Origin of the sequence: Pseudoalteromonas translucida KMM 520, assembly GCF_001465295.1 — a bacterium.
GTDB classification, from domain to species: Bacteria; Pseudomonadota; Gammaproteobacteria; order Enterobacterales; family Alteromonadaceae; genus Pseudoalteromonas; species Pseudoalteromonas translucida.
This window is the reverse complement of sequence record NZ_CP011034.1, coordinates 1,268,772-1,384,114: the sequence shown is the minus strand read 5'-3', so window position 1 is coordinate 1,384,114 and position 115,343 is coordinate 1,268,772. Positions and strand designations below refer to the sequence as shown.

At 41.5% G+C, this 115,343-nt stretch carries 116 protein-coding genes (2 of these 116 cut by a window edge); 37 read left to right on the top strand and 79 right to left on the bottom strand.

Translation table 11 applies throughout. The features are described 5' to 3' along the window. Together carA and dapB are read right to left on the bottom strand one after the other, a co-directional pair. Window positions 1-112, bottom strand: partial view of a glutamine-hydrolyzing carbamoyl-phosphate synthase small subunit gene (gene carA, locus PTRA_RS06570; protein WP_058373147.1) — the beginning only. It extends 1,025 nt beyond the left edge of the window; the window shows 112 of its 1,137 coding nt (coding positions 1-112); its start codon is at window positions 110-112; the stop codon falls past the left edge of the window. Window positions 113-471: 359 nt separating this feature from the next. Continuing rightward, the gene (gene dapB / locus PTRA_RS06565; protein WP_058373146.1) at window positions 472-1,275 is read right to left on the bottom strand and encodes a 4-hydroxy-tetrahydrodipicolinate reductase; all 804 of its coding nucleotides are present in this window, start codon (window positions 1,273-1,275) and stop codon (window positions 472-474) included. A gap of 308 nt (window positions 1,276-1,583) precedes the next feature. On the opposite strand from dapB, the gene PTRA_RS06560 reads away from it, so the two are divergent. Both PTRA_RS06560 and PTRA_RS06555 read left to right on the top strand, forming a co-directional pair. After that, window positions 1,584-2,897, top strand: a complete 1,314-nt coding sequence (locus PTRA_RS06560) for a Na+/H+ antiporter NhaC family protein (protein ID WP_058373145.1) — start codon at window positions 1,584-1,586, stop codon at window positions 2,895-2,897. Between the two features lie 118 nt (window positions 2,898-3,015). Next, window positions 3,016-3,804 carry a hypothetical protein gene (locus PTRA_RS06555; protein WP_058373144.1) on the top strand — a complete coding sequence of 263 codons (789 nt, stop codon included), beginning with the start codon at window positions 3,016-3,018 and terminating at the stop codon, window positions 3,802-3,804. Between the two features lie 104 nt (window positions 3,805-3,908). Here the strand turns inward: PTRA_RS06555 and PTRA_RS06550 are convergent, their stop codons facing one another. Next, window positions 3,909-4,706: a M48 family metallopeptidase gene (locus PTRA_RS06550; RefSeq protein ID WP_058373143.1), complete on the bottom strand. Its 798-nt coding sequence runs from the start codon at window positions 4,704-4,706 to the stop codon at window positions 3,909-3,911. A 202-nt stretch (window positions 4,707-4,908) separates the two neighbouring features. Here PTRA_RS06550 and PTRA_RS06545 point away from each other — a divergent pair, with 202 nt between their 5' ends. Beyond that, window positions 4,909-6,111, top strand: a complete 1,203-nt coding sequence (locus tag PTRA_RS06545; RefSeq protein ID WP_058373142.1) for a Bcr/CflA family efflux MFS transporter — start codon at window positions 4,909-4,911, stop codon at window positions 6,109-6,111. A 27-nt stretch (window positions 6,112-6,138) separates the two neighbouring features. Here the strand turns inward: PTRA_RS06545 and grpE are convergent, their stop codons facing one another. Together grpE and PTRA_RS06535 are read right to left on the bottom strand one after the other, a co-directional pair. After that, the gene (grpE, locus tag PTRA_RS06540; RefSeq protein WP_058373141.1) at window positions 6,139-6,756 is read right to left on the bottom strand and encodes a nucleotide exchange factor GrpE; all 618 of its coding nucleotides are present in this window, start codon (window positions 6,754-6,756) and stop codon (window positions 6,139-6,141) included. Between the two features lie 57 nt (window positions 6,757-6,813). Then, the gene (locus tag PTRA_RS06535) at window positions 6,814-7,779 is read right to left on the bottom strand and encodes an HrcA family transcriptional regulator (protein WP_058373140.1); all 966 of its coding nucleotides are present in this window, start codon (window positions 7,777-7,779) and stop codon (window positions 6,814-6,816) included. Between the two features lie 167 nt (window positions 7,780-7,946). On the opposite strand from PTRA_RS06535, the gene nadK reads away from it, so the two are divergent. The 3 genes from nadK to recN all read left to right on the top strand — a co-directional run bounded on the left by nadK (window position 7,947) and on the right by recN (window position 11,215). Beyond that, complete coding sequence (gene nadK / locus PTRA_RS06530; protein ID WP_058373139.1) at window positions 7,947-8,831, top strand: NAD(+) kinase; 885 nt, start codon at window positions 7,947-7,949, stop codon at window positions 8,829-8,831. 77 nt (window positions 8,832-8,908) lie between these two features. After that, window positions 8,909-9,466 carry a hypothetical protein gene (locus tag PTRA_RS06525; RefSeq protein ID WP_058373138.1) on the top strand — a complete coding sequence of 186 codons (558 nt, stop codon included), beginning with the start codon at window positions 8,909-8,911 and terminating at the stop codon, window positions 9,464-9,466. 75 nt (window positions 9,467-9,541) lie between these two features. Further along, window positions 9,542-11,215: a DNA repair protein RecN gene (gene recN / locus PTRA_RS06520; RefSeq protein ID WP_058373137.1), complete on the top strand. Its 1,674-nt coding sequence runs from the start codon at window positions 9,542-9,544 to the stop codon at window positions 11,213-11,215. Between the two features lie 708 nt (window positions 11,216-11,923). Here recN and PTRA_RS06510 read toward each other — a convergent pair. Continuing rightward, window positions 11,924-12,262 (bottom strand): Grx4 family monothiol glutaredoxin, encoded by a 339-nt coding sequence (locus PTRA_RS06510; protein ID WP_004335359.1) that lies wholly within the window; start codon window positions 12,260-12,262, stop codon window positions 11,924-11,926. A gap of 266 nt (window positions 12,263-12,528) precedes the next feature. On the opposite strand from PTRA_RS06510, the gene PTRA_RS06505 reads away from it, so the two are divergent. The 4 genes from PTRA_RS06505 (at window position 12,529) to PTRA_RS06490 (ending at window position 18,091) form a co-directional block, all read left to right on the top strand. Then, window positions 12,529-13,110 carry a superoxide dismutase gene (locus tag PTRA_RS06505; RefSeq protein ID WP_058373135.1) on the top strand — a complete coding sequence of 194 codons (582 nt, stop codon included), beginning with the start codon at window positions 12,529-12,531 and terminating at the stop codon, window positions 13,108-13,110. A gap of 210 nt (window positions 13,111-13,320) precedes the next feature. Continuing rightward, the gene (locus PTRA_RS06500) at window positions 13,321-15,243 is read left to right on the top strand and encodes a PrkA family serine protein kinase (RefSeq protein WP_058373134.1); all 1,923 of its coding nucleotides are present in this window, start codon (window positions 13,321-13,323) and stop codon (window positions 15,241-15,243) included. A gap of 30 nt (window positions 15,244-15,273) precedes the next feature. Further along, entirely contained in the window at window positions 15,274-16,557 is a 1,284-nt protein-coding gene (locus tag PTRA_RS06495) for a YeaH/YhbH family protein (RefSeq protein ID WP_058373133.1), read from the top strand. 19 nt (window positions 16,558-16,576) lie between these two features. Beyond that, a complete protein-coding gene (locus tag PTRA_RS06490) occupies window positions 16,577-18,091 on the top strand; it encodes a SpoVR family protein (RefSeq protein ID WP_058373132.1) in 1,515 nt (504 codons plus the stop codon). A gap of 78 nt (window positions 18,092-18,169) precedes the next feature. Here the strand turns inward: PTRA_RS06490 and PTRA_RS06485 are convergent, their stop codons facing one another. Beyond that, entirely contained in the window at window positions 18,170-19,141 is a 972-nt protein-coding gene (locus tag PTRA_RS06485) for a sensor domain-containing diguanylate cyclase (protein ID WP_058373131.1), read from the bottom strand. A gap of 5 nt (window positions 19,142-19,146) precedes the next feature. Beyond that, window positions 19,147-20,151, bottom strand: a complete 1,005-nt coding sequence (locus PTRA_RS06480) for a response regulator (RefSeq protein WP_058373130.1) — start codon at window positions 20,149-20,151, stop codon at window positions 19,147-19,149. A 224-nt stretch (window positions 20,152-20,375) separates the two neighbouring features. Between PTRA_RS06480 and tpx the strand changes: the two genes are divergently transcribed. After that, window positions 20,376-20,957, top strand: a complete 582-nt coding sequence (gene tpx, locus PTRA_RS06475; protein ID WP_058373129.1) for a thiol peroxidase — start codon at window positions 20,376-20,378, stop codon at window positions 20,955-20,957. Window positions 20,958-21,031: 74 nt separating this feature from the next. Here the strand turns inward: tpx and adk are convergent, their stop codons facing one another. After that, window positions 21,032-21,676, bottom strand: a complete 645-nt coding sequence (adk, locus tag PTRA_RS06470) for an adenylate kinase (protein ID WP_011327892.1) — start codon at window positions 21,674-21,676, stop codon at window positions 21,032-21,034. Window positions 21,677-21,840: 164 nt separating this feature from the next. Further along, entirely contained in the window at window positions 21,841-23,757 is a 1,917-nt protein-coding gene (htpG, locus tag PTRA_RS06465) for a molecular chaperone HtpG (protein WP_058373128.1), read from the bottom strand. A 560-nt stretch (window positions 23,758-24,317) separates the two neighbouring features. Between htpG and PTRA_RS06460 the strand changes: the two genes are divergently transcribed. After that, window positions 24,318-24,839, top strand: coding sequence for a hypothetical protein (locus PTRA_RS06460; protein WP_058373127.1), 522 nt, complete (start codon window positions 24,318-24,320; stop codon window positions 24,837-24,839). Between the two features lie 14 nt (window positions 24,840-24,853). Then, complete coding sequence (locus PTRA_RS06455) at window positions 24,854-25,249, top strand: type II toxin-antitoxin system YafO family toxin (protein ID WP_058373126.1); 396 nt, start codon at window positions 24,854-24,856, stop codon at window positions 25,247-25,249. Window positions 25,250-25,298: 49 nt separating this feature from the next. Here the strand turns inward: PTRA_RS06455 and PTRA_RS06450 are convergent, their stop codons facing one another. From PTRA_RS06450 to PTRA_RS06245, 42 genes are all read right to left on the bottom strand, one after another. Next, window positions 25,299-33,596 (bottom strand): LPD5 domain-containing protein, encoded by an 8,298-nt coding sequence (locus tag PTRA_RS06450; protein WP_058373125.1) that lies wholly within the window; start codon window positions 33,594-33,596, stop codon window positions 25,299-25,301. Beyond that, window positions 33,586-34,842 carry a hypothetical protein gene (locus PTRA_RS06445; protein WP_058373124.1) on the bottom strand — a complete coding sequence of 419 codons (1,257 nt, stop codon included), beginning with the start codon at window positions 34,840-34,842 and terminating at the stop codon, window positions 33,586-33,588. Before PTRA_RS06445 ends, PTRA_RS06450 begins: the two co-directional genes overlap by 11 nt. 10 nt (window positions 34,843-34,852) lie before the next feature. Continuing rightward, complete coding sequence (locus PTRA_RS06440; RefSeq protein ID WP_058373123.1) at window positions 34,853-35,089, bottom strand: hypothetical protein; 237 nt, start codon at window positions 35,087-35,089, stop codon at window positions 34,853-34,855. Next, a complete protein-coding gene (locus PTRA_RS06435; RefSeq protein ID WP_058373122.1) occupies window positions 35,089-35,559 on the bottom strand; it encodes a hypothetical protein in 471 nt (156 codons plus the stop codon). Before PTRA_RS06435 ends, PTRA_RS06440 begins: the two co-directional genes overlap by 1 nt. 1 nt (window position 35,560) lies before the next feature. Next, complete coding sequence (locus tag PTRA_RS06430) at window positions 35,561-36,196, bottom strand: vWA domain-containing protein (protein WP_058373121.1); 636 nt, start codon at window positions 36,194-36,196, stop codon at window positions 35,561-35,563. After that, window positions 36,189-36,614: a hypothetical protein gene (locus PTRA_RS06425; RefSeq protein WP_058373120.1), complete on the bottom strand. Its 426-nt coding sequence runs from the start codon at window positions 36,612-36,614 to the stop codon at window positions 36,189-36,191. The genes PTRA_RS06430 and PTRA_RS06425 overlap by 8 nt, the downstream gene beginning before the upstream one ends. 38 nt (window positions 36,615-36,652) lie before the next feature. Then, window positions 36,653-43,801, bottom strand: a complete 7,149-nt coding sequence (locus tag PTRA_RS06420; RefSeq protein WP_058373119.1) for a hypothetical protein — start codon at window positions 43,799-43,801, stop codon at window positions 36,653-36,655. After that, on the bottom strand, window positions 43,802-45,412 hold the full coding sequence (locus tag PTRA_RS06415) for a hypothetical protein (protein ID WP_058373118.1): 1,611 nt from the start codon (window positions 45,410-45,412) through the stop codon (window positions 43,802-43,804). A 388-nt stretch (window positions 45,413-45,800) separates the two neighbouring features. Further along, window positions 45,801-46,439, bottom strand: a complete 639-nt coding sequence (locus PTRA_RS06405) for a hypothetical protein (RefSeq protein ID WP_058373116.1) — start codon at window positions 46,437-46,439, stop codon at window positions 45,801-45,803. Then, the gene (locus tag PTRA_RS06400) at window positions 46,429-49,359 is read right to left on the bottom strand and encodes a hypothetical protein (RefSeq protein WP_058373115.1); all 2,931 of its coding nucleotides are present in this window, start codon (window positions 49,357-49,359) and stop codon (window positions 46,429-46,431) included. Before PTRA_RS06400 ends, PTRA_RS06405 begins: the two co-directional genes overlap by 11 nt. 1 nt (window position 49,360) lies before the next feature. Then, a complete protein-coding gene (locus PTRA_RS06395; RefSeq protein WP_058373114.1) occupies window positions 49,361-50,014 on the bottom strand; it encodes a phage adaptor protein in 654 nt (217 codons plus the stop codon). Continuing rightward, entirely contained in the window at window positions 50,014-50,574 is a 561-nt protein-coding gene (locus tag PTRA_RS06390; RefSeq protein WP_058373113.1) for a hypothetical protein, read from the bottom strand. The genes PTRA_RS06395 and PTRA_RS06390 overlap by 1 nt, the downstream gene beginning before the upstream one ends. A gap of 3 nt (window positions 50,575-50,577) precedes the next feature. Next, window positions 50,578-51,027: a hypothetical protein gene (locus PTRA_RS06385; protein WP_058373112.1), complete on the bottom strand. Its 450-nt coding sequence runs from the start codon at window positions 51,025-51,027 to the stop codon at window positions 50,578-50,580. A 64-nt stretch (window positions 51,028-51,091) separates the two neighbouring features. Beyond that, the gene (locus PTRA_RS06380; RefSeq protein ID WP_058373111.1) at window positions 51,092-51,472 is read right to left on the bottom strand and encodes a hypothetical protein; all 381 of its coding nucleotides are present in this window, start codon (window positions 51,470-51,472) and stop codon (window positions 51,092-51,094) included. A 53-nt stretch (window positions 51,473-51,525) separates the two neighbouring features. Further along, complete coding sequence (locus tag PTRA_RS06375) at window positions 51,526-52,737, bottom strand: N4-gp56 family major capsid protein (RefSeq protein WP_058373110.1); 1,212 nt, start codon at window positions 52,735-52,737, stop codon at window positions 51,526-51,528. Window positions 52,738-52,746: 9 nt separating this feature from the next. Beyond that, window positions 52,747-53,844 carry a hypothetical protein gene (locus PTRA_RS06370; protein WP_058373109.1) on the bottom strand — a complete coding sequence of 366 codons (1,098 nt, stop codon included), beginning with the start codon at window positions 53,842-53,844 and terminating at the stop codon, window positions 52,747-52,749. Window positions 53,845-53,908: 64 nt separating this feature from the next. Then, complete coding sequence (locus PTRA_RS06365) at window positions 53,909-54,298, bottom strand: RyR domain-containing protein (RefSeq protein ID WP_069188185.1); 390 nt, start codon at window positions 54,296-54,298, stop codon at window positions 53,909-53,911. A 2-nt stretch (window positions 54,299-54,300) separates the two neighbouring features. Next, window positions 54,301-56,397, bottom strand: a complete 2,097-nt coding sequence (locus tag PTRA_RS06360; protein WP_058373108.1) for a portal protein — start codon at window positions 56,395-56,397, stop codon at window positions 54,301-54,303. Between the two features lie 3 nt (window positions 56,398-56,400). Beyond that, window positions 56,401-58,134: a terminase large subunit gene (locus PTRA_RS06355; protein WP_083497502.1), complete on the bottom strand. Its 1,734-nt coding sequence runs from the start codon at window positions 58,132-58,134 to the stop codon at window positions 56,401-56,403. Then, a complete protein-coding gene (locus PTRA_RS06350; protein ID WP_058373107.1) occupies window positions 58,134-58,841 on the bottom strand; it encodes a hypothetical protein in 708 nt (235 codons plus the stop codon). Before PTRA_RS06350 ends, PTRA_RS06355 begins: the two co-directional genes overlap by 1 nt. After that, window positions 58,820-59,110 (bottom strand): HP1 family phage holin, encoded by a 291-nt coding sequence (locus PTRA_RS06345; RefSeq protein ID WP_058373106.1) that lies wholly within the window; start codon window positions 59,108-59,110, stop codon window positions 58,820-58,822. The genes PTRA_RS06350 and PTRA_RS06345 overlap by 22 nt, the downstream gene beginning before the upstream one ends. Continuing rightward, window positions 59,103-59,294: a hypothetical protein gene (locus PTRA_RS19415; RefSeq protein ID WP_470381982.1), complete on the bottom strand. Its 192-nt coding sequence runs from the start codon at window positions 59,292-59,294 to the stop codon at window positions 59,103-59,105. The genes PTRA_RS06345 and PTRA_RS19415 overlap by 8 nt, the downstream gene beginning before the upstream one ends. Continuing rightward, window positions 59,215-59,721: a hypothetical protein gene (locus tag PTRA_RS06340; RefSeq protein ID WP_058373105.1), complete on the bottom strand. Its 507-nt coding sequence runs from the start codon at window positions 59,719-59,721 to the stop codon at window positions 59,215-59,217. The genes PTRA_RS19415 and PTRA_RS06340 overlap by 80 nt, the downstream gene beginning before the upstream one ends. Then, the gene (locus tag PTRA_RS06335; protein ID WP_058373104.1) at window positions 59,702-60,196 is read right to left on the bottom strand and encodes a lysozyme; all 495 of its coding nucleotides are present in this window, start codon (window positions 60,194-60,196) and stop codon (window positions 59,702-59,704) included. The genes PTRA_RS06340 and PTRA_RS06335 overlap by 20 nt, the downstream gene beginning before the upstream one ends. Beyond that, the gene (locus tag PTRA_RS06330; protein WP_058373103.1) at window positions 60,180-60,530 is read right to left on the bottom strand and encodes a Gp49 family protein; all 351 of its coding nucleotides are present in this window, start codon (window positions 60,528-60,530) and stop codon (window positions 60,180-60,182) included. The genes PTRA_RS06335 and PTRA_RS06330 overlap by 17 nt, the downstream gene beginning before the upstream one ends. Before the next feature lie 204 nt (window positions 60,531-60,734). Next, on the bottom strand, window positions 60,735-61,520 hold the full coding sequence (locus PTRA_RS06325; RefSeq protein ID WP_058373102.1) for a hypothetical protein: 786 nt from the start codon (window positions 61,518-61,520) through the stop codon (window positions 60,735-60,737). 73 nt (window positions 61,521-61,593) lie between these two features. Further along, window positions 61,594-62,469, bottom strand: coding sequence for a hypothetical protein (locus PTRA_RS06320; RefSeq protein WP_058373101.1), 876 nt, complete (start codon window positions 62,467-62,469; stop codon window positions 61,594-61,596). A gap of 1 nt (window position 62,470) precedes the next feature. Then, on the bottom strand, window positions 62,471-62,845 hold the full coding sequence (locus tag PTRA_RS06315; RefSeq protein ID WP_058373100.1) for a LexA family protein: 375 nt from the start codon (window positions 62,843-62,845) through the stop codon (window positions 62,471-62,473). After that, the gene (locus tag PTRA_RS06310) at window positions 62,838-63,569 is read right to left on the bottom strand and encodes a hypothetical protein (RefSeq protein ID WP_058373099.1); all 732 of its coding nucleotides are present in this window, start codon (window positions 63,567-63,569) and stop codon (window positions 62,838-62,840) included. The genes PTRA_RS06315 and PTRA_RS06310 overlap by 8 nt, the downstream gene beginning before the upstream one ends. Window positions 63,570-63,891: 322 nt before the next feature. Beyond that, on the bottom strand, window positions 63,892-65,133 hold the full coding sequence (locus PTRA_RS06305; RefSeq protein ID WP_058373098.1) for an HAD hydrolase-like protein: 1,242 nt from the start codon (window positions 65,131-65,133) through the stop codon (window positions 63,892-63,894). A gap of 8 nt (window positions 65,134-65,141) precedes the next feature. Then, the gene (locus PTRA_RS06300) at window positions 65,142-66,134 is read right to left on the bottom strand and encodes a DNA-processing protein DprA (RefSeq protein ID WP_208855522.1); all 993 of its coding nucleotides are present in this window, start codon (window positions 66,132-66,134) and stop codon (window positions 65,142-65,144) included. Between the two features lie 119 nt (window positions 66,135-66,253). After that, window positions 66,254-66,814 (bottom strand): DnaJ-like cysteine-rich domain-containing protein, encoded by a 561-nt coding sequence (locus PTRA_RS06295; protein ID WP_058373096.1) that lies wholly within the window; start codon window positions 66,812-66,814, stop codon window positions 66,254-66,256. Between the two features lies 1 nt (window position 66,815). Continuing rightward, window positions 66,816-67,190 (bottom strand): RusA family crossover junction endodeoxyribonuclease, encoded by a 375-nt coding sequence (locus tag PTRA_RS06290; protein WP_058373095.1) that lies wholly within the window; start codon window positions 67,188-67,190, stop codon window positions 66,816-66,818. Then, the gene (locus PTRA_RS06285) at window positions 67,187-67,489 is read right to left on the bottom strand and encodes a DUF1364 domain-containing protein (protein WP_058373094.1); all 303 of its coding nucleotides are present in this window, start codon (window positions 67,487-67,489) and stop codon (window positions 67,187-67,189) included. Before PTRA_RS06285 ends, PTRA_RS06290 begins: the two co-directional genes overlap by 4 nt. Beyond that, entirely contained in the window at window positions 67,476-67,928 is a 453-nt protein-coding gene (locus PTRA_RS06280) for a recombination protein NinB (protein WP_058373093.1), read from the bottom strand. Before PTRA_RS06280 ends, PTRA_RS06285 begins: the two co-directional genes overlap by 14 nt. Continuing rightward, window positions 67,925-68,248 (bottom strand): hypothetical protein, encoded by a 324-nt coding sequence (locus PTRA_RS06275; protein WP_058373092.1) that lies wholly within the window; start codon window positions 68,246-68,248, stop codon window positions 67,925-67,927. Before PTRA_RS06275 ends, PTRA_RS06280 begins: the two co-directional genes overlap by 4 nt. 9 nt (window positions 68,249-68,257) lie before the next feature. Further along, window positions 68,258-68,671: a hypothetical protein gene (locus PTRA_RS06270; protein ID WP_058373091.1), complete on the bottom strand. Its 414-nt coding sequence runs from the start codon at window positions 68,669-68,671 to the stop codon at window positions 68,258-68,260. Next, window positions 68,668-69,246 carry a replication protein P gene (locus tag PTRA_RS06265; RefSeq protein WP_058373090.1) on the bottom strand — a complete coding sequence of 193 codons (579 nt, stop codon included), beginning with the start codon at window positions 69,244-69,246 and terminating at the stop codon, window positions 68,668-68,670. Before PTRA_RS06265 ends, PTRA_RS06270 begins: the two co-directional genes overlap by 4 nt. Further along, entirely contained in the window at window positions 69,246-70,154 is a 909-nt protein-coding gene (locus tag PTRA_RS06260; RefSeq protein ID WP_058373089.1) for a replication protein, read from the bottom strand. The genes PTRA_RS06265 and PTRA_RS06260 overlap by 1 nt, the downstream gene beginning before the upstream one ends. Window positions 70,155-70,215: 61 nt before the next feature. Further along, on the bottom strand, window positions 70,216-70,434 hold the full coding sequence (locus PTRA_RS06255) for a TraR/DksA C4-type zinc finger protein (protein WP_058373088.1): 219 nt from the start codon (window positions 70,432-70,434) through the stop codon (window positions 70,216-70,218). Continuing rightward, window positions 70,434-70,961 (bottom strand): phage regulatory CII family protein, encoded by a 528-nt coding sequence (locus tag PTRA_RS06250; protein WP_058373087.1) that lies wholly within the window; start codon window positions 70,959-70,961, stop codon window positions 70,434-70,436. Before PTRA_RS06250 ends, PTRA_RS06255 begins: the two co-directional genes overlap by 1 nt. A gap of 12 nt (window positions 70,962-70,973) precedes the next feature. Further along, a complete protein-coding gene (locus PTRA_RS06245) occupies window positions 70,974-71,186 on the bottom strand; it encodes a Cro/CI family transcriptional regulator (RefSeq protein ID WP_058373086.1) in 213 nt (70 codons plus the stop codon). A gap of 116 nt (window positions 71,187-71,302) precedes the next feature. Between PTRA_RS06245 and PTRA_RS06240 the strand changes: the two genes are divergently transcribed. The 18 genes from PTRA_RS06240 (at window position 71,303) to PTRA_RS06160 (ending at window position 79,278) form a co-directional block, all read left to right on the top strand. Then, the gene (locus PTRA_RS06240; RefSeq protein ID WP_069188184.1) at window positions 71,303-71,947 is read left to right on the top strand and encodes a LexA family protein; all 645 of its coding nucleotides are present in this window, start codon (window positions 71,303-71,305) and stop codon (window positions 71,945-71,947) included. 27 nt (window positions 71,948-71,974) lie between these two features. After that, window positions 71,975-72,166, top strand: a complete 192-nt coding sequence (locus tag PTRA_RS06235) for a hypothetical protein (protein WP_058373085.1) — start codon at window positions 71,975-71,977, stop codon at window positions 72,164-72,166. A 17-nt stretch (window positions 72,167-72,183) separates the two neighbouring features. After that, window positions 72,184-72,486: a hypothetical protein gene (locus PTRA_RS06230; protein WP_058373084.1), complete on the top strand. Its 303-nt coding sequence runs from the start codon at window positions 72,184-72,186 to the stop codon at window positions 72,484-72,486. A 153-nt stretch (window positions 72,487-72,639) separates the two neighbouring features. Next, entirely contained in the window at window positions 72,640-72,936 is a 297-nt protein-coding gene (locus tag PTRA_RS06225) for a hypothetical protein (RefSeq protein WP_058373083.1), read from the top strand. 4 nt (window positions 72,937-72,940) lie between these two features. Further along, window positions 72,941-73,879 carry a Rad52/Rad22 family DNA repair protein gene (locus tag PTRA_RS06220; RefSeq protein WP_058373082.1) on the top strand — a complete coding sequence of 313 codons (939 nt, stop codon included), beginning with the start codon at window positions 72,941-72,943 and terminating at the stop codon, window positions 73,877-73,879. Window positions 73,880-73,883: 4 nt separating this feature from the next. Beyond that, window positions 73,884-75,113, top strand: coding sequence for a hypothetical protein (locus PTRA_RS06215; RefSeq protein WP_058373081.1), 1,230 nt, complete (start codon window positions 73,884-73,886; stop codon window positions 75,111-75,113). Between the two features lie 56 nt (window positions 75,114-75,169). Beyond that, a complete protein-coding gene (locus PTRA_RS06210) occupies window positions 75,170-75,406 on the top strand; it encodes a hypothetical protein (RefSeq protein ID WP_058373080.1) in 237 nt (78 codons plus the stop codon). Further along, on the top strand, window positions 75,406-75,549 hold the full coding sequence (locus PTRA_RS19070; RefSeq protein ID WP_157756043.1) for a hypothetical protein: 144 nt from the start codon (window positions 75,406-75,408) through the stop codon (window positions 75,547-75,549). The genes PTRA_RS06210 and PTRA_RS19070 overlap by 1 nt, the downstream gene beginning before the upstream one ends. Before the next feature lie 10 nt (window positions 75,550-75,559). Next, a complete protein-coding gene (gene ssb / locus PTRA_RS06205; protein ID WP_058373079.1) occupies window positions 75,560-76,243 on the top strand; it encodes a single-stranded DNA-binding protein in 684 nt (227 codons plus the stop codon). Window positions 76,244-76,253: 10 nt separating this feature from the next. Continuing rightward, a complete protein-coding gene (locus PTRA_RS06200) occupies window positions 76,254-77,072 on the top strand; it encodes an MT-A70 family methyltransferase (protein ID WP_058373078.1) in 819 nt (272 codons plus the stop codon). Beyond that, the gene (locus PTRA_RS06195) at window positions 77,069-77,515 is read left to right on the top strand and encodes a hypothetical protein (protein ID WP_058373077.1); all 447 of its coding nucleotides are present in this window, start codon (window positions 77,069-77,071) and stop codon (window positions 77,513-77,515) included. The genes PTRA_RS06200 and PTRA_RS06195 overlap by 4 nt, the downstream gene beginning before the upstream one ends. A gap of 1 nt (window position 77,516) precedes the next feature. Then, window positions 77,517-77,708, top strand: a complete 192-nt coding sequence (locus PTRA_RS06190; RefSeq protein WP_058373076.1) for a hypothetical protein — start codon at window positions 77,517-77,519, stop codon at window positions 77,706-77,708. Beyond that, complete coding sequence (locus PTRA_RS06185; RefSeq protein WP_058373075.1) at window positions 77,708-77,941, top strand: hypothetical protein; 234 nt, start codon at window positions 77,708-77,710, stop codon at window positions 77,939-77,941. Before PTRA_RS06190 ends, PTRA_RS06185 begins: the two co-directional genes overlap by 1 nt. Further along, window positions 77,938-78,354 carry a hypothetical protein gene (locus tag PTRA_RS06180; RefSeq protein ID WP_058373074.1) on the top strand — a complete coding sequence of 139 codons (417 nt, stop codon included), beginning with the start codon at window positions 77,938-77,940 and terminating at the stop codon, window positions 78,352-78,354. The genes PTRA_RS06185 and PTRA_RS06180 overlap by 4 nt, the downstream gene beginning before the upstream one ends. A 7-nt stretch (window positions 78,355-78,361) precedes the next feature. Then, a complete protein-coding gene (locus PTRA_RS06175; RefSeq protein ID WP_058373073.1) occupies window positions 78,362-78,598 on the top strand; it encodes a hypothetical protein in 237 nt (78 codons plus the stop codon). Between the two features lie 7 nt (window positions 78,599-78,605). Beyond that, window positions 78,606-78,887: a hypothetical protein gene (locus tag PTRA_RS06170; RefSeq protein ID WP_058373072.1), complete on the top strand. Its 282-nt coding sequence runs from the start codon at window positions 78,606-78,608 to the stop codon at window positions 78,885-78,887. Next, the gene (locus tag PTRA_RS06165; protein WP_058373071.1) at window positions 78,884-79,069 is read left to right on the top strand and encodes a hypothetical protein; all 186 of its coding nucleotides are present in this window, start codon (window positions 78,884-78,886) and stop codon (window positions 79,067-79,069) included. Before PTRA_RS06170 ends, PTRA_RS06165 begins: the two co-directional genes overlap by 4 nt. Next, window positions 79,066-79,278: a helix-turn-helix domain-containing protein gene (locus tag PTRA_RS06160; protein ID WP_058373070.1), complete on the top strand. Its 213-nt coding sequence runs from the start codon at window positions 79,066-79,068 to the stop codon at window positions 79,276-79,278. The genes PTRA_RS06165 and PTRA_RS06160 overlap by 4 nt, the downstream gene beginning before the upstream one ends. Here the strand turns inward: PTRA_RS06160 and PTRA_RS06155 are convergent. The 10 genes from PTRA_RS06155 to PTRA_RS06115 form a co-directional block, all read right to left on the bottom strand. Beyond that, window positions 79,259-80,458, bottom strand: coding sequence for a tyrosine-type recombinase/integrase (locus PTRA_RS06155; RefSeq protein WP_058373069.1), 1,200 nt, complete (start codon window positions 80,456-80,458; stop codon window positions 79,259-79,261). The genes PTRA_RS06160 and PTRA_RS06155 overlap by 20 nt on opposite strands. A 389-nt stretch (window positions 80,459-80,847) precedes the next feature. Continuing rightward, entirely contained in the window at window positions 80,848-81,567 is a 720-nt protein-coding gene (locus PTRA_RS06150; protein ID WP_058373068.1) for an RluA family pseudouridine synthase, read from the bottom strand. A gap of 353 nt (window positions 81,568-81,920) precedes the next feature. Beyond that, window positions 81,921-82,529: a recombination mediator RecR gene (gene recR, locus PTRA_RS06145; RefSeq protein WP_058373067.1), complete on the bottom strand. Its 609-nt coding sequence runs from the start codon at window positions 82,527-82,529 to the stop codon at window positions 81,921-81,923. A 6-nt stretch (window positions 82,530-82,535) separates the two neighbouring features. After that, window positions 82,536-82,862, bottom strand: a complete 327-nt coding sequence (locus PTRA_RS06140) for a YbaB/EbfC family nucleoid-associated protein (protein ID WP_011327886.1) — start codon at window positions 82,860-82,862, stop codon at window positions 82,536-82,538. Window positions 82,863-82,925: 63 nt separating this feature from the next. Further along, a complete protein-coding gene (gene dnaX, locus PTRA_RS06135; RefSeq protein ID WP_058373066.1) occupies window positions 82,926-85,448 on the bottom strand; it encodes a DNA polymerase III subunit gamma/tau in 2,523 nt (840 codons plus the stop codon). Window positions 85,449-85,451: 3 nt separating this feature from the next. Continuing rightward, on the bottom strand, window positions 85,452-85,997 hold the full coding sequence (gene apt / locus PTRA_RS06130) for an adenine phosphoribosyltransferase (RefSeq protein WP_058373065.1): 546 nt from the start codon (window positions 85,995-85,997) through the stop codon (window positions 85,452-85,454). A gap of 164 nt (window positions 85,998-86,161) precedes the next feature. Next, window positions 86,162-86,284, bottom strand: coding sequence for a hypothetical protein (locus PTRA_RS19330; RefSeq protein ID WP_011327883.1), 123 nt, complete (start codon window positions 86,282-86,284; stop codon window positions 86,162-86,164). 72 nt (window positions 86,285-86,356) lie between these two features. Then, window positions 86,357-87,109, bottom strand: a complete 753-nt coding sequence (locus tag PTRA_RS06125; protein WP_058373064.1) for an HvfC family RiPP maturation protein — start codon at window positions 87,107-87,109, stop codon at window positions 86,357-86,359. 43 nt (window positions 87,110-87,152) lie between these two features. After that, window positions 87,153-88,010 (bottom strand): HvfB family MNIO-type RiPP peptide maturase, encoded by an 858-nt coding sequence (locus PTRA_RS06120; RefSeq protein ID WP_058373063.1) that lies wholly within the window; start codon window positions 88,008-88,010, stop codon window positions 87,153-87,155. Between the two features lie 87 nt (window positions 88,011-88,097). Further along, window positions 88,098-88,532, bottom strand: coding sequence for an HvfA family oxazolone/thioamide-modified RiPP metallophore (locus PTRA_RS06115; protein ID WP_058373062.1), 435 nt, complete (start codon window positions 88,530-88,532; stop codon window positions 88,098-88,100). A gap of 217 nt (window positions 88,533-88,749) precedes the next feature. Between PTRA_RS06115 and PTRA_RS06110 the strand changes: the two genes are divergently transcribed. Continuing rightward, window positions 88,750-89,730, top strand: coding sequence for a tRNA-dihydrouridine synthase (locus tag PTRA_RS06110; protein WP_058373061.1), 981 nt, complete (start codon window positions 88,750-88,752; stop codon window positions 89,728-89,730). 60 nt (window positions 89,731-89,790) lie between these two features. Further along, window positions 89,791-90,117 carry a hypothetical protein gene (locus PTRA_RS06105; protein WP_058373060.1) on the top strand — a complete coding sequence of 109 codons (327 nt, stop codon included), beginning with the start codon at window positions 89,791-89,793 and terminating at the stop codon, window positions 90,115-90,117. A 34-nt stretch (window positions 90,118-90,151) separates the two neighbouring features. Here the strand turns inward: PTRA_RS06105 and PTRA_RS06100 are convergent, their stop codons facing one another. The 9 genes from PTRA_RS06100 to pyrC form a co-directional block, all read right to left on the bottom strand. Then, window positions 90,152-91,195, bottom strand: a complete 1,044-nt coding sequence (locus PTRA_RS06100; RefSeq protein WP_058373059.1) for a hypothetical protein — start codon at window positions 91,193-91,195, stop codon at window positions 90,152-90,154. A gap of 62 nt (window positions 91,196-91,257) precedes the next feature. Then, entirely contained in the window at window positions 91,258-92,517 is a 1,260-nt protein-coding gene (locus PTRA_RS06095; protein WP_011327876.1) for a tetratricopeptide repeat protein, read from the bottom strand. Window positions 92,518-92,528: 11 nt separating this feature from the next. Next, window positions 92,529-93,146 (bottom strand): energy transducer TonB, encoded by a 618-nt coding sequence (locus PTRA_RS06090; protein WP_011327875.1) that lies wholly within the window; start codon window positions 93,144-93,146, stop codon window positions 92,529-92,531. Then, entirely contained in the window at window positions 93,146-93,550 is a 405-nt protein-coding gene (locus PTRA_RS06085) for an ExbD/TolR family protein (RefSeq protein ID WP_007583867.1), read from the bottom strand. Before PTRA_RS06085 ends, PTRA_RS06090 begins: the two co-directional genes overlap by 1 nt. A 14-nt stretch (window positions 93,551-93,564) precedes the next feature. After that, window positions 93,565-94,089: a MotA/TolQ/ExbB proton channel family protein gene (locus tag PTRA_RS06080; protein WP_011327873.1), complete on the bottom strand. Its 525-nt coding sequence runs from the start codon at window positions 94,087-94,089 to the stop codon at window positions 93,565-93,567. Next, window positions 94,089-95,453, bottom strand: a complete 1,365-nt coding sequence (locus PTRA_RS06075) for a MotA/TolQ/ExbB proton channel family protein (protein ID WP_058373058.1) — start codon at window positions 95,451-95,453, stop codon at window positions 94,089-94,091. The genes PTRA_RS06080 and PTRA_RS06075 overlap by 1 nt, the downstream gene beginning before the upstream one ends. A gap of 6 nt (window positions 95,454-95,459) precedes the next feature. Further along, a complete protein-coding gene (locus PTRA_RS06070; RefSeq protein ID WP_058373057.1) occupies window positions 95,460-96,230 on the bottom strand; it encodes a DUF3450 domain-containing protein in 771 nt (256 codons plus the stop codon). Window positions 96,231-97,674: 1,444 nt separating this feature from the next. Next, entirely contained in the window at window positions 97,675-97,878 is a 204-nt protein-coding gene (locus PTRA_RS06065) for a cold-shock protein (RefSeq protein WP_002961702.1), read from the bottom strand. A gap of 492 nt (window positions 97,879-98,370) precedes the next feature. Then, on the bottom strand, window positions 98,371-99,423 hold the full coding sequence (pyrC, locus tag PTRA_RS06060; protein ID WP_058373056.1) for a dihydroorotase: 1,053 nt from the start codon (window positions 99,421-99,423) through the stop codon (window positions 98,371-98,373). A gap of 206 nt (window positions 99,424-99,629) precedes the next feature. Here pyrC and PTRA_RS06055 point away from each other — a divergent pair, with 206 nt between their 5' ends. Continuing rightward, on the top strand, window positions 99,630-101,999 hold the full coding sequence (locus PTRA_RS06055; RefSeq protein WP_058373055.1) for a GGDEF domain-containing protein: 2,370 nt from the start codon (window positions 99,630-99,632) through the stop codon (window positions 101,997-101,999). A gap of 74 nt (window positions 102,000-102,073) precedes the next feature. On the opposite strand, the gene PTRA_RS19065 is transcribed toward PTRA_RS06055, so the two are convergent. Beyond that, entirely contained in the window at window positions 102,074-102,217 is a 144-nt protein-coding gene (locus tag PTRA_RS19065; RefSeq protein WP_157756054.1) for a hypothetical protein, read from the bottom strand. Between the two features lie 384 nt (window positions 102,218-102,601). On the opposite strand from PTRA_RS19065, the gene PTRA_RS06050 reads away from it, so the two are divergent. Both PTRA_RS06050 and PTRA_RS06045 read left to right on the top strand, forming a co-directional pair. Then, complete coding sequence (locus PTRA_RS06050) at window positions 102,602-103,489, top strand: LysR family transcriptional regulator (RefSeq protein ID WP_011327866.1); 888 nt, start codon at window positions 102,602-102,604, stop codon at window positions 103,487-103,489. Between the two features lie 53 nt (window positions 103,490-103,542). Then, window positions 103,543-104,307: a YdcF family protein gene (locus PTRA_RS06045; protein ID WP_208855521.1), complete on the top strand. Its 765-nt coding sequence runs from the start codon at window positions 103,543-103,545 to the stop codon at window positions 104,305-104,307. A 139-nt stretch (window positions 104,308-104,446) separates the two neighbouring features. On the opposite strand, the gene PTRA_RS06040 is transcribed toward PTRA_RS06045, so the two are convergent. From PTRA_RS06040 to PTRA_RS06025, 4 genes are all read right to left on the bottom strand, one after another. Then, window positions 104,447-104,887 (bottom strand): hypothetical protein, encoded by a 441-nt coding sequence (locus tag PTRA_RS06040; protein WP_058373053.1) that lies wholly within the window; start codon window positions 104,885-104,887, stop codon window positions 104,447-104,449. 506 nt (window positions 104,888-105,393) lie between these two features. Next, the gene (locus PTRA_RS06035; protein ID WP_058373052.1) at window positions 105,394-106,581 is read right to left on the bottom strand and encodes an MFS transporter; all 1,188 of its coding nucleotides are present in this window, start codon (window positions 106,579-106,581) and stop codon (window positions 105,394-105,396) included. A 527-nt stretch (window positions 106,582-107,108) separates the two neighbouring features. Continuing rightward, window positions 107,109-107,441, bottom strand: coding sequence for a YnfA family protein (locus PTRA_RS06030; RefSeq protein ID WP_058373051.1), 333 nt, complete (start codon window positions 107,439-107,441; stop codon window positions 107,109-107,111). Window positions 107,442-107,802: 361 nt separating this feature from the next. Then, complete coding sequence (locus PTRA_RS06025; protein WP_058373050.1) at window positions 107,803-108,555, bottom strand: Nif3-like dinuclear metal center hexameric protein; 753 nt, start codon at window positions 108,553-108,555, stop codon at window positions 107,803-107,805. A 150-nt stretch (window positions 108,556-108,705) separates the two neighbouring features. On the opposite strand from PTRA_RS06025, the gene PTRA_RS06020 reads away from it, so the two are divergent. Next, window positions 108,706-109,047: a hypothetical protein gene (locus PTRA_RS06020; RefSeq protein ID WP_011327857.1), complete on the top strand. Its 342-nt coding sequence runs from the start codon at window positions 108,706-108,708 to the stop codon at window positions 109,045-109,047. 129 nt (window positions 109,048-109,176) lie between these two features. On the opposite strand, the gene PTRA_RS06015 is transcribed toward PTRA_RS06020, so the two are convergent. The 3 genes from PTRA_RS06015 to PTRA_RS06005 form a co-directional block, all read right to left on the bottom strand. Beyond that, window positions 109,177-112,359, bottom strand: a complete 3,183-nt coding sequence (locus PTRA_RS06015; protein WP_058373049.1) for an amidohydrolase family protein — start codon at window positions 112,357-112,359, stop codon at window positions 109,177-109,179. Between the two features lie 99 nt (window positions 112,360-112,458). Beyond that, window positions 112,459-113,283 carry a M90 family metallopeptidase gene (locus tag PTRA_RS06010; protein WP_058373048.1) on the bottom strand — a complete coding sequence of 275 codons (825 nt, stop codon included), beginning with the start codon at window positions 113,281-113,283 and terminating at the stop codon, window positions 112,459-112,461. Between the two features lie 58 nt (window positions 113,284-113,341). Further along, window positions 113,342-115,343: the 3' portion of a ligand-binding sensor domain-containing diguanylate cyclase gene (locus PTRA_RS06005; RefSeq protein ID WP_058373047.1), read on the bottom strand. The gene runs 887 nt beyond the window's last position; 2,002 of the gene's 2,889 nt are visible here — the last part of the coding sequence; its start codon lies off the right edge, out of view — the gene reads right to left on this strand; its stop codon occupies window positions 113,342-113,344.

Below are 115,343 nucleotides of genomic sequence, written 5' to 3'. Positions count from 1 at the left end.
CAGTCATAGACGTATTGAATACTACTTCACCTACTGACATGCCGTCAGCGCCGATTGCAGTACCGCGAAACACTGTGCCGTCTTCTAGGACTAACAGAGCGGATTTAGTCAAATTAACCTCCTAACAGTAAAAAACGAGGCTAAGCAAAATGCTTAACGCCCCGCCAATACCCAGGCGATTGTTAAAGCGAGTTTTGTGGATAAAGTTATTTTATAAACAGTGTTAAATGACGCCGATAACGAGCTTTAAACCTTAATCATTTTTTCTTGCCTTTAAACGACTTTATTCCCACTGAACCCTGCTTTTTTCAAGCCACTTGGGTATAATTGGAAACACGCGATTATTAATTTTTGGCAAATTGGCTGCATTTTACATTAAGTTTTCTTTTAGATCTAACGCTATTTAGTAAATTATAATAAATAACTGCTTGTACCTTTATTCAGACCCAAACAGCCGAAAGAACAACTTAACTACTTCAAATCTAGTACATCTTGCATATCATAAAGTCCTGCCGGTTTATTTACTAACCAGCTTGCAGCTCTTATAGCACCTAATGCAAAGGTCATTCTTGAGCTTGCTTTATGGGTTAATTCGAGCCTTTCGCCCATTGTTGCGAAGTATGCGGTGTGTTCACCTACTATGTCGCCGCCTCTGAGCACCGAATAACCAATTTCATTTTGCGACTTAGCCTGCTCAACTTTGCTGCGGTCGTATACGGCAACATCGTCGTGATCCCAGCCTTTTGCATCAGCAATGGCTTCGCCAATGGCCAGCGCAGTGCCCGACGGCGCATCTATTTTATGGCGATGATGCGCTTCAAAAATTTCAATATCCATATCATCGCCAAACTTAGTGGCAGCTGTTTGCACTAAATTAAGTAATACATTTACCCCCACACTGTAATTGCGCGCAAATACGATAGGAATGTGGTTTGCAGCCTCGTGTAGTAATCTCATATCGGCTTCGTTAAGCCCCGTGGTACCAATTACCATAGGTACACCTTGCTTAACCGCTGTTTGTAAATGCGTGCGCATGCCGGCTGGCAAAGTAAAATCAATTAATACATCAACATTCGTTATATTAGCTTCATTACTAAAGGTTACTATTTTATCTGCAGCACTGTTTAGTTGATTAACATTAATGCCTAATAACGGTGAACTACTGCGCACATAAGCGGCTGCAAGTTCACTATGCTCTTTTGTACTTGCTGCTTCTAATAAGGCTGAGCCCATTCTGCCGTTGGCACCAAAAACACCGATTCTATTTTTTGTCATTACCTTACCTAATATTTTAATTTGCAGCACCTTGTGGATCGCGCGAAGATACTATTGATCAATCAACGCTATTTACTAGGCTAGATATTACCTAAATAGCATGTAATAGTCAGGTCACACTTTGAATTTAAATAATAATACCAGTTTACTTTAGCCGTCTATACATTTAAACTTCTTTTTCAGCGTCGATTTGGTCTTTGGCTTGCGGGCGCAGTGGTCTCCTAGTTTAAATACAGTGGAGGATTCGCTAAACACAGCTAAAAGAGGAGTTTTGGCTGTGATCTTTTTTCAATAATACGAGGAATATGATGCAGCCATCATTTAACAAAAACAAAGCAATACTTTCTTTGCTTCCCCTACTTACCTTTGTAGCGATATTTTTAGGCTCAGGCTTATATTTACAATCGCAAGGGGTTGATTACGCTTTTTATCAATTACCTGCCCCTGTAGCAATTTTACCTGCCATTATTCTGGCTTTTATTTTAAATAAAACCTCAATCAACCAAAGCGTCGAAACCTTTATTAAAGGTGTAGGTAATAACAACATAATTACCATGTGTTTAATTTACTTACTTGCGGGTGCGTTTTCTGCTGTTGCTGGTGCTACAGGTGGTGTTGATGCAGTTGTTAACGCTGGTTTGTCAATTATTCCACCTTCTTTATTACTCCCTGGATTGTTTTTAATTGCCGCCGTTATTTCTACCGCCATGGGTACTTCAATGGGTACTATTGGTGCTATTGGCCCTATAGCGTATGCAGTATCGGTTAAAACAGGTATAGATCCAGCACTCATGGCCGGTACTATAGTATCGGGCGCGATGTTTGGTGATAACTTATCGATAATTTCAGATACCACTATTGCAGCCACCCGTACTCAGGGCTGTGAAATGAAAGATAAGTTTAAAGAAAACCTTAAAATAGCTATTCCAGCCGCTATTGTCACAATTGCGTTGTTGTTATATTTAACACCCGCTGCACAAGTTGTTGAAACCAAAGATTACGACATTTTATTAGTGTTGCCTTATGCCTTTATTTTAGTGCTTGCAGTGATGGGCTTTAACGTATTTGTAGTTTTGCTTAGCGGTATTATTTTTGCTGCCCTTATGGGTTTTACTGGTAGTTACGAAGGCGCCAGCTTTGTAAAAGATATTTATAAAGGCTTTACCGACATGCAAGAAATATTTTTGCTGTCGATGTTTATAGGCGGTCTTTCTGAATTTATTCGCCTTAATGGTGGCCTGGATTACATAGCGCAAAAAATCCAATCAATTACCAAAGTGATTGCTAAGTGGCATAGAAAAGTGGCAGACCAACTTGGTATTGCGGCGTTAGTAATGGCCAGCAATATGTGTATTGCTAATAACACCGTGTCTATTATTGTTACCGGCCCAATTGCCAAAAAGCTTGCCGATGACGGTAATATTACAGGCAAACGCTCAGCTAGTTTGCTCGATATATTTGCCTGTGTAACGCAAGGTACACTGCCTTATGGCGCGCAAGCATTACTACTTGGAGCTACATTTAAAATTAGCCCATGGGAAGTATCAACTTCTTCTTACTACTGCTTTATATTAGCTTTTAGTGCGATTGCGGTTATTTGTCTGCGCAGAAATAAAGCATAAATTAATGTTACTGCGTTGTAGCTTAGTGATTAAGCTACAACGTGTAATATAATAATTAACAAACCACCTCCCTTTGCTTATACTAGCGCTCCCGCGTGTCACTCTAATTATTATTATTATGAAACTAAAAAAATTACTTCCCGCTTTATGTTTAAGCACTTGCGCTTTATCTACCTCAGCTGTTGCTGCTAATTGGAGCAGTACTGCTCTACACATTAATTATGGCGAGCAAACAAACCCATTTACAGAGCAAGAGTCAGATACCGCTGTGTATTCAATTCAGCACGCATCTGGTTATGATTACGGCGATAACTTTTTCTTTATTGATTACAGTAAAGACGACCTTGAAGATGGCTTTCAAGACCGTGATTTTTATGGCGAATGGTATTCAACCGTTAGCCTATCGGCTATTACCGGCCAGCAGGTTGGTTCGGGCGCGTTAATTGATGTTGGTTTAACCGCCGGTATTAACGTAGCAGGAGACGCCAAGGTAATGAAATACTTACCGGGTGTTAAATTAAGCTGGGATGTACCTGGATTTAACTTTTTTCAGACATTGGTAACTGCCTACATTGATGACAGTGAAGGCGTAGCAAAAGGTGGCGCACCAATAGAGACTAATAGCTGGATGTTTGATGTTGCGTTTGACTACCCATTTATGATTGGCGCGCAAAAATTTAATGTAAAAGGCCATGTTGAATACATTGCTGAGCGTGAAAATGAATTTGGTCAAGATGTGCGTGCGTGGTTTTTAGCGCAGCCTATCATTACCTGGGATTTAGGTCATGCCCTTGAAATGAAAGAAAACACCCTATTACTAGGGATGGAATGGCAATATTGGCATAACAAATTTGGCACTGATGTAACAGAGTCGGTACCACAACTTCATGTTGAGTGGACATTTTAAGCTTTAATCAATAGCTATTTACTCAGTAAATAAAGGTTAGCACTGAATATAAAACTCCCTGTAAGTAATTACTCACAGGGAGTTTTGTTTGTAGTTAAACTAGATTACAGCTTACATTGTGGGTTTTTACCCTGTGCTCTTGCTGTTTTTTGCTCTCCTAATGCTTGGCTCATTTGTGCTTGCAAGTCTTTAATGCGGCTTGCTGGTGCTGGGTGAGTTGATAAAAATTCAGGCGTTGCGCCACCACCCGCTTTACTCATGTTTTGCCATAAAGTAACTGACTCTTTTGGATCAAAACCAGCTTGCGCCATTAAATCCAAGCCAATTTCGTCAGCTTCTGATTCGTGCGAACGACTAAACGGCAATACAACACCATATTGTGCGCCCAAGCCCAAGCCCTGCATAATTTCGTTACGATACCCAACATTGGCCATTTCAAGAGCTGCTCCGCCAATTTGCATGCCGGTTTGTAGCATTGAGCTTTGCGATACACGTTCGTTCGAATGCTCTGCAATTACATGCCCTACTTCATGGCCAAGCACTGTAGCTACTTGGTCTTGGTTAGTAGCCACTTTTAGCAGCCCTGTATGCACACCAATGTAACCGCCTGGCAATGCGAACGCATTCGCTGAGTCATCTTCAAATACTACTACTTCCCATTTTTGCGACGCGTATTCTTTTGGTAATACAGCCACTACTTGCTCTGCAATACAATTTACATACGCGTTAGTTTGTGGATTTTTATTAATAGGCTGATTTTTTTTCATCTCAGCAAAACTGGCTGTGCCCATTTCACTCATTTGTTGATCAGAATAAAGCGCAATTTGGGTGCGCCCTGTTGGTGATGTTTTACAGCCAGCCAGCACTGCAGTAGCTAATATAGCTATCACGAGTTTTTTCATTATATTCCCTCAAATTATATTTTTTGTTAGCACTAGAATAGCAAATACCACCGCCGTTTAAAATAATTGCTTTTTAGCAAGTAACAATAAATTTTTGTTATTCATTTACCCATTAAAATTAACTTAGCAGGCAAACTAAGTTTATCCAATCTGCATGCCCTGTTACACTACACATCCTGTTTAGTAATGATTGAGTTTATAAATGCCTGCCTCGGCTTCGTCTTTTAACACCCGTATTTTATTGCCTTTACTCGCCAGTATTGTGGCAATTACGCCTTTAGCAATTGATATGTATTTACCGGCAATGTTAGTTATTGCGGGTGACTTACAAACCAGTATGCCTAACGTACAAATATCGTTGAGTATTTATTTAGCGGGCTATGCATTAGGGATGTTATTTTTTGGCCCTATTGCCGATCAAATTGGTCGCCGTAAACTGGCTAAAATTGGCTTAACTTTATTTGGTATAACGTCATTAGCTCTTGCCTTTACTACCGATATATATGCATTTTGGGTATTGCGTACCGTGCAGGCATTTACCGGTGCAGCCGCAACCGTGGTAGTACCTGGAATAATTAGGCATATTTACCAAAAAAACACCGCCAAAGGTATGTCTTATGTGTCGATGATTATGATGGTAGCGCCGTTACTTGCACCTTCAATTGGTTCGCTTATTTTAGGGTTTTCTGTTTGGTCTACCATCTTTTTAATTTTAGCGGCCTACAGCTTTATTATTTTAGCCTTTGTGCATGTGTATTTAATCGACATTCCTATTTTTAAAAGTAACCTTAAAGGGCTGCCATTATTTTTTAATAGTTATAAAACAATACTAAGCAACAAAGATGCACGTGCCGATATTTTAAGCTCTATGTTTGTATCGTTTGGATTTTTTTGTTTTTTAACCTCAGTGCCGTTTGTATACTTAGACCTATTTAAAGTATCGGAGCAGTTATTTGGCATTTTGTTTGCATTTAACGTTGTAGCGCTCATGTTGGGGAATTTTTTAAATACTCGTATTGTGCCGCGAATTGGCTCTCGTAAAATGCTCTACTACGGATTAATATTTGGCTTACTTTCGGGCGCTGCGTTACTTACTTTTAGTGTTATGCAGCTGTCGCTTTACTTTATTGTTGGCGCTATTGCACCACTTATGATGAGCTTAGGCATAATAGCCAGTAATGCCGACTCACTTATTTTAATGAAGTTTGAAGCAAATACAGGCACAGCAACCGCGGTTATTGGCACGTTACGCTTTGGTAGTGGTGCTTTGGTCGGCCCGCTATTAGCGATATTACATGCTAAAAGTGCCGTGCCTTTTTCAAGCTTGATGTTTGGCGCTGTAATACTCACTGTTTTAGTGCAATTGGTTCACTATTTAAAAAGCAAAAAAAATGCCTCAAATTGAGGCATTTTTTAAATCATTTATAACAACTTAAGCGTCAGCTGCTTTAGATACCATAACCATAGCTGGGCGTAATAAACGTCCGTTTAAGGTGTAGCCTTTTTGCATTACCGCTAATACTGTATTTGGCGATACATCGTTGCTTGGCTGAATTGACATAGCTTGATGAAATTCTGGATTAAACTGCTCACCCTGTGGATTAACAATTTCAACGCCAAATTTTGCCACAGCATCGTTAAAGCTTTTTACCGTCATGCTAATACCTTCAAGCACAGGCTTTAGCGTTTCGTTTTCTTTATCAGAAAACTCAATTGCGCGCTCTAAGTTATCAATAACCGGAAGTAATTCGTTAGCAAACTTCTCTAGTGCAAATTTATGTGCTTTTTCTACATCTTGCGCGGCACGGCGACGCATGTTTTCAACATCAGCAGCGGCGCGAACTACACCATCTTTTTGATCTGCTATTGTTTGCTTTGCTACTTCAAGCTCTGCATATAACATTGCAATTTCAGCTTCAGGGCTTTGCTCTTGATCTTGCTCTGCGTGTTCTTCTGCTGCTTGTACTGCGGCTTCAACATCAGCTTCCATTTTTGCTAGGTCTTCGTTTAGTTCTACTTCTTGTTCTGGGTTTTGTCTCTGTTCAGACATAAATATGTGCTCCAATTCTTTACAACTGCGGTAATTATGGGGATTGAATTAAAAGATTCAAGAGTTAGCTGTCTCAATTAATTTAAATTCTTGGATTATTTTTTCGATTGGCGCTGATTTTGGACAAATTACACAAAAACGACTCTGATATTCTTGATTTTGAAAGTACGGCAAGCTAATCACAATCAATTCGTTACAATCTGAAAAAGGGAGGTTTTCAGTATTAAGTACCGACACCCCATTTTTAAATACTAGTTTGTCTTCAACAAAATTTAAAAAAGACACCCCAATGTTTAGGCTTTGCTCGCAATCTATTTGTTTATACAAATAGTTTTCACCAACCACAATACTATTATCAGATCCAAGCTTTTGGCTTAGTTCACGCGTCCACTGGTTCAGTGAATCATGACAGTTACGCGGCGCAGTATTTGCCATTGCCTGCATACGATACAAACCTTCTATTAAGGTTTGTTGGCTAAATACTGTATTTAACCACGTGGCAAACTGATAACGCACACTATCACTTGCGTCATCGGGCTTATTAATACAAATGTTATGGCTTTGCCCTGCTCTGTCTATTAATAAAATTAACCAATCAGTGGAATCAAAATCGAGCACTTCCACTCTAAATACTTGTTGCGAGCGTACTTGTGGCAAACCAACACAACAACACACCTGATAACGCTGACTTAAACCATGCGCTAATTCAACTAATTGTGTTTGCGCGGGTTGCCAGTAATTAGCTATATCGGCGAGTGCAAAAAATTCCTCAAACCAATAATCAAATCCGTAGTCTGTTGGCACGCGCCCCGCTGATGTGTGGGGTGAGTAGAGTAAACCCACTTTTTCTAAACGTGCCATGGCATTACGTACTGTAGCCGAGCAAACTGCCATACCTTTTAGCTTGGCAATTTTTGTTGATGGCACAGGTAAACCCTCACCATTACAATACGTGCTCATTACAGCCGCAAAAATTTGTTGATCTCGTGGGTTTAGTTTCATGGTTACTGCATCTTGTCTCATGTGCTTTATATCGGGGCAGAGCTTCTTAATTTCAAGTGATTAGCTATACGACACCTAAATTAATGAGCTGCAGGATTAATTCATGGCAGTATTGCTAACGATCTGTATTTTCAAACACTTCTGTTTTAGGTTACTCTACAAATATTAAAACTTGCTGTGTATTTATTATGGATTCTCCTTTTCGCACTATCGGCCTTATTGGTAAACCAAATCATCCAGATGCGGCGGCAACCTTGCAACGCCTGCATACATTTTTACTTGCGCTTGGTTTTGCAGTTATTGTAGAAAAACGTACAGGAAGCCAACTTATTGATATACCCAAAAATAAGTTAGTTAAACTGGTCGACTTAGGTGAACAAGCTGATTTAGCCATTGTAGTAGGTGGCGATGGCAATATGCTTGGCGCAGCGCGTGTATTAGCACGCTTTGATATAGCCGTTATAGGTGTAAACCGAGGCAACCTTGGGTTTTTAACCGATTTAAACCCCGAGGGTTTTGAAGCCAGTTTAGAGCAGGTACTCAGCGGCGAGTATATTGAAGAAAAGCGCTTCTTACTTGAAGTAGAAGTGTATCGTCATAACGAGCTTAAAAGTGCTAACTCTGCTGTAAACGAAGCCGTTTTACATGCCGACAAAGTAGCGCACATGATTGAGTTTGAAGCCTTTATAAATAACGACTTTGTGTTTTCTCAGCGCTCTGATGGACTTATTGTATCTACCCCTACCGGCTCAACTGCTTATTCACTATCGGGGGGCGGCCCTATCCTTACTCCTGAGCTTAACGCAATAGCGCTAGTGCCTATGTTTCCACATACTTTATCGAGCCGTCCGCTGGTAGTTGATGCTGATAACGAAGTGCGCTTAAAACTAAGCCTTGAAAACACCGATAGCTTGCAAGTTAGCTGCGACAGCCATGTAGTACTCGCCGTTTTACCCGGTGATGAGGTAGTCATTAAAAAAGCCGATAAAAAGCTGCGCCTTATTCATCCTAAAAATTACTCTTATTACAACGTATTACGCCAAAAGCTCAATTGGGGCAGTCGTTTATACTAATTTTATTGCTAAGTATCGTGCTTTAGAGCAAAATATATTTTTTATAAAATAGCTAACCCAATCAGGATTGTGCGGCAATGACTTATATTGTTTTTTTTGCTTTATTATTATTAATTACATTATTAGCTAGTTATTTAATTGTTGAAAATAACCGTAAAAAAGCCATCGAAGCGAAAAAAAAGCTTTTTAATGCTCGAGTATCACAAGTTAATACTCGCTTAAAGCTAAAGCTCAATGAGTTACTTGACGCTAAACTTATCCGCCCCAAATATCTGCCACGCATACAAGCAATTATAAGCAATTTTTTTGTGGTGCAAGCTCACACGGATGAAAACCTAAACCAGTTAGAAAGTACTGCCGATTTACTTATTAATGTACTGTCGAACGAGTTAATTAAAACTTATCAAAGCAATGTTTCTCAAAATTTAGTCGATAATATCCAGTACTTTGTAGCAGAACTTCCCTCGCAAGGTATTTTATATAACAAGACTTTTTATCAAACTATTTTACCCGCCCTGATTGTTAATATTAAAACAGAAGACATAGAACAACTCGCTGATAATATTAATAATGCTGACGAAATAAGCGAAATTAATAGCCATTCTAAAATTATTCAAGATGAAGAAATTGCGTAAGTCATAAAAATTTAATTTGCAAAAAACCAAAACACTGTATAAATTAACAGTTAATTGACTGGATGGATAAACAGTATGTTAATTGGTTTAGAAATTAAAAATTTCGCAATTGTAAGTAATTTAAGTACAGAGTGGCAAAACGGCATGACCGCAATTACCGGTGAAACGGGTGCGGGTAAGTCGATAGCCATTGATGCCCTTTCGCTATGCTTAGGGGAGCGCGCCGAAGCCTCTGCTGTGCGCCCAAACACAGATAAAGCGGAAGTGTGCGCGCAATTTGATTTAAGTAATTTGCCCCTCGCTCATGCTTTTTTAGAACACCATATGTTGAGCAACGCCGATAACGAATGTTTATTGCGCCGCGTGGTGTGTAAAAATGGCCGCAGCAAAAGCTACATTAATGGCAGTGCTGTAACTGCAGCGCAACTAAAAGAGCTTGGCCAGTATTTAATTTCTATTCATGGCCAACATGCCCACCAACACTTGTTAAAAGCCGAGCATCAACTGCAGCTACTAGATGCCTATGCTGGACATCATAATTTGGTCAGTGACGTTAGCCAAAGCTATAAGCAATTTGCTAATTTACAAAAAGAATTTAAACACTTACAACAACAACAGCAGCAACAATCTGCGCAAAAACAACTATTAGAGTACCAAGTAGCAGAGCTTAATGAGTTTGCCCTACAAGAAGGTGAATTTGAACAAATAGAAGCTGAGCATTACAAATTAAGTAATAGCCAAACGATTTTAGAAACGTGTCAGCGTGAGTTACAGCATTTATACGAAAGTGATGAGCAAAATGCTTGTTCGTTATTGCAACACAGCGCGCAACAATTTTCTGAGCTGGCACAATATGACGAAACGTTAGCAAGCGTAGCTACATTGCTTGCAGAGGCCGCAGTACAAGTAGAGGAAGCTAGCCGAGAAGTACGCAGTTACACTGAACAGGCCGATTTAGACCCAGCTCGCTTAGTAGAGGTAGAAAACAGATTAAGCGGCGCTATGGATTTAGCGCGTAAACACCATATTAAACCGCAAGCATTGGTTGAATTTCACCAAGCTATTAGCCAAGAGCTTGAGTCTATTAGCAATAACAGCTCTCGCTTAGAGCAGTTAGAATCTGAAATTGAAAACACACTTAGCCATTATCAACATGCTAGTGAACAACTAAGCCAAAGCCGCCGTGAGTATGCTAATACACTAAACCACTTAATTAGTGACAGCATGGCAAACCTGTCAATGGAAAACGGCATATTTGAAATTGCCCTAACTCAAGAAACCGAACGCGCACCCAATAGCTTAGGTTACGACAATGTATCGTTTTTAGTGTCAACCAACCCAGGGCAACCATTACAACCATTAGCAAAGGTTGCTTCGGGTGGTGAGTTGTCGCGTATAAGTTTAGCTATTCAGGTCATTATTGCGCAAAAAGTCACAACACCTACCCTCATTTTTGATGAAGTTGATGTGGGGATCTCTGGGCCAACGGCCTCTGCTGTTGGTAAGTTATTGCGTCAATTAGGTAAGTCTACCCAAGTGATCTGTGTTACCCATTTACCGCAAGTAGCCAGTAGCGCGCATCAACAGTTTTTTGTTGCTAAAGAAATAGCAAATGGAGAAACCTTTACCCAAATGCTGCCTTTAAACAAAGATGGCAGAGTTAACGAAATAGCCCGCCTATTAGGGGGTGACAATATAAGTAAAACAGCAAAAGCAAACGCTAAAGAGCTAATAATGGCACACGCTTAGTATTAGTTTTGTGCGTTTATTTTAATAAGTGATTAGTAGGGTTAAGGATTAAAATGCAAAATACAGTTGCCTACTTTTGTTTAACTGCGGGCTGGTTAGTGTTAATAATTAGCCTCGCTTTTCTGATTTTGAGTACCTTTAAACATACTCACTTTAAGCAGGTTTTATTGCGCTATTTAAATACAGCATTGGTGTGGCAGTTATTGGTCACGCTGGTTTTTATAATGAATAATACAACAGCCACTTTAAATAATTTTATTATTAGTTGTGGGCTCATAATTACATTGCAATTACTATGTAATTTAGCTTGTTATTTAGGTTTAAAACGCGCAAAAGCTAAAGGCAGGCCCTCGTTAGATCATTTTTCTATGGACTAAGTGTTACTACATTTTATTCAAGCAATAAATAAAGTACTTACAGTGTGATAAAGCGCTTTAATGTGGTGTTCTAATGTTGGCTTTTAGTAGGTATTTTATCGGTAAGCTACGTTAACTTTTTAAAGCTGAGGGCTCTGGTTGCATAGCGGTTATGCTTTCAAGGCTGGGGCTGCTTTGTAAATTTTTAATACTAAAATCATACATAAGAAACGATTAATAAAAAACAATAAAACCACTATAAAACCACTATAAAACCACTATAAAAGTGGTTTTATTGTTTTAGCAAAATTTTGTATCAATATACCTTAAAAAGCGTGTTTATTGAGATATATTATTCTGCGTCAGCTTCTTTATATTTAGCTGCTGTTTCAGTAATTAGTGGTTGTAATTCACCACGTTGAAACATTTCGATGATAATATCACAACCACCAACTAATTCGCCATCTACCCATAACTGTGGGAATGTAGGCCAATTTGCATAAGCAGGAAGCTCAGCACGAATGTCTGGATTAAGTAAAATATCAACATATGCAAATGGTTCACCACATGACATTAACGCTTGTGATGCTTGTGAAGAAAAACCACAGTTAGGCAACTTAGGCGATCCTTTCATGAAAAGGATTATTGGGTTTTCTGAAATTTGCTGTTTAATTTTATCAATGGTTTCCATCTACAACCTCAAAATGACGATAATTTAATATACCTAGGCCTTGAAAATAACTCAGTGAGACCATAGATCTATAACTTAAAATGGGCAAATAAAGCCGCAATTGAAATAGTCTTTAGCAACAGCATTGCTGTTTGCTAAAACTTGAGTAGAATACTCAACAATTATAGTAACACTATATTCCCGTTTGGTATAGATAACTGGCCTGTTCCAACAGGCATTACGTATTACTAAATGGACTATTAACTAAAAGAAGATGGAGATAAAAAATGGCATTTGAACTACCGTCACTACCATATGCAATTGATGCACTTGAGCCACATATTTCAAAAGAAACTCTTGAGTTTCATCATGGTAAACACCACAACACTTATGTTGTTAAACTTAATGGCTTGATCCCAGGCACTGAGTTTGAAAACAAATCTCTAGAAGAAATCGTATGTTCATCAGACGGTGGCGTATTTAACAACGCTGCACAAATCTGGAACCATACGTTCTACTGGAACAGTTTATCGCCAAATGGCGGTGGCGCACCTACTGGCGCGGTTGCTGATGCAATCAATGCTAAATGGGGCTCTTTTGATGCATTTAAAGAAGCATTAAACGACAAAGCAGTTAATAACTTTGGTTCAAGCTGGACTTGGTTAGTTAAACTAGCTGATGGTTCACTAGACATAGTTAACACTTCTAACGCTGCTACACCATTAACTGATGATGGCGTTACTCCAATCCTAACTGTGGATTTATGGGAACACGCTTACTACATCGATTACCGTAACGTTCGTCCAGATTACCTTAAAGGTTTTTGGTCGCTAGTTAACTGGGAATTCGCGAACGCTAACTTCGCTTAATTAGCCCTTAAAAGCTAAATTTAAAAAGACGCTGCGGCGTCTTTTTTTATGCTTGGTCAATTACCACCTCCCTGTACTAGTACCTCTTATATTAAAAAGTCAAGATCATAATTTTTAATATAAATTTTTAATTTTATTGCACAAAAATTCAAAATCGTGACTAGACTTTAAGAAGTTAAGCTATTTTTAAAGTGGGTTTTGGAGGTCTTTATGACGATTTTTGATCATTACCAAGCACGATACGAAGCTGGACAAGAAGAAGAGTACAGTATCGCTGAGTTTTTAGATATTTGTAAAACCGACAAATCTGCCTATGCAAGTGCCCCTGAGCGCCTACTAATGGCAATTGGCGAGCCACAAATGGTAGACACAGCAACAGACGCACGCTTAAGTCGATTATTTTCTAATCGTGTTGTAGCACGCTACCCTGCCTTTGCCGATTTTTATGGTATGGAAGATGCCATCGAGCAAATTGTTTCTTATTTAAAACACGCCTCTCAAGGTCTCGAAGAGTGTAAACAAATTCTTTATTTATTGGGTCCGGTTGGTGGTGGTAAATCATCAATTGCCGAAAAACTGAAATACTTGATGCAACAAGTACCAATTTATTCTATTAAAGGCTCCCCTGTAAACGACCATCCGCTGTCATTATTCGACCCGATTGAAGATGCTAAATTACTTGAACAAGAATACGGCATTAAACCTCGCTATTTAAAAACCATTATGTCGCCTTGGGCCGGAAAACGCTTAAAAGAATTTAACGGAGACATTAGCCAATTTAAAGTGGTTAAGCGCTACCCTTCTATTTTAAATCAAATAGGGATTGCCAAAACAGAGCCTGGGGATGAAAACAACCAAGATATTTCGGCACTAGTGGGTAAAGTAGATATTCGTCAACTAGAACATTTTGCACAAAATGATCCCGATGCTTACGCCTACTCTGGATCTTTATGTTTAGCAAACCAAGGCTTAATGGAGTTTGTTGAGATGTTCAAAGCGCCTATTAAGGTACTGCATCCTCTGCTAACAGCCACCCAAGAGGGTAACTATAACGGTACTGAAGGTATTAGTGCTCTGCCCTTTAACGGCATGATACTAGCCCACTCTAACGAATCTGAGTGGCAAACTTTTAAAAACAATAAAAACAATGAGGCATTCCTAGACCGGGTATATATTGTTAAGGTTCCTTATTGCTTACGTGTTACCGAAGAAATTAAAATTTACGATAAGCTACTTCAGCACAGTGAGTTGTACAACGCGCCGTGCGCCCCGGGAACACTTAAAATTTTAGCGCAGTTTTCAACGCTATCACGATTAAAAGAGCCTGAAAACTCGAGTCTTTTTTCAAAAATGCGAGTATATGACGGCGAAACCCTAAAAGACACCGACCCAAAAGCTAAATCGTATCAAGAGTATCGAGACTATGCTGGGGTTGATGAAGGTATGACAGGACTTTCTACCCGTTTTGCTTTTAAAATTTTATCGCGAGTATTTAATTTTGACACCCTAGAGGTTGCTGCGAACCCAGTACATTTATTTTATGTGTTAGAACAACAAATTGAGCGTGAGCAATTTTCATCTGATACTGAAGAGCGTTATCTGAGTTTTTTAAAAGGCTATTTAATTCCACAATATGTTGAGTTTATTGGTAAGGAGCTGCAAACCGCATACTTAGAGTCGTATTCTGAATACGGACAAAATATTTTTGACCGTTATGTTATTTACGCCGATTTTTGGATTCAAGATCAAGAATATCGCGACCCTGATACTGGCCAACTATTTGATCGAGACGCCCTTAATGCAGAACTTGAAAAAATAGAAAAGCCAGCGGGTATATCTAATCCAAAAGATTTTCGTAACGAAATAGTAAACTTTGTGCTTAGGGCTCGAGCGCACCATAACGGTAAAAACCCACTGTGGACCAGCTACGAAAAATTGCGCACTGTGATCGAGAAAAAAATGTTCTCTAACACCGAAGATTTACTACCCGTTATTTCGTTTAATACCAAAACCTCTGCCGAGGATCAGCAAAAACACGAAGACTTTGTTAATCGTATGGTCGAAAAAGGCTACACACAAAAACAAGTGCGGTTGTTATCTGAATGGTATTTACGGGTTAGAAAATCGCAATAACCTTCATGTTGGTAGTTTAGGAGGTAATTAATGGCGCATTTTATAGATAGGCGATTAAACGCAAAGAATAAAAGCACGCTTAATCGCCAGCGCTTTATTAGGCGCTATAAAAAACAAATTAAAGAAGCGGTTTCTGATGCGATTAATAAACGCAGTGTCACCGACGCAAGTTCGGGAGAGAGTATTTCTATTCCGCAACGCGATATTAGCGAACCTACATTTCATCAAGGCAAAGGCGGCAATAGAGAACAAATACACCCAGGGAACGATCAGTTCTCTACTGGCGATAAAGTAGAGCGCCCTAAAGGTGGGCAAGGTGGTGGCGCAGGAGGCGGTGAAGCGAGCGACTCGGGAGAAGGCCAAGATGAATTTGTATTTTCGATTTCAAAGGATGAATATTTAGATTTATTGTTCGAGGATTTAGAGCTGCCAAACCTGCAAGAAAATCAGCTCGACAAACTAGTACAAATGAAAACTCATCGCGCTGGTTTTTGCAGCGATGGTATGCCAAGTAATATTGATATTGTACGCTCACTCAAAGGCTCGTTAGCACGGCGCGTGGCCATGAGCGCAGGTAAAAAGCGTTTATTAGCAGAGCTTGAAGCTCAGTTAGTTATTTTACTTGCACAAGCACATCCTGATAAAGCTGCTATTGTGCTGTTAAGTAGTGAAATTGAACTGATTAAAAAGCAAATTAAGGCAGTGCCTTTTATTGATAATTACGACTTACGTTTTCGTAATTACGAAAAACGCCCTCACCCTACCAGCAAAGCCGTGATGTTTTGTATTATGGATGTGTCTGGCTCTATGGATCAGGCCACAAAAGACATGGCTAAGCGCTTTTATATTTTGCTATATCAGTTTTTAACACGCAGCTATAAAGACATTGAAGTGGTATATATTCGCCATCACACGCAAGCTAAAGAAGTTGACGAACAAGAGTTTTTTTACTCCCAAGAGACCGGCGGCACGATTGTTTCGAGTGCCCTTAAACTCATGGACGAAATAATTAAAGAGCGCTACAACTCTGAACAATGGAATGTGTATGCCGCGCAAGCGTCTGATGGTGATAACTGGGCAGACGACACACCGCAATGTGGACAAATTTTGCGTAATAAATTATTAAACGCAGTGCGCTATTTTGCCTATATAGAAATAACCACGCGGGCGCATCAAAGTTTATGGCGCGAGTATCAAGACATAACCCAAAGCCATGCTAATTTTGCCATACAACATATTCAAAGCGTTGAGGATATTTACCCTATTTTTAGAGAGCTATTTAAAAAAGGTCGTCAGCAGCAAGGGGCTGCATAGCCTAAGCGAGGTAGTAAATATGAAGGATAAACATATAAGTGATGGCCCAGATTGGACTTTTGAGTTATTGGCCCAGTACCGTGATGAAATAGCCCGTGTTGCACAGCACTATCGCTTAGACACGTACCCTAATCAAATTGAAGTGATCACCGCTGAGCAGATGATGGATGCCTATTCTAGCGTTGGTATGCCTATAGGCTATAGCCATTGGTCATACGGTAAAAAGTTTATTCAAACTGAGCAAAATTATAAACGCGGTCAAATGGGATTAGCCTACGAAATCGTCATTAACTCCGATCCGTGCATTGCCTATTTAATGGAAGAAAACACCCTGCCCATGCAAGCACTGGTTATGGCGCATGCTTGTTATGGGCATAATTCTTTTTTTAAAGGGAATTACTTATTTAAAACCTGGACCGACGCCGGCTCAATTATCGATTACCTACTGTTTGCTAAAAAGTACATTAGCCGCTGCGAAGAAAAATACGGTATTACTGAGGTAGAAACCCTGCTCGACTCTTGCCATGCGCTAATGAATTACGGCGTAGACAGATACAAGCGCCCGCAACGTATTTCATTATTTGAAGAACAAAAGCGCCAGCAAGAACGAAAAGACTATCTACAATCACAAGTAAACGAGTTGTGGCGCACTATTCCAGCGCAACAACAAGAAGCTAAAAAGCATGAGCGTCATTTTCCACAAGAGCCACAAGAAAATATTTTATACTTTATTGAAAAAAATGCGCCGCTGCTAGAGTCATGGCAGCGTGAAATCATTCGGATTGTACGTAAAATATCGCAATATTTTTATCCGCAAAAACAAACCCAGGTGATGAATGAAGGTTGGGCTACATTCTGGCATTATACTATTTTGAATCACTTATATGACGAAGGAAAATTGACTGATTCATTTATGATGGAGTTTTTACAAAGCCACACTAATGTGATCTATCAACCGCCTTATAATAGCCAATATTACTCGGGTATAAACCCTTATGCTCTGGGCTTTAATATGATGGTAGACATTCGCCGTATTTGTGAGCAGCCAACAGAGGAAGATAAACGCTGGTTCCCGCAGTATGCTGGCAGTAATTGGCTCGACACGCTGCACTTTGCAATGCAAAACTTTAAAGATGAGAGTTTTATAAGCCAGTTTTTATCGCCTAAACTGATCCGTGACTTTAAATTATTTACTATTGTTGATCATACAAATAACTCTCACTTAGAAATAGGTGCTATTCATGATGATAATGGTTATCAAGCAGTGAGAGAAGCGTTGTCGGCGCAATATAATTTAAGCAATCACGAGCCTAATATTCAAATCTATAATGTTGATATTAGAGGCGACAGATCACTTACATTACGTTATGTGCCGCACAATAATATTCCGCTCGCTAACTCACACGATGAAGTGCTTAAACATCTGTACCGTTTATGGGGGTTTAAAGTAAAGCTAGAGCAAGAGTCGAGTAGCGGTGAGGTTTCTATTCTTAGTCAATGTCCAATAGATGATTATCGTCATACTACAGAGTAAATAACCTAGGTTATGGATAATAGATTTATTAAGCAACGCTGCATACTCGCGTTAACTAACCAATGTAAAAAATGACGCTTAGCCGTCATTTTTTACATTGTCAAACATAGTAATACTATTTCTACCATTATGTTTTGAATTATAAAGTGCTTTATCGGCCGCCTCAATCCAGCGTTCATGATTTTTAAATTCATTACTATAAGAGGCAATGCCAATACTGACCGTCATACTCACTAGCTGATCTTTGTAAACCACCGGAGTTGCCGCTATTAGCTCGCGTAAACGCTCAGCTATTATCAGTGCTCCTTGTTTATCGGTATCGAGTAAGGTGATAGCAAATTCTTCACCACCGTAGCGCCCTGCTATATCGGTTTCGCGCAAAGTGTCTTTTAGTAGTTTTGCAATATGACGCAATGCCTCATCACCACAACTGTGGCCATACTCATCGTTCACTTTTTTAAAGTGGTCAATATCAAACATTAATAAAGTACTGCAACCACCACTGCGTTTAGTACGCAAAAACTCTTGGCGTAACGTATGCTCCCAATGCCCTCGGTTAGCGAGCTGCGTTAAGCTGTCGGTTTGACTCACTTGCTCAAGTTTTTTATTTAACTGTTCGAGTTCTTTTTTATTAACGGCTACATCGGTTACATCGTAAATAATAATGCATATATGCTCAACGTCACCACGGGTATTTGTTAGTGGAATAAAAGTGGCGTTTTGGTACATATAATCTGCTTTACCGGTAATTGGTCGATAGTTTTTAAAGCGAAAAATATAAGGCTGCTGTTCCCAAATTGTAAACGAGCGGTTTTTTAATACAAATACGGATTCAGATTTACTTCTAAACCATTTTTCATCTATTGCGGGAAATAAATCAAACAAGTCTTTGTGCTTAACTGCGCTTGGCAGTAATCCTGAATGATTTTCCATAAAACCATTCCACACACACACTTTATATTCTCTGTCGAGCACCACTAGGCCCACATCAACAGTATTAAACATATCCATTAACCAATGGATTTCATTCATATTTAAATCAGCTGACATAATCGTTAATCTTCTAATAGGTAGGCAACTTTGTACTTCAAAGTTTTTAGTGAGTCTTCGGTAAATAACAACATCAAATCGCAATTTATATCGTGGTTTTCAATACCGTAACTTATTTCAATTGCTAAGGTACGTTGCCAGCGTGGTTTGTTAGATTTAACCAGCTCTGATACATCTCGGTGCTGGCCCAGGACTATGGGATGCCCTTGGCTAAATGTCATATCGAGCTGCTTAGAGAGTCCTGTTAAAATAGCGCCAATAAGTATATTGCTGATATCCATTAACAACTCTAGCTCTACTTTTTCGTTAAGCTCACCGTCGTAGTTCATTAGCGATGCTATTTCTTTAAAGCTCGAGTCATTTAAAAGTAATAACGCTTCTCCTGATACACCGCCGCCTATAAAACCTTGGCAAATACCCGAGGTTGAGGTGCTGTTATCAATTGAGCGCAGCGCCATATCAAGCTCATTTACCTCTAAAATATTAACATTTGGTATGGGCAGCTTAACAAATACATTCAGTAACCTTGCCAGCAGATCCCCTGCTTGCCCCATGGCTACGTTAGTAAGCTCTTGGTATATATCTCGCACATCTGGGTCTACCTGCTCACCTAACGAATGCGCAAGGCGTTCTCGTATTGCTTTGTCTTTAATGCCGTGATGTTCAATAATAGTGGCTAGCTTTTCTGCGGAGCAAGGTTTTTGAATAAAATCAATTGCACCTAGTTCTAATACACGCTCATGTGCCGCCGGCTGAATATCGCCAGAAACCACCACAGTGAGCACATTAAGACCCAGCTCTCGTATTGCTATGAGTACTTCATAGCCATCCATTTCCGGCATATTTAAATCAAGAAAAAGAATTTCGGGCTGTAATTTTTTTATTTGGTTTATACAATCTACACCGTCATGCGCAAATTCAATTTTAATATCCCAATCCTCTGGCAAAGATCGAGCTAACTGGCGTCTAGCTAATTTTGAATCATCACATATTAGTACCGATGTCGACATATTCTCTCTCTATTTTGACCCTATTCTAGGTATCAAACTGCATTAATAAAGGTTTAATTATTATTTTTATATACATATTTTTTACATGTGTATGTTATATCAAAGTATACCTTGTTTACAATTTTTGATTAATAAATAAAAGCACATGCTTATTCTGCTTGGTGAGCACTTCGAGTATAATACACTTAACGCTATTACAGCCTGAATCTAAAAGGAAATACCCTATGTTTCGCTCGTTAATTTTTGCATTAAGTGCATTTAGTTCTGTGGCTTTTGCTGCCGATTATACCGAAAACACGCTTGATGCAGGCAAAGTCTCTGCACAAGGCAAACCTGTTACTTTATTAGGTGAGGGAGTTGCTATAGGTGATAGCGCACCAGAGTTTAAAGTGGTCGACGCTAACTTTACCCCTGTTACATTGAGTGCGTATAAAGGCCAAGCCGTTTTGATTAGCGTAGTACCTAGTTTAGATACCGGTATTTGCAGCCTACAAACTAAACACTTTAACGAAAAAGTAGCACAACAATTTCCAAACATAATCATGTTGACCATTAGTAGCGATTTACCTTTTGCGCAAAAACGTTTTTGCAAAGCTGAGAACATAGATAAGGTAATTGTGCTTTCTGATTCGGTATGGCACGACTTTGGTCAGAAGTATGGATTTATAATTAAAGATATGGGGCTGTTAACACGCGCTGTACTTATTTTAGATAAAAACCATAACGTGGTTTATAAGCAATTAGTGAGTAGCCTTGCAACTGAACCAGAATACGCCAGCGTGATTGAAAAACTAAAGGCACTCTAAATTAACCTAAACTCTGCACAAAAAAACCGCTAAATTTTACATTAGCGGTTTTTTATTTAATATAGGACTGTAAATTAGCCTAATAGCTCACCTAACTGTTTGCTAATAGCATCAACAGCTTGTGTACCATCTAGCTTATGATACTGGGTGTTACCCGCAGCAGCTTCTGCTTGGTAGTAATCAACCAATGGCATAGTTTGCTCATGGTAAATACCTAAGCGTTTACGTACTGTTTCTTCTGTATCGTCTGCACGAATAATAAGCTCTTCACCTGTTTCGTTGTCTTTATCTGCCACTTTTGGTGGATTATAAACAACGTGATAAACACGACCAGAACCTGGATGAACACGACGTCCACCCATACGCTCAACAATCACTTCATCAGCAACATCAAATTCAATAACGTGATCAACCACTACGCCATTTTCTTTCATTGCATCAGCTTGTGGAATAGTGCGTGGAAAACCGTCTAATAAAAAACCATTTTCGCAATCAGCTTTAGTAATACGCTCTTTTACTAAACCAATGATAATATCGTCAGAAATTAACTGGCCTGCATCCATTACTTTTTTTGCTTCAAGACCCAGTGGAGTGCCTTCTTTAATTGCTGCACGTAACATATCACCAGTCGAAATTTGTGGAATACCGTATTTATCCATCAAGTACTGAGCTTGAGTGCCTTTACCTGCACCCGGCGCGCCCAAAAGAATAATGCGCATATCATTGTCCCTTAGTAATAGTTTGTTTTTTGAAGCCTGAATTCTTCCATAAGCGCCGCCGATACTCAAGCAACTTATACTAATTGATAAGTCATTCGCGGGCTTATAGCGGATAAAAAAGGGAACTTACGTTCCCTTTTAACTTAATCTTTCATTTTTTAAACTTATTTGCTTAATTCAAGCATTAGTTTATTTAAGCGAGTTACAAACCCTGTAGGGTCTTTAAGTGTGCCACGCTCTGCAAGTAGCGCTTGGTCAAGTAGTACATGCGACCACTGTGCAAACTTATCTTCGTCTTGCTCATCATTTAAATGCTTAACAAGTTGATGCTCTGGGTTTAGCTCAAACACAGGTTTTGCTTCAGGAGCAGCTTGACCAACCGACTCCATTAGCTTTTGCATTTGTGAGCTCATGTCGTTGTCATCGCTAACAACACATGCTGGAGAGTCGGTTAAACGATGCGTAAAGCGTACTTCTTTAACTTCATCACCTAACGCCGTTTTAATACGCTCTACTAAACCGGCAACTTCTTTTTCAGACTCTTCTTGCGCTTTTTTAGTCTCTTCGTCGTCAAGCTTACCTAAGTCTAAATCACCACGGGTGATTGATTGTAGTTGCTTATCAGCAAATTCAGTTAAGTGGCTCATCATCCACTCATCTACACGGTCGCTTAGCAGTAATACTTCAATGCCTTTTTTACGGAAAATCTCTAAATGCGGAGAGTTTTTCGCAGCAGTAAACGTGTCAGCCACTACGTAGTATATTTTGTCTTGGCCTTCATTCATGCGCTCAACATATTGCTCAAGCGATACATCTTGCGTTGCTGAATCGGTATGCGTAGAAGAAAAACGTAATAGTTTACAAATTGCTTCTTTATTAGCTGCATCCTCTGCAGGGCCTTCTTTGATCACTTGACCAAATTCATTCCAAAATACTTGGTAATCGTCAGCTTTGTTTTTAGCCATACGCTCAAGCATTTTAATAATACGCGATGTACACCCTTTACGAATAGCTTGCGTTACTTTGTTGTCTTGTAAAATTTCGCGAGATACGTTTAGTGGTAAATCGTTTGAGTCCAATAACCCTTTTACAAAACGTAAATAACTTGGCATGAACTGTTCAGCGTCATCCATGATAAATACGCGCTGTACGTACAGTTTTAAACCACTTTGGCGATCACGATTCCATAAGTCGAATGGCGCTTTTTTAGGGATGTATAACAAACTAGTGTATTCAGTTTTACCTTCTACCTTGTTATGCGCCCAGCTTAGTGGGTCTTCCCAATCGTGGCTTACGTGTTTGTAAAACTCTTTGTATTCGTCATCTGAAAGCTCTGACTTATCACGAGTCCACAGTGCAGTAGCGCGGTTAATACTTTCCCACTCACCTGGTACTGCTGGGATTTTTTCGCCATCTTCACCTTCAGACTCTGGTACTTCTGCTTTGTACATTTGTACTGGGGTCGAAATATGATCCGAGTATTTAGTCACTATGCTGCGCAGGCGCCACTCATCAGCAAACTCTTTTTCTTCTTCGCGAAGATGTAAAATAATGTCGGTACCACGGCCCTCTTTTTCAATTTCTTGCAGCGTGTACTCGCCTTCACCTTGAGACTCCCACTCGTAAGCCGTTGTTTCGCCGGCTTTACGGGTACGTACCGTTACTAAATCTGCCACAATAAATGCTGAGTAAAAACCAACACCAAACTGACCAATTAACTGCGAGTCTTTACTTTGATCGCCAGTTAAGTTTTTGAAAAATTCAGCAGTACCCGATTTTGCAATAGTACCCAATGAGCTTATTACTTCATCGCGTGTCATACCAATACCATTATCAGAAATAGTAATGGTGTTAGCTTCTTTGTCAGCGCTAATACGTACACGTAAGTCAGCGTCGCCTTGGTACAGATCACCTTGTGATAATGCTAAAAAGCGTAACTTGTCTGCTGCATCTGAGGCATTTGACACAAGTTCACGTAAAAATATTTCTTTATTAGAATAAAGAGAATGGATCATTAAGTTGAGTATCTTACCCGCGTCTGTTCCAAACTCATGTTTTGTAATGTCTTTTTGATTTGTCATAATGTTACCTTTCATTATTTGGTACACACTTTGGTACACAAGTGAATAATTGAAGTTCTTACCATGACTGAAATATTGTGCTTGTCGGTGGGTATTTCAAGGGGGAATTTGTAAATTTGTCGTAGACTTAACAACAAACCTATTATAGCTTTATTACGCAATCATAATACAGCACGATATTATAATTGTAGGTTGATGACTCGATACTCTGTAAAAGCCCGCTTAATTGCGGGCTTTTTGTGAGTAACGCTTTTCAGCTAGCCTGCTTGTGCCGCGTCCCAATACAGCTAATGCCAACAATCTATTCAAACTTTTGTTGATAAATCTATCTCATATGTATAGTGTAACTTCTGTAAGTGATGGAATTGGCATTAAAATAGATCATAATTAAGCCCTTATTAAGGCCTGTTAGGTATAATTATTTATACTGATTTTTCTATTTTCCTTGTTTTCTATCTCAATACATGGATAATCTGCGCACTATTTTATTGTTAGTTAGAATGAAGTAGTTTGATTTAATGCGCTATACTAGGAGTATCGCTATGTTTAAGGGGACTGTTATGTTGTTAGCAACTTTGGTTTCCAGTGCTTTTTCCGTTAATGCTTCGGAAGAGGTTAGTTTTTTAATACCAAGCAAGTCAGTAGCTACTAATATAAGTGCTAGTGATATATCTATTAGGCTTGGGCAAAAATTAGTACAACTTGATAAAACTTTACTTCAAGCTCGTCAGGTTTATTTTGATCTGTCTAATTCTGACACCGTTAACCAAGAAACCTTAGCAAACTTAGATGATTTAGTTAGTCTAGATTTAGCTCTTCGTGGTGTGTCTGAATACCTGAAAAGAAATTGGAGCCTTTACAACCAAGATATATTAAATGCACACGGCCCTGTAGTTCATCAAAACTTTAAAGACTTAGTTTCTAAATCTGGGCAGTTGAGAAAGAATATATCTAATATTTGTAGAGTATTAGGAAGCTCTTTAAAAGAGACTTCTGTTAATAAAAATTGCAGTTTCACACCTTCTGAAGATTTTTTTATAGCAGCTAACGCAGTTAGTAATGAGATTTTTAATATTCATTAACTGAGAAATTTACATTGGAAGTATCATTACAGTTTAGCGCATCACTTGAAGCCGGAATAAAAAAACTCGGCAAAGATGTAGAGCCTTTAAAAAAAGATCTTAAGACTTATTTCACCACACAAGAGAAGCCTCATTACATAGGTAAAGATGCACCCTTTTTGCGGCCTGATAATATTCAAGATTCTGAGGTACACCACCTTCATATATATATCGAAGGAGTATCTTGCCCTGATAAGTGGGAAAGAAATAAAACTTCTGATTCCTATATCGTCTACACTTATGGATATATGAATGAAGAGGCTCATTACGTATTTGCCGTAATCCATAATAACGCACATGAAAAGTGCAAAGATTATGGTTATATGCGTGGCCTCAAGCAAACTGCTGATGACTTTAGAAATAGAAACTAATTACCTGATAGCCCGCTTAATTGCGGGCTTTTTGTTGCTCTTGTAAAAGTTAATCCTTACTAGTTATGCGGTTAAATCGACTTCTTATTTCCCTCGCTGATTCATTGTCCATTATTAATTGAGCTCGTTTTACAGCGCTTTCATATGATGTGTCCGATAAATTAACCGGCGGCACTCGCCCTTGCAGTAAAAACCCAACATTGCGCTTGCTAATACCTGCTAACAATAATATTCGTACAACTTGAGGGCGACTTGCTCCGCCAGTTTGCGCGGCCTGAATTAAGCGAGACATTTGCTTAAACGCCTGCTCTTGCTTTGATTTTGCTCGATCTTTAGCCGCACTTATCTCGCCATCTGACACCTTATTGGGATCTCTTAGTACACCGCTTAGCTCTTTTCTAGCCTCTGCAATTGAGCTGTTAAAGTCAAAGGTCCGATAATAAAGGCTAACCTTGGGATCAAATGTTGAACTACGAAATCCCATTAGTGCCAGCATTTCATCAGGCAAACTATATGGCTTACCTGTCGAGCGCTTAACATCACCTGCCGCCATACCAATTCGCCAAGCATTATTTACTGCGCCTGGCGCTAGGCCTAATGCTAAGTACCCAGCAATATCTGCACTTTTACGAATGGCCGTATCGTTTTCTTTATAAACTTGCCCACCGCTTTGCTTTTTATTGCTAAGCACTTCAAGTATTTTCCCTGCAGTTATATCGGCTCCTAAGAATGGCGAAATCATATCGCTTAATGATGATGCTATCGCTTTATCTACTGGCTGATCTCGCATCATCGCTTCTATAGGGCGCTTCCAATATCCGTACGGGTCTAAGAATGACATATCAAAATAACGTAAATTCCCATCGCTATCCCTACCTGCATAAACGAAAGTTGAGTTTTTTTGCCAGTCAGCTGTCATGTCCCTAAGTGCTTCTTCTTCATCATCCGTCACACCAAACATTGCTGCGCTGAGGGCTGATAAAGCAAACATGCCGCCACTTGCCATAGTTATACCTACAATTCGTTTTGCTCCCATAGCGCGCACTTTAGGGTTGTCTGATTTAATTTCGCTAGCTGCAAGCTTGATCATGTTGCCAGTAGTTCTAACTATTTCAGCAGGAAATGAAACAAACGTACCAGCCAGCGGAAATCTTGACAGCCAAACCCCCGCTTTGCCAACGCGGCTATATGTTGGGTAGGTATCTTGTATTCGCTCTGCGGCCACTGATTCGGCCTCGCCTTGCGGCATGCCTGTTCTTATGAGTGCTGCCTTTTCATTTTCAAAGCCGACAATCTTCCAAAAGTCATCGCCAAAGCGATAAAAGCCTGTCGCCTTGTCAGTCAGCCATCGTAAGCTTTCAAATGCAGCTCCACCTTTGCCCTCTAGCATTTGGCTTATCTTTCCGTCGGTCATCATTTTGACCATTTCACCGGCGTTTGCTGAGTCATACAAAACACCTAGCTTAATAAGGCGTTTGATATAATCAGACTCGCCATCAGTAACCTTACCTTTAACTTGCGCATTAAAAGCAGATACGGCTTGCTTCATATACTTTTGATTAAAGTGACCATTTGCAACTGTGAAAAAGTAAGATGACATCACATTACGCATTGCCGTTGTGGGTGATAAAACTGTTTTGCCGTATTTTATAAAGCCATTAATTCGTATCGCTGTATCAAGCCACCCTTCGCCACCACCAGTTCCCATTGCATCCTCAAATGCTTCTTTTATTTCTGGCGTGGTCCACATACCGTTCAGCGGCGAATACACCTCAGATTTTTCGCCCGCCAATTGAACAGTTGCCTCCGGTGGCCGAGTGTCTTTTTCAAAAATAAAATTATTGATGCCCATATCGCGTATTGTACTTAACAACTTGTCGCTTGCGATCATAGAGGACATTTTTGATACTGACTTAGCGTAGTTAATCCGTGGGTCTGCGTACTCACCCAATAAAGCTCTAATTTCTGGCGATATATCTTTTCTCGGTATTAAAGTGGAAAGATCTTTAGAGCCAAGTTTACTCTCAGCAATAAACGAGCCCAGGCTTTCGTAAGCTGTACCAGTTTTTACTATTTCATTTAAAGTAACCTGCGCTTTATTTTGAGCTTCCTCAGCTGCATGTCCATCTCGTTTATACTGGTTAATTAAGTATGTACGGGCATCATCAATAACTTTCGTGGGGATCTTCTTAAACCACTCCTTATCATCAAAGGCCTTATAACTACGGTTTAAATATTTACCTACATTACCTAGCATTTTTTCAAGGCGAGCAGCTTCTTTGGGGTCGGTCACTCCATCCTCTGCCAATCGCTGTTGCAGCTTATTATTTACGCTTGCTACATAATCGCGGGTCAGGCCATCTATATGCTCCCGCATAAGCACCAACACATCGCGCTCACTTTGCCCAAGTGTCGAGCCATTATTTTCGCCAGTTAAAAACTGGTGATATTTAGCCCACTGATCATCAGTAAGCCTGTCAGGATTGATACTTGCAGACTTTATTGCTGAATTTAACTTTCCTACCAGCATTGATATATCAAATTCATGCACAGCCACATCGCGATCACGCCCCCTAACGGCCTGTTTTACTGTTTCCGGCATGTTTCCGCCAGGCATTATCCATCGTGATAATTGGCGCTTTATTTTGCTGCCAGTTGTTTTATCTGTCTCTCTTAACTGAGCGTTTAGTGCCTCCCACTCTGGCATTCTTGATTTTTCAAAGCGGCTCTCACGGTTGATTGCTTTTTTTATAGCCTCTGATATTTTGCTTGATGTTTGGCTGTTGCCATTGCTGGTTGTATGGCTGAATTTCTTATCAGATTGGCTGTAAGCCATTTCAGTTTGACTGCTAGTCATCGGCTCACGCTGCGCTTTAAATCCCTTAACTATACTCTCAAGCATTTCGCGCATTGCGGTTAGCTCTGTATCTTCACTATATGCCAGGCCTACTTTATCAAGCTGTGCACGTATAAAACGTTTAAGTGCTTGCCACCAATATTTAAGCTCGCCTTTGGTGGGCTCGTTTTCTACAAAGCGGGCAAATATCTCTTCGGCTTTTACGTCCTGGCTTGCATCCCAATAGTCGTTGTTTGCGTCCTTCCAGTATTTCTCAAATGCCTTGCGGCCCTTAGTAGCTTTTATGCGATCAATAAATGCTTGCTTAGCATCGGCGCCAATTACTGTATCTAAGCCGCCGTGAGCTATCGTTTCGTGTGCCAAAGTTTTCTTCAAGTCGCTTTCACTGTCGATGTTTTCGGCTATCACATACACTGTTTTACTGTTTTCGCTGTAAGCACCTTTAACTGTCGCACCGTCCAAACTCATACGCCATAGCTTTTCTGCGGTAGCGGTGTCCTCCAATATGCTTACTGTGATCCCGTTAGCACCTTTTAAGCTTTTAACAAACTCATCAGCAATACCCTGGGCTTTCTCAGCGCTTATTGACTTACTAGTGTTAAGGTTTTTAGATTTTGAGAATAACCGTATGCCTTCGCTGGTGTTTTCACTTTCTATAGTGTCGAACAATGTTTGATATGCAGCATTTATTCCCTGTTGCTCTGCTTTATTTGGGTATGGATATGAATTACTGGACTCAAAGCCTAGTGACTCTGCCGCTGTCCACGCATCATCAGCTAGAACATTAGCAAGGTAGTCGTTTTCTATACCTTGCTGGCTTAGCTTGTCTATTATGTAAGTTTCAAATGATCGCGCTGTCATTTCTATTGTCGTTGCCCAATAAGCTTTAGATCGCCTAGTGTCTAACTGCTTTGAGCGCTCAGGCAACCCGCTTTGCACAATGGCATTTCTTACATGTTTAAAAGCGCTTGCCATTTCAGGGCGAATTTCATCTGTTGATAATGTGTATGGCGACTCAGTAATAAAGTCTGTATTAGCCCTTTGCTTGCCAAAGTAATTATCAAGGGCGTGCCACCACTCATGCGCAAGAGATCCTGAGCCTGCCTTTTTGGTAAGATTAATAACAACGCTGTTTGGTTCGTAGTGTGCGGCTGCAGGGTTTTTACCGCCCTTACCACGCGCGCCAAACGCAAGGCCTAGTTTGCCGTTTAAGCTTAACGCCTTTGGTGGTATGTCGAGCGCTTCGGCTAAATCTATTAAGCCATCGTATGCTTGGTTTAAATCCTTTTGTCGCTTAGCTTGCTCTACCCAATTACCAAACTCAACACCTCTAAAGCCAAATGCTTCACTAAACGTTTCTGGTGTTACATTGCCTGCGTAACGCTCAGGTCCCGCGCGCTCTGCATTAACAGGTTTACGCATGCTTGGGGTTTCTTTCATTTTTTGTAGGGTTTGCTCTACTTCCTCGCGATTGTTTTTAAGGTACTCTCTGGCGGTACCTAAATCGTCGAATGACTTTATTTTTAAAACGCCACCTGCGCCTTTCCATCCCAAATAAACATCTTTAGTGTATCGATCACGGTAAACGCTAATTTTGCTTTTCTTGCCACTTGTCGCATTAGATGTGTCGCTCTGCTCCGCTTTGACAACCTTGGTTAGTAGTGCTTGTACGTCACTTAATGTTTCGCTGGCACCGTCATAAACTGGGCGGCCATTGCGCTCTATAAAATAAAATACCTTGCTAGGCGAATATGTTTTACCGCCAAATACGGAAAAACTACCAGAAGAGATACGGTAATCTGCAACGTTTTTTAATGTATCAATATCAGCCTTTGCAATAGAGGGTATGGCGTCAACAACAGCGGCTAGCTTTGAGCTATGGTTTCGCATGCTTTGCATTACAGTTGCTATATCGCGATCGCCGCTCATTAAGTCTGCTGCAAATTCTTTTAAGTCGTTTACTGTTTTTGCCCACCTTGCAACCTTGCGTGCAACTCTTGGTTTTGATGGTATTTCACTGCGCATTGCAGCCATTAGCGCTATAGACTCAAGGCTAGCACCAGTGCTTGCAAGTTCTTTGTAGTTTGGCTCAGGCCATGCCTTGCTTAATGGTAGCTCAGCGGTGTTTTGCTGATCTTGTATTGCTTCGCTAAAGCCGCTCCATGCATCTTTACGCGCGCCACCTAGCTTCTCTCCAAAGTCATCAATACTCTCTTGTGGGCTAGCCTGATCTGGCTCGCTTGCTGGTTGTTTGACTGTTGCTTGATTACTTTCATCTGGATTCGTGCCGCCCTTGGTCTTAGGTGTCGCATTATCGCCGACATTATTGCTTTCGACATTTAAAAGCTCATCAAAAGTCATTCCTATGTTTGCTACCTTGCTTAGCCCGTAACGCAGTGACGTGTCATGATCAAAGCCCGCGCTTCTAGCTTTTCCATAGGCTATCTTGCCATTATTATCATCATTAAATGTTGCTATTGCATCATCGTAATCAGCCTTGCTTTCCTGCTCTAGTTTACCAATGACGTTAGTGTAAGCTTTTTCACCTTGCAGTGATGAATCACGCATGCCACCCATCACCATGCCGCCAACGCGCTTACCTTGCCCGCGTAAATTGCCCCAATCTTCTTTACTTGTTGTGGCTAAGTCGTTACTTGTTTTGCTGATGATCGCTTCTATTTCATTGGCAGCCATGCCATTTACATTCCGATTTTCAGGCAAAGAAAAACCGCTCTTAGGCGGCTCTGTTTTTTTAGCGGGCTTAACGGCTTCTTTTATTGGCGGTGGCGTATCATCAATGCCAAACTCTTTGCGCAGCTCTTTATGCGCCATGCGGTTAATGCTCTCTGGCGTATCGTCGTTAAACTTTTTATAAGTTTCAAACGACGACTCAGCAAGCGCTCTATCAATAGCTGGCTCGTAACCTTCTTCTATTTTGGCCATGGCAACGTCAAAGCCTGGCGAACCTTTTTTTAGCCCCTGCTCTTTAGCTTGGCTCTGCAACCATTTCGTTTTGCTTACCTTTAATACTGCGGGCAACTCAGCCTCTGCCCGATCTAATTTAGGTGCGGCATTTGTTACCGGCGCGGTAGGCTCGGCACTTTCATTTAATTTACTGATTTTTGCGTTTTCAGTATCATTCTGGGTATTTAATTTACTAGAAATGGCCGTTTCATCGTTATCAGCAGTAATTAATTTACTATTATCGCCCTGCGTTTCAGTGCTGGGCATTTCTTTGGCCAATGGTACCAACTGCTCAATAGGCGCATTTAAGCGAGTTACTTTTACTGGCTCACCTTTTTCACGGGCGGCTAACCACTGGTGATGGCCGTCGAGCACATAGCCATCATTCGATACAAGTATAGAGCGATTACCACCTTCAAACTCCATTGCCTTTTTAACTTTGGCCGGTGAAAACTCTTGCTGCGTTGGCTTTAATGAGGCTGCTGCTACCTCGTCTTGCTCATGACTTATGTCACGCGCTTTCATAAAGTTAACCAATGCGCCGCGATTTTCCGCTTTAATTTGCGGCATTTCTGCCCTTGGAATATTTTTAGTTTCGCTTTGCTGATTAAACACAGTCCATTCACTATCTATTGGTTCGCCCGCTAAACTGGCAGCCGGTTGCGTACTTTTAGTATTGTCCGCACTTATATCCGGAGCTGCATTAGGTGCAGCACTTATATCGCTGCCTTTAATCTCCCAGCCAAAACCATTATCAAAGCTAACTGCTTTTGTTTTTTGGCCTGCTCTGCGTGCTGCGCGAGCTTCTTTACTTAGCAGTGCACCGCGTTTAGTTTTGAATGGCTCGCCATTTTTAGAAACGTTAACCCCACTATTATCGTCAGCAAAAATAATATCTTTTTGTGGCAATAAGTTTTGTGAGTCTTTACCAGCTTGCTTTACCTGCTGTGCTGCACGCTGCTGCGGCCTGCCATCTTCACCAAAAATAATATCTTTTTGCTCAATGCTTTTAGGCTGCGATTCAAGATCTACTTGGGCTTGCTCACGCATTTGCCGGCTTTGTGTTTGCTCTGCCGTTGGTAACTTACCTTGTTCTGGCACTGTTTGCCCATCAATAGGGGCATTGTCTATGCTTTGCGCGTCTTGCGCCTCTGGCCCCAATAAATCGCCTTCATGCTGGTACTTTATTGGGCTAAAACGATCTTCTGGTGTTGGTGATTTATCAAAGGCCGCCGCCTTTACTCGCTCGTCTACTGTGGGCGCATTGTTGCCTGCATCTAAAGCGCTTAATGACTGTTGCGCAGGGCTTGTAAGCATATCCCCATATTGGCCGGCCGCTTTATTTGTTTGATCAAATCCCGCCTGTCTAGCTGCTGTTGGCGCATCGAAATCCACTTCATCATTTTGAAAAATAGGTGTTTGCGTATCTTCGGGTATGGTTGGCTCCATGCCCGCTTCTACCGACTCCACCGCCACTGGCTCCGCTGCTGCTGCAAACAAAGGATCGTCAATGCCAAATTTTTCTTTCATGGTGCGCGCAACAACTGCGGACGCCTCTGCTTCACTTAGCCCCTGCTTTTTAGCGGCGTCATATTGCTGTTTACGTACAGTATCAATTGCCTCACCGTGGCTTGCGCCTGCCTCAACAAGTTGATCTACACCTTGCTTTACCGCTTCGGCTGTTTTTTTCTGGTATCCCATTACCTTTTGCGCTGACTCTGAGCCAGTACGCATTACGCCACCGACCGCAAAACCACCTACAAATGCTTCGTCTAGCCCTTCAAATTCATCAATGCTTTTACCTGCGCCCCATTGCGCTAGTGCCTCTTGACCTGTCTCGGTTAAGCCTTCGCCTACAGCGCCTTTGAATATGCGCTTAGCAAAACTTGGATCGCGTACAGCATCTACAAGCTCTCCCTTGCCCATGCGCTTAGCGGTTTCTACCACACCATCTTTTAAAATATCTTTGCCAAGTTGGCCCATGCTTACCTTGATACCTAAACGCTCAAGTAGCATTTGAGCGGCACCCGATGTAACAGCTCTTGCCGCGTCTTTTTCGCCTTCTGGCTGCTTTTCATAAGCCTCATGCGATAAACCGCCAGCCATACCAAGCGCGCCTATTCCAGTAGCAGCGCCTGCCATGTAGGGTAGCGAGCCAGCCAGCAATTCGCCGGTATAGCTGGCTGCGTCACCAAACCCATCAATATCTTTATATGATTTAACGGTTGGCTCGTATGCCTCCTGCTCTTTAACATTGCGATCGATGCCTTCTTGCGCCCATTTAGAAACTGAGCCACCTTTGCCAATTGCCTTTGCCACCGACTGAGAAAACGAGCCCTCTTCGTGATCATCTGGGTTTTCGCCTGTGTCAGTAAAGCCCTTTACTGCGCGGTAACCTAGCTCTTCAACTTTATCAACTCCCGCTCCAAATGCTGCCGCCATCCCACTTTTAGTTTCTGGCTCAGCAAAGGGATCAACAAACTCAATTTCTTTATTTGTAAATGGATCTACTATTTTATTGGTCATTTGATAAATACCCTTGCTGAATGGCTATTTGTGTAGCTTGCTGTTCTGATAAATTTTTGTTCGCTTCCATGAATTTGGAGATAACGCCCTTGGCATCAACGCCATCTATTTTACTAATGTATTTAACAGATTCATTTGTCTGATTAGAATTTGTAGGCTTGCTGCTAGATGATGTACCGTAAGACTGCTGTAGCTGCTCTATACGCTCTTGATAAAGCTTCTTAACTCTGTTTTTAGCTTCCTCTCTACCACCATCATCAAGGTAGTCCAGGTCTGATCCGCCTTCGATTTTAGCGAGCGCTTTAGTCATTTCATCTTGTATCGAGTTGAGTTGCTTTTGATACCCATTATCTCCACCTTTGCCGGCGCTTGCTTTCGTGCCACGGCCAAAGTTTGCGGCGACCTCTGCGCCCATTTTGTCCCAATACTCAGGGCGTTCCATCATATCGGCCATCATGGCACGCGTTTTTATAGTGTTTACAAGCTCTTTCGGCGTGTAGGTCATTACCGGATCGTCGCCGTCAGACGAGCGCCCTTTGGTCATAGGTTTTATTTCTTGTGATCCATTTGCATACGTCACCTTGAGCGCCAGGGCTACGCTACCGTCCTCGCGCTCGGCCGGAACGAACCCGGCAAAATCAACACTGGCAATTTTAGAGTTAACCTTTTCATCGAACTGTCCTACCGATTGACTTATCTTGTCTTTAAAAACATTGTTAAATAGATTTAACGTTTCTGGCGAGTTGGCTTCTGCCATGTTGCCGCTCTTGATTACGTTATCAAGCTTTTCACCCAGCCCTTTAACTTCTGCGCGGTACTGTGGGTTCATATAGGTTCTTGGGTCCATACCTTTGTTTCGCTCTAGCACATCGCTAAGCTCTTCTGGTACCTGCCCCGTTTCTCTGAATGATTGCCATGCGACGGGTATTGCCTGCTGATCTTTTTGCCATTGCGCTTGCTGGTTTTTGTAGTTTTGCTGCCACTTAGTCTGCTCCTTATTCGCCGTTAGCGCATCGTTGCGGTAGTTATTGGTACTTTCCGCTTGACTCTCTCGCCACGTAACATCGCTTTCGCGGTTTTTACGGCTCTCTTCATCCATTCGGTTTTGTCTTTCAATGCTCTCACGGTAGCGCTCTTCATTACGCTCATCCATGATAGAAAGTCGAGCCTTGTCGTCCTTGCGCGCCTGGTGGCGCTCCATCATTTCAAAGCCTTTTAATGCGCCGTCTACAAATGCACCTGCCATAAATTACCCCTTAAAGTCCGCCAGCCACTAAGCCAATTGCGCCGCCAATAGCTGCGCCCCAAGGCCCACCAACGGTAAAGCCAACCATTGCGCCCGAAGCTGCACCGCTCATTTGCGACGTTTTTTTCTGCGTTTTTATGCCTTCATTGGTTATGTCGCGCTTTTGCTCCATATCCGACAGCGTTTTTAATGAGTCGGTCGCTTTGCCTTTCGTGCTTTGGCCCGATTGCATAATTGAGTAAGACATTATTTTCCACCTATATCAGCTAGGGATTGTGGCGCGCCGCCTTGCCCCGTTAAAATTTTATTTTGCAAATCATCTACAGACTCGCGAGTTTCGTTGTTGATTGAAGCTGTAGTAAGCCCTTTTAGTAGTCCTTCATTGGCACTGCCTTGGGCTGTTTCTTCGGGTGATAAACCATATCGGCCCAAGCGCTGCGATTCAGCAACTTTGGATTGAGCAAAAGCATTGTCTATATTTTTCTCATTGCGCTGCATTTGCTCGTTCAGTAGCTTGTCACTGGTAGCTAGGCCAAACAATTCCTCTTGCACCGGTAAAAAACGGTTTTTGTAATCTTCAAATTGCTGGCGCGTTAAGTCGGCTAGCGCGTTTTGGTACTTGTCTGTGCGTACATTTCCCGGATCAGCATTAGCAAGATCCGCGTTTTCCACTTGGTTCGTTGCTGAGTCAACCGTACCGCTGTATATGCTAGCCATATTAACCTCCCCCTGTTAGTGCATTGTTTATATCGCTGGTAGTTGCGGCGTTAGTATTGGCGCTTGGCGTTACTGTTCCGGCGGGCAGGTTTGAGTAATAACTACCTGCAGCACCTGCAACAGCTCCCGCTGCGCCTATGTAGCTATCGCTTATAGCCTGGTTGTTTTTCGCATCGCTAAATGCCTTTTGCTGCGAGCCATACGCTATATCACTAAGCGTTGCCGTCGCTTGCTGAGATTGCCCCTGGCCCATTGCCATGATGTTGCTCATCTTGCCTATGTAACGGTCCTGCCCAGCAACTTGCGAGCGAGCAATAGCATCACTCGTTACAGACGCTTCGCCGTCAGCCATATCGCTAACAGCGTTTTTAAACTTGCCGCTATTGGGGTTTATCCCGCTAGCCTCCATATTTGCTAGCGTGTTATTACTCGCTTCTGAAAATGATTTTTTATAGCCAAGGTTGGTGTTTTCAGCTATATCGCCGTAAACACTTTCATCATTAGATTGCTTCGCATCGTCAATAACCATGTTTTCAAACGGCACAATTTTCTCTTGATAAAGCTCCCATTCCTCGGCGTACACTTTCGCAAGCTCCTTTTCATATTCAGTTTCTTTTACTTCGTTACTTTTACCCATTATCAACCTCTAAAAAGTGCCGCCATATTGTTAAGTTGTCGCGCTCGCCACTGCGAACCCAGCCATGCAGGGGGGCTATTTTGTTAAAACCGCGCCTGGCGGTTGCAAATTCTATAAAAGAAGCGTTACCACAACGGGCAAGCCTAATGATATGACGAAGGTAGCGTTGCACTGCGTTTCCGCCATGGCAAGACGCAATGGTCACTTCAATAAATGTATTTTTATCAATGTGGCGCGGCCATAAAACAACAAAACCATCGGGTGCTAAAAACAAAAAAGCCCGCTCATTTGAGCAGGCTTTATTTATTTCAGAGTATAGGTGTGGGTCGTTTGCAATATTACCTATTCGAGTTATTGGCTCTTTAAGCCGGTCGCGGTGGTTTTCCCACACAACACATTGCAGATACGATTTTTCCATTATGGTAAAATATTAACCTATATTGGGGGGTTTATCCATTATGAAATTGTAGAACCCGACTTGAATACTTGGCACACCACATTCTGCGCTCGCGCAGTCGCAGTGCTTGAACTGCTGCCGCCCACCTTCCTAATCTTAACTGTTACTGTCCTGGTGCTATTGGCGGGTATGGTTGCAACTAGTGGCATTGATATTGCCACGCTAGATCCTGTACTTGAATGAGAACAAAGATATTTGTCTCGCGCCCCTGAGTAGCCGGAAACATATAGAAGCACTTCAACGTTGGGAGCCGATCCGCTAGCTCCTGAGCCTGTCGTTTCCACCCCGCAAATCATCACGTTTCTTGTAAAAGGAAGTGCCGACACTGTAAATGTTACCACTGTTAGCTCCGCCGAAGATGAGGTTGTTACAAACGATGTTGATTTTGACTTTATATCAGTTACATCGCCCTCAATATTGTTCGCATACACGGTGCCATAAAAGCTCGCGTTTTGACCAAACAACGAGTTGATATACGCCGTATCTATTTGCGCACTACCAATAGCGCCGTTGGCTATATAGGTTGTAACGTTTGAACTCAATATTTTACTAAGTCCAGCAAAAGGACCTAGTGACGGCTTGCCGGTTATGCTGTTGTAAGCGAGCGAGTTTAAGTAAGCCAATGAGCCAAGCGCGGGCGTGCCTGTTACCTCATTATAAGACAGTGAGCTTTTAGCGGCTAAAGCCCCCAGGCCAGTTACTTTTGATGAAGGTATGGCACCGGTAGACGACATAACAACATTGCCGTAACTGTCTTTAATAGTTACCGACTCAAGCGTCGCGCTCTTAGCAAGCATGTTGCCGCCAGGGTCAATTGAAAAGTTATTGCTCCTTGCGCCATTGGCGGGATTGTAGTTGATAGACGGCGACGTAAAGCGGGAGCCAACCAGTATACGATTAGATAATAAATCATCTGTAACCAGGCTTTTTATAAATGCCTGGTCAATTATCGCCGTGTTAATTACCGTTTTACCGCTTGAAACTGCAAATACCGGTGTTAAGTTAGTAGGATCTTGATCCGTTATAATCGCAAACTTAGCGCCCTTAACTGCAAAGATAGGCTCTACGCCGTCGTTCACTAGGCCAATACTCGACTGCAAGCCGTTAACGCTGGTCTTTACGCCCCACAAAGAAGAGAATTTACCGTCATTTGTTGCCACGGTTTCGCCAAGTGTTTGCAGGCTGGCACCCACACTGTTACCGTTTTTGTCCTCAATAGCGGCTTTTAGCACCTGGCTGGCGCTACTAATTGCGCCGTCAGTGTTTGTTTTCGTGTAGTAGTTGGCCTGTAGTACCGCGCTTAAGTCGCCAATATCATCACCCACACTTGATTCAAGCGTAGTTACTGCTGAGCTAATGGCGCTATCTGTTGCTGTTTTAGTGTAGTAATTTGTTTGCAGCCCTGAATTAACAACGCCTATATCAGTGTCAATTTTAGAGCCTAGATTAGTTACTGCTGAGCTAAGCGCACTATCCGCCGCTGTTTTAGTGTAGTAGTTTGCCTGCAATACTGCGCCCAAACTTCCTATATCACTATCCAGCGTAGACTTTAAGGTGGTTACTGCTGAGCTAATCGCGCTATCCGTGGCTACCTTAGTGTAATAGTCCGTCTGCAAAACCGCATTCAAGTCGCCAATATCGCCATCAAGTGTTGACTTTAAAGCTGTAGTAGCCTGGCTTATTGCACTATCTGTATCGGTTTTTGTGTAGTAATTCTGCGACAATCCAGCGCTTAAGTTGCCAATATCAGTATCAATTGTAGACTTTAGCCCGGTAACAGCTGAGCTTATAGCTAAGCCTGTTTCAGTAGTTGTTGAATAGTTAACGTATAAATCAGCACCAACACTTGATCCGTTAGGGTCCTCAATGGCGCTTTTAAGTTGCGTCGTCGCTTCTGCAATGGCGCTATCTGCCGATGCCTTTGTATAATAATTGGTTTGTAGCTCTGCCGTTACAGTCTCTAAAGCTTCATCGTCGCCGCCTTTTATGGCAGCACGCAAAGCCATATCTGCACTGGCTATTGCCTCGTTAACGTCTGCGCTAGTGAAGTAGTTATTTACTAAATCAGCCTTAACATCGCCAACACTGCTATCGAGCTTTAATAAATCCTGTGCGGTTGCCTGCGTCTTGCTGGCAAAAGTCTTTTGTAGCTGGTAAAGGTTTGAGTTACTTTCGTCAATCGACGTATTTAGCAGGGTAATGGATTCGGCTAGTGCTTCTTGCTCATTAGCAAAAACAGTTTGCTTGTTGATTATATCAGCCTCGGCTAGCGCTCTTCTGCCTTGCCCCAGGTCATTCGCTAATGCGTTTTCAATTACCGCTTGTGCGCTTGGCTCAAACTCTGCCCTAAGTTGCTGGTTAGTCGTTGCCGTTGATTTGTCCGCATCCACCTTAGTTTGAAAGTCATTAAATAACGTAGCGCCCAGGCTGTTGCCTTCCGGATCTTCAATCTCACTTTTTAAAACAGTTGTTGCCTGGCTGATTGCCGTATCGGTATCTGTCTCTGTGCGATAGTTGTTTTGCAGATCTGCGGCCACCTCGCCAATATCACCATCCAGTGTGGATTTTAATGTTGTGGTTGCCTGGCTTATTGCCTGATCCGTTTGCGTGCTGGTTAAATAATTAGTCTGTAAGTCTGAGGCTACCGCACCTATATCGCCGTCCAGCGTAGATTTTAACGCCGTAGTCGCCTGGCTAATGGCGCTGTCAGTGTTAGTTTTCGTGTAGTAGTTAGTCTGCAAATCCGATGCTACTGTGCCAATTTCGCCATCAAGTGTAGATTTTAGTGCCGTAGTTGCTTGGCTTATTGCGCTGGTTGTATCTGTCTTGGTTGAGAAATTGGTGTAAATATCTGCCGCTAAGCTATCTCCGGCAGGATCTTCGATTGCGCTTTTAAGTTGCTGGGTTGCCTGGGATATAGCTAAATTTGTTTCTGCTGTCGTAGAGTGGTTGTTCTGCAAGTCCGCCGCAACACTTCCTATATCGCCGTCTAAAACAGATTTAAGCGCTGTAGTAGCTTCGCTTATCGCCTGGTTAGATTGCGTGCTTGTTAGGTAGTTAGTTTGTAGGTCTGCGGCTACTGAGCTTATATCATCGTCTATTGTCGATTTTAATAAGGTATTCGCTTGGCTAATGGCTTCATCTGTTTGCGTGCTAGTTAAATAGTTAGTCTGCAAGTCGGACGAAACCGCACCTATATCGCCATCGAGTGTAGATTTTAGCGCTGTTGTCGCTTCACTAATGGCGCTAGTTGTATCAGCCTTGGTTGAAAAGTTAGTGTAAATATCCGCCGCTAAACTGTCGCCGGCGGGATCTTCAATAGCACTTTTTAACTGCTGGGTCGCTTCTGAAATGGCGAGATTTGTTTGCGCTGTAGTAGAGTGATTGTTTTGCAAGTCCGCAGTAACGCTACCTATGTCACTATCTAAAACAGATTTAAGGGCCGTTGTGGCCTCACTTATCGCGCTATCTGCTTGAGTGCTTGTGTAGTAAGCATTAAACAAGGTTGCGCCCAGGCTACTACCTTCCGGATCTTCAATAGCCGATTTTAGCAGTTGGTTAGCCTGTGCTATTGCGCTGTCCGCATCCGTTTTGGTGTAGTAGTTTTGCTCTATTCCTGCACTAAGTTCGCCTATATCACTATCAACGTCTGAGCGAAGCGCAGTAACAGCCGAGCTTATAGCGCTGTCCGCATCGACCTTAGTATAAATGTTTTCATAAATTTCAGCTGATAAACCGGTGACGCTTGCGTTTAACTGCGTGGTTAGCTCGCTTAGTGCGTTATCAGTATCAGTTTTGGTGTAGTAGTTCACCTGTAGGTTGGCGGCTACACTATCCCCTGCAGGATCTTCTATTTCAGATTTAAGGGCCAAAACCGCATTAGCTATCGCTTCTGTTGTCGTGGCCGATGTGTCATAGCTATTTAATAGCGTTGCTGATACGTCGCCTATGCTTGACTCTAGTTTGTTAAACTCCTTCGCAGTTGCTAGCACGTTGCCAGCATACGTTTCTTTCAAGGTATATAGCTCTGCCTGGCTGTCGCCAAATTCAGAACGTAGCGCAAAAATAGACTCAGCAAGCGCGCCCTGATCATCAACAAAGGTTTTCTGTTGCGATATTATCTCTGCTGCAAATTTTAGCTGCTTGTTGTTTGCCTCATCATTGGCAAGGGCGTTTTCAATAACCGCTTCGCTTAGTGGTTGGTACTCTGCCCTTAGCTGCGTATTAAGTTCAGCCAATGCGCCGTCGGTGTCTGTTTTGGTGTAGTACCGATTAAACAGTTCAGCACCCAGGCTATCCCCTTGCGGATCTTCAATAGTTGTCTTTAGTAAGGTTGTCGCCTCACTGATAGCGCTATCTGTTGCTACATTGGTGTAGTAGTTAGTTTGCAGGTCGGCTTCGATGGATTGAACGGCGTCGCTATTGCCATCATCAATAACCTGCATAAGCTCAGATCTAAGCGCGGTAACGCTACCGGCTATGCTGCTATCCGCATCCGTTTTGGTGTAAAAGTTGTTATATACATCAGACTGCAGGTTATCTAGGTTAGTGTTTAGCTGTGTGGTCGCTTCACTAATTGCCAGGTTAACTTCTGTCTTAGTTGAGTAGTCGGTAAAAAGCGTAGCGCCCAGGCTGTTGCCCTCTGGATCTTCAATCTCAGATTTTAAAAGCTGCGTAGCCTGGCTAATGGCTGAGTTGGTGCCTACTTTTGTAAGGTAGTTATCTTGTAGCTCAGTAGTTACATTACCTATATCACTATCAAGCGCTGATTTTAAAGCCGTTGTAGCCGAGCTTATCGCGCCGTCCGCTTGTGTTTTTGTGTAGTAGTTAGTTTGCAGGTCCGCACTAAAGTCCTGGAATAAAGCGGTGTCGCCATCCTCGATAACCTTGCTTAATTCAGATCTGAGCGCAGTTACACTTCCTGATATGGCGGTATCTGCCTCAACTTTCGTATATACGTTTTGGTAAATATCTGCTTCGGCACTATCAATGTTCGAGTTCAGCTGCGTAGTTGCTTCACTAATAGCTTGGTCTATATCTACCGTAGTAGAATATTCAGTAGCCAAAGTCGCACCAATGCTAGTGCCTAGCGGGTCCTCAATTGCTGATTTTAATAACTGTGTCGCCTGGCTTATTGCGCTGTCTGTGCTGGCTATGGTGTAGTAATTGCTGCCCAGGTCCGCACTTATCGCGCCAATGTCACCATCCAAGGTTGATTTAAGCTCAGTCGTCGCCTGGCTTATAGCCTCATTTGTAGTTGTGGTAGTCGAGTAGTTATTAAATAAAGTTGCGCCAACACTTGAGCCTAACGGGTTTTCTATTTCAGATTTTAAAAGCTGCGTCGCTGCTGATACCGCCTGATCCGCTTCCGCACTTGTATAATAATCGCTTGTAAGTGTGGCATTTATTGTATCTATCTGATCGGTTGCGCCGGTAATTTCTGAGCTTAATAGCGTAGTCGCCTGGCTTATTGCGCTATCCGTATCGGTTTTAGTGTAGTAATCGGTTTTAAGTGAGGCCCCTATACTATCGCCTTCCGGGTTTTCAATATCGCTTTTTAGTTGCAAGCCATAAGCCGCAATGGCGCTATCTGTAGCAATGCTTGTGTAATAGTCGTTGTTTATTAATGCGCCCAGGCTGGTACCCGCCGGGTTCTCTATTGCTGATTTTAGCTGCTCTGCTGAAAAGCTAATCGCGCTGTCCGCATCGACTTTAGTGTAATGCTGCGATTTAAGTTGAGCGCCAACACTGCTACCCAATGGATCTTCAATTTGCGCCTTTATATCCTGGGTCGCTTGAGCAATTGCCTGATCTGTAGTTGTTTTAGTGTAATAGGTACTCTCTATATCACCAGATAGCGCTAAGCCCGACTCTTCTATTTCAGTGCGTATGGTTTGTGACGCGGCGGCTATCGCTTCGTTTGCTTCTGTTTTAGTTAAAAAATCAGACTCAATACGGGCATTCACATTTTCTAAAGACGATTCAAACGCTATTAGCTTTGTCGTATTGCTTTGCCAATTGGTATCATTTACCGACGCGCTTTCAATTAGCTGCCTAGCTAAAGTTTCGCTGCTTGCTTCTACCGATTCAACTCTTTGTTTTGCTGTATCTGCAATAGCTTTGATTTCTGCTGATTCGCCAGTTAAGTCTATTAAGTCCTGGCGAATAGCTGGTATCTCAACATTTATCGCACTAACATCGCTTTTAATGTCCGGTATTTCTAGCAGGTTTTTATCAACGTCTATTCTTAACGCTGGAATATCTACCAGGTTTTTATCAACGTCCGCCCTTAATGCAGGAACATCTACATTTAGCTGATCAATGTCAGTCTTTAATTTTGGTATTTCAGTCAGCTTTATTTTATCAACATCAAGCTTAAGCGGGGGTATTGCTGCAAGGTTACTATCAACATCAACGCGTAATGAGTCAGCGTCAATGCGCAGTTGGTCGGCGTCGGCTCCAAAGCTATCAACGTCTACTTTTAATTTCGGTATCTCAACCGTGATCACTTCGTTTAAAGTAAAATCTATTTCCGGTATCTTCCCTATTTCAGACGTTAGGAAATCCCCCAGGTGCGAGCCTTCAATTTTCCCGCCTATTTCATCAAGTATAGACGCCGCAGACTCAACAGTTTTAGCATAGATACCTTTTGCGCCCTGCGTAGGGCCTTTCATATCAGCAACGTTTACAAAGCGAACCCAATAGTAAAATTCAGCACCCATGTTTACTGAGTCGCTAAATACGTCCGCCACTTCGGTAGCTATAAGCGTAGCTGTGTTGTACGCGTCTGTTTCGCTGCGCCAAATTTCAGCGTAAGCGTGACCTCGATAAGTTGGGCGGTCCCAGGTTAGTGCTATAAACGTAAAGCCGCCGGTAGCGCTAAGGTTTACTGGTGCGTGCGGGCGCTGAATACCACCTACAACAATGGGTAAGCCACCGCTATTGTTGCCACCCTTTGCGCTATTGATTAGCGCATTGCGTTTCATATCATCTAAGTTAACCAGGTCCTTAACTAATAGCGCGCGGTTTTCACCACTACCACGTTGCCCGGTTAATATTTCAATGTTCTCTGTGATCGCGCCTTCTGATTGGCTTTGCTTTGCCTTTCGAGCAATACCCGAAAAGCCACCTTTTGTTAACTTAGCCATTTAAGCCGCTACCTCTTGCATCGTTGTCGCAATCGACACGCTATGAATTGTACCCTTGCCGTAAACTTCAAAGGACCATGAATTACCGCGCGTGTTTGGCAGTCTAAATGCTGATTTAGGTATTTGCCCTGGCGCTAAATGTAATACCTCCACTTCGTCGGCGTAAATGCGCAGCCCTGCAAGCTCCGTGTCTACGCCTTTTACCATTGCACATGCAAAGCTTAGGTCGTTAGCTATAAACGCCTTAGACTTCCACTCGTAGCTCATAACTGCGGGGCCAGCCTCCCACTTGCTAAGGTTTTTACCTTGGCAAATGTAAAGCGCATCATCAACCAGGCTGTTAAAGCCACAATTGGCTGTCGCTGTAAAATGCCTAAAATCGCCATCTGTAGGGTCAAATATAAATGCCTTATCTAAATTGGCACCGTAAAACGCCAGGTAGCGCCCTTCCTGGTGGTACGCCTCAATCGTGCTTGGCTCATATTCCTGCCACTGCTCGCGAGTAATTATCTGCCCGGTAAGCATGGATAGCCCACCACCGTTAAGGCCTATTAAACCATCGGGGCTTGCGTAAATAAGTGAGCCATTAACAATAACCGCCGATCGCGCGCTGGTGCATGACTGGTTAGATTCAAGCTTTTGCCCGGCCATTGAGTCAGGGCTAATGCCACTAAATAAATACGGGTAGCCCTCTGTGAGTACCGCCAGCGTATTGCCAAGTGCTGCACACGTTACTATTTTATGCTCGGTTGTTAGTTGGTACCCGGTAGGCCAGGCATATGGTAAGTAGGACTCACTAAAGCAAACGGTACTATCAAAAAAGCCAGCTAAGATACCGTTAGCCATCGACGTTAAGCCGATCATGTTTTCGTTTGGCATTTCATAGTCGTAAGTATCAAGCGATGATCCCAGCTCGTCGGTAGATATATCGTCAACAAATAGGTTTTGTGAAATAGGAATTTCAGCAACAAACAAGTAATCAGCTATGCCGCCGCCGGTTGCCGTTCGGTATATTCGTCGGTGCGTGATGTTCGACGCGTTCACGTTAGGCGGTGAAAACGATAGCTTTACATGCGTACCTTCTTCATTGGGGTATCTAATATCAATACGCTGCGACGCTTCACCTGGCGGGCCTTCTTCGCCTTGCTCAGTAACAAACGTGTGCGTGTAATAACGCGTTTCATCATCGTTGGGATCAACTTCCTCGGTAGCCGCATCATTAACAATGGCGATTATCGGCACTTCTGGCGACTGAATACCCAGGCGGTAATCATTAGCTGGCATGATAGCGCCACTAAAAATAGTGTTGTTCGTTACCTTCGGGTACCCGTCACCGGTAAAGTAAACCCGTTGCCATGGATCGTTAGCCACCGGACTTGCTACCGCGTTAACCGCTTTATCCCATGAGAACCAATACTCATTTAAGTGCTTGTAAATAGTTTTCGCGTTAGAAATAACGGATATACCAGTCAGTAACGGGCTTTTGAGTGGCGATAAGTTGCCATTATCAAAGTGGCAGCCATAGGCTTTAGCGGCTGATTCGTTAGGGAGCAAGCGCGGATCAACTTTAGGCCGTTCACCGGCAAATGTTTTAACGGATATGGCAGGCATAGTATTCGCTTATAGTTAGATTAAATGTTTAATTGCTGCTGTGGGGCGGGTTATCTGAGCTTGATTACTTTGCTTTCCCATTTGTGCGCGCGCTTGCAATGGTTATCCCCATCAAAAGGGCGCGCTAAAAAGTCAATGACAAGCATTTGGTACCGGTAGCGTTTATCGTGCGACAACCTAAAGCTGCGCGCTGATATAGACTCAAGCCTGGTACCATGACAAATACTGCAAATAGCAATGTCTATGCTATACAAACTATTAAAAGCCCAAGTGCTACCTGCAAATGCAAATACAGATAAAATTACAAAGGGCCATATAAACAAAAGGCCACATAAAATGTAGCCTATTAACGTTCTAAGGGTTTTAAGTGCGGTCAATGTAATTGCCCCTATTCAAAGTAGGCTTTTCGAGCAAGGATAAACTGCAAACCAAACTGTTTAAACTCTGCTTCATCTGCCAGCTCTACAACCTGCTCGCCGGTCGCTGTTTCAGCATTAAATTTAATAGGGAAAAATTGCCCTTGCGCATCAAATTCGGTAGCCAAGTCAAAGGCGGACTTCAAAGCAGATAGCCCGTTTTGGTTGGTTTCGTTCAGCGATACGTTAACGCCTTTTATATCTATACCCACCATCTTAGATAGCTTTCTTTGATACGGCGCTAGCACTTGCTCAACGGTTCTAGCTTCGGGGCGCAATGGCTCAGTAGGTAGGGGCTTAGGCTCTGCTTCGGTTATTGTGCCATCTTCGTTTGCTATTGGCTCAGGTAAGTTAGCGTTGTACTCGTTTGCTTCGTTAAGCTCAACCAAGTAGTTAAAGTAGTCTTGCGCCCAACCCCACTGCTCGCCTAAGCTTACTAGCCCCGCAAACACGTTGATCACTGCCACAGGTTTACCGAGCGAAATTAATCGCTCAATATCTTGCTCAGTTTTAGTGTCTGGTCGCTGTAGCAGTTGGGGCAAACCCTGCTCAGTCAAAACAGGGCCTTGCTCTTCATCTAATACGATGAACTCAATTAGTTTACTTGTCATTTTTTATCCACCCTAATGGTTCTACGATTTGTGCTGTTCCGTAAATAACCTTTGCACCGTTGTCGTCTAGGCGTGTTGATTTACCATCTACGATATGTATCTGATTGTCGTCTCCTACGCCCGCGCCCAAAGCTTCAGCTTTTAGTTCGGTGTACGCGTAGTTTACAAAACCTTGCTGATTATTAAGTACGTTGTAGTTAAGTGCCTTCACTGCTGGATTTTCTGGGATAATAGATAAATTAATAGGTGTGTGGGTGGTTATAGCTTCCTTGGCATCGGTTAATCTCTTATCCGTATTGATACTAAGGCTTAAGGTCTTTTGATTTTCTGGGTACGCTGCGACTGTATATCGGTCTGTAACTTTAGAAATCAAGCTATAACAAAAATCGGATGAACTTTGGTAGTTATTATCTCCCTGAGTAAAGGCTGTGGCGTGAACAACCCCTACCCCTTTTTCCCCACCATAAACGGGGCTATTACTAGCTCCTTCGGTCATCCTTGCCTTAGTAGTGTACATAAGCATAAGGATATAGTCGGCGGATAGACTCGGAAAGCTAACCGTATTCTCTCTCTCTGAAAAGACGGCTAAGCTACTAATAGTATGGCCCGTCCAGGTAACTCCTAAATCCGTAGTTCTGTATACTTTCGTGACGTCCTTAGCTTTTCTGGATAGCTTCCGAGGCTGACTCACTCCGTCGGGCAAAATAGGGTGCCAACTGCCAAGCCATCCGCTTTTCAAATCCTTACAAAGTAGAATATTTGAAGGCGTACCTATAACTTCAGCGTGACTGAACTCACCCGCGATTGAGCTCGCTTCGGGCGTTCGATGAATGACATAAATAGTAGGGGTATCGCCCCAAGCTGCGGGGTAGTATATTGATTTAGAGCGGCTTACGTCATGCGCCGCTGGGGGTATGTCGTCACTATGGATAACTTCTTTAGTTGCACTGTTAACTAGGTAGTAATCCAGCGTCTCACCCGAAGCCATATTAACACCAATATTTCTAAGCCTACTGTCTTGGTACAGGTAATTAGGTACGGCACCCGAAAAGCCATCACTAATCACTTCCAATTTATCTACTTTAGTGCGGGCCAGATTTTCACGCCCGCGATACTTACCGGACTTAACATTCAAATCAGCTTCAACAAAATCTTCTTGAGTTAATCCCCAAGCTGAGTAGCGCATATCACGACAAAGGCCACCGTGACCGCTGGCGTAAATAGTGTCATGGTTTCGGCCATCTGGGCGGGCGGGTTCACTCCCTATACTACCGGAGCCCTGTTGGGCGGTAGATTTCAAGGTGAAAGCCTGCTGTCTAGTCGTCGCCACCATGCCTAGAGACGGTAAACTGCCGATTTCCCTCCAGTCATAGCGATAAGCTAGGTTATACTCATCTAAGGTGCCGCCCCCCCACTTAGCCGTTCCTGAGGGGTTAAAGCTAGGATGGTACGCTCCTTGGTTAAGCCTATTCACAGAGCCGCACACTAGGAAGTAGTTATCCTCTGGAATGCCGTGATTAACATTGGTAAAAACCCCTAAAAAGGGATTTTTGTTTGATGTATGTTCTCGGCCTACGTACGTTGTTGCCCATGCCGGAGGCTCCAACGCGCCACGCGATCCTTGGATTTGCACTGTAGTTGCTAGGTGCTGTGCGAATCCTAATGTGTCTGCCTTTTGCGGTCTAGAAGTTCGCCAGTCACCATTACCCGCACCCGCAAAGCTGCGACCACGGACACACCATTGATAAAATTTACCTGTCGCATCATCAAAATAAATATTGTTTGCGGGGTCGCTAGCTATTTTAATGCGATTAGCTTCACTTGCTGTTTGCCAGTTAACCCCCCGCCCACGTATCGGGGCGTCGCCCTCGAACCATGAAAAGTATGTTTCGGGCCGCGAAGTATCAACAAAGGTTGCCACCCCATTAATATCCCCCGCTAGGGATTGGATCAAGCCATTAGCATAGACAAACGGGTCATCATCCTTCACTTCACGCAAGTACGCTTCAAACCCCCACATATCTACACGGTCCGTAACCACTTTATTAGTTGCTGTTTCACTAGCAAAAGCTATTTCGGGGGTTGCGTGAGTTACCGATAATCCTGTGGCGCTATCGTATGTACGCGTACCATCTTCCGCCGGAGGTAGCCGCACACTGTTATTATCAGTTTCATGGGCCGCCCTGCCTATCTGTCTTAAGTTAGTAACCACTCCACCAATATTGAGTTTCGGGAAATGGGTCACGGACTTGCCAAAGATATTATTACTTACAGGGCTTACCCCTAAACGAAATTGATTAACCCAATGCTGACTTTCCACGGAGGATAAACCTTCCCCTACGTTTTCAGAGAGCGTGGTTTGCTTACCAAAATACACGAACCCACTGGCTGCAAACATTTCGTTATTCACAGCACGTCTAGCTTCAAACTCTACTTTACGCATAGCCCAAGGGAATGGGTGAATTTCATCTAACTCAGCCAAGCGGTTGTCATGGTCACGCACCATCTGCGATGGTGTTTTAAGCGACTGCGTAATGCCGTGACTATCGGTTAGTGTTTCGCTGGCGCTGTTAGAGTTTAACCAGGTACGCAGCTCATCTAAAAACAATTGCTTTTGATTGAACTGTACTGATACCTGGCCCGCAATGCGCGTTAATATCGTGCCGGACGTATTGCGCACAATGGCGTAAGCTTTACCCGTACCTGTGGCACCTTCAAAGCCGCGATCAAGCGTAATGCTGGTATCACTTGCCACCGCAGTTACTTCATACCAGGTCTTTGCATCTAGGGTAAAAATATCACCTACCGCAATAGCAATAACATCGTTTTGCCAGTTAGTTGCTACACCGGTTACTATTTGATTGTTTTTAGTTACGTTTACCGTACCTACGCGATACCACGCGCCTGCGCTTGCTGTCATGTTAGTTGCCCTTTTCTTCGCTCATCATCGCTACGTCAGCCTGGCTCTTTTCGCCTAGCTGGCTTCTAAATGCGTTCATGTGCATTTGGCTCTTGTTTGGGTTAGCCGCATATTCAGCATCTTTCATATACGCGCGGTACAAAACCCATTCAATAATGGCGTTTACATACACATCATCAAGCGCAATAACTTCGCCCGAATCATTGGCCGCTGAATCAATTGCCGGCGGTGCCTTTGAATAAACTAAGGTCAACTCAATGCCAGGCGTAACGCCAGGGTAAACATAAAATGTTTTAGGGTTGCGCTCGTCGTAGATATAAAGCTCTACTTCGGTAGCGGTTTTGCCCGCATACCAGGTATCGTAGTTATCATCTAGAACTTGGCGATTATAAGGGCCACGAATAGCTTTGCCGCTAGCGTTACGCGGTATATCAATTAATTTAAGCGCATCGGCTGGTAATGACTGTTTTACCCCGATAACACATGCAAAGTCGTCAACGTCAACGGTGTAAGAGTCAGGGCGGCGCAATACAATGGCGCGCTGTGCATCGTTTAAGTAATTTAATAGCTCGTCTTTAGGCCAGCGAGTAAAGCCAGGATCGTTTAGTAACTTATTAACGCGCTGCATGATTTCATTTGATGTAATTATAGCCATTAGAAAAATACTCTTGGTTGTGTTGGTCTTTGCTCGCCCAGGGCTTCAATAGCAACCTGGAAGGCATCGCGGTAGCCATCGGTAAAACGGCGTTTAAAGTAGTCAGACTTTGATAAGTCGGTCCATTGGGTGTTAGGCATCATCGACAGGTTCGCGGCTGCACCATCTGCGATAGCATCGGCCCACCGGTTAACAATGGTGTTATCTGCTTCAAATTCATTAGGCAGCATAAATTGCGGGGCGATATGGTAAAACACACGTAATTTTGCAGTAGTGCCGAGCGCTGTTACTTTACCGCCGGTAGATACAGTGTAATCTTGTGCGCTTTTAAGCTCGCGCCCATTAGCATCCAATACAAAATCAACACTCACAAATACATGTTCATCATCAATAACAAGCGCGCCGTCTTGCCCTTGCTCAATTTCTTGAATGCGGGCCAAAAAGCGCGACTCATAACAAAACTTTTGATAGGCGCGACCTAGTTGGTCCTTTGCCATTTGATCAAGAACGCCCCCGCAGCGCTCACGAACTAACGGGATCAAGCTAGATAGTTGCGCCATTGGTTACTCTCCGCCGTTTTCAGTGGCAGTTAGTGCACGTACTGCGTCACGTACTCTTAGCTTGTAAGCAGGTAACGGCTTTTTAGCGCCTTCAATAACCAGATCGTGCGCAACAACGAAGGTATCAAGCTGTGAAGAACTGTATTTGCCCAGGTCGATAGTTTCGCCGCTAATTTCAACGGTAAGGTCCGCATCTTTAATGGCTTTCTGCTTAGCTTCTTCCGCGGCTAAACGCTTTTGCTGTTCCGCTTCTTGCTCTGCTTCTAGTCGTTCAATAACGTCTTTAAGCTCAGACTCAAGAACCCACACTTTTGGGTAACTTAAAAAGCGTTGCAGTAAATCATTATCTACGGGTACCGGCTCTAGCTGTTTAAATACTAAGCGCGTACCGCATACGGTGTCTTTTTTAAATGGCTTGCTGCCAATGTAGACAATATTAGTTTTGGTAGTCATGGTCATTCCCAATAAAAAAGCCCCGCAAACGCAGGGCTAGATTTAAACGTGTATCGAAAAAGGCTTAGTAACCTTTGTAGCGGTACTCAATTTGCAGTACCACTTCGCCGGTAGCTGCGCCAGTGCCGGTATTCTTGACCACTAAGTCGCTAGGACCTTCATCGCCAATGTAGTGCGGCTTAATGTAAGTGACGCCGTTGTCCGCTGCTACTGTTGAGAACGCAGCTAAATCGGTTGAGTCGCCATTGCGATTAACCACTTGTGCTGTCACTTCTGTATCAGCACCAAGCGCTTCATTAACAATGCGAACGGCTGTGATTTGTGTACCGATAGGTAGGTTTGCAGACGCAACCGCCACGCCACTTACTGCTAAAGCTGATAATGCCAGGGTAACGCTGTGCATTGATAAATTGCCCGCAGCGCCTTTGTAAAATGTTTCTTTCATGGTGTTATTCCAATTAGTTAACGAATAAAAGGCGACCTAAGCCGCCAGCTAAATTAAAGCGTAACGGCGGTATCAAGGACCATAGTGCCGTAATCGTTTACGCGGCCTGTCTTATCAGAGAAGCGTACTTTCTTACAGCCATTCATCCATACGATTGCTGTTTCATTGGCGTTGCCATGGTCGGTTTTCTCAGTAGTCATAGAGAAGTGCGAGCCTGAATCAGACTTACCGTATGCGTTAGCAAGTGCCTGGCCACCTAATAAGATAGCGCGGTCAATGTCTACGCCTGCAGTAACCTGTTTGGTCGTTGCAAGTCTGTCATTGTTAGACACTGTAACCGTATCGCCTGCATAGAAGCGTACTGGCTTACGATATTGACGAACAAGAATGTTGCGCCACATGATCACATCACCTTTGAATACCGGGTGATTAAAGCCGGTACCACGTTTGATAGCGCGTGATTGTAGCTCTTGCAATTTCTTATCAGTCGCAGAAGCCCATAGGTCACGCCATTGACGCGGAGTAACAAATAGTAAGAAGAACGGTGACTCATTCGCCATCTGATCGGCTTCAAACGTGATGTTCTTCATCGGATTTGATTGCTCTTCAAGAATAAGCGCTAAATCATCTAGCTTTTCTAGCGTCATAATATCCGCAGCATCAATGCTTTCAAGGCTAGTCGCATCACCACCAAAGATATGGCGGTCATATGTAGGTGCCAATACTTCGTTAACCATGATTTCTTTAAACTCTTCATGGCTTTCAAGTGGGATAATAATATCGTCCGGTGCAAACGAACCGCGCGCGCCCGCCAAGTGGTACATAGCCACTTCGTCTTTAAGGTCGTTGTAGTAGTTGCCTAACAGCGTTTTAGCTGTTGTAAGCAAGTTATGCTTAGTACGTTTTTGTGACATTTTGCCACCGCTATCAACCATCTTACGGCCTTGGTCAATGCGCAATTCAAATACTGTCTTGCTTAAGCTCTCGCCTCGGCCTTCTAGTTTTTTATCGCCCATCGTTGGCAAACCGCCTAGATTATGGAACAAGTCCATTTCTACCGCGTCGCCTGCTTGGCTTTGTAAGTCGTTGATCATAACAATAGGTGCGCCCTTTTCAGTTTGCTTTTTGTTATGTGCCGTGTCTGCTTTTGCTGCTTGTGGAGCTGCGCCGGTTAACATATTCACAAACGTATTTTGACGACGAGTGTGGGTAAACAGGGCAGCGCCAAACGCCTTAGCCGCTTGCGCTTTAGTAATTGTGCTCATTTTAATTTCCTAGAGAAAATCTGACGCGCTCTCAAGCATCGCCTCAATTTGCGCTTCGGTCATACTTGCCATTTGATCCGTGATAGTACCGGCATCTTTATCTAGTAAGTTTGCGTTAGCGCTTGAGTCGTTGGCTTGCGAGCCTAAATCAGTTGGGGTATTTGGGATTGGTGCAGACGTTCCGTTGTTGCTTGGCTTAGGCTTATGCTGTTCGCCAAACGCGTTCTGAACACGCTTTTCAACTTCTTTAAAACGTTCTGCTACTGGTTTGTTTGCAAACAATGGGTCTTTTGCGAGCTTGTCATCAATAACCTTTGCCATGTCCCACTTATCAACGTCACTTTCCATCCACTGCTTTAAATGCTGTGAACTAGAAAACGCGGTTTGCACTTCATTTTGTGAAGCGGGTTGCTGTGGTTCTGGCTGGCTCTTGCTGCCGTATTGCTGAATTTGGTTAGCAAGTTCACTAACTAATTCACCTAGCTCTGGGTATTCGTCTTTAATACGATTCATTAGCTCAGGATCTTTAAGCATTTCGCCTGGCAGTTTGCGCGGGTCCATTCCAGCCTCTTTTAACTGGCTGCTGTGTAACTCTGCTACACGCTTGGTTTCAGCAAACTGACTTTCAAGTTCCGCCTTTTCTGTGGTTAGTCGCTCACGCTCTGCTTCGGCTGCTGCTGCTCGCTCTCGCGTTTGTACAAGTACGTCATACGGTAAACTGTGCTGACCGTTCTTGCTGCTTACCTCCGTTGCTTTTACGTAATACTCACCATCAATTTCAACGTAACCCTCTGGCGCTTCACCTTCTTTGGTTGACGACTCCCCTTCTACGTCTGTTTTAGTTGATGCTTCGCTTGCTTCCTGCTTTGGCTCTGCTGCAGGTGCTTCTTCTTTGATTTCTACTACAGGCTCTTTTTCGCCATCTTCGTCACCAAATAGTGTTTCACCTTCAATATCAAGACCAGCTAGTGCTGCCTCGATTTCTTCGTCAGTGCCATTTGCTAATATCTCGTCTAGTTCGTCCACTTTATTACCCCATTGACCATTTAACGTATGGCTACGAAAATTAAAATTCAGGCGTATCGCTGCCCCTGCGAGTTTGTGCATCGCACAAAAAAGCCGCCTTGAGTTAACAAAGCGGCTTAATTTCTGCGTAGTACGTGTTTTTTATCTAGCCTGCGTGAATAGCTTGCTTAACGATAGCGCTAAAAATATAGTCCTTGGCTTGCTGCTCTACTGGTAGGTGATGAAACGGTACCATGCAAGGATGCTGTTTTTTATTGGCGTCTTTCACCTTGCCATACTTCCAGCCAGCAACTACTTTTTCAGCCATCCAGCTTTCGTGTGAAGCGCTTGCTGGTGCGTCAGGGTTTAAAATGTGGAACGCAACGCCTTTAATAGCAGAGTCAACTTGCCATTGTGGGGCCATTTCCCAACTTGGTTGATCTTCGCGTAATGCGGCGCAGTAAGCGCGGTTAACTTCATGGCACATTTTGGCAATGGCCTTGATCTGCTCCATATGCTCTGCCGGTATGTGGTCAAGACTTTCTAGTTGTTTCATCGCTACACCTGTATCGCGTCTAGTTGTTGTTGAATGTTCGCTTGTACGTTTGACTTCATAGCTGCTATTTCAGCGTTACTACGGCGCACTTCACTTAAAATCTTTTCAGTTTCAGCTATCAACTTGTCGTCTTTAACTTCTTCTGTTTCAGTTTTCTTCTGTAATTCAAGTATTTTGACTTTTAGCTGTTCGCGCTCAAGGGCTAACTTTTCCATATTGCCTTGGATCTCTTGCATTTGTAGCTCTTCCATCGCCTGTGCTTTTTCAGCCTGGGCTTGAGCTTGTGCAAGTTCATCTTCGTTCATATCCTCTTGCGGCTTAGGAATGTTTAACGCCTGGCGTAGTGTTGCTAAAAACTCTTCTTTGTTTGGTAGGTCCATCAATTCAACAAACATAGGCATAGTTGCTGCTTGTGCTTCTGGCGGTATCTGGCTCATTACATTGCTTAGTAGCGTTGCTTGCTGCTGTCGATACGTTGGTGTTGCTTTAACCGGTGCTAACGCTAAGTGACCTTTCCAGCGCGCTACATCGTTATCACGCTTGCCACTTTCATTTGGCTGGTTAAGTACAATCTGCTTACGCTTCGCTTTATCGTCGCGATTAGCGGTTACTTGCACGTTGTTTTGCGGCTTTAACTCTTCAATGATGAAAGCCAGTAGCAAGTCGCCTACGCGGTTACGTGAAAAGTGAAAGTTATCATTAAGCTCAGCAAGCGTTGTTGTGCCTTGCTCAACCAAGTTTGCAATGGCTACACCACTTACTGCGTTGCTGTCCTGGCCTAGCATCGAGTTATAAACGCCGGCTGTGTCCTGGATAAGCTTCATATCATTTTGCATTAAGTTAAACTGCTGCGCCGCAATGCCTACATCGTTTTGAATGCTTAACGCATCTGACGCCTTTAACTTGCTTTTACGGTCCGGGTTAAGTGGTATGTACCCGTCCGGCTTTTCGATTTCTTCTTTTAATCGGTCGTTACTTAACTGCGTCGCATCATCATCGGCTATTACTCGTCGTGCTTGTAGTAAGTAGTTAAGACGTATAACGCGTGCGTTAATGCCATCTTGTGCCGGTACCATGCGACTGATCAGTCCATAAGGTTCACCGCTTGCATCTTTTTGATAGCCAATGAAAGGTATTAGGTTATACATGCCGCCAGGCGCTTCACTTGGTCTATCAATAATCCTATGCGGGCCAACAAACCACGCTTCACGCACGTTAGGGAATGCAGCGTATTCAAGAGTAACCTTGCCGCTTTGTACCGCAGCCTGGTGAATATCGTTATTTTTATCGTATTCAATAACACGGCCATCGCTCATTTTAATGATGTGCGCGCGCTTCCATACTTTGTAGTAAATAACTTGCAGCAATACACGGTTGCGAGTTTGGTCCAGCCATTCGCTTTGTCCGCGTGTCCAGCTTTGGCTATCGTGCCAAGCGGAGTGTAATCCATGCTCTTCTACGTGCTTTTTATCTACCGTCTTGTAAAAATCTTCCCACAAATTAACTGAGTTCTTTAAAATTTCTTTGTGGTCCGGAAAAGTAGTAAGGGCTTCGTCCAGGTCTAGCCATTTTTTACGCAGCATCCAACGTGCATCACTGCGATCGGCTTCTTGTGCGTTCCAGTCCCACCACACTTCGCGACGGTGAATAAACTTAACGCGGTAAGCTGCTGCAAAAGGTATTGGATTTTTAGTAACTTCTACCCAACCAATGCCCGCTTTTAACTGGCTAGCGTAAGCATCCGAGCAAGCACGATCAGCATGAGATAAACGCCAGGCGTCTTTAAACTTTTCATTTAATGCTTTCGCTAATTCATCACCGTTTTCATCATCGGCAACAATCATTAGATCTGAACGTGATCGGGCTTCAAGGCCTAATACACCATCAATAGTTGGCCCAATCATGTTGTGCACTATTTCGGGCTGTCCGCGATCGCGTAATACTTTTCTTACCGCTTCGCTTAATTGGTCGCCGTCATAGTACGCACACGCTTTAGTTGCTGGCGTGCGCCAATCGGGTTGGCTGTCAATATCGCCAAGCAGGGTTAACAGCTTATCTAGCGTAAAGCCGTCTTTATTTGATTTTACGTGATCAGCCATCTGTTATCGTGCCATCCAAGAGTTAGGGTTATGGGGTGCTGGTGTATTGTCTTTAATTAGCCGCTTAGGCATTCTTACTCGCATTTCTTGCGCAATTGCATAGCTCATCACCTGATCATCAAACCCGCCAGGCTGTGCGCCCATGCGGCCTTTTTTATCGTAAACAAATGTATTGAGTTCATTAACTGTGCCGCGCCAAACAATGCCGTCTTTGTCGTGAGTAAGCAGCTCATCAAGGCCACTCGTTAAAATTGGCTTTGATTGCGCAGTTGTATTCCAGCCTACTTTGCGGGTTTCTTCGTCCGTATCTTCACGATCAATGTGCTCTTCCGTGTAAATCCGGCTCGTTGGGTAAATATCAACAAGCTCTTGAAGTGTTGCATGACCGTGATTGTTTCGCTCAATGCCGATATAAGCCTTGTTATACATTAATCCGATATGCTTATTTATATGTGCAAACCGCTTAGGGTCTATATGACCAAACCAATGCGCTACCTGTCGCCCGTCTGAACTGGCAACAACGTCTAATGAGCTGCGATCGCCATGTTCAAGTCCTTCTGCAACATCGCCGCCGATCGCATAATCTTCGTTATCGTCGGGTAATTCCCAAATAAGTAGGTACCCAAGCGTTGACTGAGCAAGTTTGTCGCCGCCTCTTACGCTTAAATCAACTTTACCGTTCATTTTTTTAAGCTTGCCGGTGTATGGCTCAATGTCATAAACAATTAATGGCTTAACGCATCGCCCTTCGGCACGCATTAAATCATCGCTATCAAATACTTTACGGCCCGACGTTAAAAAAGCCTCCATCGGTGTAGATGGATATTCCTGCTTCATCTTGCCTTTTTGGTTACGCTCTTTGCCTATGTACCAGCTAATTTGCTCGTCTGTTAGCGTTGCGCCGTTTGCCGCTTCAACTGACGCAAAGTATTTAACTTTTTCCTTTGAAAGTTTTAGGCCGCCTGGTGGTACCGGGGCTACATACTTAGGATCATCAAACCAAGGGTAAAAGTGAAACTTAAAATCTTGCTGTGATAAATCAATCCCGGACGCTAATAGCTCCATCGCATCGACTGACATATCAAAGAAATTGCCGGTTGCGCCTTCGGCTGTTGACTCTACAAATATGTAAGAGTCCTCATGTACGGCGTTAAACGAGCCCGATTGCACTTCATCTGCCCGCAATGGGTAGTTAGCGCATATCTTGCCGTATTCTGATACGTGTAAAACCTGCAGCGTTCCCGAACGAAACGATACTGCAACCCTTATCCACGAATCATTGTTAAATTTAATCCCGGTACCCGTCTTGCTTTTAACTGAGCGCTTGCCCGTCTTTAAGAAATTCGGTAGCCGTTCGTAGGGGTAAAGTATCTTTGACGAGAATATAGCGCCCGCTTCGTCTTTACCCTGAGCAATTACCCCGCACTGCCTGTTATCGTTAAACATGGCATGGTCCAGGATAAAAACCTGTATTGCTGTACTGAAGCCCAATTGCCGCGCTTTTAAGATAATGTTTAAAAACCACATCGTCATAAACAATACGGTTTGCGCTATACGGCAACGAAACAAAACCTCTTGGCCCTTTTCGTTAGCAATGATGTATAAGTTGTTTATGCGCCACCACCAACAATCTAGGTATGGGTCGCAGCGTTCAAACAACTCAGCTTCATCTAAATTAAAGCGCTCTTCTTGCGTAAGCCACGTGCTTTTGGGGTATTTAGCTGTTTTAGGCTGCATTATTGACTAACCACGGTATCTAAACCGCCAGTACGTTTATCAATATAATCATCAAGCTTACTGGTACCGCCTGCTTCTTTGCGTGCTTTAATCGCTTCATGCTCTGAAATTTCTGCCTGGTGCTTGCCGCGCTTAGTAGAATGAACCAGTGCTTTGGTCTGCTGTGTAATTCGTGATGTTTCAGCAATCAATTTACCGCGTGCAAGCGAGTCTGTTTTAATGCTCGATAATGTTTTAGTTATCGACTCAGCTCTGCAAACGTTTCTATCAAGCGACATTTCAGCTTTAAATAGCGACTCATAAAGTCGTGTTTTTGCATCATTGTCTGTTTCAGGGTTATCTAAAAGCTTTTGAATACCCTCAATAGCATCCATAACCATGTGAATGCGAGCGCGGCAAAGGTCTAGCTCATCTTCAAGTGTTGTACCTTCGACAAGTTGATTAATATTGTTTTCAAAATACTTTGAGTAACCACCATGCTTAACTATGCTTCGGTTTCTGGTACCAGGCTTAACGCCAGGTCTTTTTTTACCGTCTTTAGTCTTGCGCTGTTTAGGGGCATTCTTTAAATTCGCTTGCGGTAGTTTTATATATCGCCTGGCGGTGGCGTAATTCAGGCCATTGCTTTCGCAAAACTCAAGAGGCCCGATACCCTTTTCAGCATGCTCCTTTAAAAACAGCTCGTTTAAATCGGCCCATTTTGACACCGGCGATCATCCTTCATTACCCGCTTGTTGTAATGGTTTACATCATCGCCCGACAGTTTTGCCATGCGCGCACGATGAAATTCAGCATCTTCTTTGCGTTTTTGCAGCTCAATCTCAAGGCGGTGCTTTTGACTGCGCCAGTTAATGAAAAACGTTGCGGCTGTAAAGACTATTCCTAACAACAGGGCTAAAGTATTCAATGACATAAGACCGCCAGCAGCAGTGCCGATGCTTGCAGTGTAGCTATACACTGTTGTTTGCTTATCCATTGTCCAATGCCCATTGTTTAATTCGTTTAGTATTTTCATTGCAAGTATCTATCAAAGACTCCAGGTAGCGTGTGTAAGCTAATAAGCTAGCGGTATCGCTAACATTAGAATTTGATTTTGCCACTTCGCACGCCTGGTAAAACACCGCTGGCGGCAGTAGGTACTTGTACTGTGTTTGTACTATTGTTTCTGTTACAACTTTGGGGCTCCGCGTACTTGAGCAAGCTGATAGCATAATCAGGCACGCAATGATTAGCCCAGGCTTTAATTGTGCTGTCATTTGAACCCCTTAGTTTTTGAATGTTTTCTTGTGCGATGTTTATTTGTGAGTTGAGCAATGCAAGCTCATCACTGTGTTGGGCATTAATGGCCTCAAGTGATTTACGCTCTTTCAGTAGTTTTGCGTTGCTCTGCTCTGATAGCTTTACGCTTTGGCTTAAATATTTGTTTGTCTGCGCAGCTTTATCTAAAGCCAACTCTAAATTTTCGAGTGCTTGACCATCTGTTATAGACTTTTTTCTGAGGTTGTTCGCTGAGTAAGTAAGCGCCAGTATCGTGACTATTAACGCAGCTATAATAACTCGCTCTACGCTACCTAGAAATTTCAACATTACTACTAACTCCTTCTAGACACATTGTGCGTTCTTGCTCTCTGCGCTTAACAAGCCCCGTAAGCTTGCGCCCATTGGCATAAACCCAGCGAGTTAATTCATCACACGCTCGTAAGCGTTGATTTTCGTTTAGATATTTTAATAATGTGCTGCGCCTAAAGTTCCCGGCACCTACATTGTAATGAAATGATAAATAAGCCATGTGCTCACCGCGAGTGAGCGGGACCAATACAGCATGGTTTAACTGCTCGTCATGTTCAGCTAAGTCCTGCGCAAACAGATTTAAGCATTCATGCTCTGTATATTCCTTACCTGCGATAGCTGTAGCAGTATGCCCAAAGCAAGCTGTTTCAATGCCAACAGGGTCAACATAACCAACCAGCTCTTTACCTTCAAAGTTAGCAACCGTTACACCAACCGCAGCAAGAACACCTGTCAGTCCAAGCGCGATTAGGCTTTTAGCTTTTATAATCATAATGACCGGCCTGAATGAATTGCGATAAAGCGTAACCCTCAAGCTCCCACAGTTTATTGCGCGTTTCTTTTTCGCATTTCTCAATACAATACTTAACGCCCTTTTCAGCATTAAAATTGCGCTTATCTACACATGCCATTGTGGTGGTGGCTAAAGTAAACTCTGTTAGCCCAATTGGTAGAACGCTAACAACAAGCGTTGTTGTAGTCCCCTCTACTAATGACGGAATGTATCGAACCTGCTGCATTAGCTCTTCAATACGCTCAGGCGTAACTTTTGGAAACACCGCCCCGCTATCTTCAAAGTCTTTACACATTTCTTTATCGCTTGTCATAACGCCCACCTATAAATTTGTTTCGCGCATAAAAAAGCCCAACCGGTGAGGGCTGGGCTTAACTAAGGAATAAAATGGCTAATAAAACCTTACCATTGTGCGCATACGAAAAAGCCCGCAGTTAAGCGGGCTTTTCTAGCTAGGCGTAAAACACCTAACTTGTTGAAATATTAGCAATAAGCGCTATAAAATAAAGTAGATAGTTTATTTATTATTGATTTTCTTTTTCTCTAATTCATATATAGCCTGATTGAAGCGCCATTTAGCTTCTTTTTCATCTATTATACTAATAATATATTTATATCTTTTAGTAAGTTGATTAAGCCAGGCGTATGATCTGTCACTTGAGTCAAACTCCAGCTCAGATAGCTCCCCCATGCTATCTCTAATCACTTTTTCTATTTCTTCCACCTTCTTTTTCAATGGGCCTAATTCATCGCCTAACACCGCCCTACATTTCTCCACCTCAAATAATTTAGTGGAAAGAGCTGTTTTTTCTCTTTCTAGGTCAGATAGCTTTTTTAAATTTAAATTAACTTCCGCTTGCGAAGAAAGTAACTCCTTCTTCGCTTGAATCTCACTTTCTTGAGCTTTAATGTTATCGTTGACGAGCTGGTGCTGCTTCTCCTTTAACTGTGCAACCTCATCGACCAACTTTTGGTATTGAGCTTCAGTAACCATTTTTTTCCAGTTCAGCTTATTAAGCCAAAGGTTTAACTGATGTTCTGCAAATTGTTTTATTATCTCTACCGCATTATTGAGCCACGGAACAACACTTATAACCGCAACTGTAATTAAAACAGGAGTCAGCACTTCCCACTCAAAAGGTAAGCGTACAAGTTTTATGCTTGGCTTTAGTGGTTCATATAAAAACCAATAAATCAATTTCCAGTTCCAAGTACACGATACCCAAAAAAAAGTGAATAGAAACGGGCTAGCTAATCGCTCTCGAAATAAGTCTAATGTACTGCTATCATTTTGGTTGTTCATTTTACGTCCTTTTAAAACAAAAATCCGCTCAGTCATAAACTAAGCGGATTTCTTCAACATGGGAAATACTATATCAGGATTGGGGGGTTTGCAAGCTCTTAACTTCGACTTGATAGGCAACACTCTCGTCTAGCAAGCGTAAAATGTTATCTTCTATAGAAGATAACCTCTTATGGGACTCAATAAAATTATCAACCCCTGGGAAGGCAATTAACTTTAAGAATGCTTTATTTATAGATTTAATGTTTTTATCAAAGTCTTTTATGTAGTGAATTAAAAATATTCTATTGATATCTATACCAAGTTGTAGCTGGAAATTTTTTACATAATAATCTGCAAATCCATGTGCCTCTCCATATTCTAGTCTCACATTTCTATTTCTATATTCCTCGCTAGAAATATAATCCATAAAGCAGTTAAAGTATAAAAAGTAAAACTTTTCAATTTGCTGAATTGTTTCATCATTGATGATTAAAGATGGGTTTTTAGTCGTGCTGTTTTTAAATAGGAACCCATAACATATAACTGAATCAATATTATTAAATACAGAATGCTCAACAGCCAATAATTTCTGACAATATTTATCAAATTCTTCATGTGTTTTGTAAAAAAAATTTACTGAATTGTTAACCTCAGTAATCAAGTTGCTTTTTGCCTTTTGCTTTGACGAATGGAACCTCGCAACCATAACGCCAAAAACAATGCTAAGTGGCAATAAAGATATTGGAAATGAAAAATATTTAATAAATGCTGACACTTCTGATTGTGAAAATCCCAATCTAAATCCGCCATCGCTCCATAGCTGTAAAGAGAATATAATAATTATTGCGGCCGAAAACACAATAGGTAGAAATATAGCCAGCCTAAAAGAATAGTTCTTGTGCAATCCTTCACTCTCATCAATAGCAAAAACTTGCTTGTGCTTTGGTTTTTTTTCTGTATTACACATGCTAAATAGTATCCTTTATATTTCCACGATGCATGCGAACTGAGCTGCTAACTACACCCTCTAATGTAAACTCGTCACCCTCCTTGAGTTTATAAGGGCCGTACTCATCACTTGCAGATAAAAGCAGGTTATTTTTAAGGTCTGCTATTTTGCAAACATACTGGCCGTTAAGTACAGCAACGATCACATCACCAGGCTCTACACTTAAGCTTCTATCAATCATAAGTAAATCACCATCGAATATGCCAACACCTTCCATTGAGCGACCACTGGCGATGCCGTAGAAAGTGGCGTTTTTGTTTTTCTCAATTAAGCCTGATACGCCATGAGGTAAATCAAGATATAAATCAGCTTTGTTAAAATTACTATCAAGCATCCTTGAATAGCCCGTCTTTTACTGGGTCTGCGATATACATTAACTTAAAGCCATCATAACCAGTGGCGGCACTAAGTTTATCAAATAATTGGCTGGCGTTTTTGTGCATGTTTTCATCTATCGTTAGCATGAAATTAATCTCTGTTATTAAATCAAAATCTAAATGCTCGATCTCTATTGCGAATGGGCTTGCCTTTGTCATAACTTCAAATTTGAGCTGATTTAATTTTTCCTTAATTGCGTAAATTTGAGGCTTTAGTTTTTCAGCTTCCTCTTTAAATGTGGGCAATATGAAATCCAAAAAAGGCGCAAGTTGAGCTGGTGTGGCGTTTTTAGGTGTCCCTTCGAAATACTTTAACGCTTGGCTGGAGAGCTTATGATAATTATTCGGAGTTATTTTGGTAAAGCTTTCAAGAAATCTCTTCTCAATATACATCGTCTTAATTTCATGAATAGTAAAGTAGTATTCAGAAAGTGACAAAAGAAGCTCTTGAGCTGAGCTATGTTTGCTCTGGTCTAACCAAGAGCTACTAGTAAGCCAAGCAGCAATTAATAGCATGTTTGTTGTATAAGCAATGAGTACTGTAAATACAGCAATAACAACATCACTTAAACTGCCCCAGCTACCTCCTTTAACAAAAAAACCGTAAGCAAAAATTATGACCAGAACTAATATCACGTAAGTGAAAGTTATCCATTTAAAGCACCTTCCAAATTTCTCCATTATTCGCCTTCTCCTTTTTAGCAGTTTCGTCCATAGCTGTTAATTTATGGGTAACACACGCTGCCTTAGCGTCATTTTCACTTCATGCTTTAGTGCGCAGCAGGTGCACTCATGCGCATTATGTCGCAGTAATTGCGCAACTTATATGTGCGCAGTGGTTATTTTTAAATATTTTCAATGAGTTATTTGTTTTTATAGTGCGCAGTTATCGCTATACCTGCAATCTTTGCAATCTGGTGTAATGCACTCGTTAAATGTTAATCAAACACGAAGCTACCTTTACTGCTAATTATTGAATCTGTATCTGAAAACACTATCTAGCTTATGGCCAATCCCAATTAATGTACTGTTCTAATTGGTCTGCTAACTCTTCAGATGCGGCACCATCAACATGGTAGACGTGGTAATTATACTGCTGTCCAACAGGCACGTTTTGAAACGTATTAGCTTGATATGGGTTAAATGTACCAGGGTCGCCAATAGTAAAATAATCCGTGTTAATAGTTTTTAACCACGTAACCAGTATTGTCTTAGCTCGAGTTCTCTCAACATACTTTCTTGCAGCTTCGAGCGAATAACCTTTTGTGCATATGTCATCGACCAACAAAAGCGTTTTTCCATTAGCTAAAGGGGATTTCTTATAGACTGTTGTAAAGTTTTTTGTTGGGAACTTATTAAGCTTGATTGTATTAAGTTGATTATGATGATCTAAATGAACACGTTGATTTCTAGCAGTCTGAGATTTCAAAGCGGTTGTGTGGCGCTCTATGACATTATGTAAGTAACCTTTTCTAAAGCATTTAGCAAATGTCATAAGCTCATCATTCATTTTGTCATTGCCTACACTGGCTCTATGCCCAGGATAAGCTGCAACAAAGTCAATTCGTTTATGAATCCCAGTAAAGTACATACTCGTGACTAGTGCACCAAGCCAAAAATCAACATCACCTCTCCCCAAAAACTTAGCTGCAGCGCGCGCATTTTCTGAGTACTTCCTAAAAGCTTCTTTATAAGTGCTAAAAGGTGCTAACGCGTAATACTCTAAATCACCATCTTTTATTTCATGGCTCCAAAAATGCTCACGTAGACACAATGTATCTATGAACCTGGCAATTTCTTTTACCTCGTTAAACTCAAAGCCATAATCTGTATTATTTGCATACCAGGTTCCACGTAAAAATAATATATCTCCATTTAATGCTGTCCGCATGTCATCATCACTACTTCCTATATAGATAACTTCGTTTGATTCCCATCCCATTTTATCTAAGACATACTTAGTTGCTGCAGCTTGTGGCTTTGGTGGCACCTCGGGATTGCGTAACCTTGTAAATACAACAAGCTCATCGAATATTTCTTCTAGGTATTCGTACAAATCCCTTGGAACTCCACGATACGTAACAGTTCTTCTTCTATTTGCCAAAAGTACAGGTGTTATTCCACGGGTTTTGAAGTAATTCATAAGCTTTCTTACTTCAGTGAATACATCATTATCTATATTTCCAACATTTAAGATTGTATTCTCTACACTTAGTATTACACCTTTAAGTTTTTTTGCTGCCATGCTACTTCCTATATATCCATTTGAATTTGATTATTACCTTCACCTGATTCAACAACATGAGTTAACTTGTCATAGGGGTGAAATATGAAGTCAATAAGCGCTCCTGAATGCTCAGGGACGCAAAATGTTAACCCTAAAGGGTAAGAACGAACTAACTGTAGCTCATCATTATCAACCGTGTTCGGCAAATGAGGCATAACAAGAAAGCGATTATATTCTTTGGTAAAATTAACTGTGTGCGCAGTACCACTTTTAACCTTCCACTCTACTGGTATAATTGTCTCAGCTAATCCAGCTTGAATTCGATTTCGGCGAACAAAGTTTTGAGCGCTATAGCTTTGACCTATTAGATATTCTGAAACTATGGTTCCTTCATTAGCCAATATTTCTGCTCTTATAACTTCAGAGCCTTTAGGGTAATTGCTATCTATACCGGTACCAAGGACCGCTATTGTCGGGATTTTGAACCGCAATGAATCTATGTGAGCCTTTTGGTCAATCCCCTCAGCAAGGCCACTCACTGATACTAATCCTCCCTTAGCCATAGCCGCAACTACTAATGTAGTTAGCCATAACCCTTCTTCAGTCGCTTTCCTACTGCCTACAATGGCAACAGATCTATTATGTAAATTAGCTAAATTACCCTGAATAAAAAGCCACATTGGTGGCTCTGGGATAGATCTTAATTGTTTTGGGAATATCTCTTGATCATAAAAAATGACTCGGATATTTTCACGTTGACATTTTCGCGCAAGTTCAACACCTCTGACCCACAAATCTTTCTTATATTGCTCCCAACTCTCTTCCGACTCAATAGCCGAATCTTCTAACTTTAGCCTTAAGGTTTTCTCAAAATATAAGTAGTCATCTGTTTTAATTAAATCTCGAAAACTGATCTTTTTAGCAGCAATTTTATATAGAGTTCTAAAACCAATACCATGGATGGACTGTAGTGCGTAGAACGCAACTATTTCCAATTTCCAGTATTCGTTCTTATCCATAATTTACTCTCCAAAAATATAAATTGCTGGTCCATCGTAATAGACACATTAACATTATCAAATATATTTATATTATGCTTTCTTTATAATAAAATTTAACAACCACTTTTAACTTTTAATTAAGCAACCTCCCCCATTTTTACCCGTATATTTTTAAATATATCGCTTTCCCAGCCGGCTATTAAGCGCAGTAGCTCTTTCGTAATGTCATCATGGCTGTCAGTATAGCTTTTATGTCCGATGCCTATAATCTTGCATCTACTGCGTGTTGATACTGGCTTTCGTCCTCGCCCATGGCACTTAATGCAAATCTGAGCATCTAGGTTCGTTGCTACTTGCCCTGGAGCTAATCCACTACCGTCACATTCACCACATACAGGCTGTACAAATTCATAAACCGCTGACATTACTATGCCGTTTAACGTTTCAGGCTTAACCTTATAGCGTTTTATCTTGATAAATAGCGTTATGTGCATTGTAAGTGAGCGTATAACACGATTAAGCCTTGTTTCTTCCCCTACATAACGAAAGTAAGCCCAATTTGTTTGGCAAGATGGCAAGCCGGCTAAAGCATGTGCTGCTGTTCGCCAATCTATAACGTCTTGCCCACTACCGCCAAAAGTGCCGGTAAGGTTTAGTGTTTTCGTTGTTAACTTAGACAGTAGCTTAATTGGCTGCATGTTATATTTCCTCAATGCTCAGTGTAACTTTTCCGCCTTTGACTATTCCACTGTGGATCATGCGATAGTCTTTTATCTGCGTATCATCTTCATAGACACCAGCTTTTTGCATTGCATCAAATAAAGACTTGCTTAAGTTATCAATGTCACGCCTACGTCTATCCGGCACATAAATGTGTATAACTAGCTTTAAATCTGCTTTAAGCTTTTTATGGGCTTTTTGCTCGCGCACTAACCAAAACACTTGTTCAGCAAATGCCTTGCCTTCATCGCTTACGCGCGTTATCACCCGACCTTTATTGCCTGCAACGCGCTTTACTGTTGATTTCCAGTAATGGTTAACTGTTGGCGGGTACGGCAGAGTTAAGTTAATCATTTAGCCACCCGTATTAATTCTTGCTCTAGTAAAAGCTTTTGCGTTCTAACCATGCCCTCATATGCGTAAACCTGTACTTCGCTTGCATTGTCTTGGCGTACTCTTCTGTCAATAACATCATGGCAAGCTGAGCATGCGTAAGTAGCGTGTATATCGTCGCACTTCTGCCCCATGCCTGAACCCTTGCCAACATGAGCAAGTATTACGGTTTCATTATTGCGATTGCATACGCTAGGTATACGCACCTGGCATTCTTGGCCGCGTGCGCTATTGCGTATTTTTTTACTAATGAGCGACATTGTTTGCCTCCCCATACATAGCCAAGTGATATAAGTCATCGGGTTGCGGTAGCATTAACTCTAAATATTCAGCGCAATACTGCTCCATCCAATTCAGGTATTCGCAAAATTCTTTGGTGTTTAACTTGCGCGTGCGCTTGCGAACAATAATGGGCTCCTCGTTACCGGCCTGAATAACCTTTACGCCAAACTTTTTACGCACAAATACTTCGTGCACGTCCTCAGAGCTATTTTCTTGCCCAAAGTGTTCACGAAAGTGATTAGCTATCTCCTGGTTCCATACCCACAACAATCTGTTTTGAGCTAAAGAGCGTTTTGCTTTGTGCTCTTTAAACTCAACAACAACGTTTTTGCCTTGCTTTAAAATATCCCGTATGGCCTTGCCTACTTGCGGCATTAAGTATTGGACATTTGTAACAGTTAAAACTTTTTTGCTCATTGCGCGGCCTTACCTTGTTTTTTACCTGGCCCCGTCTTAGCTTCGCCTTCTTGCGCCGCCACTGCTTCTTTTTGTGCCTGCACTAAAATGTGTGCGCCAATAGTTAGAAGTACATCGCGCATCTGTCTATCTAGCTGGTTTTTATCTGCTAGCACTGCAACCGCCTTGGTTAGATTGCCAAACGCTGCATCATGGTTTACCTGTGCGCCACCTTGAATTGCTTTTGCAGCCTGATCCTTTGCGTTTGTGATAAAACCATCGCAAAAAATCTCGCCGGCTGCTGATAACTGAGTGAACGTGCTTTTTTTAATTGTCGTCATAATTTGCTCCTAAGCGGTCTTTCTTGCGTTATTGAATGTTTTTTCCAGCTCTGCATTAAGTGAATAACCTTGATTGGCTGGCACTTTGCTCGATGTAAAATTACCAGGGTTAGCCTTAATATTGCTTTGCCTGGCTGTTTGCTTTGTTCTTGCCTGTGAAGCGTAGTGGTTTCTACCCTGCTCTTTTTTATCCTTGATATACTGCGGCACGCTATCAACGCCACACGCCTTAGCTGCGCGAGCCATTGCCCTGTTAGCTTCGGCAGTAGCAAAACCAAGCTGCTTTGGTGTTGGGTTTTTAATCCCCTGTAAAGCTGCTAACCTTGCTTGCTTCGCATCTGCCAGGGCCGATTGATAGTGAACACCTAAAATCTCTTTTAGCGCTCTAATAAACTCTTTTTGATCTTGCTCGTATGACTTCATCGCCCCACTCCCGCATATCTCAAATAAGCCGGCAGTGCGTTATATTCGATTTTCAGTGGTATCGGGCCTAGCTCACCTTTGCCATACTTATCAGCCAATTCCGTGTAACGGTTTTTAGCCATCTTCTTCCATGCGCTATCAGTCAACGTTGCACGCGCAGCAGCAATTTGCTGGTTAAGCCAATAAACTAAAGGCTCTGACCAATCCTTGTCTTTTCCGTAATTTTTAATGCGCTGTTCGTTTATCTCGCTCATGCAGCTATCGAGCGTTGGCATACCCTTCGCTTGTAGGCATAAAATTTTAAATTCAATTGGGTTTGGTGCGTGTCTCTCGCTTGTTGAAAGTAATCGGGCCATATCTAACGCAGCTCTTACGTGCTTAGCGATGATCCCCATACCGTAAAGCTGCCCAGCATATTCATTTGCAAATAAAACAAGGTTGCCGCGCCAGTTAAAATCACTGTTTGGGTAGTACGCTTTTAGTGATGGCAACACCTCATCGCTGATCAGCTTAACCAGCACATCGTTAGTCTGCCGCTTGTCTGCGCTGTGGATTGTTGAAACTTGAGTGTTCATCAAAGCACCTCGTCATCGTGCGGAGTTGGAATGTGGGCCACTGAATGCTGCAAAGCTGCCAGTTGATCGCCAACGAACCTAGATTGACTGCCAAAGCTCTGCGATGAGTTTTGATTTGAATTGGCTATCCAAGAATATTTAAATCCCTGCCAGTTTCGCGTTATGCACTCGGATAAACATTCATCGACACTGAGCCCGTTTTGAAAAGCAATTTGAAACTGAGCCCCAAAGTTGTTAATCACGGTTTGACTAACGCTCGCTTTTTTGGATTTACGCATAGCAATCCAATCATCAAAAATTTGATTGCTAGGCATGGCTGGCCAAGTAGAAAAATCTAAAGATTCAAGCAAACTTTTTTTGTTTATTTTTTTATTATTATCTTTTGTATTAGTTTCTTTTCTTATGTGGCAGTCATTTTCGACTAGTTTTTTAGTCGTTTTTGACGAGTTAGCTAGTCGTTTTTGACTAGTTTTAGGGGTATTTTTAACTAGTCGTTTTTGACTAGTTTTTAGTTGGTTTTGACTAGTCTCTATTTCTTGCCACTCACTAACAACAGGGTTAATTCCAGTGTTTTTACCATCACGAAATAACACTTTCTTAGCGATCAAACCTTTAATTATTTTCCCGATATTCGTACTATCAATTCCGGTCAAGCTGCTAATTTGCGTATTAGTCATCCAGTCATTTTTTTTCTGCCAGCGATACGTTTTACTGATCACAGCAAACACAATTTGATACTCGCGCGCACTTAGCTTCACCGGTGGGTTTGCAAGCGTGTCAGTTAGCTTTTGGGCTAGCCTGTCATAACCTTGCTCAATATCTGCTTTCACATAACCACCTGTGTCATGTTGATTAATTTCGCTCCCTCGTTTATCAGGGAACTTGTAAACTTCTGCTAAATTGCTCATACTTACCTCGTTGAAATTGAAACCCGCTATCGTGCCGACCAAAGCTGATGCGGGTTTTGTTTTATCTGCGAGTTGCGTAGTTTCTGCTACGTAACTCGCGCATTTCTGCACAACCAATACATAAATTGGTTTTAATGGCCTTTTTACGGCCCTCGCTTATCTCATTGCCACACTCAATGCATTCGTCGGCTGGTACTACTTCTGGCCGCCTGGCGTTCGCAATAGCAACAGCCTCTGCATGCTCAATGTCTAGCTGTGCAACATCTGCCGGATCGCTCATTACGCCACCTTCAACGCTGTAGCTTTAGCTGATACCGGCTTATTAGGATCAGGCCTAACCATCTGCTCAAGCTCAGCCGTTACATGTAAAATTGCTGTAATTGCGGCCAAAGAACGCTTTTGAATAACATCAAAGTCACTCGCCGTAATAACTCCATCCGCACGCGACAAACGCACAGACTTGGCAAAATCGCCGCTCGCTTCTTGCAAATGCAAAACCTGATCTGCCAACTCTTCGTCAGATAGCCCAACGTCTGGCAAATCAATAACCGTTTTCCCTTCGCTATAAGCCCAGGCGTTTAAAATTCGACTGTCATTAGTTATATTCTGAATGGCAATAGCTTCTTGCAGCGTTAATACATGCGAATCAATATTTGTATTCAGCTTATTGCTAAGCGTTGTTGGCGACTTAGCCATAACGCGCGCAATTTCAGACACATTAAAATCACTCGCAATACTTGCCGCTGCTTCAAGTGCGCATCGAGCGCTAGGCTTAGCGTTTCTCGTACTCTTTTTAGATAAAAGCATTTATAGTTTCTCCTATGCTGCGGTTTTAGGGTGTTCGGTCTCGTAAACCGAAAGGTCAACTTTTAGCTTCCCTTTAGTAATTAACTGAAGCTCAAAAGCGCGACCACGAGGAAGGTGGCCATCATTGGCCCAGTGCGTTATAGCGCCTCGCGTTAAGGGCGGTGTAAATGCTTTGGCTAATGCCGCCTTAGTTTTAAAGTAATCAATTGCGTCTTGAGTTTTCATGAGCGCTCCTTAGTTTGCAATGTTTGTATAGTAGATTATACGAAACCATTGTTCAACACAAAGATACACAATTTAAATATAATGTATAGATAACTAAACTTTATGCGCGAGGCACCATGAGCTTTTCAGAACGCTTGATTTCACGAATGAACCAACTTGGAATAAAAGGTAGTGAGCTTGCTAGACAGCTAGGGACTGGTCGAGCTTCTGTTAGTCACTGGCGGACAGGCCAAGTAATCCCATCAAGTGAAAATTTATTAAAGCTATCTAAAGCACTAAGATGCAATGCCAGGTGGTTAGCGTCAGGCTCAGGAGTGCCGGAAGGCAATGTGGAATTAGAGCTTGGGCCAGACTTAAGGGGCAAAGCACCTTTAATATCATGGGTGCAAGCAGGTAAATGGAAAGAGATCGACATGGAAGTGCTGCAACAAACTAGTGATACTATTTTTTATCAGCACACCGCCAACGTAAGTGACGAAGCATTTGCTCTGCGCGTTAAGGGGGATAGCATGACCAGCTTTACCGGCGGCAAATCAATTCCCGAAGGCTCGGTAATTATCGTGGATCCTTGCATTGGTGCTGAGCATGGTAAAGTTGTAGTAGCGATGTTAAACGATAGTGAAGAAGCCACTCTAAAGCAGTTAGTGATAGATGGCGGGGCCAAATATTTAAAGCCCTTTAATAACAGCTACCCAACCATGCCAATTAATGGAAACTGCACTATCATTGGCGTGGTAAAACAGGTTATTCAGGATTTTTAAACCCAGTTACTGTTAAAGAGGTTACTAATGAATCAAAAGACTAGAAATACAATAGTAGCTAGTGTGATTGCTGCCTTAATAGCCTTTGCAGCTATACAAGCCTATTTAACCCCTGCAAATGCTAATGAGTGCATTCTTAGCAATATAGGAAACGCAAAATCAGACACTGCCGCCAAGCTTGTAGCTATGTCCTGCAGAAATATATTCAATAAAAAATAAATGTTCAGGATGTTAGAATGAATGGAAGAATAACAATTGCAATTATATCGGCCGCTATTGCTGGCTGCGCTTCTCAACAGGCTATCGGTGAAATCAAAGAAACTGTACTAAGTGAAGTTACCGGATGCCAATTCATTACCAACGTAACAGGAACGTCTGGTTGGGGAGGGTTAGCGGCTACAACGGGTATAAATAATGCTAAAGAACAGGCCAAACAGCAAGCCATAGACTTAGGGGGCACGCATTTAGTGTGGCACTCAATAAACGGAGGTTACTCCCCAAGCGTTTCAGCTGACGCGTATAAATGTAAAAATAAATAGCCTCAACAACTCTCCTCAACAATAAAAGCACCTACTTAGGTGCTTTTTATTAGCTCGACTGTATAATTAATTAAACAAACCACTTGACCAAACTGTATAATTCAATATACTTTGAATCATTGTTTAATGAGTTATACAAAACAGGCGATCAATATGAGTCATAAAACCCAAACACACCCTGCTTTATCACTTGAAGCGAAATCGCTAATTGCAGCGCTTGCAGTTGAATCATTCAACTTTCGTGAAAACGTGCATGTAAATGTAGTTACCAACGCACAGACGCCGTTTATTAACGTGTTTATTTACGTCAATGACGTATCTGCTAAGTCATTCATGATCAAGCTAACTGACACTGATGCAGTGGCCCAGCTTGAGAACGCGTTTAACCAAGTTCGTGCATACAAAAAACAAGATAAATCGTTTGCACCACACATTAAGTTAGCGAGCTAAGCCAATGAGCAACAATAAAACACCAGCAGAAATACAGCGCTTATTAGCTGATCCCTTCGAGGAACACGATATTGAATGGCGCGTTCAGCAAAGCGGCGTAACTGCAAAGCAAAAGCCTTGGGTAATGGTTATTCCTTACATCACCAACCGCGCTATTCAACAGCGCCTTGACGATGTTGTAGGTATTGACGCCTGGGAAAATATTTACCAGGAGGCGGCAGCCGGCAAAGGTTACTTGTGCGGCTTAAAAGTTCGCTTTGGTGATAACTGGATTACTAAATGGGATGGCTCAGAGTACACGCCAATTGAAGCGCTAAAGGGTGCTTTGTCTGGCGCTATGAAACGCTGCGCAGTTCAGTTCGGCATTGGCCGCTACCTTTACTCGCTTGATACCGAGTTTGCAACATGCGCACCGGTTCAAAATCGCTTTGAATGTAATGGCGAGTATATCCGCATACCGCTAAATAAAGGTAATAAGGGCGGCCCTAGAATGGATGCAGAGTGGTTTCCACCTGCCCTACCCGATTGGGCAATGCCATCGGCCAAATTTGATAAGTACCTTGATGCTATCGAGCAAGCTACAAGCATGGAAACAATGCGCGAGCATTACAACCAGGCTTATAAATTTGCTGCGGCACTTAATCGTATTGATATACGCAACAAGGCCGTTGAAATAAAAGACCGCAAAAAAGCTGAGCTTGAAGCAAAGGCGCAAGAGAACAGCCTAGCGGCTAACAAAAAGTTCATCACCTGGCTTAACACATCTATTTTTGACCGCATAGCCACAGCGGAAAACGAATCAGTATTAACCCTGAACCATAAGCACTTACTGCAAGAGCTTAAAGGTCACTGTAAATCAGCCAACGTAGATAGCAGCGATTATGTTGCTCGCGTTAACCAAGCGCATACAGACGCGCTAAATAAACTAAACCACGGAGTATAGAGCCATGAGCAACCAATCAACCACTGCAACTAATTTAGTTGAAATCGTTTTTCAAGAAGATCTAACAAAGCAAGGTCTTGCTGATTTACGTAAAAAATACCCTAAAAAGCTAACGCTCGATATGAAAGACGACGACGACTTTAAAGAAGGTCGCAAAATACGCACTGAGCGCAACAAGCTTGTTGAGTCAATTAAGCGTCGCCGCCTGGACTTTACTGCAGAAGTTAAAACTTACGCAGATGATCTAAGTGAAAAAGTTAACGGCATTTTTAAACCTATTGTTGTTGCGTTTGAAGATGAAGATACTTTTCGCAAAGAAGAAGCGGCGCGCAAGGCCGCAGAGCGCGAAGCGTTTTTAAACAAGCAGCGCCAAGAAATAGCCGACATTAACTATTTTGTCGAGCAATGCAAAGGCCAGTCAGCCAAGTTTATAGCCGACACCATTGAGTCAGTTGATTTGATTGAAACCGATATTTTCGACAAAGAGCTTATTCACGAAGCAATCAACACTAAAAAAGAAGTCCTTGAAACGCTCAACAACATGTACCAAGCGGCCAAAGCAGCAGAGGCAGTAGCGTTAGAGCGTGAGAAATTGCGCATTCAGCAAGAGGCAGTGGCACAGCAAGAACGCCTGCAAAAACAAGCTCAAGAAATCGAGGTCCGTATAAGCAACCTGCGCAACGACCCAATGAATTACTTCGGCAAGCAAAGTAATGAAGTTATGGCTCGCATTCAGCAGCTAGAAAGCTTTACACCAAGCGAAGATAAGTTTGGCAACCGCACAAGCGAAGTAAACCAAGTGCTAGCGCAAGTTATTCAGCAATTAACCATGATGCACACGCAGCAGTTGCAAGTAGAGCAAGCGCAACAAGTAGCTAATCAAGCAGCTAGCCAAGTTGAAGCGCAGCAGCAAGCAGCGCAGACCCAGCTAAACGAGCAGCGCAATGCAGAGCACCAAGCAATTGAAGCCGAGCAAGCGCCAGTTGAGCAGCACGAAGCGCTAACCGACGTTAATCGCATGCTGGGCCAAAACGAACCGCTTTTAGGCAATAACTTTAAATCGCCTGTTTTTGAAAGTGGCGAAAAGCTAGGTTACGACCCACTTGATTTATGGCCTAGCGACCGTGACCGCGCAGATAACGACGAGCTAGACCGCATATGCAACCAGCTAATGCACGCTGAAAGCTATATCGAACTGCTAGAGCAACGCTTAAATAAAGCATTAGCCGCTTAATTTTAACTCCGACCGAGCCAGCGCCTTCGGGCGCAGCTCTTTTAACCGAGGTTCACATGAAAGTATTACGCGTTCCACGACTAATAGCCGCAAGAGAAGATTTTAAAGATATTCGCGTAGGCCAAGCAACTATTATCGCATGCAAAGTTAATGGCGAAGCCGGCTGGGCACTACCTGGCTGCAAGTTTACAACAAGGCGCTCTCTTGCATTCAACGTTTGCGCAAAAATGAACAACATTATTTTAGAGCTTGGCGGTATTAGTCCAGCAATGAAAGTGAAGCGAGCAGCCTAATGATGCACGACTACATGGCAATTAAAGGCAATAGCTCAAGCGCTATTGATAAGCAAAAGCGCAGAGACTTTTTAAAAATGGTAGCAGTAAACACAGTGCGCGTTTTAGTGCTAGCCACCATTATTTTTTTAACAACTAAGTAAGGAGTAAGTAATGGCTAAAGGTGTGAATAAGGTAATTTTAGTAGGTAATTGCGGGCAAGATCCAGAAGTGCGTTACATGCCCAGCGGTAACGCAGTAGCTAGCGTAACGCTTGCGACAAGCGATAACTACAAAGATAAAGCTACCGGCCAAATGGTAGAAAAAACCGAATGGCATCGCATTTCATTTTTTGGCAAGTTAGCTGAAATCGTAGGCGAATATGTGCGCAAAGGCTCACAAATTTACGTTGAAGGTAAATTACAAACGCGTAAATGGACCGATCAACAAGGCCAAGAAAAGTACACAACTGAGGTTGTAGTTGATGGCTTTACCGGGCAAATGCAAATGCTGGGTCAAAGACAGCAAGGGCAAGGTAATCAAGCTCAGGGACCGCAAGGCGGCCAACATCAAGGCAATAAAGCACAGGGTAATAATTCTTACAGCAATAGTAATAATAATTACCAAGGCAACAGCCAGGCGCAACGCCAAGGTAATCAAGGTCAGCAGCAAGGCAACTTTGCACCTAAGCAAAACAACCAGCAACAAGGCGGCGTTTCTAATAGCCAGTACATGAATGGCGGGCAGCAACAAGGTGGCTCAGGTAACCCAATGGGTCCAGGCAATGACTTTTACGACGATGAAATCCCGTTCGCGCCAATTGGTCTGCAATACCCCGCTTTACTAATGTGCATCTAAGGAGCGCCCCATGTTTGAACAATTTAAAGGCCAAAAATTTAACCTTATTTACTGCGACCCTGCTTGGCAGTTTGGCAATAAAAAAACAGGCGGAAGCATGACAAGCGGTGCGGCACATCAATACAAATCAACAATGAGCGTAGACGAGCTAAAAGCTATGCCTATTGATGATATAGCCGCGGACGATTGTATTTTGGTTATGTGGTACGTGGGCGCTATGCCACAAGAAGCCCTGGACGTTGTTAAAGCATGGGGCTTTACGCTTAAAAATATGAATGGCTTTAATTGGAATAAATTAACCGTTCACAACAACCCTGTTTTTGGCATGGGCTTTTGGACCCGCGCAGGCAGCGAGTCAGCAATTATAGCTGTTAAAGGCAAGCCAAAAGTTTCAGACCGCTCAGTACGCGCCGTTGGTAACTATGACTCAAAAAGCCTTGATGAAGTGCTGGGCCTTGGCGTGTACGCCGGTGCATTGCCAGTACGCCAGCACAGCGAAAAGCCAGACGAGTTTAGGCAAGCATGCGTTGAGCTAGCCGGTGACGTTCCTCGCATCGAGCTTTTCTCTCGCAAGCGTGTAAAGGGTTGGTCTGTTTGGGGTGATGAAGTTGGAAAGCTGAATAACCCACCCCCCTTTAATTTAGCGGGATCTAAATCAGAAAGACCAAAGCTAAAGCCGCATCAAAAAGAAATACTTTGCGCTTGTGGTTGCGGAAATAAAAAAGTAGTACGCAAAGCGGACCTTGCAAGAGGCTGGGGTATTTACTTTAGCAAGTCATGCAAAGGCCGCCATGCTGCAAAGCTGAGAAAGGCAAGGAAAGCAGCATGAGCAAATTAAGCGAACAAGATGTAAGCCTAATTTTAGAGCTTGTTGAAACATTACCTCTAAAAGAAGTGGCCGACAAATTCGAGGTTTACCCTGAAACAATCCGTTACCACATGGAAAAAAATAAAGTTGCTTTTAAGGGTTACGTTCCAGCACTAAAAATAAAAAAAGCTAACGTCCCAGAGCAGCTAAAGACTAAAACCGTGACAGTTATAGCCAAAGAAATAGGCGTATCAGTTGGCGCAATTTACTACCAGCTAGAAAAGCAAAATATAAAGAAGCCTGACATTCGCAATATACAGCGCAATAACCAGCATTTATTGCTTATCGCTATTAAAGAGAAAATAGATAGCGGTATAAATTCGAGTGAAGCAATTAAAGCCCATGGCATAACGCAGAAAAAATACGATCGGCTAACAGCCAACCAATTTAAAGCGAGTGCATAAAATGGAAATTTCAAAAGTAGGTATGCCTAAAGCGTGCATTAGCTGCCAGAACTTCACCTGTAAAGGCTTTGCTATCAACAGTGATAGCAAGAAAGCTAAATACGGTAGCTGTTCAAAATTAAATAAAGGTGTGTACGCGGTTGAGGTTTGCAGTAACTACAAGCAAGAACCTGATGCAGAGTTAGCAGCCTAATGAAACCACAAGTAAAACGCAGAGCGCATAACTGGTATGCGCTTAAACCAAAATCGGAGCTATTGAGCATGAGCAAAGTTATTTATCAGTGCAGTGTAAACGGTGTTATTGGCAAGGCGGGAAAGGCAGTGGCGCTTTGCGGTAAACACAAGATAAAAGGCGGTTGTGGCGCACATGGCAATACCAAGTGCGCGCATAAAGTAGTAACAAATGAAATCAAGGTGAAGCCATGAACAACGCAAAAATCAAAGCCCTGGCTCTAAAGCATGGCTTTAAATTAAAAGAGCAAAAAGGCGGTGAAATGGACCTAAACGAATACGTTTATTCATTCGCCTGGGCCTTACTGCAAAGTGGCAAGCCTAACGTATCGCATAAGCAATACTTAGCCAACTTGCTAAAAGATGCGGCTGATTGTGTGCCAGAAAAAAGCGTAGGTTATGGAGTAACTATTTACGCTAATGACGTGAGCGCCGACGAGCCACGCCTTCGGTGGGATTTTTATAACGGTGTTGAGCGTAGCAATTTTGAATGCCGCGTACCCGACACGCGCGAAGAGCTAAACAGCGCACTTAACAACGCCAAAGGTTGCATGAAATCGGCTTGTTATAGAGCTATGAACCCCGACTTTGATAAAAAATTAGCATAGGTGATCTATGGATATTGATAAAATAATACTTACTTCTGCTGAAAAGCAATCGAAATGTAGCCGTGTTAAGCATGCTGAGGGCTTAATTTTACAGCTACCAAAAGATCATGAAGGTAGAAATTCTTGGCTTTTAAACTACGGAACGGGTCATGAAGCAAAAAGCATACGCAAGCGAGTAAGTGAAAGAAGAAATTGTAAAATGCAATGGGACTTAACAACCAGCTCCCTTGCTCCGGCTAGGTAGGTGATTTATGAGAAGTGTTGAAATAACAGAGCCAGGCAAAGTGGTTATTACCACAACTAAATCACTAGCGGTTGATTGGCACAAGGCTGAATTTGCAAGAATGTCAGAAGAGTTTAAACGTGGGCGTTCGCGCTTTAAAGAAAAGTTTAATCGGTGTTTTACTTGCAATTGGCCTTTTCAAGTTGGAGCTAATGAAACCGGTGAAGTAATGAACATAGTCTGCTTTAAAGGTGAAGGCAACAAGCTTTTATGTACTGATTGCTATGAAAAATTAACAGGTGACTTATGAGCAAAACATACGACCCTGAATTTCATTTTAACCATAAAAAACCTTGGCTAACGACTGAAATTCAATATTTAAAAGAAATGCGCGGAACTAAGCAACTTCAAGATATTAGCTTAGCGCTTGGTCGAACATATAAAACCGTAGCTGATATGGTTTATAGATTAAAAAAGGCAGGTGACTTATGAGCTTACCAACTAGCAAGTATTACACGACAAAAGAAATAGCAGCAATGGAGGGTGTAAGACCAAACTACATTTTAGAATTAGTCTCTAAAGGTAAGTTTATGCCACCCTCGCATTACGGAAAGCCTAACCGCTGGTTAAAGAAAACCGTTGATCGCTACTATGAAGATTTAGCAAAGTTAGACGGTCAATCTATTCGCCTTTCAGCATGATCACCCACCGGTTAACCCATTCGGTTAAACCATCGAGCATTGGCGATTTATTATATATCGCCAACACGCCTTTCATTTTATGCCCTAGTAATTTTTCAGTAAATTGCAAAGGGCATCCCGCATCAGTTAAATGTGTTGATATTGTCCGTCTTAAATCATGCATTCTAAACGGCGCAACACCCTCTATTTCTTGATGGCATGCTTTAGATATTTGGCTAACACTTGAGCTGTTAGCTGGGTAATCGCCATCACGATTAGGAAACATGTGCTTAAATGAAGGCGATTGCTCTTTCATATGCTGCAGATCAGCAATTAAATCAGGTGGTATAGGCCTAACAATAGAATGCAAAGCACCTTTTGTATTTTCTCTTTGCGTAGTGAATAGCATTGCCTTTAAATCAAAGTCTGTTTTTTTCGCACTGCACAGCTCGCTTATGCGACAGCCAAAGACCATAGCGCAACGCAGAATAACCTTATTTCTATCGGTTATATTCAACTCATCAACATGGGCCCAAATTAACTGGCACTCTTGTATTGATAAATAATGCTCACGAACGTCATAGTCACTCGCAAAATCACCAGGGCGCAAAGCTTCAAATTGGGTGTTATCAATAAACCCCTGGCGAACGCAAAACCTAAGCGCAGATCTGATCTCAATTATCGCGTTAAACGAAAACCCCTTACCCCGCCCCTTTTCAATTGACTTATCATTCATCGCTTTAAACATTGCTGCAAAGTGCGTCTTATCCATGATTGACACGTATTGCTTTGCCCATAGGGTTCTTAAGCATGAAGTAATACGCAATTTAATTTCAGCCGGCTTATCTCGTCTGGGCAAACAGTAATTTTTAAACCAGTATTCAATGCAGTCATTAATAGTTGGGTTATCTATATGATCAACTAAAACAGATTTTACAGCTTCCATTTTCCGAGGATCTAAACCCTTCGCAACAAACTTCATTTGCTCCGCACAATTTTCCCTAGCCTGTGCAAGCGTCATTGTAGGGTAAGTGCCAATTTTATATCGTGCCTGCTTACCATCTATTCTATAGCGTATTTGAAAGGTGATCTTTCCCTTTGGGGAGATCCTTATGGATAAGCTATCGCCATCCGTTAGCTCAGGTTTGCCGGCATACTCTTTACCGTTCAAACTCTTTAGCTTAGCTGCTGTTATGTTCATTGATGCTCCGACTCTGTGTACCAAATGTGACCAAATTTGAGGCCAATAATAAAATGGTACACACCTTGGTACACAATTGTCACCAATAACAGCGATATATAAAGATAGTTAGTAGTAGATAGGAGTGGTTAGTGGTGGTTTAAGTTGTTGTTTTTACGTGGATAACAGGACTAAAAGGGAGATAAAAATAAATAGCGTGGAATGTTTAAATACAATGGATCATCAGGTTTAATAGTTGTTTTACTTCTGTTTGAAAGCCTAATGTTTCTTTTTGTGCTGCAGTCATTAATATATCTCCAATTTGCAAAGTGTCTGCGTTATGCACTTAATATGGGGGAGCTGCTAGAACTTCAAGGGAAAAAATAAAAAAAGTCCCAACCAATATTGTCTTAAAAATAAAACGTACTAGCGCATTGCATATGAATTTGCTCATTGCTTACCGGGTGCTGAAAATACAAATCACTTGCATGAAGCTGTAAGCGCGCTGCCATATGCTCGCTTTGTGCATTGTTATATAAATCGCACCCTAAAATAGGGTGCCCTATAAACTGGCTGTGAATACGCAATTGGTGCGTACGCCCTGTAATGGGTGTAAATTGCACTAAGGTTCGCTGTGGTTGCGTTAGGCGTTGCAGCACTTTATATTCACTTACGGCAGTTTTGCCTGTGGCTTCGCAGATTTTAACCCGCGGAAAAAGCAGTTTATCTTTTGCTATCGACGCACTAATTTGCCCTTCGTCGTCAATTAACCACCCGTGTAATATGGCTACATAGCGCTTTTTAATTGTACGCGCCTGAAACTGTTTATTTAGATGCTTAGCAGCCGCTGCGTTTAATCCCACAACCATAATGCCCGATGTACCTAAGTCTAACCTGTGCGGTAACTTAGCCTCGGGGTACGCAGCCGTAATACCTGCTTGCCCATTCACTAAACGATAATGCACAGAATCCCAATTGAGCGGGTTTTTCCCCGACAAACTCAACAAACCACTGGGTTTGTTGATCAATAAAATGTCTTCATCTGCAAAGAGGATTTCAACCAAGCCATCGCACTGTGGAGCTACAAAATCATCAACTATAATCATGGTATCAGAGTCAGGAGTCGGCATAATTATTCCTTAAAATTAGGACTGGTTATACTGCTTAACCTAAACTCTGGTTAAGAGATTTACTAACGTATTGAATCATAATTATATTTAAATTAATTTCTCTAGCCTGAGGTTTTCAGTGAAAACAAGGCGAATTTACGCGTCAATAGCTGCTTGAGATAGGTTTATTATCCGGAGTTTAGGTTACTTACTATGCCTGAATTAGTAGGCTTAATATTTATACCAATCCAATTAAAAAAACATGATCATACTGGCAATGCACGTCTTTAATCTAGTTGGCTTACGTACAACAAAAAAGCCCACATAACTTAATTATGCAGGCTTTTTTTACAATTTCTAACAGCAGTTATCAGTTAGTCTTGTGTTACCGTTCGCCTGCCACTAAAGGCATGCATTAACGTTGTACCGTCGACTAAGTCAAGCTCACCACCTACCGGTATACCATGAGCAATACGCGAAGCACCTACTTTGTATTTATGACAAAGCTGAGCAATATAATGTGCCGTGGTTTCGCCTTCAACCGTAGGGTTGGTTGCTAAAATCACCTCGTTTATACCGCTTTGTGCCAACTTTGCCTCTAAAACATCTAGGCCAATTTCTTTAGGGCCAATACCATCAATAGGCGATAAATGCCCCATTAATACAAAGTACAACCCTAAATATTGACCTGTTTGCTCTATAGCAAGTACGTCGCTTGGCGATTCAACAACACATAATATGCCGCTGTCTTGGCGTTTAGTACTTAAACAAATGTCGCACTGCGACTGCTCGCAAAAAGTGCGACATGACTCACAATGACCAACCGCCGTCATAGCTTTTGTCAGTGCATTGCCAAGCTGAGTGCCCCCTTTACGGTCGCGCTCTAGCAAGTGAAAAGCAATACGTTGCGCTGACTTAGGGCCAATGCCCGGCTGACAACGCAATGCCTCTATAAGCTGAGTTAAACTAGCTGAAAGTTGCATATAGGCTTAAAACGGCATTTTCATACCTGGTGGTAATTGCATACCGCCAGTTACTTTGCCCATACGCTCTTGTGTTTCGTCTGCTACACGGCGAACAGCATCGTTACATGCTGCTGCAAGTAAGTCTTCAATCATGTCTTTGTCGTCTTGCATTAAGCTCTCATCAAGCTCTACGCGGCGAACGTTGTGGTTACCTAGCATAGTTACTTTAACTAAACCGGCACCGGCTTCGCCTACAACTTCTAATGTTGCAATTTCGTCTTGGGCTTTTTGCATGCGATCTTGCATTTGCTGCGCCTGCTTCATCATGTTACCCATTCCACCTTTAAACATAACTTTCTCTCTTTCTTTTTTAATACATTAACTAGGTTACTAAATAAGGGCAGTTGTAATAAATTACAATGCCTGAATGCTGTTTTCGTCAATTTCGGCACTAAATAGCTGCTGAAATTGTACTATATTATCGTCTGAGGTGATCACATCTATTGCTTGCTGATGACGACCTGCATCAATTTTTTGTTGAATTAAATAAGGCGAATCAATCACCCCTTTAGCAAAATTAATACTCAGTGTTACATTGTGCTCATAAATACTGGATAACGCCGCATCAAGTCTTTGGCGTAGCATGGGCGTATCTAAATGTTTTTGTGATTCATCAACATCTATATGCAAATTATTGCCTTGCTTAGTAAAAATAGAGTGCAACGCAAACTGGCGCATACGCCCGCCTAATCCCATGCGTTTAATTAAATATGCCCACTCGTCTTGCTGATGCGCAAAGCGAATTTCGCTTATTGGGCTCTGAAAATCATCAGGCGCTGGAATGCTAGGCTGCGCTACAACAACTTCGGGTACTTTTTGCGGGTTAATTTGCTCAAGTAGCTCAGGGGCTAAATTTTCGGTAATTGTTTGGTGCTTTGCTTTAAAGTCTATTTTTCGCTCAGGTTTTGACTCAAACTGAGCTTGGCTTGCTGCCTTGTTTTGGCTCCCCGCTAGTGGGAGCTGTGGCTTTTTTTCGCTCTCACCTGCGAAATCATTAGGCCACGGCGGCGGATTGTCTGTGTGTGTTTGCTGCGCATTATTGTTAGCTCTACTGTGATTAATTGCATCGCTATTTGCTGTAACATTTTGCTCATTGCTGTTACTGCTATTAGCAGTAAAGCGACTCGGCCGACTGTTAGCAGAGCTTAAATTTGCTGTATTTTGCTGCTCAGTCTCTTTTGCATTTGAGAGCTTACCCGCACCCGATATATTTCTATCTCTTAAAATACGTGCAATAGCAGATTGTGCTCGCGCTTCTTGTTCGCTAATTGAGGTGTCTGTCGCTTGGCTTTGCTGAGCTTGCGCTGCCGTATTTGTTGCAGGGTTAAACCCTTGATCAACCGCACTACTAATAACATCATCAAACTGTGCCGCTAATGAGTGCTCTAAATTACTTTGCTGTAAGTAGGCCTCATCTTCGCTTTGACGCTGCGCTTGCTCGTCAGTTACATCATTTGTATGCTGATGTTGCTGAGTAACTAATTGCTCACTCACCGCTTCATTTTGCACAGCCGACACAACTGCTTGCTCTCCTGCTGATACAGTTGTAGAAACCTGCTGCGTTGTATTAGAGTTATTATTAAGAGTGTCGGGCGCTACGTTTTGCGGCTCTGATAGCTTAGCGACCTCAGCTGGTTTTGGCTCAATAATTTGTGGTTGCGTTGTATCATTATTTTGAGCTGTGCTTGGCAGCGGTTTACTTTTATTTAAAATATCACGTAAGGCACTGGCCTTTGTCGTATTACTTTGCACAGGCTGTGTATTTACAGCTACTGGTTGCTGGTTTTGTGTATCAATTGGTTGAAACGCTAACAGCCTTAGCATAATCATTTCAAAGCCTAAACGAGGCTCTGGCGCCCATTGTAGATCTTTTTTACCGTTTAACAGTAGCTGATAGTAAATTTGAATTTGCTGTGGATTTGTATTTTGAGCAACATGCGTGATGTAATCGGCATTTGTTTCATCAAGAGCGGCAGCTTCAGGTACTAATTGGCTTAACTGTGTCAAATGCGTTAATGCAATTAAATCATCTAGTAAGGCCACAAAGTTAGGGTTTCTGCTAGCAACATTTGCTACTTCTTTCATTAGCGCTGCGCCATCTTGGGCAAGTAACGCGGCTAGTAAACTTTGGCTATAATGCGTGTCCATTAAACCAAGCATAGTTTGTACCGCTTGGTTGTTAATATCACCATTAGTTTGTGCTATAGCTTGGTCGGTTAAGCTAAGCGCATCTCGCATACTACCGTCTGCGGCTTTGGCAATAATGCGCAAAGCATCGTTGTCAAAGTTCAGTTTTTCATGCGTCAGTACGTGTTCAAGCTGAGTTTTTATTTCATTTTGCGATAACGCATTTAAGTTAAATTGCAAGCAGCGAGATAATATAGTGACTGGTAGCTTTTGTGGATCGGTAGTCGCAAGTAAAAATTTTACATGCTCAGGCGGCTCTTCCAACGTTTTTAGTAACGCATTAAAGCTGTGCTTAGAAAGCATGTGAACTTCATCGATTAGGTATACTTTATAGCGCCCTCGTGTGGGTGCGTATTGTACGTTATCGAGTATTTCGCGGGTGTCTTCTACTTTAGTGCGCGAAGCTGCATCTATTTCGAGTAGGTCAATGTAACGTCCTGCTTCTATATCTTTACAGCTGCTACATTGACCACACGGATTTGCCGAAATGCCTTCATCACAATTTAAGCTTTTAGCAAAAATACGCGCTATTGTGGTTTTACCCACACCTCGGGTTCCAGTGAATAAATAAGCGTGGTGCAGTCTATTTTGCGTTAGCGCATTAACCAGCGCTTGTTTAACATGAGACTGTCCAACCAATTCATGAAAGGTTTGTGGACGCCATTTTCTCGCTAGAACCTGATAACTCATCGATTACTCGCCTTCGAATTCAACCAATTTTAGGATTTTAATACCCATTTTTTCGATACGCTTTTCACCACCAAGCTCTGGTAATGAAACAACAAATGCTGCATCAGTGGCTTCGCCACCTAATTTTTGCACTAATTTAATGGTTGCTTCAATAGTACCACCGGTTGCTAGTAAGTCATCAACAAGCAATACTTTATCACCTGGAACGATAGCATCTACATGCAGTTCTAACGTGTCTTCGCCATATTCTAGTAGGTAGTCTTGACGAACAACTTCACGCGGCAGTTTGCCAGGCTTACGCACTGGAATAAATGGAATACCCAAAGCATAAGACAAGGGTGCACCAAAAATAAAGCCTCGTGATTCAGTACCAATAATTTTGGTAAAACCCTGATCTTTATATGCAGTAATAAAAGCATCGATAGTCGCTTTAAATGCATCTGGGTTTGCCATTAGTGTCGTTACATCGCGAAACATAATGCCCGCTTTAGGGTAATCAGCAATCGTAGTTATGCTGTTTTTGATAATTGCAGGTGTTACTTGAGTCATAATTTTAACTGCTCAATGGTTTATATTACAAAGCAGCTGATTATAACCTTAAGTGACCTTTGATTGCGAGTTTGACGTTATTATAAAAGGTGTTTTAACCGTTTCAGGCGAGGGGAAGTTTTAAAAAATAAGGCTGTTGGTAACAACAGCCTTGAGATAAATAATTAAGATAACACAGCAAACCAGCCAACAATTGCATTTAAGCAACCAATACCTACAAATATAGCTACGAAGCCAAAAAAGTACGCTGCATTGAACGGATCTTTAAATTCTTTATCATCTGACATTGTTACAACCTTTTATTAAGCACGACACATAAGGGCGTCATAATAAACGATGTAAAATAATCTATAAAGAGCTTAAGCTTGATTTTTTGTCACTATAATCCCAAGCTGAGCCATAGCACGTAAAGTAACAAGTGCGCCTTGGGCAATTTGTGCAGCGCTAAACTGCACAGCATGGCGGGTTACTTGCTCGCAAATAGTATCGAGTATTAAACCATCATGCTCACTTATAATCGATAATAACAAGGCTGTCATAGCATTAGTTGCTAAAAATTGAACTTCATCATCGCCATCGCGATATACTACAAAATAATTAGGCTGTGCTGATGGCTGTTGCGGCTGAAACTGCGTACTTATTGTTTGCACCGCAAATTGGTAACTTAAATTACGTGCAGTACTTGATAAATATAGACGCGCAGAGGCAACCTGATCAGAACCTATGAGTTGCTCATTTTCAGCCTGCTGTGTAATAGCTACATCTAATTCAATCCATTCATAATGGGCAAGCTCGAGCATAAATGGCGGATCATATTTTTGCATTTCATAATCACTTGATAAGTAATTAATAAATTCCCCTGCTATATCTAAAAAATACGGCGAGTGACAATCATATTCACTAAAAAATCGGCGAATAAGCATTTGCCATTGTTTATCGCTGTATAAGGTTTTTAACACCGGAAAACCTGACGAAATAAACCCAACAATATTATTAAAAAATAAATCGCGGTAAATCGCCATGCGTCTATCTTCAATCCCTTGCGGCTTTTTATGTTGGCTGGGTTTGCGAATATGCGCCATGAATTCGTTTTGTATTTCAATAAAGCTCATCTAAATACTCCTTTTGCAGGCACTCTAGGTTCAGACATGCTTATTAAGCTCGCTGCTTGATTAGTGATTTATCAAGGTATTTTGCTTGCAGGTTATGAATAATATCTAGCTCTTTGGTTAATACATTAACGGTCGGTATATTAAAATCTCGCTCGAGCAGCGTCGAAAATACACCATGAGTTTGGTACGCTTTATCGAGTAACTGCCAAACTGGGTCAATTACATCTGCACCATGGGTATCTACAATTAGATCATCGGCTTCATTGTAATGCCCAGCTACATGGCCGTAAGCAATACGCTGTGTCGGTAATCCGGTTAAAAAGGCTTCTGCGTCATAACCATGGTTTACTGAGTTCACATAAATATTATTCACATCGAGTAACAGCTTACAATCAGCTTGCTCTAAAATAGCATTAGTAAACGCCAGCTCTGACATTTGCTGCCCAGGGGCTGCGTAATAAGACACATTTTCTATGGCAATTTGGCGCCCTAATATGTCTTGTACTTGTTTGATACGCGGCACTACATGAGCAATCGCTTCTAAAGTAAACGGAATCGGCATTAAATCGTACATATGCCCTGTGCCAGAGCAGTAACTTAAGTGCTCGCTGTAAATTTTTATATCATGTTCATCAAAAAACATTTTTAGTGATTTTACAAATTCAATATCAATTGGCGCAGTTGAGCCAATTGAAAGCGATAAGCCATGACAAGCAAAACTATTAGCACTGGTTAATGCTTTAAATTGTTTTTTAAAACGCCCGCCTAATTTTAGCCAATTTTCTGGAGCAACTTCCATAAAATCGACTTGTTTAGGTACATGCACTAGTAACTCGTCAAGCATTTCTCTACGTAAGCCTAAACCCACCATACCTAAGTCAGTATTTATAATTTGTGTCATAACCACTCCCAACAAAAAGGGCCAACCGGCCCTTTATTCTATATGGTATTAAAGTATTTAACCTGAAGTATTCTACTTTAATAAAATTTAATGACCGCCACACTTACCTTCACCGCACTTGCCTTCTTTTTTGGCTTTTGCATCTGCGCCACTTTTAGCTTCGCCACATTTACCTTCTTTTTTAGCTTTGGCATCTGCACCACATTTAGCTTCGCCGCATTTGCCTTCTTTTTTAGCTTTGGCATCTGCACCACATTTAGCTTCGCCACATTTGCCTTCTTTTTTAGCTTTTGCATCTGCACCGCATTTAGCTTCGCCACATTTGCCTTCTTTTTTAGCTTTTGCTTCGCCGCCACATTTACCTTCGCCACACTTACCTTCGGTAGCATCTATTTGATAGCCGGTAACCATTTGTTGAAACTCAAAAGGATTTGCTTGCACATCCACTGATACAAAGCTTGCAGAGCCAACAACAACTGCACCTAGTGTTAACGCGATTGAACTTTTTTTGATTGTATTCATTATATGACTCTCTTTTTAATAAGATTGTATAACCAAAGAATTGGAAAATACGAGTATGTATTTAAGTAGACCTGTATAAAAATAAAAAATTTCATTTTATTTTAATTATTTGTAAACTTTTTGGCTAAAGTAACTATGCGCGGTAATTACGGATTTATCAATTTATGATTAACGGTTACACTACACATCCCTTTATTTAGCCATAATTAATCTCTCTATGAAACTTGTTTTAGCACCGATGGAAGGTGTTGTTGACTTCAAAATGCGCCAACTTCTTACCAATATAGGTGGTTTTGACTTATGTGTGACTGAGTTTGTGCGTGTTGTTGATGCTTGTTTACCTGATAAAGTTTTTTATCGTTACTGTCCTGAACTTAACAATAATGGCCTCACTAGTGCTGGTACACCGGTACGCATTCAGTTATTAGGTCAAGTCGCAGGTGCGCTTGCAGAAAATGCAGTTAAAGCAATTAGTTTGGGCTCTCACGGCATAGATCTCAATTTTGGCTGCCCAGCAAAAACTGTCAATAAAAGTAAAGGCGGAGCTGTACTACTTAAAGATCCCGAGCACATGTATGAAATAATTAAAGCGGTAAGAGACGCCGTTGATAGCAAACATCAAGTGAGTGCAAAAATTCGTCTTGGTTTTGATGATGACAGTAACAGCCAAGAAATAGTAGATGCTGTTGTCAGCGCTGGTGCAAGCAGTATTGCAATTCATGCTCGCACTAAACGTGATGGCTATAACCCACCTGCTTATTGGGAAAAGATCCCACCTTTAATTAAAAATAAAAATATTGCGGTTGTAGCTAATGGCGAAATATGGCAAGTAGATGATGCTATGTTGTGCCAAAAACGCAGTGGTTGTACCGACTTAATGCTTGGTCGTGGTGCGTTATCTCATCCCGATTTAGCAAAAAAAATTAAAGCGAATATAGATAATGAACCTTATGTAGGGCTCGAGTGGGAGCATATTCTTTATCATTTAATAAATTCTGCTATTCATCATGATCCCGCTAAAGATGAAAAGTACTTTGCATCGCGCACTAAGCAGTGGCTAGGTTACTTAAAACGTCAGTACCCACAAGCAATAACATTATTTGACGAAATCCGCCGATTAAAGGCCAAAGAAGATGTCGCAGAGGTACTAAGTAAGTATGCCAAAGCGCCACAGTTTGATGCAAATCATAACGCGTAAGTAAATCTACCTAGATAATACCCCTATTGCTCAATGCTAATTATAAAGGGGTTATACGCGATGCAACATCAGCAAAGGTTAATTAATGAAATAGAGGAAGTAAAATTAACAATATTAAACTTACTTTCTCAATCAGCGCATCTATCTCACCAGCATTTATTATCTTTATTAACGCGAACAGTCAATGCAGAGTGGCTCGACTTGGCAGCGCAAAAGCTCGGCCCCGAATACGGTGAGTATATTCAACGAATGACTACTTTAGAGGCTGCTGTGAGTCAAATTGAGATAGGTCAGTACGGTTATTGCTGTGATTGTGAAGAGCCTATAACAACAGCTTTACTCGAATTAGATCCAGCTACACAACGCTGTGAACAGTGCGCTAAATAAGCGCACATTGGGCAAGGTTAAGTCACAGGGGCAGTTAAAGTAATTGCTGAGCAAAGCTAAACGCTTGCCCAGGGTAAAGCACTATATCTTTAACTAACCTTGTTGCATTTATTTCGCTAATATTTAAGCGCTTTACTAAGTTAACCTTAGCCTGAGGCAAGGTCCACGCATGAATATGCAGCCCTACATCAGTTTCCATCATTGCTAACATTAGCGTTTTTTGCTGCGCTAAAAGTGATTGATTTTCAGCTATAGCGGGTAAGTCTCTAAACCCCGACAACCAATCTAAACCTGGCACTTCTTTATTGCCATTAGTAAATTGCACCAAAAATGAGTTCGGATAAATTTGGCTCACCTCCTGATTAACTGGCTTTTTTTCCTCTTCTTTTAGCTGCTCATTTATAATAGTAAGCCACTCAAGCGGAGAGTGCACTACACCACTAAAATAGTTTAACTTACTTTGATACCACTCACTGCCATTAGCTAAACCGTATAGCCCTACACTTCCTCTTGGACTATATTGCGCTAAATAATCTTTTAAAATATTAAGTTGAGCTAATAAGCTATTTGGCATGTTTTTATCGTTAAGTGCACTAAGCACATAATTTTTTATTAAGCTGTGCTCAATTTTATTTAACTTTAAATTACTTAACTGCGCACTTTCTAGTTGTAGCTGCACAAATTCAAGCCAATTACTTATATTCTGATAGTCACTCTGTGAACTTGCTAAGTTAAGCAAATTAACTAAAACATTTGTATGTGCTGGCCAGGCAAAGTAACGCTCAGGAAAACGCTCTGCAATAACAAGATAATTAACCTGCTCAGTTTGCGGCTTAGTTAGTTGCATTTGCATTAAGCTTTGATAAATAACGTGGCGCTTTTGTAAATACGCATCTGTAAAAGGCAATTGCTCACTACGCAGCTCTGTGTGTTTACTATTTTCTGGCTGGTATAAAGCTAGGTTAAGCGATTTTAATGCATGCTGCGCTTCATCGAATGATGTGTACGGTTGTGGTTGCTTAGAGCAAGAGGTCAAAAATAGACACAGTAAAAATGAAAAAATAAGCGTTTTGTTCATGTTCATCCCAATAAAAAAAGCCCCAGAGGGGCTTTTTAAAAATTGCTAATATACATTAAAAATTAAATTTTAACACCGTTGCGAGCGGCTTTATCTTTAATATATGTAGCCCAACCTTTTGCAAACTTACGTGTGCGAGGGTCATCCATAGCTTTAGTAATTGCAGCATGTGCTTGCTTATACTTAGCTTGGTAGTAGTACGCTTCAGCTAAATCTGAATAAATAGTGCCCTTTTTATCAGAGCCTAACTCTAGTGCTTTGTTCAAACGAACAACTGCTGCGCTAAAGTTTTCAGATTGTAAAAGTAACGAACCGGCTTTGCGATAAAGCTCAGCATCGTTATCAAATTTTGCAGCTTCTTCGTAATACTTAGCGGCTTTTTCAATATCTTTTGAACGATGATAGTTACTAGCAATTGCACTGATATTTTGCTTAGTGCGTTGTACTTTTTCTTCTTTAACGCCTTTTTCAAGCGTTAATGCCGCTTTATAAGGTATTTCGTTTAAAGAATAAAAGTTAGCTAGTACTTTGTATTCAACTTCGTTCTCAAAGTAACCGTTTTTGTATGCAACTTCCATAGTTGCAAGGCCTTTTTTGTAGTCTTCAGTTTGTAAGTAATACTTACCTAAGCCTACCCAAGATTTTTTATCATCTGGCCATACACGAACGATTTCTTCTGCAACTTGAACCATATTTTGATACTGTTTTTGTTCAAAATATGAAGCTAACTTAAGTTGATAAGGAGCTTTTGTAGGCTCTTTTTCAAGCTTAATCGCTTTATCAGCAGGTTCTATAACATCCTTAAACTGTTTAAGTTCGTAACTTGCTTGCGCAATACGAGTATAAACTTTCGGATCTTCTTCACCTGTAAAGTCCATCCAATCAGCGTAGGCTTTTTTTGCAGCACTATATTGCTCAGTACCTGCATACATGTCACCTAAGGTTTTTAAACCTTGTGCTTGATCGGCAAAGTTTAATACATCTGGTGCAATAGCTGCTTTCATATACTTAATGGCTGTTTTGTATTGCTCTTTTTGAGCATACATACTACCTAAGTAACGATTTACAGTTGCTTTATCAAAATCGTTAGACGGATCTAACTCTTTAAGCAAAGCAAGTGCACCATCAACATCATCTTCATTATACAAGTCAAACGCTTTAATTACCTTTTTACCAGTACGCTCGCCCATGATTTTAGTTTTTGCTTTTTTACGCTCTTCAATTTTTGCGTAATTTGGCGCCGCTAAAACAGGTGCAGTCAAAGCTGCACCCGACACAGACATAAGAATTGCAAGAGCAGTTACTTTAGATAAATTTCTCATTACTCGCCTCCTTAGTTGCCTTGGTTAAGTTTAAAGTCTAATTGAACTTGTAAACCAACTTGTCTTTGTGGTTTACCGTCAATAATTTTAGGACGGTATTTCCACTTGCGCAATGCACGTTTAGCTTCACGGTCAAAGACACGTTTTGGGTCAGCGTCAATTACATCAACGTCAACCACGCCACCTAACTCATCGATAGTGAACGAAAGTTGAACCCAACCTTCTCTACCATCACGTGCTGCTTGCGTTGGATATTTTGGTTCAATACGAACGATAGGTGTCGCATCACCATCTCGTCCAAATGCACCCGGACCACTTAGTCCACCTGCCGTACTTCCCACATCGATGCTTGGCATATTAAATGACAATCCACCAGGATTAGGGTTGTTATTTTCCGGCTGTGGCGGCTGCGGTTTAGGCGGCTGCTTTGGCGGTGGAGGAGGAGGAGGCGGTACACGCCTTCTTTCCTGCACCTTAGATTCAGGCGGATTCGTCATTATTTCGACTATGATCTGCTCTTTTTGTTCAGTATTACGGTCAGCCCCACCAGAGATGAGGAATGCCATGAAGTAGAACAAGCCGAAAGTAACTGCCCCACCTGCAATCAGTGAAAACAGAAAACGAATCATTACTGATCTCCAGCGATTGAAATTCTTAGGTTATCACCCGTCGCTTTAATCTGGTCCATCACTTTAACTACCGTGCCGTGCTTAGCTTCTTTATCAGCTTGTATAATCACAACTTCGGTAGGTTGTTCTGCTAATAAACTTTCAATTTTTGCTGAAATACGTTCAACATCAATTTGTTGTTTATCAACCCAGATTTCGCCGTTACTACGTATAGCAATAAAAATGTTAGCATTTTTTTGCTTAGTAGCTTGGGCAGCTTTTGGTTTATTGACCTCGATACCAGCCTCTTTAACGAACGATGTAGTTACGATAAAGAAAATAAGCATGATAAATACGATGTCAAGCATCGGCGTCATATCGACCGCTGCTTCTTCTTCTTCACGAAAACGTTGTTTACGTGCCATATTTAATTCTCTCTCTAGTGATGAGGCATGTTATCTACAAGTTTGGCTTTCACCATTTTAGCTTTTGTCTCAAGACGTGAGCTAAAAAACACTCCAGATAGTGCCGCAACCATTCCAGCCATTGTTGGGATTGTTGCCATTGAAATACCTGATGCCATTAATCGTGCATTACCAGTACCTTGACTAGCCATGGTTTCGAAAACCGAAATCATACCAGTAACAGTACCTAACAAACCTATTAAAGGACAAACAGCTACTAATGTTTTAATCAACAACATACGCTGATCTAATTTTTCAGACGCTTCAGAAATCCATGCTTCACGGATTCTGTGTGCGTACCAAGACGTAGTGTCTTGGCGGGCATCCCACTTTGCAATAATTTCTTGCGATAAACGCGGAAACTCTGCAAGTAAGAACCAATAGCGCTCAATCATTAAAACCCACATCAGAAAGAGTGCTATCGCGACCACGTATAATACCTGGCCGCCTGTGCCAACAAAATCCCTGATAGATTCCCATATCTCCATCAGGACTAGCATTAGGCTTTCTCCTTCTCCGCGTGAGTCGCAACGATACCTGCGCTTTGCTCATCTAGGATGTGTAATACCGACTTACTACGACCAGCTACAAGTGCGTGAAGTAGAATTAGTGGTAGTGCAGCAATTAGACCTAGCGCTGTAGTTACAAGTGCTAGAGAGATATTACCAGCCATGATCTTCGGATCGCCCGTACCGAACAATGTGATTGTTTGGAACGTTAATATCATACCGATTACTGTACCTAGTAGACCAAGTAATGGTGCGATGGCAGCAAGGATCTTAATAATGTTGATACCAGCTTCGATGCGTGGCGTTTCACGAAGAATCGCTTCATCAAGTTTAAGCTCAAGGTTTTCAACATCTTGATTCTTGTTGTCATGGTACACTTTAAGAATACGACCCAATGGGTTATTTGTATTCGGTGTAGCAACATTTTTAAGTTGGCTCTTAATTTTGCTTGTAGTAAGCGTAAGGTCAACAAAACGAATTAGAGTAATTAACATACCTAAAGCTAACAACGCAGTAATTATGTAACCTACTACGCCACCTTGATGGAAGTATTCCATAAGTGTTGCTTTTTGAGTGTTAATACGCAAAATCGCGCCACGTGTTGGATCCACATATACACCAGCATAGTTGTCAGATGATGTTTTTTCAAGGTCTGCAATACCGTCTAAAATGTAGCTATCAGGCTGCTTACCAAGTGGTTGAATCGACTTTGTTTCTGGTGAATAAATTAAGTAACCGTCGTCTGTAACTAAGTTAAAGTTACCAATACGTGTTACTTTCTTCATTGACGGGTTACCGTCAAGACCAGCAACTTCAGTTTCAAAAGTAGAAACTTTAGCAGACTCAGTCATTTCAGTTTGAAGTGAAATCCAAAGCTCTTCTAACTCACGAACTGTAGGAAGCTCTTTAGCCGCTGCTAATGAACGTAATACTTCAGCACGACCTGGCTTTTCAGCACTTACTAGTGACGCTTCGATAGAACCGATAGCATCTTGAGCTGCACGACGTACAACACCAAACATTTCACCAAGTGTACCTTGAGCGTTTTGTAGTGCTTGCTCTTTCTCAGCTAGTGTGTTCTCGTTTTGTGCATATTCTTTAGTTAAACGATCGCCACGTGACTTTTCAGCAACTAATTGGCTTTTCGCTTTATTAAGTAATGATTGCTTGTCAGCACGTTCTGATAAGAACTCTTGCTCACGTTGCTTATTGATTTTACCTTCAGAGATACGCTCTTGCTTTACTTGCTCAAGAATTTTATCTAATGCATTCGTATTTGCGTGTGCATTAAGCGCGGTACCTGCAGAAACAGTTAGTACTGCTGCAACAGCAAAACCTTTAAATAGTTTCTTCATTATTGATTACTCCGCGCCAAAAATTGGTAGTTTAACAAGTTCTAGTGTCGCTTGCTTACGTGCCATACGGATCACTTCTTTAACAGATTTTAGGTATTCTTCACCTAATTCTTTCCACTGTTTAGTGTTGTTATCCCAAACCCAAGCATGTTTCAAGTCAAAAGACTGTGCAACATAAGTAATACGACCTAAACGACCGATATCAACGTTAATGCTACGGCCATCAACATCAAGTGTACCTTGTGAAGCATTTACAGCTGAGCTGTATGATGTTTCTACTGTGTAAGCTTCAAGTACTTGACGGAATTTCTCAGACGTTGTTACAGAAGAAGAAGACATGATTTCACGTAATCTTTCAACACGACCTAAACGCGTTTCAAGATTAAATGGAACGTCCGCTTTGATGAATTGCTCAAGCGTATCGATCATGCGATACATCAGAGGCACAACGTTTTGTTTAGTGTTATCAATAGTTGCTATTTGACGGTCAAACGATTCAATAGACGCGTTTTGGTCATCAACCAAACGTGCTACGTGATCGTTGTACACTTTCATAAGTTCAGTCTCATCAACGATGCTACGGTACTCAGCTATTAGCTCTTGAGTTTGACCATATACATTGTCAATTTTAGTTTGAGACTTAACTGCAGCCTTTTGAATTTGCTGACCTGCTTGTTGCACGTCATTCAAAGGATCTGCAATCACATTGCTGCTTGCAAATGCAAATGCGCCAACCAACGCAGTTGCTACAAGACTCTTTCTGATTTTAACAGACATAGTTCCCAACCAATTAAGTAATGTTACTTTTATAATTTAATTATCAACCTACAAGAGGAAGACAACCCTGATATCTTTTAATAGATATCAACCTTTCAATAATGCTAAATGCAGTAAGTCATGTCAACTTGATGTTTAGCATTACCTATAAATAAATATGCATATGAACAAGTTATTTAATATACCAACCCGACAATATTAACATTATTGCAACCACTTTACCGCAAATACTTTCATGAAACCCTTTTGTAATAACAACATTCATAATTAACAACTTAAAAATAAACATTATTATAACATTTAGTATTAACTATTTAGAGACTAAAAAAAAAATATAAATAACCTTCTATTATTTTATCTTTAACAATTTTTGAGCGTTTTATACACGAAATACATTTGTATCATAAATAATCTGCAACCCACTCCATAATAATTATTGTGTACTATATAATAAAAAACTAATCATAAAGGTAGAATTAAAACAATAAATATGTTCCATCCATTTTTTAAAATGCAAAAATAATATAAATCATTACCGCCCTATTAGCACAATGTTTATCTTTAATGTTTGCTATTAAAAATGTATCTGTAGGCTTATTTCAGAGTAGTTGATAATTACTACTGCCCCTAGGGCAATAATATTAATATGCTTAATTAAAAGAGTTGTTTTAATGACGAGCAAGCTCCTTGTTCTTAACGAAGGCTTTATATTTCGTTGTTCTGAATTATTACTTTGCCATCACCTTCACTTAGTACGCTCGTGTAGTGGCTAAAAATTACTTTTAACGCAGCTAGTGACAATTTAATTCAATAGCCGGATCATTTTTTATTAATTTAAAATGATGTGGATTGATTAACACGACATTAAAGCTAAGGAGTGCTTCCCCCTTAAACTGTGAGGCTGGTAATTTGTAATACCCTATTGCTGAGCTTTTGTACGCTCGCAGCAATTACATACGCAACTTACATGCGCCCACAAGTTACTTTTAATAACCTTAATGATCTTGTAGCAAACTTATTAAAGCTGGTTTAAATTCAGTGGGAGTTAAATAGCAAGGGGATTTAAATTAAAAGCTGCCCTATATAATAAGTTACTTTCAACACAGCGCGTAAGCTATTTAATAAGCTAGAATTATCATATTTTTAATTGGGTTGGTATTAGTATTAAACTTTATACCCCATGATTAGCTATGTTTGTGGTTTTTTAAACGACAAATAGCAAATACAAAAAGGGTGATTTTATTTATTGAGTAATGGTGTTTTTAAAAATACGAATTATTAAAATAATATATGACTGCAGAGTGTTTAAATTGGTAAGTGATAATTAAAATATTTGGAGGTAATTATTTTGATTTTATTTGCGGGAGTGTAGATTATTTAAAAAGAAAATTATGGTGAAACAGTAGCCTGTTTCACCACGTTGAACGAAGGTTCACATAATAAATTATGCTGCTTCTACGTTCTCAGCTTCAGGGCCTTTTTGACCTTGCTTGATGCTGAATGTCACTGCTTGACCTTCGCTAAGAGTGCGAAAACCAGAACCAGTGATTGCGCTGAAATGTACAAACACGTCAGGACCATTTTCTTGTTCAATGAAACCAAAGCCTTTAGCTTCGTTGAAAAACTTTACTTTACCAGTAACCGACATACTAAATTTTCCTGTAAGTCAATAATTAAAATTCAGCCATATTATTATGGCAATATCCTCCTTGAATCAATGCTCAAAAATATGGAGGTACAGTACAGGAAGAAGTAATAACCAAACCGGTAACCTTAAACGCAGCACAACATCCGTAAATTCATTAGGCAAAAACTCAAAGCAAGTTAAGATTAGCACATTAAATTTCATTTCGCTCTATTAATTAGAAAATATTTATCAATAATGCGTTGTTTCTGATTTTTTTTCTTAAACGGTTAATTTAAAAGCAAATAAATATAAATTTTATCCAGTAATTGTCACCTTGCTGGCAATACTATTAAACGCTTTCATATTTTCTATAGTCATCTAACAATAAATCTAAAGCGCTTTTCTAAAATTACTAGCTTATTCTACCTAAGCTTTAAACCCCGCTTAAAAAATGAAAAAGCCGCTTAGCTTAGCTAAACGGCTTTAAAATTTTAGGTGCTTTAGGCAACCAGGCTACTTAACTTGCCAGTCAATTGTAGCTTCTGCCTTTATAGGTACTACTTGTGAGTCGCCAAGCGTATAACTTGCAGGCACTTGCCACGGGCTTCTTTCTAAAGTAATGGTATCTTTATTACGCGCAAGGCCATAAAAGTCTGGTCCAAAAAAACTTGCAAAGCCTTCTAGCTTATCTAGTTTACCGGCTCCTTCAAATGCCTCTGCGTATAACTCAATAGCAGCATGTGCGGTATAAGCTCCTGCACAACCACACGCAGCTTCTTTTTTATCTTTATAATGAGGCGCTGAGTCAGTACCTAAAAAGAATTTTTTATTACCACTTACTGCAGCAGCCATTAAAGCCTGTTGGTGAATATTACGTTTTAAAATAGGTAAACAGTAATAATGTGGGCGAATGCCCCCTGCCAGCATATGGTTGCGATTATAAAGTAAGTGATGAGCAGTGATTGTTGCTGCAACATTATCCGGCGCATTGGTTACAAACTCTACCGCATCTTTTGTTGTAATATGCTCAAGTACTATTTTAAGCTCAGGAAAGTCAGTTACTACGTCACCTAAAATCGTTTCGATAAATATTTTTTCACGGTCAAAAATATCAATAGACGAATCTGTCACCTCACCGTGTATTAAAAGCAGCATGCCTACGTCTTGCATTGCAGCTAAAACAGGGTAAATATTTTTAATTGAGGTAACACCTGAGTCTGAATTTGTTGTAGCACCTGCCGGATATAGTTTTGCTGCAACTATTTTGCCGGTAGCTTTGGCTTTTATTATTTCATCTGGGGTTGTTTTATCTGTAAGGTATAGCACCATTAAAGGCTCAAAATTGCCTTGTGGACCTGCAGCCATTATACGTTCTCTGTAAGCTAATGCCGTATCTGTGCAGGTTGCTGGCGGCATTAAGTTAGGCATAATAATTGCGCGCCCCATATAACGGCTAATATCACGAACCGTGTCTTTTAATTGATCGCCATCACGTAAATGTACATGCCAATCATCTGGTCTGGTAATAGTGAGTGTTGCTGCAGAGTCTGTATTTTTAACGGTCATGAGTTGGTCCCTAAGCTAAATTTATCCGATCATAGGCATAGGACGTTTTCGAGTAAAGATCTTATTATAAATAATCAACCTGCGTAGCGCTGCAATTAAACTTTACAGTTAGCATAAAGCAATTATCATTTTGTTTTGTAGGAAAGTTAATACCATGTTAAATTAGTACCCGTATTTATACTTAACTAAGAACCACATTACTTGCTATGCCTAACAAAGTAGATGCCACTACAGCGCTCGAAGTTAAAACCGATCAGCTAAGTATAATTAATCAGTTCTCCTCAAGCTTACTGCAATTAGATACGCTTGATGAGCTATTTGAATATGTAACTACCCAAGTGATTAATAGGCTTGGCTTTGTTGATTGTGTAATTTATCTTGCTGATACTGCCAATTTAACGCTTATTCAAGCCGCTTCAATGGGCGTTGCCAGTGAGCGCAAAGAATATCAAGCACAGAGAAAAGTGATCCGCTTTGATGAAGGTATCACCGGCTATGTAGCAACTACAGCTAAAGCAATCATGATTGGCGATGTAACCAAAGATAGTCGCTATATTGCAGATGAGCGCCCTGCGCAATCTGAAATATGTGTTCCGCTTATATACAAGGATCATGTTTTAGGGGTTATAGATTGTGAGCACCCTATTAAAAATTACTTTACTAACTCACACCTCGAAATACTCACTACGGTTGCTCATTTATTAAGCGCTAAAATAAACCAAGTTAATACGGTAAACAGCTTACAAACAACGGTTTTACAATTAAATAATGCCCAAAAGTTAGAAAATAGCCTGCTGCAAATTGCAAACTTAACTTATAAAGCTAAAAATTTAGACGTTTTTTTTGAATCGCTGCATTTAATTATTAATAGTTTACTGCCTGCCGATAACTTTTTTATAGCGCTATACGATAAACAAATTGACGTGTTAGATATTGTTTATATTGTTGAAGAAGGCATTAAAACCAACAGCCATCAAAAAATTTCAAAAGAGCAATTAAAAGACACTGCCTCGTATTATTTACTAGTTACAGAGCAATCTTTACTGCTCACTAGTAATGAGTTTTTACACCATGTAGAACAACAGCATTTTAAAATGGTGGGTAGGCGCGCAGAATCTTGGTTGGGTGTCCCATTTAGGGTAAACGATCGCCATAGCGGCGTTATAGTCGTTCAAAGTTACGATAAAGCGCTACATTACAGCCAACACGATAATGCGCTGCTTACTTATGTGAGCCGGCAAATAAGTATGGCGATTGACCGCCAATTAGCTCGCCAAGAACTAGAGCATCGCGCCCTGCACGATGATCTTACTGGCCTAGCTAATCGCTCATTACTTATTGAGCGAATTAAGCATGCTATTTTACGCCTTGCAAGAGCAAAAAAAGGCACTAGCCACGCGTTACTCTATTTAGATTTTGATCGTTTTAAAAGTATTAATGATTCACTTGGTCATGAAGTTGGTGATCACTTTTTAATAAAAATATGCCAATTAATTAAAGGCACGGTGCGCAATACCGACACATTTTCACGTTTAGGTGGGGATGAGTTTGCTATTTTTATGGAAAACATCACTCACCGAAATCAGGTAACAGATGCACTCAAACGTATACAACTTGCCCTTTCAAAGCCAATTAATATTGACGGCCACCTATTACAAGCATCTACAAGTATTGGCGTAGCATTAAGTGATAACGAAAACGACAAAGCCTATATTTTATTACAACAAGCTGATGCAGCTATGTACGAAGCTAAATCGACAGGACGCGGACAAGTTAAGCTATTTAATAATATTATGCGCAAAAAGCTTAAAACTCATGCCGATATTGAAAACGACTTACAACACGGTATAGAGCACAATGAGTTTGAGCTGTATTTTCAGCCTATATTTACCATTGCTACATGTGAAGTGATTGGTTTTGAAGCACTTGTTCGTTGGCATCATCCCAGTAAAGGGTTTGTACCGCCAAATGACTTTATCCCAATTGCTGAAAAAACCGGGCAAATAATTAATTTAGACTTACATTTATTAGATTTAGCCGCACAACAAATTAGCATTTGGCATCAACAAGGGCACAGATTTTTAAAAGTCACCGTTAATGTCTCCTCTCGTCACTTTGCTAGTTTAGATTTTGTGGCACAAATTCACGCTATTTATAATAAATATCAGCTCCCGCTGGGGTCTTTGTGTTTAGAAATTACAGAGTCGGGATTAATCGAAAATTTAGACTTAGCTACGCAAATAATTGAAGGCTTATCGCCATTAAAAGTAAAGCTTTGCCTTGATGACTTCGGCACAGGTTACTCAGCGCTTGGTTACCTACATCAGCTACCTATTCATATTCTAAAAATAGATAAGAGCTTTATCGATCACTTACATGACTCAGCCAATCCACTCGTTGATGCTATTTTGTCGCTAGCAATATCACTTAATCTTGCAGTGGTTGCTGAGGGGATAGAAACTGCTGAGCAACTCGCTATTTTACAAACTACGCAGTGCAATTACGGGCAAGGCTATTTAAAATCAAAACCAGTAACAGCCCAAGAAGCTATTTTACTAATCGACGCCCCACTATAATAAAAAAGCCAGCGACTTATTGCTGGCTTAATTTTGCGATTTTTTTATATAAGCTATATACGTAAGCTACATTTTTACGGTGTAGCTCTAACTTTTAACTCTTCACGCAGCTCTTTGGTTGTTTTTAAACCACAATCTGGATTTACCCACAAACGCGCAACCGGTACTTTAGCTGCTGTTTTGTGAAAAAGTGCTTTTATCCATGCAATATCTGGCAGATTAGCTGTATTAGTATTCTATATACTTAGCCAATGTCATTCGAGTAATCAACTTTTCAAACGTTTGTAATAAATCCATGTTCGCCCAAAACATTTTTAGTAATTACACCAAAACCCAACCTAGCTGTTTAGATGGTTAAAAATTACCTTGTGTTGTGGTATTACACAATTGATAAACCTTAAAACCCAACATGAGCTAAACTCATGCAAAATTCATCAAACCTATTTTAAAATGACTTTCATGATTAAAAAACTTAATGTTAAGCATAGCAACTGCTAATAAAATACAATTAACAGCCTTCTAGACGTTGAAACGTTTTTTGTAAAAGCGTAATATGTGTTTACTCTGAGTTAAACTCACCTTTTTCATGAGAATTTTTAAAGATGATTGGTCTTAAACACTTAAAAACCATTGCTACCTTAAAAGAAACAGGATCTTTGGTTAATACAGCACGTGAGTTATTTTTAACGCAATCGGCTTTATCTCATCAAATCAAAGATTTAGAGAATAAATTAGACTGCCAATTGTTCGAGAGAAAAACCCAACCAGTACGATTTACCCCCCAAGGTATGCTATTACTTGAATTAGCCCACGAAATATTACCAAAAGTAGAAGCAACCAAGTGCCGCTTAAAAGAAAGTTTAAACCAGCCTATTTCACAAATGCGCTTAAGTGTTGAATGCCATGCGTGCTTTCATTGGTTACTGCCAACAATTAAAGAATTTAATAATTTTTGGCCCGATATAAAAATTGATTACGAACGCGGTTTTAGCTACGACGCCATCCCTGATTTATTAAGTGATGAACTAGACCTAGTGCTCACATCAGATATACGCGAACCCGACCAGCTAGAATACGCCCATTTATTCGACTTTAAATTAAAGCTCATTGTTGCCCCCGACCATGATCTTGCTAAAAAAGCCTATGTAACGGCGCTTGATTTAAAAAACGAAACTATTATTTCCTACCCTATTCCGCGTGAACGCCAAGATATTTTTAAACACTTTATTCAAAATGCCCGTTTTGATGGCACACTTAAAACAGTTGACCAAGGGTTACTAATTTTTCAGCTCGTTAGTGCAGGCATGGGCGTGGCTGCATTACCCGACTGGCTAGTTACACCTTACGAAAGCCAAGGATTAATTAAGTCAATTCCGCTAGGAGCATTAGGATTAACTCGCCCTATGTATTTAGCGATGAAAAAAGAAATGAAAGACAACCCTGTTTATCGTCACTTTTTAAATACCTGTAAGTTAAATAACGGTCGATAAACACCTTACACATGAGTAATATAAAGCTAACTTAGCTTTTTATATTACTCATTATGTTTGCCATTAAAAAATTACTGGGTGGTTTATTAATGCCACTGCCTTTATTGGGTCTATTTGCACTTATTATGCTGCTTTTGGCATTTAGAGGTAAAAGGCCTGCTTTATTTTTATCTTTTATAAGCTTAGCGACGCTGCTTTTACTCAGCACACCGCTGGTTGCTAACCTAATTATAAAAAATAACGAGCCAGCCGCACTGGCATTTAACTCATTAAAACAGCCAAAAATTGATAAAATAGTCGTACTCGGTTGCGACATTAACCCCAACACGGCTTTAAGTGCTAATAACCAACTTGGCAACTGCGCACTTACTCGTTTAGTCGAAGGCATAAAGCTAGCCAAACTCTACCCAAATGCGCAACTTATTGTATCGGGCGGCGGATACCAAAAAGTTACTAATAGTAGCTTAATGTATAAAACAGCAATCAATTTAGGTATTAATAAAAATCGCTTGGTGCAAAATCCAGCTGCTATGGATACCGCAGCCGAAGCAAAGTTATTAGCCCCCGCATTAGTTGACTATAAAGTGGCATTGGTTACTTCTGTTTTACATATGCCGCGCGCAAAAGACTTATTTACCGCCCAAGGGGTTGAGGTAATAACAGCGGCAACTGACTATCATAACTTTGCTGTATTGCCTTGGCACAAACAACTCGTACCAAATTCTCAAGCTTTGCATGTAGTAACACAATACAGCCATGAAGTAGTGGGTAAAGCGTGGATCAGCATGCGCCGCTGGATAGACCCAGAAGCACTTTAAAGTTAACTATAACCCTGCAAATTAGCCTTAACTTGACTGTCAAATTTTATTAAACTTTAATTAAATCTGGCAGTGGTGTAGGCAATAATGTAGTGCTAAACAAACTTAGCCAACTTTTTAGTTATGTTTAAATGCCTTATTATTTGTTGTTATGTTTTGAATATAAGTTAATCAATATACTATTTTTTAAAACCAGTAACAAACTGATAAATATAATAAATAATGAACCGTAATCAAGTTTATCCATATTCATATAGTAATTAATAAGAATACCTATGTGTTTAATAAGTAATGTAATACCAATTAAAAACAAGCCAGCACTCACAACATCATGTCCAATAACAGTGGGAGTTGTAGGTTCTGCTTTATGAATTTTATTTGCAATCAGTTCCGCATATTTCCACAGTAAGCATCCGCTAACAATGGGGATAATAATAGTAGCCAGTAGAACCACTAAAATTTCTGGGGTTAATAAATTACTTATGTTGCCGGAAAAAAAGACCGGTATAAAAGAATATAAGGTATTTAAGGCCAAATATAGAGCCAGTATTTTTAACAATAATATAGAAAAACCTTTCATAAAAACCTCTAAACACCTAACAAGCCTGTAAAAAAACTCGTTTTCACTTTATTTTTATTAATAAACCATAGCCGAGTTCCTATTTTGGTTCAATCGATTACTGCGCTTTGTTGTAGCATATAAAAAGAGAGGTTGGGGTTGTTTTAATTGGCGTTTTGAAAGGTATTATAAGCGTTAGATTAGTATTAACCGCTCGAACAACCTATACGACCGCCATGCTCCACCAGGAGAAGTCATATTGGCTACACTACCTTTCAATTTATCACTTCACTTTAATTGTATAAATTTTATTTTCACAGCAAATATAAGTTTTCTTAACCGCTCTACTTTACCTGAACCCTGGTTAAGATACTCACTAACGTATTGAATAATAATGATATTTAAACTTATTTTCTCTAGCCAGATATTTTCAGTGAAAACAAGGCGAATTTACGCGTCAATAGCAGGCCTATTACAAGTAAATTCAACGCAGTTAGCGCAAAAAATAGCTGCTTGAGATAGATTTATTATTCAGAGCCCAGGTTACTTAAAGTCTTTTTCGCAAAAAATGCGATGATAATACCCGGAATAGACAAAACAACGGCAAAGTACACCAAACTCATTGGGGAGTAATTCCCCAGTAGCAGCCCAGCAACAGAAGATGCGATCATAACGGATAAATTAAATACCGATGACTGAACTGAAGTAGCAACATCTTTGGCATTTTTTACCTGCCTGCTAACAGCTGCTTGCATTAAAGTGACTAATGGACCAAACGAAAGACCCCATATAAAAAAAGCAAAATGCCCTACGCCCTTAACTTTGCCAAATATGAGTAACGTGAGCATAGCAATAATAAGTAATGCAAACATGGTGATTGTTAATAGCCGCAGGTATTTATCGATAAGTTTTATAGCTAAAAAAACAGAAATCATCGAACCTACACCAAAAAACAATAAAGCACTTTCAATCCCACCCGCTAAACCAATTTCCTCAACCAGGCTTGTAATGTACACATAAGCACCATAATGTGCGGTTACACTAAGCAAGGTAAGCACAAGAATAACTAGTACAGCTGGATTTGTTAATACCGCAAAAGGTGAGGAGCTTTTGGTCAGCTTTTCACCGGGCGCTGAAGGCAAAGCAAAAAAGCTAATAACTGCAATAACAATAATAACCAGCCCAAAGCCAATAAACTCACTTCGCCAACCATATTCATTGCCTATGGTCGTCATTATGGGCATACCAATACTAATTCCCAGCGTAGTGCCTGCCATAATAACCGCAATAGCCTTGCCATGATGTTCCTCATCTACCAGTCGCATACCGTAGGCTGCAATCATTGGCCACATCACACCTGCACAAATGCCTCCGATAATCCTAAGAAAAATAATAACGTTATAATTATCAATCAGCCCAACCACAATGTTTGAAACGGCAAAGCCACTCAATAAAAGCAGTAGCAAGTGCTTGCGATTACATTGCATGGTCATTGAAATGAGCGGAATTGCAAATATCGCTGACGCAATGGCGTAGTAGCCAACTAAATTACCTGTTTGCATTTCACTAATATTAAGATCGGCCATCATTAAAGGCATAACACCTGAGGGCATCAACTCCGACAGTATCCCTACAAAGGTCACTGACGACATTAAGATCATAATCAGCCATGGGAAAAAGCTCGCGTTTTTTTGAGAAATATTTTCAGTGCTCATAGTTTTTATCGGTTCTTAACATTTTTAAATTTATTGGCTTGGATGTGGCCAGATTAAGTGTGTGGTGAAAATAGCTGTGAGTTGCAGTAAAGCCCATTTATTACTCTATAAACACTACAGTCGCATACTCTTCAACTCGTGGCTCTTCATTAAATACAACCCCATTTGCTTTCATTATCTCATAGTCTCGCCAGAAATCGTTGGTCTGTAAATAACAAAACACACCCAGACTTGGTTACCAACAGCTTGTGTCTGCAGGTTTTCGATACTTGATCCAAAAGTAAATTCGTGTCATTAGCATTTAAAAGATCAACCTATACTCAGCGTTTCCTGCCACCTAAATCAGTATTTTCGAGGAGTATAAGTTGAAGTTTCTTAGTATAAAACTCGATAGCACCGTCTTAGTTTTCAACAATTAGAGCTAAACTTTTAATGTGCGGTTGAACTGATTTAGACCTGATAATTTACGAATATATGCAGTTTTTTAACTACGCTGTAATTACAAACCTACCACCTCAGATACTATGTTATACGCTACGTGGAGCAAACATAATGATAGCCATACCCACAAGTGCTACACCTGAACCCACAAGATCCCATGTAGTTGGACGAATACCATCAACAATCCACAACCACAAAATAGCCATGAAAATATACACGCCACCATAAGCGGCATACACCCTACCCGCAGCTGCTGGGTGTAACGACAATAACCAAGCAAATATAGCCAGGCTAAGGGCTGCAGGAACAAGTAACCAAACCGATCTCCCCTCGCGCAACCAAAGGTATGGTAAGTAACAGCCTATTATTTCTGCCAAAGCAGTAATTAAAAAAAGACCAAATATTTTTATTTCGCTCAAAAGTGACTCCTCTCATTACTTATATTCGAGGCTCTGAAGCTGCTAGTTATAGAAAAAGCGGCTTCAAACACTAAGCCCTAAAACGCGATGGCTGCTTAAATAGCTTTATAGATTAATAATTTAAGTTTCACCTTTTACTTTGCATTTAGTGAAAACTCCACAGCCGCAACGTTCACTAACACATGTATTAGTATGGTTTTGCGTTATTTACCAAAGCCATGACAGCTAATGATGAGTCTCACCTCTTTATAAATAATTTCTCAATGCATTAGCCACTAGCCAATTATTCACCTAGCTACCTAACTTTATATAACAGCTAGGTAGCTAATGATGGTTCTATATGTATTACATTTTCAACTATTTATACTGGGTTATCTATGTCAATAAATGTGACGTCAAAACCATGCTCTTGGGCGAGTAGCTCGCCTAATGCTTTAATGCCGTAGCGTTCTGTGGCGTGGTGCCCTGCAGCAAAAAAGTCAATATTCTGCTCACGCGAGCTATGAATAGTTTGCTCCGACGCTTCGCCGGTTAAATAGGCGTCAAGGCCCTGCTCTGCAGCTAGGTCAATGTAACCTTGCCCGCCACCTGTGCATAACCCAATTGTCTCTACTTTATCGGTTCGTACTAAACTGCTCAGTGGTGTTCTGTTTAACACTTGGGCTATCTTATTGGCAAACTCTTCACCCGTTAACGGTGTTTTTAAACGTCCTTTCATTGCCACGCTGTTTGCAACAGGCTCTAAACCCGCCTCAATTTCAATATCTAGCAGCAGTGCTAATTGTGCGTTATTACCAAGCACCGGATGTATATCGAGCGGTAAATGATAAGCAAATAAGTTAATGTCATTTGCTAACAACGCACCAATGCGGCGTTTTTTCATACCTGTAATTGGTTGCGATTCGCCTTTCCAAAAGTACCCATGGTGCACTAATATTGCATCAGCATTTTTTTCTATTGCAGCATCAATCAGTGCTTGGCTTGCAGTAACACCAGTAATTATGGTTTTAATTTCATTTTTGCCTTCAACTTGTAGGCCATTTGGGCAAAAATCATTAATTGTGTGGGGTTTTAAAATGTCATTTAACAGCTGGTTAAATTCTCGACGTTGCATACAAGTTACCTTACTTAACACTGAATTTTGTGCAAATTTTGGCTGTTTATGGGCTAAAATGGAAGGAAAATCGCAAAAAATTGAAAAACACTTTTAAAATAGGTATAAATAGGACTTCTTTATCTGTGTTAACAACGTATAGGGTCTCTAATGAGCAAACTAGACAAAACAGCAGTGTTATCTGCCTTTGAATCAGCGTATGAAGCTGCCAACGGTAAAAAACCTGAAATCACTACAAAACCAGGCTGGTACAGCATCGATGGCGGCAAAAACTTACGCCTAGCTGATGTAGCAGAGTTAACTAAAAAATTAACTTCTGGCAAAACTGCTAAAACGAAAAAAACTAAAGTGGCTGCGCCTGCTAAAGCACAGAAAAAAGCACCATTTACTGTTGTTACCGAAAATGAAGACGGTTACACAGCTGAAGAGTTTTGGATTGTAGAATTAGCGCGTAAAGAGCACGACTGTCGTTTACCGCGCGGTGTTGTTTAACACCCTAATGTGATTTTAAAATAAACCGCGTTAAGCGGTTTTTTTATACCTATAAAAAAGCGGCTAACTTAAAACTAAGTTAGCCGCTTTTAAATGTGTTATGGGTTATTTAAACTCTCACTTTAAATGCTATTTGTTGCTTTCAAAATAAAGTGGTTTACGCTGTTTTTTACCCACCTCAACCATAGTTGCGGCATTAAATAAGCGGCCGTTGATCATGGTGTAGTCAATTTTGTCTGAGTCGCGGATATTACTTAACGGGTCGCCATCAATTACCATTAAATCAGCAAGTTTACCTACTTCAAGCGATCCGACGTTTTTATCTAGCCCTAAGTACTTAGCTGGATCAAGTGTAGAGGCTCTAATTGCTTCAAGTGGGGTCATACCACCTTGGGCAAACATCCACATTTCCCAGTGCGCACCTAAACCTTCACGTTGGCCATGCGCACCTAAGTTAACTAGCACACCTAAGTCTTGCAGCTCAGCAGCTACGCGGGCATTGTTAAAATGGTTATAGTGATGCTCAGGTGCTTTAACACGGCGCATTGAGCGTGGTAGTAATTGGTTTTTAGGTACAAACTTACTTAACCGTGGGTGATTCCACACATCCGTTTTATCGTACCAGTAATTTTCGCCCCAAATACCGCCATAGGCTACAACCAGCGTTGGCGTATAACCTACATCACTTTGTGACCACAGCTGTTTTATATCGTCGTAAATATGCTCTACTGGAATTGAATGCTCAATGCCTGTATGCCCATCTACTATCATACTTAGGTTATGTTGTAGTAATGAACCACCTTCAGGCACTACCATCATTTGCAGTTCACGCCCTGCTTCTATTACTTGCTGGCGTTGCTCGCGACGCGGTTGATTGTACGATTTAACACTAAACGCGCCGACCTTTTTTAAACGCTCTAAATGAAATTTAGCATCATCTAACGAGTCAATATGCGAGGTATACCCTGGCATATTCGCGCCATATAAAATCGTACCGGTAGAGAATATACGCGGGCCAACTATCATGCCTGCTTTTTGCATTTCGCTGGCGGTGAATATTTCAGAGGTATCGTTTGATGGATCGTGAATTGTGGTTACACCTAATGCAAGCCCTGCAAAGTTTTTCCAGTTTTGTTGTGGAATAATTTCATCACTTGCTTGCGAGCCATGCGCATGAGCATCGACTATCCCAGGCATAATCGTTTTGCCTGTTACATCAACTACTTTAGCACCTTTAGGAATGCTTATATCAGCGGCTGTACCAATGGCTTTTATATGCTTACCATCGGTGATAATCACGCCATTCTCAATCACTTTTTCACCATCCATAGTAATAATCTTAGCGCCAGTTAGGGCTATCATGCCCTTTGGCTCAGCCATTTTTTTACTAAAGCTAATGTTATCGCCACTTTTTACTTTAAAGTCTTTATCGTCAGCTTTGTTAATAGCAAACATACCCTCAAGGCTGGCATGGTAAAGCTCAGGGCCTAAGGTCCAATACAGCTTATTGCTGTTAGCGCTCCAACTAATGCTTTCTCCTGCACGAACAGAGAGCTGCTCAATAGGAAATTGGTTGTCTGTGGGGCTAATATTAAGCGTTTTACCACTTTCTACAAACGGTGTTACAAATACTTTAAAACGCTCCGCAAATGCAAGGTATTGGCCATCTGGCGATACTCTAAATTCGGTGGCATGCTCAGATTCGTAAAGCTTACGTACTTTTTTAGTATCAAGCTCAACTACACTAAGCGTTGGTTTTGGCCATGGGCTCATAATGTAAACCCGATCGTTAGCTGCACCAAACTGTGGCTGATAACCACTTTTTGAAATTAACTCACTTTTGCCACCTTTAGTGCTTACGCTGTAAACGCCTGGGTTTAGCGACCACTTAGGGTTTAAAATACTGCCACCGGTGGCTTTGCGATAAACCACTGTTTTACCGTCTGGGCTAAAGGTAGGCTCAACGTATTTACCCGGTTGCTCAGTTATAGTATCGCCACGGCCACTTCGTGCAGAAACCACACGTACTTGGCCTTGCTCGTTATCGTCCCATGTGGTGTAAACTATTTTTTTGCCATCGCGCGAGTACTGCGGAAATAACTCATAATGATCGGTTTGTTTGGTTAAGCGTTTAATTTTACCTGATTCTAAATCACGTTTATAAATGTGTCCTAACGCTTCAAAAATAGCCGTTTCACCATCTGGGCTAATTTGTACGTTACGCAGCATTTTTACATCAAATTCATCTGTATCGAGGTTTTGTGTAAAACGCACTGCTTTTTGAATTTTTTTAGTGGTTTGTACTTTAAAAGCAATGGTTTCTACCGATTTGTCGCTAACATCGAGTTTATGTATTGTGCCACCAGCCCAAAATACCAGTTGTTGGTTATCTGGCGTCCAAGCAATCGTCGGGTAAACACCATGAATAGCCCAAGTTTCTTGCATATCACGCTCTAGCTTATCGTAGAGTTTAGTATGTTCACCGCTAGTTAAGTCGTATAAATACAGACTAGTTTGAAAGTCGTCACGCTTTATATAGGCAAGCTTTTTACCATCGGGTGAGGGTGTTGGTCTAATTGCGCCACCCATGCCACTAATCACCGTTTCAATTTCTCCGGTTTCACGGTCGTAACGTTTTATTTTATAAATTCCCGCTACAGAGTCTTTTGAATAATGAAAGGTTTTGCCTGGCGTTGCATCATGTGAAAAGTACACATAACGACCATCTGGCGAAAACATTGGCTCACCCAAATCTTTTTGATCGTCGGCTCGCTTGGTAAGCTGTACTCCTTTGCCACCCGCTTTATGATAAAGCCATACTTCGCCTGCCCCTAATGAGCGACTTGCGGTAAAGTGTTTACGGGCAACTAGGTAGTCGCCATCAGGACTCCATGCAGGGCTGTTTAATAAGCGAAAGGTTTCGTCGGTTACTGCACTTTGGTTTTCGCCGTTTAAATCCATAATCCAAATATTATCGCCGCCACCTTGATCTGAGGTAAAAGCAATGTGTTTACCATTTGGGCTAAAGCGCGGTTGCATTTGCCATGCAATATCTGAGGTAAGTTGTGTGGCACTGCCACCACTTATTGGCATAGTATAAATATCGCCAAGTAAATCAAACACCAGTGTTTTACCATCAGGGCTAATATCTAAGTTCATCCATGTGCCTTGATCAACACTAATGGTGGCATCTACAAATTGCCCTTTAGGTGAATCTACTTGCCATTTTGGCTCATCGTCTTGTTGGGCTTGTGCGTTGCCTAATGCCAATGACACAGATAAAGCTAGCACCGTTTGCAGCATTTTTTTCATGCAATTCTCACTTATTATTGTTGCTCTATGTAACTCTCTTACATGATTGCAACAAAAACGCCGACAAGTTGCCAGCGTTATAGGATGAAATGCCGTAAATTAATGCCAGACTATAGGGTCAAATTGATAATAGTCCACCAGCAAGCGATAAATTTCAGGATCATATCGGCGCAGTTCTGCTGGTTTTTCTAAAAAGGTTTCGGTGATCACCGCAAAAAATTCAGCCTCATTAGTCGTACCATAACTATGAATAACGTGCTCCATACTATAAGCAACATGACTTTTTAACTGATTAAAGGCACGACTAAATACGCGCCCCCATTCTTTATACTCGGCTGCAGTTTTAAGTAACGGCGTGCCGGTTGTTTTGCCGGTTTCTTGATCTAGCTGATGCGCGAATTCATGAAACACTAAATTATGGCCATCACTGGGTAATCTATTCCCCTCTAGGACATCGTGCCAACTAAGTACTAGTGTACCGCCTGGCCACGACTCTCCTAGCCTAACAGCATTATGATAGCTAACTAAGCCAGCACTATCACGCGTTGACTGCGGCGCATAATAAGCACTTGGGTATAGGAGTATTTCTTTTACGTTTTTATACAAAGGCCAAGGCTTATTGAGCACTAGCAGGCAGGCGTCGGCAGCAACTATTAACTTCATTGCGCCAGTTAGTTTTAAGCCATCGCACCCTACAAAGCGTTTTTCGCTTAAAAACCACATAATATGGCGTTCTAACTTTGCTCTATCGGCATCGGTCATTTTTTTATAAATAGGCATACAACGCAGTAAAATATCTTTTTGCTGCGAATTAAGCTCAAGAGTTTTATATTTACGTCGCCATAATCTATTTTGAATAGCAGGCCAACGCCAAAAAATAACCACAAAAATAATTAAGGTAACAATTAACAATCCATTTATCATGCTGATGCCTTCGCTCAATGTATACTCTCTATATGTGTGCAACTGAGGCACTTTTCAATTACATGATTTCGGTACGATTACGGCCACCGTTTTTCGCTTTGTATAATGCCTGATCGGCTCCCGATAACAGTCGGTCGTAATCGTCTATATTATTGGAATCAGAAACACCAAAACTTGCGGTTACTTGATGCAGCCCTTCTGCAATTACTGAAAAGTCGTTACTTGCAATATCCTCCCGTAATAGTTCACACATGAGCTTTGCTTCTGCTGCTGTTTTGTTAGGGAATACTAAGGTAAATTCCTCCCCGCCCCAGCGAGCTACTTGTTGCTCTCCTTCACAGCGCGATTTAAGCATTTTGGCTATTTCACAAATAACTTTATCGCCAACAATGTGTGACCAGCCATCGTTCACTCGCTTAAAGTGATCTATATCCATGATAGCAATAGCCAATATTTTATTTTTCTGCTTATAAGTGGCAAAGTTTGCTGCTAACCAACTATCAAAAGCGCGCCGGTTAGGCATGTCAGTAAGTTGGTCGTGAGTGGCTTGATAAGCAAAGGCATTGGCTTGATCTTGAAGGTCTTGTGTTTGCTTCTCTACTCGTTTGGTTAGCTCTGCCTCTACTTTTTTATAATGATATAAGCGGTATTTATAAATAGCATATATAGTGACCAAAAAAGTAAAAAACAGCGTTAATTTAAAGCTCAGTTTTTGCCAATAATGTGCCTGAATTATAAAGCTAATTTTTTGCTCATTTTGCTGCCATTGCGTATTTGGATACCCGGCGCGCACCTTAAACGTATACTTACCTGCAGGTAAGTTGGTGTATTCTGCACCAGTCATGTGCTGGCGGTTTACCCACTCTTTATTAAAACCTTCTAACTGTGTTTGAAAACTTAAACGCTGCGGCATAATAAAACTCAAACCCGCATACTGAAAAGATAACCTAGAAACATTAGGCGGCAATAATACTGTTTCACCATCTAATGGGAGCGCTGTTGCTCTGCCGTTAACGCTAAAGCTCTCAATCATAGTAGGCAAGTTTACTTTAGTTGATGCTTGCAATAACTCAGGTTTTAGCGCGCTTACTCCTTTTGCAGTAGCAAACCAAATTGTGCCATCTTTATGCACTGTTGCTGATGGGGTCGAGCCGCCATTAACTTGTGCACTGAGCATGCCATCGCCCTCGTCATAAAGTTGGAATACAAGTGGAATATTTATATTTTTTTGTTTTGCATCTAGAACATGATTAACGTGCTGGCGATCAACCTGAATAACCCCGCGGTTACTCGATAACCAGAATGAATTTTTATGAGCCACAATTTGAAATAACTTATCGACTGGCAGTCCTTGCTCCCGCCCTAAAATAGCCATTTTTCCTGTACTGTGCTCATAACGCACTAACCCACGATCTGTAGTCATCCATGTATAGTCGTCATCAAAATAAAAACCAAACCCATACTCGGCAGCAAATTGCACCGGAAAGCTTATGGCACTAAATTGCTCAGTTAGCATATTAAACAGCACAACACCATTGCCGGTGCCAATCCAAACATTGCCTTTTTTGTCTTCACTGAGTGCTAAAATAAAACCGCTAGGCAGCTCTTTTTTATTGGTAAATTGCACTAATGAGCCATCTTTTTCAACTCGCGTTAACCCCATAGCAGAGCCAATCCATAACCGCTGTTTAGAGTCGAGTAATAGCCCTCTTACTTCGTTACTCCCAAGGCCATTACTACGATTTAAATAAGGCGTTATTTTATTATTACTAACCTTTAATACACCCGATGTATAAGTGCCAATCCATACATCACCATCCTTGTCTTCTAGTAAGCTCAATACCGAATAGGGAGAACCTTCTTTAGTGCCTTCTATTTGAATTACATTGTTATTTTTAATTTTGTTAAGGCCGGCACTACTCCCTACCCATAAGCTACCATCGGAGTGCGATAATACCGTTCGCACGTAATCACCAGCTAACCCCCGCTTAGTAGTCCAGGCGGTAAATGGCGCTTCTCTTAATCTAAAAAGCCCAGCATTAGTACCCACCCAAATACTG

Excerpts from the sequence above, each read along its gene's own strand:
- PTRA_RS06150 (WP_058373068.1), bottom strand. The coding sequence starts at position 81,567 with ATGCCGACTCCTGACTCTGATACCATGATTATAGTTGATGATTTTGTA.
- PTRA_RS06320 (WP_058373101.1), bottom strand. The coding sequence starts at position 62,469 with ATGTGTAATACAGAAAAAAAACCAAAGCACAAGCAAGTTTTTGCTATT.
- PTRA_RS06235 (WP_058373085.1), top strand. The coding sequence starts at position 71,975 with ATGAATCAAAAGACTAGAAATACAATAGTAGCTAGTGTGATTGCTGCC.
- htpG (WP_058373128.1), bottom strand. The coding sequence starts at position 23,757 with ATGACAAATCAAAAAGACATTACAAAACATGAGTTTGGAACAGACGCG.
- PTRA_RS06170 (WP_058373072.1), top strand. The coding sequence starts at position 78,606 with ATGAGAAGTGTTGAAATAACAGAGCCAGGCAAAGTGGTTATTACCACA.
- nadK (WP_058373139.1), top strand. The coding sequence starts at position 7,947 with ATGGATTCTCCTTTTCGCACTATCGGCCTTATTGGTAAACCAAATCAT.
- PTRA_RS06225 (WP_058373083.1), top strand. The coding sequence starts at position 72,640 with ATGAGTCATAAAACCCAAACACACCCTGCTTTATCACTTGAAGCGAAA.
- PTRA_RS06395 (WP_058373114.1), bottom strand. The coding sequence starts at position 50,014 with ATGGCTATAATTACATCAAATGAAATCATGCAGCGCGTTAATAAGTTA.
- PTRA_RS06055 (WP_058373055.1), top strand. The coding sequence starts at position 99,630 with ATGCCTAACAAAGTAGATGCCACTACAGCGCTCGAAGTTAAAACCGAT.
- PTRA_RS06140 (WP_011327886.1), bottom strand. The coding sequence starts at position 82,862 with ATGTTTAAAGGTGGAATGGGTAACATGATGAAGCAGGCGCAGCAAATG.
- PTRA_RS06025 (WP_058373050.1), bottom strand. The coding sequence starts at position 108,555 with ATGCAACGTCGAGAATTTAACCAGCTGTTAAATGACATTTTAAAACCC.
- PTRA_RS06265 (WP_058373090.1), bottom strand. The coding sequence starts at position 69,246 with ATGAACACTCAAGTTTCAACAATCCACAGCGCAGACAAGCGGCAGACT.
- PTRA_RS06070 (WP_058373057.1), bottom strand. The coding sequence starts at position 96,230 with ATGTCTGTTAAAATCAGAAAGAGTCTTGTAGCAACTGCGTTGGTTGGC.
- dnaX (WP_058373066.1), bottom strand. The coding sequence starts at position 85,448 with ATGAGTTATCAGGTTCTAGCGAGAAAATGGCGTCCACAAACCTTTCAT.
- PTRA_RS06345 (WP_058373106.1), bottom strand. The coding sequence starts at position 59,110 with ATGGATAAGCAAACAACAGTGTATAGCTACACTGCAAGCATCGGCACT.
- PTRA_RS06315 (WP_058373100.1), bottom strand. The coding sequence starts at position 62,845 with ATGCTTGATAGTAATTTTAACAAAGCTGATTTATATCTTGATTTACCT.
- PTRA_RS06380 (WP_058373111.1), bottom strand. The coding sequence starts at position 51,472 with ATGAAAGAAACATTTTACAAAGGCGCTGCGGGCAATTTATCAATGCAC.
- PTRA_RS06390 (WP_058373113.1), bottom strand. The coding sequence starts at position 50,574 with ATGGCGCAACTATCTAGCTTGATCCCGTTAGTTCGTGAGCGCTGCGGG.
- PTRA_RS06045 (WP_208855521.1), top strand. The coding sequence starts at position 103,543 with ATGTTTGCCATTAAAAAATTACTGGGTGGTTTATTAATGCCACTGCCT.
- PTRA_RS06210 (WP_058373080.1), top strand. The coding sequence starts at position 75,170 with ATGAAAGTATTACGCGTTCCACGACTAATAGCCGCAAGAGAAGATTTT.
- PTRA_RS06500 (WP_058373134.1), top strand. The coding sequence starts at position 13,321 with ATGACGATTTTTGATCATTACCAAGCACGATACGAAGCTGGACAAGAA.
- PTRA_RS06510 (WP_004335359.1), bottom strand. The coding sequence starts at position 12,262 with ATGGAAACCATTGATAAAATTAAACAGCAAATTTCAGAAAACCCAATA.
- recR (WP_058373067.1), bottom strand. The coding sequence starts at position 82,529 with ATGCAACTTTCAGCTAGTTTAACTCAGCTTATAGAGGCATTGCGTTGT.
- PTRA_RS06385 (WP_058373112.1), bottom strand. The coding sequence starts at position 51,027 with ATGACTACCAAAACTAATATTGTCTACATTGGCAGCAAGCCATTTAAA.
- PTRA_RS06335 (WP_058373104.1), bottom strand. The coding sequence starts at position 60,196 with ATGATTATAAAAGCTAAAAGCCTAATCGCGCTTGGACTGACAGGTGTT.
- PTRA_RS06340 (WP_058373105.1), bottom strand. The coding sequence starts at position 59,721 with ATGTTGAAATTTCTAGGTAGCGTAGAGCGAGTTATTATAGCTGCGTTA.
- PTRA_RS06400 (WP_058373115.1), bottom strand. The coding sequence starts at position 49,359 with ATGACAGCAAGCGCAGGCGCGTGGTATCGCGTAGGTACGGTAAACGTA.
- PTRA_RS06525 (WP_058373138.1), top strand. The coding sequence starts at position 8,909 with ATGACTTATATTGTTTTTTTTGCTTTATTATTATTAATTACATTATTA.
- PTRA_RS06245 (WP_058373086.1), bottom strand. The coding sequence starts at position 71,186 with ATGAAAACTCAAGACGCAATTGATTACTTTAAAACTAAGGCGGCATTA.
- PTRA_RS06010 (WP_058373048.1), bottom strand. The coding sequence starts at position 113,283 with ATGATAAATGGATTGTTAATTGTTACCTTAATTATTTTTGTGGTTATT.
- PTRA_RS06535 (WP_058373140.1), bottom strand. The coding sequence starts at position 7,779 with ATGAGACAAGATGCAGTAACCATGAAACTAAACCCACGAGATCAACAA.
- PTRA_RS06290 (WP_058373095.1), bottom strand. The coding sequence starts at position 67,190 with ATGATTAACTTAACTCTGCCGTACCCGCCAACAGTTAACCATTACTGG.
- PTRA_RS06445 (WP_058373124.1), bottom strand. The coding sequence starts at position 34,842 with ATGGCAGGTGCATTTGTAGACGGCGCATTAAAAGGCTTTGAAATGATG.
- PTRA_RS06255 (WP_058373088.1), bottom strand. The coding sequence starts at position 70,434 with ATGAGCGATCCGGCAGATGTTGCACAGCTAGACATTGAGCATGCAGAG.
- PTRA_RS06155 (WP_058373069.1), bottom strand. The coding sequence starts at position 80,458 with ATGAACATAACAGCAGCTAAGCTAAAGAGTTTGAACGGTAAAGAGTAT.
- PTRA_RS06275 (WP_058373092.1), bottom strand. The coding sequence starts at position 68,248 with ATGACGACAATTAAAAAAAGCACGTTCACTCAGTTATCAGCAGCCGGC.
- PTRA_RS06240 (WP_069188184.1), top strand. The coding sequence starts at position 71,303 with ATGAGCTTTTCAGAACGCTTGATTTCACGAATGAACCAACTTGGAATA.
- recN (WP_058373137.1), top strand. The coding sequence starts at position 9,542 with ATGTTAATTGGTTTAGAAATTAAAAATTTCGCAATTGTAAGTAATTTA.
- PTRA_RS06305 (WP_058373098.1), bottom strand. The coding sequence starts at position 65,133 with ATGGCAGCAAAAAAACTTAAAGGTGTAATACTAAGTGTAGAGAATACA.
- PTRA_RS06370 (WP_058373109.1), bottom strand. The coding sequence starts at position 53,844 with ATGCACAAACTCGCAGGGGCAGCGATACGCCTGAATTTTAATTTTCGT.
- PTRA_RS06355 (WP_083497502.1), bottom strand. The coding sequence starts at position 58,134 with ATGCAGCCTAAAACAGCTAAATACCCCAAAAGCACGTGGCTTACGCAA.
- PTRA_RS06425 (WP_058373120.1), bottom strand. The coding sequence starts at position 36,614 with ATGGAAAAATCGTATCTGCAATGTGTTGTGTGGGAAAACCACCGCGAC.
- PTRA_RS06115 (WP_058373062.1), bottom strand. The coding sequence starts at position 88,532 with ATGAATACAATCAAAAAAAGTTCAATCGCGTTAACACTAGGTGCAGTT.
- PTRA_RS06080 (WP_011327873.1), bottom strand. The coding sequence starts at position 94,089 with ATGCTAGTCCTGATGGAGATATGGGAATCTATCAGGGATTTTGTTGGC.
- PTRA_RS06480 (WP_058373130.1), bottom strand. The coding sequence starts at position 20,151 with ATGTCGACATCGGTACTAATATGTGATGATTCAAAATTAGCTAGACGC.
- PTRA_RS06450 (WP_058373125.1), bottom strand. The coding sequence starts at position 33,596 with ATGACCAATAAAATAGTAGATCCATTTACAAATAAAGAAATTGAGTTT.
- PTRA_RS06405 (WP_058373116.1), bottom strand. The coding sequence starts at position 46,439 with ATGACAAGTAAACTAATTGAGTTCATCGTATTAGATGAAGAGCAAGGC.
- PTRA_RS06035 (WP_058373052.1), bottom strand. The coding sequence starts at position 106,581 with ATGAGCACTGAAAATATTTCTCAAAAAAACGCGAGCTTTTTCCCATGG.
- PTRA_RS06185 (WP_058373075.1), top strand. The coding sequence starts at position 77,708 with ATGAAACCACAAGTAAAACGCAGAGCGCATAACTGGTATGCGCTTAAA.
- dapB (WP_058373146.1), bottom strand. The coding sequence starts at position 1,275 with ATGACAAAAAATAGAATCGGTGTTTTTGGTGCCAACGGCAGAATGGGC.
- PTRA_RS06485 (WP_058373131.1), bottom strand. The coding sequence starts at position 19,141 with ATGTCAGCTGATTTAAATATGAATGAAATCCATTGGTTAATGGATATG.
- PTRA_RS06090 (WP_011327875.1), bottom strand. The coding sequence starts at position 93,146 with ATGATTCGTTTTCTGTTTTCACTGATTGCAGGTGGGGCAGTTACTTTC.
- PTRA_RS06075 (WP_058373058.1), bottom strand. The coding sequence starts at position 95,453 with ATGAAGAAACTATTTAAAGGTTTTGCTGTTGCAGCAGTACTAACTGTT.
- PTRA_RS06040 (WP_058373053.1), bottom strand. The coding sequence starts at position 104,887 with ATGAAAGGTTTTTCTATATTATTGTTAAAAATACTGGCTCTATATTTG.
- PTRA_RS06050 (WP_011327866.1), top strand. The coding sequence starts at position 102,602 with ATGATTGGTCTTAAACACTTAAAAACCATTGCTACCTTAAAAGAAACA.
- PTRA_RS06190 (WP_058373076.1), top strand. The coding sequence starts at position 77,517 with ATGGAAATTTCAAAAGTAGGTATGCCTAAAGCGTGCATTAGCTGCCAG.
- PTRA_RS06175 (WP_058373073.1), top strand. The coding sequence starts at position 78,362 with ATGGATATTGATAAAATAATACTTACTTCTGCTGAAAAGCAATCGAAA.
- PTRA_RS06365 (WP_069188185.1), bottom strand. The coding sequence starts at position 54,298 with ATGAAACAACTAGAAAGTCTTGACCACATACCGGCAGAGCATATGGAG.
- PTRA_RS06440 (WP_058373123.1), bottom strand. The coding sequence starts at position 35,089 with ATGTCTTACTCAATTATGCAATCGGGCCAAAGCACGAAAGGCAAAGCG.
- PTRA_RS06110 (WP_058373061.1), top strand. The coding sequence starts at position 88,750 with ATGAAACTTGTTTTAGCACCGATGGAAGGTGTTGTTGACTTCAAAATG.
- PTRA_RS06250 (WP_058373087.1), bottom strand. The coding sequence starts at position 70,961 with ATGCTTTTATCTAAAAAGAGTACGAGAAACGCTAAGCCTAGCGCTCGA.
- PTRA_RS06105 (WP_058373060.1), top strand. The coding sequence starts at position 89,791 with ATGCAACATCAGCAAAGGTTAATTAATGAAATAGAGGAAGTAAAATTA.
- PTRA_RS06260 (WP_058373089.1), bottom strand. The coding sequence starts at position 70,154 with ATGAGCAATTTAGCAGAAGTTTACAAGTTCCCTGATAAACGAGGGAGC.
- PTRA_RS06100 (WP_058373059.1), bottom strand. The coding sequence starts at position 91,195 with ATGAACAAAACGCTTATTTTTTCATTTTTACTGTGTCTATTTTTGACC.
- PTRA_RS06295 (WP_058373096.1), bottom strand. The coding sequence starts at position 66,814 with ATGCAGCCAATTAAGCTACTGTCTAAGTTAACAACGAAAACACTAAAC.
- PTRA_RS06015 (WP_058373049.1), bottom strand. The coding sequence starts at position 112,359 with ATGAAAAAAATGCTGCAAACGGTGCTAGCTTTATCTGTGTCATTGGCA.
- PTRA_RS06180 (WP_058373074.1), top strand. The coding sequence starts at position 77,938 with ATGAACAACGCAAAAATCAAAGCCCTGGCTCTAAAGCATGGCTTTAAA.
- PTRA_RS06555 (WP_058373144.1), top strand. The coding sequence starts at position 3,016 with ATGAAACTAAAAAAATTACTTCCCGCTTTATGTTTAAGCACTTGCGCT.
- PTRA_RS06215 (WP_058373081.1), top strand. The coding sequence starts at position 73,884 with ATGAGCAACCAATCAACCACTGCAACTAATTTAGTTGAAATCGTTTTT.
- PTRA_RS06085 (WP_007583867.1), bottom strand. The coding sequence starts at position 93,550 with ATGGCACGTAAACAACGTTTTCGTGAAGAAGAAGAAGCAGCGGTCGAT.
- PTRA_RS06435 (WP_058373122.1), bottom strand. The coding sequence starts at position 35,559 with ATGGCTAGCATATACAGCGGTACGGTTGACTCAGCAACGAACCAAGTG.
- apt (WP_058373065.1), bottom strand. The coding sequence starts at position 85,997 with ATGACTCAAGTAACACCTGCAATTATCAAAAACAGCATAACTACGATT.
- grpE (WP_058373141.1), bottom strand. The coding sequence starts at position 6,756 with ATGTCTGAACAGAGACAAAACCCAGAACAAGAAGTAGAACTAAACGAA.
- PTRA_RS06300 (WP_208855522.1), bottom strand. The coding sequence starts at position 66,134 with ATGGATAAGAACGAATACTGGAAATTGGAAATAGTTGCGTTCTACGCA.
- PTRA_RS06430 (WP_058373121.1), bottom strand. The coding sequence starts at position 36,196 with ATGGGTAAAAGTAACGAAGTAAAAGAAACTGAATATGAAAAGGAGCTT.
- PTRA_RS06160 (WP_058373070.1), top strand. The coding sequence starts at position 79,066 with ATGAGCTTACCAACTAGCAAGTATTACACGACAAAAGAAATAGCAGCA.
- PTRA_RS06020 (WP_011327857.1), top strand. The coding sequence starts at position 108,706 with ATGAGCAAACTAGACAAAACAGCAGTGTTATCTGCCTTTGAATCAGCG.
- PTRA_RS06220 (WP_058373082.1), top strand. The coding sequence starts at position 72,941 with ATGAGCAACAATAAAACACCAGCAGAAATACAGCGCTTATTAGCTGAT.
- PTRA_RS06560 (WP_058373145.1), top strand. The coding sequence starts at position 1,584 with ATGCAGCCATCATTTAACAAAAACAAAGCAATACTTTCTTTGCTTCCC.
- PTRA_RS06285 (WP_058373094.1), bottom strand. The coding sequence starts at position 67,489 with ATGTCGCTCATTAGTAAAAAAATACGCAATAGCGCACGCGGCCAAGAA.
- PTRA_RS06415 (WP_058373118.1), bottom strand. The coding sequence starts at position 45,412 with ATGCCTGCCATATCCGTTAAAACATTTGCCGGTGAACGGCCTAAAGTT.
- PTRA_RS06420 (WP_058373119.1), bottom strand. The coding sequence starts at position 43,801 with ATGGCTAAGTTAACAAAAGGTGGCTTTTCGGGTATTGCTCGAAAGGCA.
- tpx (WP_058373129.1), top strand. The coding sequence starts at position 20,376 with ATGTTTCGCTCGTTAATTTTTGCATTAAGTGCATTTAGTTCTGTGGCT.
- PTRA_RS06545 (WP_058373142.1), top strand. The coding sequence starts at position 4,909 with ATGCCTGCCTCGGCTTCGTCTTTTAACACCCGTATTTTATTGCCTTTA.
- PTRA_RS06125 (WP_058373064.1), bottom strand. The coding sequence starts at position 87,109 with ATGAGCTTTATTGAAATACAAAACGAATTCATGGCGCATATTCGCAAA.
- PTRA_RS19070 (WP_157756043.1), top strand. The coding sequence starts at position 75,406 with ATGATGCACGACTACATGGCAATTAAAGGCAATAGCTCAAGCGCTATT.
- PTRA_RS06490 (WP_058373132.1), top strand. The coding sequence starts at position 16,577 with ATGAAGGATAAACATATAAGTGATGGCCCAGATTGGACTTTTGAGTTA.
- adk (WP_011327892.1), bottom strand. The coding sequence starts at position 21,676 with ATGCGCATTATTCTTTTGGGCGCGCCGGGTGCAGGTAAAGGCACTCAA.
- ssb (WP_058373079.1), top strand. The coding sequence starts at position 75,560 with ATGGCTAAAGGTGTGAATAAGGTAATTTTAGTAGGTAATTGCGGGCAA.
- PTRA_RS06330 (WP_058373103.1), bottom strand. The coding sequence starts at position 60,530 with ATGACAAGCGATAAAGAAATGTGTAAAGACTTTGAAGATAGCGGGGCG.
- PTRA_RS06270 (WP_058373091.1), bottom strand. The coding sequence starts at position 68,671 with ATGAAGTCATACGAGCAAGATCAAAAAGAGTTTATTAGAGCGCTAAAA.
- PTRA_RS06505 (WP_058373135.1), top strand. The coding sequence starts at position 12,529 with ATGGCATTTGAACTACCGTCACTACCATATGCAATTGATGCACTTGAG.
- PTRA_RS06375 (WP_058373110.1), bottom strand. The coding sequence starts at position 52,737 with ATGAGCACAATTACTAAAGCGCAAGCGGCTAAGGCGTTTGGCGCTGCC.
- PTRA_RS06460 (WP_058373127.1), top strand. The coding sequence starts at position 24,318 with ATGTTGTTAGCAACTTTGGTTTCCAGTGCTTTTTCCGTTAATGCTTCG.
- PTRA_RS06360 (WP_058373108.1), bottom strand. The coding sequence starts at position 56,397 with ATGGCTGATCACGTAAAATCAAATAAAGACGGCTTTACGCTAGATAAG.
- PTRA_RS06310 (WP_058373099.1), bottom strand. The coding sequence starts at position 63,569 with ATGGAGAAATTTGGAAGGTGCTTTAAATGGATAACTTTCACTTACGTG.
- PTRA_RS06230 (WP_058373084.1), top strand. The coding sequence starts at position 72,184 with ATGAATGGAAGAATAACAATTGCAATTATATCGGCCGCTATTGCTGGC.
- PTRA_RS06280 (WP_058373093.1), bottom strand. The coding sequence starts at position 67,928 with ATGAGCAAAAAAGTTTTAACTGTTACAAATGTCCAATACTTAATGCCG.
- PTRA_RS06200 (WP_058373078.1), top strand. The coding sequence starts at position 76,254 with ATGTTTGAACAATTTAAAGGCCAAAAATTTAACCTTATTTACTGCGAC.
- PTRA_RS06065 (WP_002961702.1), bottom strand. The coding sequence starts at position 97,878 with ATGTCGGTTACTGGTAAAGTAAAGTTTTTCAACGAAGCTAAAGGCTTT.
- PTRA_RS06195 (WP_058373077.1), top strand. The coding sequence starts at position 77,069 with ATGAGCAAATTAAGCGAACAAGATGTAAGCCTAATTTTAGAGCTTGTT.
- pyrC (WP_058373056.1), bottom strand. The coding sequence starts at position 99,423 with ATGACCGTTAAAAATACAGACTCTGCAGCAACACTCACTATTACCAGA.
- PTRA_RS06325 (WP_058373102.1), bottom strand. The coding sequence starts at position 61,520 with ATGAACAACCAAAATGATAGCAGTACATTAGACTTATTTCGAGAGCGA.
- PTRA_RS06120 (WP_058373063.1), bottom strand. The coding sequence starts at position 88,010 with ATGACACAAATTATAAATACTGACTTAGGTATGGTGGGTTTAGGCTTA.
- PTRA_RS19330 (WP_011327883.1), bottom strand. The coding sequence starts at position 86,284 with ATGTCAGATGATAAAGAATTTAAAGATCCGTTCAATGCAGCGTACTTT.
- PTRA_RS06165 (WP_058373071.1), top strand. The coding sequence starts at position 78,884 with ATGAGCAAAACATACGACCCTGAATTTCATTTTAACCATAAAAAACCT.
- PTRA_RS06095 (WP_011327876.1), bottom strand. The coding sequence starts at position 92,517 with ATGAGAAATTTATCTAAAGTAACTGCTCTTGCAATTCTTATGTCTGTG.
- PTRA_RS06550 (WP_058373143.1), bottom strand. The coding sequence starts at position 4,706 with ATGAAAAAACTCGTGATAGCTATATTAGCTACTGCAGTGCTGGCTGGC.
- PTRA_RS06495 (WP_058373133.1), top strand. The coding sequence starts at position 15,274 with ATGGCGCATTTTATAGATAGGCGATTAAACGCAAAGAATAAAAGCACG.